106 protein-coding genes and 3 pseudogenes (2 of these 109 only partly in view) are annotated in these 114,005 nt (G+C 54.9%); 77 read left to right on the forward strand and 32 right to left on the reverse strand.

The genetic code is table 11. The annotated features are described in order from the left end of the window. The 5 genes in view from lpxK to murB are tightly spaced (at most 18 nt apart) and all read left to right on the forward strand, a layout consistent with a single transcriptional unit that may run on beyond the window. Positions 1–132, forward strand: the 3' end of a protein-coding gene (gene lpxK, locus ACXUPB_RS08690; RefSeq protein ID WP_339885555.1) for a tetraacyldisaccharide 4'-kinase. It extends 897 nt beyond the left edge of the window; only the last 132 of its 1,029 coding nucleotides appear in the window; the start codon falls outside the window, past its left edge; its stop codon occupies positions 130–132. A gap of 13 nt (positions 133–145) precedes the next feature. Continuing rightward, complete coding sequence (locus ACXUPB_RS08695) at positions 146–379, forward strand: Trm112 family protein (RefSeq protein ID WP_176303120.1); 234 nt, start codon at positions 146–148, stop codon at positions 377–379. Next, on the forward strand, positions 379–1,155 hold the full coding sequence (gene kdsB, locus ACXUPB_RS08700) for a 3-deoxy-manno-octulosonate cytidylyltransferase (protein WP_339885557.1): 777 nt from the start codon (positions 379–381) through the stop codon (positions 1,153–1,155). The genes ACXUPB_RS08695 and kdsB overlap by 1 nt, the downstream gene beginning before the upstream one ends. 18 nt (positions 1,156–1,173) lie before the next feature. Then, a complete protein-coding gene (locus ACXUPB_RS08705; RefSeq protein ID WP_472956260.1) occupies positions 1,174–1,638 on the forward strand; it encodes a low molecular weight protein-tyrosine-phosphatase in 465 nt (154 codons plus the stop codon). A 1-nt stretch (position 1,639) separates the two neighbouring features. Then, positions 1,640–2,668 (forward strand): UDP-N-acetylmuramate dehydrogenase, encoded by a 1,029-nt coding sequence (gene murB, locus ACXUPB_RS08710; RefSeq protein ID WP_472956262.1) that lies wholly within the window; start codon positions 1,640–1,642, stop codon positions 2,666–2,668. 103 nt (positions 2,669–2,771) lie between these two features. Here the strand turns inward: murB and rne are convergent, their stop codons facing one another. Then, positions 2,772–6,050: a ribonuclease E gene (gene rne / locus ACXUPB_RS08715; protein WP_472956264.1), complete on the reverse strand. Its 3,279-nt coding sequence runs from the start codon at positions 6,048–6,050 to the stop codon at positions 2,772–2,774. Between the two features lie 732 nt (positions 6,051–6,782). Here rne and ACXUPB_RS08720 point away from each other — a divergent pair. The 3 genes from ACXUPB_RS08720 to sppA are packed head-to-tail and all read left to right on the forward strand — an operon-like array spanning position 6,783 to position 9,556. Next, entirely contained in the window at positions 6,783–7,724 is a 942-nt protein-coding gene (locus ACXUPB_RS08720) for an RluA family pseudouridine synthase (protein ID WP_101146199.1), read from the forward strand. Between the two features lie 35 nt (positions 7,725–7,759). Beyond that, positions 7,760–8,413, forward strand: a complete 654-nt coding sequence (locus tag ACXUPB_RS08725) for an HAD family hydrolase (RefSeq protein WP_176303125.1) — start codon at positions 7,760–7,762, stop codon at positions 8,411–8,413. 24 nt (positions 8,414–8,437) lie between these two features. Beyond that, a complete protein-coding gene (sppA, locus tag ACXUPB_RS08730) occupies positions 8,438–9,556 on the forward strand; it encodes a signal peptide peptidase SppA (RefSeq protein WP_472956267.1) in 1,119 nt (372 codons plus the stop codon). Between the two features lie 44 nt (positions 9,557–9,600). On the opposite strand, the gene ACXUPB_RS08735 is transcribed toward sppA, so the two are convergent. Continuing rightward, positions 9,601–10,218 carry a Maf family protein gene (locus tag ACXUPB_RS08735; RefSeq protein WP_472956711.1) on the reverse strand — a complete coding sequence of 206 codons (618 nt, stop codon included), beginning with the start codon at positions 10,216–10,218 and terminating at the stop codon, positions 9,601–9,603. A 229-nt stretch (positions 10,219–10,447) separates the two neighbouring features. On the opposite strand from ACXUPB_RS08735, the gene ACXUPB_RS08740 reads away from it, so the two are divergent. The 15 genes from ACXUPB_RS08740 (at position 10,448) to ACXUPB_RS08810 (ending at position 23,594) form a co-directional block, all read left to right on the forward strand. Next, positions 10,448–10,978, forward strand: coding sequence for a YceD family protein (locus ACXUPB_RS08740; RefSeq protein ID WP_008956806.1), 531 nt, complete (start codon positions 10,448–10,450; stop codon positions 10,976–10,978). 36 nt (positions 10,979–11,014) lie between these two features. Further along, entirely contained in the window at positions 11,015–11,185 is a 171-nt protein-coding gene (gene rpmF, locus ACXUPB_RS08745; protein WP_008956805.1) for a 50S ribosomal protein L32, read from the forward strand. Between the two features lie 43 nt (positions 11,186–11,228). Further along, positions 11,229–12,281: a phosphate acyltransferase PlsX gene (plsX, locus tag ACXUPB_RS08750; RefSeq protein ID WP_472956269.1), complete on the forward strand. Its 1,053-nt coding sequence runs from the start codon at positions 11,229–11,231 to the stop codon at positions 12,279–12,281. Positions 12,282–12,389: 108 nt separating this feature from the next. Beyond that, positions 12,390–13,349 (forward strand): ACP S-malonyltransferase, encoded by a 960-nt coding sequence (fabD, locus tag ACXUPB_RS08755; protein ID WP_176303128.1) that lies wholly within the window; start codon positions 12,390–12,392, stop codon positions 13,347–13,349. Between the two features lie 58 nt (positions 13,350–13,407). Next, entirely contained in the window at positions 13,408–14,151 is a 744-nt protein-coding gene (gene fabG / locus ACXUPB_RS08760; protein WP_472956273.1) for a 3-oxoacyl-ACP reductase FabG, read from the forward strand. A gap of 124 nt (positions 14,152–14,275) precedes the next feature. After that, positions 14,276–14,509, forward strand: a complete 234-nt coding sequence (gene acpP / locus ACXUPB_RS08765; RefSeq protein WP_008956801.1) for an acyl carrier protein — start codon at positions 14,276–14,278, stop codon at positions 14,507–14,509. A 192-nt stretch (positions 14,510–14,701) separates the two neighbouring features. Beyond that, positions 14,702–15,940 carry a beta-ketoacyl-ACP synthase II gene (fabF, locus tag ACXUPB_RS08770; RefSeq protein WP_472956279.1) on the forward strand — a complete coding sequence of 413 codons (1,239 nt, stop codon included), beginning with the start codon at positions 14,702–14,704 and terminating at the stop codon, positions 15,938–15,940. 6 nt (positions 15,941–15,946) lie between these two features. Next, the gene (gene pabC, locus ACXUPB_RS08775; RefSeq protein ID WP_472956281.1) at positions 15,947–16,759 is read left to right on the forward strand and encodes an aminodeoxychorismate lyase; all 813 of its coding nucleotides are present in this window, start codon (positions 15,947–15,949) and stop codon (positions 16,757–16,759) included. A gap of 47 nt (positions 16,760–16,806) precedes the next feature. Then, entirely contained in the window at positions 16,807–17,814 is a 1,008-nt protein-coding gene (gene mltG / locus ACXUPB_RS08780) for an endolytic transglycosylase MltG (protein WP_472956282.1), read from the forward strand. A 58-nt stretch (positions 17,815–17,872) separates the two neighbouring features. Further along, positions 17,873–18,526: a dTMP kinase gene (gene tmk, locus ACXUPB_RS08785; protein WP_472956713.1), complete on the forward strand. Its 654-nt coding sequence runs from the start codon at positions 17,873–17,875 to the stop codon at positions 18,524–18,526. Beyond that, complete coding sequence (locus ACXUPB_RS08790) at positions 18,517–19,503, forward strand: DNA polymerase III subunit delta' (RefSeq protein ID WP_336269286.1); 987 nt, start codon at positions 18,517–18,519, stop codon at positions 19,501–19,503. The genes tmk and ACXUPB_RS08790 overlap by 10 nt, the downstream gene beginning before the upstream one ends. Before the next feature lie 44 nt (positions 19,504–19,547). Beyond that, positions 19,548–19,883, forward strand: a complete 336-nt coding sequence (locus tag ACXUPB_RS08795; protein WP_472956285.1) for a PilZ domain-containing protein — start codon at positions 19,548–19,550, stop codon at positions 19,881–19,883. A 69-nt stretch (positions 19,884–19,952) separates the two neighbouring features. Beyond that, positions 19,953–20,783, forward strand: coding sequence for a TatD family hydrolase (locus ACXUPB_RS08800; RefSeq protein ID WP_472956287.1), 831 nt, complete (start codon positions 19,953–19,955; stop codon positions 20,781–20,783). A 37-nt stretch (positions 20,784–20,820) separates the two neighbouring features. Beyond that, positions 20,821–21,384 carry a DUF1285 domain-containing protein gene (locus tag ACXUPB_RS08805; RefSeq protein WP_472956289.1) on the forward strand — a complete coding sequence of 188 codons (564 nt, stop codon included), beginning with the start codon at positions 20,821–20,823 and terminating at the stop codon, positions 21,382–21,384. Beyond that, entirely contained in the window at positions 21,381–23,594 is a 2,214-nt protein-coding gene (locus ACXUPB_RS08810; RefSeq protein WP_472956291.1) for an ATP-dependent helicase, read from the forward strand. Before ACXUPB_RS08805 ends, ACXUPB_RS08810 begins: the two co-directional genes overlap by 4 nt. Before the next feature lie 104 nt (positions 23,595–23,698). On the opposite strand, the gene ACXUPB_RS08815 is transcribed toward ACXUPB_RS08810, so the two are convergent. Beyond that, entirely contained in the window at positions 23,699–25,363 is a 1,665-nt protein-coding gene (locus ACXUPB_RS08815; protein ID WP_472956293.1) for an electron transfer flavoprotein-ubiquinone oxidoreductase, read from the reverse strand. Between the two features lie 473 nt (positions 25,364–25,836). Between ACXUPB_RS08815 and ACXUPB_RS08820 the strand changes: the two genes are divergently transcribed. The 14 genes from ACXUPB_RS08820 (at position 25,837) to ACXUPB_RS08885 (ending at position 38,068) form a co-directional block, all read left to right on the forward strand. Then, positions 25,837–26,586, forward strand: coding sequence for an electron transfer flavoprotein subunit beta/FixA family protein (locus ACXUPB_RS08820; RefSeq protein WP_335597030.1), 750 nt, complete (start codon positions 25,837–25,839; stop codon positions 26,584–26,586). A gap of 56 nt (positions 26,587–26,642) precedes the next feature. Then, positions 26,643–27,569 (forward strand): electron transfer flavoprotein subunit alpha/FixB family protein, encoded by a 927-nt coding sequence (locus ACXUPB_RS08825; protein ID WP_472956295.1) that lies wholly within the window; start codon positions 26,643–26,645, stop codon positions 27,567–27,569. A 201-nt stretch (positions 27,570–27,770) separates the two neighbouring features. Continuing rightward, entirely contained in the window at positions 27,771–28,382 is a 612-nt protein-coding gene (locus tag ACXUPB_RS08830) for a superoxide dismutase (protein ID WP_035566166.1), read from the forward strand. Positions 28,383–28,633: 251 nt separating this feature from the next. Continuing rightward, positions 28,634–28,855, forward strand: coding sequence for a glutaredoxin-like protein NrdH (nrdH, locus tag ACXUPB_RS08835; RefSeq protein ID WP_008956787.1), 222 nt, complete (start codon positions 28,634–28,636; stop codon positions 28,853–28,855). Positions 28,856–28,864: 9 nt separating this feature from the next. Continuing rightward, positions 28,865–29,299, forward strand: a complete 435-nt coding sequence (gene nrdI, locus ACXUPB_RS08840) for a class Ib ribonucleoside-diphosphate reductase assembly flavoprotein NrdI (RefSeq protein WP_083832196.1) — start codon at positions 28,865–28,867, stop codon at positions 29,297–29,299. Continuing rightward, entirely contained in the window at positions 29,281–31,461 is a 2,181-nt protein-coding gene (gene nrdE / locus ACXUPB_RS08845; protein WP_472956299.1) for a class 1b ribonucleoside-diphosphate reductase subunit alpha, read from the forward strand. The genes nrdI and nrdE overlap by 19 nt, the downstream gene beginning before the upstream one ends. 80 nt (positions 31,462–31,541) lie before the next feature. Further along, positions 31,542–32,513: a class 1b ribonucleoside-diphosphate reductase subunit beta gene (gene nrdF / locus ACXUPB_RS08850; RefSeq protein ID WP_335597034.1), complete on the forward strand. Its 972-nt coding sequence runs from the start codon at positions 31,542–31,544 to the stop codon at positions 32,511–32,513. Between the two features lie 39 nt (positions 32,514–32,552). Further along, a complete protein-coding gene (locus ACXUPB_RS08855; RefSeq protein WP_339933919.1) occupies positions 32,553–32,957 on the forward strand; it encodes an NUDIX hydrolase in 405 nt (134 codons plus the stop codon). Between the two features lie 208 nt (positions 32,958–33,165). After that, positions 33,166–33,948: a DUF3450 domain-containing protein gene (locus ACXUPB_RS08860; RefSeq protein ID WP_035566160.1), complete on the forward strand. Its 783-nt coding sequence runs from the start codon at positions 33,166–33,168 to the stop codon at positions 33,946–33,948. Continuing rightward, positions 33,945–35,291, forward strand: coding sequence for a MotA/TolQ/ExbB proton channel family protein (locus ACXUPB_RS08865; protein WP_335597036.1), 1,347 nt, complete (start codon positions 33,945–33,947; stop codon positions 35,289–35,291). Before ACXUPB_RS08860 ends, ACXUPB_RS08865 begins: the two co-directional genes overlap by 4 nt. A 1-nt stretch (position 35,292) precedes the next feature. Next, complete coding sequence (locus ACXUPB_RS08870) at positions 35,293–35,835, forward strand: MotA/TolQ/ExbB proton channel family protein (protein ID WP_035566155.1); 543 nt, start codon at positions 35,293–35,295, stop codon at positions 35,833–35,835. Further along, positions 35,828–36,235: an ExbD/TolR family protein gene (locus ACXUPB_RS08875; protein WP_035566153.1), complete on the forward strand. Its 408-nt coding sequence runs from the start codon at positions 35,828–35,830 to the stop codon at positions 36,233–36,235. Before ACXUPB_RS08870 ends, ACXUPB_RS08875 begins: the two co-directional genes overlap by 8 nt. Beyond that, positions 36,232–37,002, forward strand: coding sequence for an energy transducer TonB (locus ACXUPB_RS08880; RefSeq protein ID WP_472956301.1), 771 nt, complete (start codon positions 36,232–36,234; stop codon positions 37,000–37,002). The genes ACXUPB_RS08875 and ACXUPB_RS08880 overlap by 4 nt, the downstream gene beginning before the upstream one ends. A 4-nt stretch (positions 37,003–37,006) precedes the next feature. Then, on the forward strand, positions 37,007–38,068 hold the full coding sequence (locus ACXUPB_RS08885) for a tetratricopeptide repeat protein (protein ID WP_472956302.1): 1,062 nt from the start codon (positions 37,007–37,009) through the stop codon (positions 38,066–38,068). Positions 38,069–38,084: 16 nt separating this feature from the next. Here the strand turns inward: ACXUPB_RS08885 and xthA are convergent, their stop codons facing one another. Both xthA and ACXUPB_RS08895 read right to left on the reverse strand, forming a co-directional pair. Next, the gene (gene xthA / locus ACXUPB_RS08890; RefSeq protein ID WP_335597039.1) at positions 38,085–38,912 is read right to left on the reverse strand and encodes an exodeoxyribonuclease III; all 828 of its coding nucleotides are present in this window, start codon (positions 38,910–38,912) and stop codon (positions 38,085–38,087) included. Next, positions 38,912–39,166 (reverse strand): hypothetical protein, encoded by a 255-nt coding sequence (locus tag ACXUPB_RS08895; protein ID WP_035566145.1) that lies wholly within the window; start codon positions 39,164–39,166, stop codon positions 38,912–38,914. The genes xthA and ACXUPB_RS08895 overlap by 1 nt, the downstream gene beginning before the upstream one ends. A gap of 144 nt (positions 39,167–39,310) precedes the next feature. Between ACXUPB_RS08895 and rhlB the strand changes: the two genes are divergently transcribed. Together rhlB and dinG are read left to right on the forward strand one after the other, a co-directional pair. Then, positions 39,311–40,585 carry an ATP-dependent RNA helicase RhlB gene (gene rhlB, locus ACXUPB_RS08900; RefSeq protein WP_035566143.1) on the forward strand — a complete coding sequence of 425 codons (1,275 nt, stop codon included), beginning with the start codon at positions 39,311–39,313 and terminating at the stop codon, positions 40,583–40,585. Positions 40,586–40,590: 5 nt separating this feature from the next. Further along, positions 40,591–42,720: an ATP-dependent DNA helicase DinG gene (dinG, locus tag ACXUPB_RS08905; RefSeq protein WP_472956303.1), complete on the forward strand. Its 2,130-nt coding sequence runs from the start codon at positions 40,591–40,593 to the stop codon at positions 42,718–42,720. Positions 42,721–42,812: 92 nt separating this feature from the next. Here the strand turns inward: dinG and ACXUPB_RS08910 are convergent, their stop codons facing one another. Next, positions 42,813–43,889: a 3-deoxy-7-phosphoheptulonate synthase gene (locus ACXUPB_RS08910; protein ID WP_472956304.1), complete on the reverse strand. Its 1,077-nt coding sequence runs from the start codon at positions 43,887–43,889 to the stop codon at positions 42,813–42,815. Between the two features lie 391 nt (positions 43,890–44,280). On the opposite strand from ACXUPB_RS08910, the gene rpoE reads away from it, so the two are divergent. The 5 genes from rpoE to ACXUPB_RS08935 all read left to right on the forward strand — a co-directional run bounded on the left by rpoE (position 44,281) and on the right by ACXUPB_RS08935 (position 49,019). Beyond that, on the forward strand, positions 44,281–44,880 hold the full coding sequence (gene rpoE / locus ACXUPB_RS08915) for an RNA polymerase sigma factor RpoE (protein WP_472956305.1): 600 nt from the start codon (positions 44,281–44,283) through the stop codon (positions 44,878–44,880). 297 nt (positions 44,881–45,177) lie between these two features. Continuing rightward, positions 45,178–45,903: a sigma-E factor negative regulatory protein gene (locus ACXUPB_RS08920; protein WP_179914861.1), complete on the forward strand. Its 726-nt coding sequence runs from the start codon at positions 45,178–45,180 to the stop codon at positions 45,901–45,903. Positions 45,904–45,958: 55 nt separating this feature from the next. After that, on the forward strand, positions 45,959–46,990 hold the full coding sequence (locus ACXUPB_RS08925; RefSeq protein ID WP_472956307.1) for a MucB/RseB C-terminal domain-containing protein: 1,032 nt from the start codon (positions 45,959–45,961) through the stop codon (positions 46,988–46,990). 31 nt (positions 46,991–47,021) lie between these two features. Continuing rightward, entirely contained in the window at positions 47,022–47,474 is a 453-nt protein-coding gene (locus ACXUPB_RS08930; RefSeq protein WP_472956309.1) for a SoxR reducing system RseC family protein, read from the forward strand. A gap of 120 nt (positions 47,475–47,594) precedes the next feature. Continuing rightward, entirely contained in the window at positions 47,595–49,019 is a 1,425-nt protein-coding gene (locus ACXUPB_RS08935; RefSeq protein ID WP_472956312.1) for a DegQ family serine endoprotease, read from the forward strand. A 144-nt stretch (positions 49,020–49,163) separates the two neighbouring features. On the opposite strand, the gene ACXUPB_RS08940 is transcribed toward ACXUPB_RS08935, so the two are convergent. Then, positions 49,164–49,664 carry an MgtC/SapB family protein gene (locus ACXUPB_RS08940; RefSeq protein ID WP_472956313.1) on the reverse strand — a complete coding sequence of 167 codons (501 nt, stop codon included), beginning with the start codon at positions 49,662–49,664 and terminating at the stop codon, positions 49,164–49,166. 284 nt (positions 49,665–49,948) lie between these two features. Here ACXUPB_RS08940 and lepA point away from each other — a divergent pair, with 284 nt between their 5' ends. The 7 genes from lepA to acpS all read left to right on the forward strand — a co-directional run bounded on the left by lepA (position 49,949) and on the right by acpS (position 56,274). Beyond that, on the forward strand, positions 49,949–51,763 hold the full coding sequence (gene lepA, locus ACXUPB_RS08945; protein ID WP_101146162.1) for a translation elongation factor 4: 1,815 nt from the start codon (positions 49,949–49,951) through the stop codon (positions 51,761–51,763). Positions 51,764–51,778: 15 nt separating this feature from the next. Next, positions 51,779–52,582, forward strand: a complete 804-nt coding sequence (gene lepB / locus ACXUPB_RS08950) for a signal peptidase I (RefSeq protein WP_101146161.1) — start codon at positions 51,779–51,781, stop codon at positions 52,580–52,582. A 67-nt stretch (positions 52,583–52,649) separates the two neighbouring features. Then, positions 52,650–53,342, forward strand: a complete 693-nt coding sequence (gene rnc / locus ACXUPB_RS08955; protein WP_472956316.1) for a ribonuclease III — start codon at positions 52,650–52,652, stop codon at positions 53,340–53,342. Continuing rightward, positions 53,339–54,238: a GTPase Era gene (era, locus tag ACXUPB_RS08960; RefSeq protein ID WP_176303156.1), complete on the forward strand. Its 900-nt coding sequence runs from the start codon at positions 53,339–53,341 to the stop codon at positions 54,236–54,238. Before rnc ends, era begins: the two co-directional genes overlap by 4 nt. An 8-nt stretch (positions 54,239–54,246) precedes the next feature. Then, positions 54,247–54,942 carry a DNA repair protein RecO gene (gene recO, locus ACXUPB_RS08965; RefSeq protein ID WP_472956318.1) on the forward strand — a complete coding sequence of 232 codons (696 nt, stop codon included), beginning with the start codon at positions 54,247–54,249 and terminating at the stop codon, positions 54,940–54,942. A 52-nt stretch (positions 54,943–54,994) separates the two neighbouring features. After that, positions 54,995–55,831, forward strand: coding sequence for a pyridoxine 5'-phosphate synthase (gene pdxJ, locus ACXUPB_RS08970; protein ID WP_472956319.1), 837 nt, complete (start codon positions 54,995–54,997; stop codon positions 55,829–55,831). Positions 55,832–55,893: 62 nt separating this feature from the next. Continuing rightward, a complete protein-coding gene (gene acpS / locus ACXUPB_RS08975) occupies positions 55,894–56,274 on the forward strand; it encodes a holo-ACP synthase (RefSeq protein WP_008956759.1) in 381 nt (126 codons plus the stop codon). Between the two features lie 62 nt (positions 56,275–56,336). On the opposite strand, the gene ACXUPB_RS08980 is transcribed toward acpS, so the two are convergent. Then, the gene (locus ACXUPB_RS08980) at positions 56,337–59,069 is read right to left on the reverse strand and encodes an ATP-binding protein (protein WP_472956322.1); all 2,733 of its coding nucleotides are present in this window, start codon (positions 59,067–59,069) and stop codon (positions 56,337–56,339) included. Between the two features lie 91 nt (positions 59,070–59,160). Between ACXUPB_RS08980 and cysM the strand changes: the two genes are divergently transcribed. The 8 genes and pseudogenes from cysM to ACXUPB_RS09020 all read left to right on the forward strand — a co-directional run bounded on the left by cysM (position 59,161) and on the right by ACXUPB_RS09020 (position 69,352). Continuing rightward, complete coding sequence (cysM, locus tag ACXUPB_RS08985) at positions 59,161–60,069, forward strand: cysteine synthase CysM (RefSeq protein ID WP_179914865.1); 909 nt, start codon at positions 59,161–59,163, stop codon at positions 60,067–60,069. Between the two features lie 2 nt (positions 60,070–60,071). Next, on the forward strand, positions 60,072–61,475 hold the full coding sequence (gene rlmD / locus ACXUPB_RS08990) for a 23S rRNA (uracil(1939)-C(5))-methyltransferase RlmD (RefSeq protein ID WP_472956323.1): 1,404 nt from the start codon (positions 60,072–60,074) through the stop codon (positions 61,473–61,475). 77 nt (positions 61,476–61,552) lie between these two features. Next, positions 61,553–63,829 (forward strand): GTP diphosphokinase, encoded by a 2,277-nt coding sequence (gene relA / locus ACXUPB_RS08995; RefSeq protein ID WP_472956325.1) that lies wholly within the window; start codon positions 61,553–61,555, stop codon positions 63,827–63,829. Continuing rightward, complete coding sequence (mazG, locus tag ACXUPB_RS09000; protein ID WP_472956715.1) at positions 63,829–64,683, forward strand: nucleoside triphosphate pyrophosphohydrolase; 855 nt, start codon at positions 63,829–63,831, stop codon at positions 64,681–64,683. The genes relA and mazG overlap by 1 nt, the downstream gene beginning before the upstream one ends. Before the next feature lie 38 nt (positions 64,684–64,721). Next, positions 64,722–67,370 (forward strand): phosphoenolpyruvate carboxylase, encoded by a 2,649-nt coding sequence (ppc, locus tag ACXUPB_RS09005; protein WP_472956327.1) that lies wholly within the window; start codon positions 64,722–64,724, stop codon positions 67,368–67,370. 44 nt (positions 67,371–67,414) lie between these two features. Next, positions 67,415–67,952, forward strand: a pseudogene (locus tag ACXUPB_RS09010) (DUF924 family protein). A 36-nt stretch (positions 67,953–67,988) separates the two neighbouring features. Beyond that, positions 67,989–69,050: a 23S rRNA pseudouridine(2604) synthase RluF gene (rluF, locus tag ACXUPB_RS09015; protein ID WP_101146149.1), complete on the forward strand. Its 1,062-nt coding sequence runs from the start codon at positions 67,989–67,991 to the stop codon at positions 69,048–69,050. A 26-nt stretch (positions 69,051–69,076) separates the two neighbouring features. Beyond that, positions 69,077–69,352 (forward strand): DUF1294 domain-containing protein, encoded by a 276-nt coding sequence (locus ACXUPB_RS09020; protein WP_101146148.1) that lies wholly within the window; start codon positions 69,077–69,079, stop codon positions 69,350–69,352. Between the two features lie 30 nt (positions 69,353–69,382). Here ACXUPB_RS09020 and ACXUPB_RS09025 read toward each other — a convergent pair whose 3' ends face one another. The 3 genes from ACXUPB_RS09025 to ACXUPB_RS09035 are packed head-to-tail and all read right to left on the reverse strand — an operon-like array spanning position 69,383 to position 71,771. Beyond that, positions 69,383–70,063, reverse strand: a complete 681-nt coding sequence (locus ACXUPB_RS09025; protein ID WP_101146147.1) for an anthranilate synthase component II — start codon at positions 70,061–70,063, stop codon at positions 69,383–69,385. After that, positions 70,060–71,478, reverse strand: coding sequence for an anthranilate synthase component I family protein (locus ACXUPB_RS09030; RefSeq protein WP_336269220.1), 1,419 nt, complete (start codon positions 71,476–71,478; stop codon positions 70,060–70,062). The genes ACXUPB_RS09025 and ACXUPB_RS09030 overlap by 4 nt, the downstream gene beginning before the upstream one ends. Then, a complete protein-coding gene (locus ACXUPB_RS09035; RefSeq protein ID WP_336272907.1) occupies positions 71,475–71,771 on the reverse strand; it encodes a Trp family transcriptional regulator in 297 nt (98 codons plus the stop codon). Before ACXUPB_RS09035 ends, ACXUPB_RS09030 begins: the two co-directional genes overlap by 4 nt. A gap of 122 nt (positions 71,772–71,893) precedes the next feature. Between ACXUPB_RS09035 and ACXUPB_RS09040 the strand changes: the two genes are divergently transcribed. Beyond that, a complete protein-coding gene (locus ACXUPB_RS09040) occupies positions 71,894–73,780 on the forward strand; it encodes a monovalent cation:proton antiporter-2 (CPA2) family protein (RefSeq protein ID WP_472956330.1) in 1,887 nt (628 codons plus the stop codon). A 207-nt stretch (positions 73,781–73,987) separates the two neighbouring features. Here the strand turns inward: ACXUPB_RS09040 and ACXUPB_RS09045 are convergent, their stop codons facing one another. The 10 genes from ACXUPB_RS09045 to ACXUPB_RS09090 form a co-directional block, all read right to left on the reverse strand. Then, positions 73,988–74,608 (reverse strand): LysE family translocator, encoded by a 621-nt coding sequence (locus ACXUPB_RS09045; RefSeq protein WP_472956332.1) that lies wholly within the window; start codon positions 74,606–74,608, stop codon positions 73,988–73,990. A 182-nt stretch (positions 74,609–74,790) separates the two neighbouring features. Then, on the reverse strand, positions 74,791–75,354 hold the full coding sequence (locus ACXUPB_RS09050; protein ID WP_472956333.1) for a hypothetical protein: 564 nt from the start codon (positions 75,352–75,354) through the stop codon (positions 74,791–74,793). A 58-nt stretch (positions 75,355–75,412) separates the two neighbouring features. Then, positions 75,413–76,237 (reverse strand): class I SAM-dependent methyltransferase, encoded by an 825-nt coding sequence (locus tag ACXUPB_RS09055; RefSeq protein ID WP_472956335.1) that lies wholly within the window; start codon positions 76,235–76,237, stop codon positions 75,413–75,415. Positions 76,238–76,243: 6 nt separating this feature from the next. Then, positions 76,244–77,947 carry an AMP-binding protein gene (locus ACXUPB_RS09060; protein ID WP_472956337.1) on the reverse strand — a complete coding sequence of 568 codons (1,704 nt, stop codon included), beginning with the start codon at positions 77,945–77,947 and terminating at the stop codon, positions 76,244–76,246. Positions 77,948–78,034: 87 nt separating this feature from the next. Beyond that, complete coding sequence (locus tag ACXUPB_RS09065; RefSeq protein ID WP_336272902.1) at positions 78,035–78,940, reverse strand: hydroxymethylglutaryl-CoA lyase; 906 nt, start codon at positions 78,938–78,940, stop codon at positions 78,035–78,037. Positions 78,941–78,949: 9 nt separating this feature from the next. Then, a complete protein-coding gene (locus ACXUPB_RS09070; protein ID WP_336272901.1) occupies positions 78,950–81,004 on the reverse strand; it encodes an acetyl/propionyl/methylcrotonyl-CoA carboxylase subunit alpha in 2,055 nt (684 codons plus the stop codon). Then, positions 81,001–81,825, reverse strand: a complete 825-nt coding sequence (locus ACXUPB_RS09075) for an enoyl-CoA hydratase/isomerase family protein (protein WP_336272900.1) — start codon at positions 81,823–81,825, stop codon at positions 81,001–81,003. Before ACXUPB_RS09075 ends, ACXUPB_RS09070 begins: the two co-directional genes overlap by 4 nt. A 12-nt stretch (positions 81,826–81,837) precedes the next feature. Continuing rightward, positions 81,838–83,445: a carboxyl transferase domain-containing protein gene (locus ACXUPB_RS09080; RefSeq protein ID WP_336272899.1), complete on the reverse strand. Its 1,608-nt coding sequence runs from the start codon at positions 83,443–83,445 to the stop codon at positions 81,838–81,840. 10 nt (positions 83,446–83,455) lie between these two features. Next, positions 83,456–84,625 (reverse strand): isovaleryl-CoA dehydrogenase, encoded by a 1,170-nt coding sequence (locus tag ACXUPB_RS09085; RefSeq protein ID WP_008956737.1) that lies wholly within the window; start codon positions 84,623–84,625, stop codon positions 83,456–83,458. Positions 84,626–84,684: 59 nt separating this feature from the next. Beyond that, entirely contained in the window at positions 84,685–85,152 is a 468-nt protein-coding gene (locus ACXUPB_RS09090) for a MerR family transcriptional regulator (protein ID WP_335597063.1), read from the reverse strand. A gap of 336 nt (positions 85,153–85,488) precedes the next feature. Here ACXUPB_RS09090 and ACXUPB_RS09095 point away from each other — a divergent pair, with 336 nt between their 5' ends. The 9 genes from ACXUPB_RS09095 (at position 85,489) to ACXUPB_RS09135 (ending at position 94,747) form a co-directional block, all read left to right on the forward strand. Then, complete coding sequence (locus tag ACXUPB_RS09095; RefSeq protein ID WP_295708969.1) at positions 85,489–86,280, forward strand: ABC transporter ATP-binding protein; 792 nt, start codon at positions 85,489–85,491, stop codon at positions 86,278–86,280. Further along, positions 86,277–87,020: an ABC transporter ATP-binding protein gene (locus ACXUPB_RS09100; RefSeq protein WP_035566056.1), complete on the forward strand. Its 744-nt coding sequence runs from the start codon at positions 86,277–86,279 to the stop codon at positions 87,018–87,020. Before ACXUPB_RS09095 ends, ACXUPB_RS09100 begins: the two co-directional genes overlap by 4 nt. 167 nt (positions 87,021–87,187) lie before the next feature. Beyond that, positions 87,188–88,411, forward strand: coding sequence for an ABC transporter substrate-binding protein (locus ACXUPB_RS09105; protein ID WP_179914883.1), 1,224 nt, complete (start codon positions 87,188–87,190; stop codon positions 88,409–88,411). A gap of 100 nt (positions 88,412–88,511) precedes the next feature. Beyond that, positions 88,512–89,399 carry a branched-chain amino acid ABC transporter permease gene (locus tag ACXUPB_RS09110; RefSeq protein ID WP_179914884.1) on the forward strand — a complete coding sequence of 296 codons (888 nt, stop codon included), beginning with the start codon at positions 88,512–88,514 and terminating at the stop codon, positions 89,397–89,399. Between the two features lie 5 nt (positions 89,400–89,404). Then, complete coding sequence (locus ACXUPB_RS09115) at positions 89,405–90,397, forward strand: branched-chain amino acid ABC transporter permease (protein ID WP_472956717.1); 993 nt, start codon at positions 89,405–89,407, stop codon at positions 90,395–90,397. A 238-nt stretch (positions 90,398–90,635) separates the two neighbouring features. Then, on the forward strand, positions 90,636–91,790 hold the full coding sequence (locus ACXUPB_RS09120) for an acyl-CoA dehydrogenase family protein (RefSeq protein WP_472956339.1): 1,155 nt from the start codon (positions 90,636–90,638) through the stop codon (positions 91,788–91,790). 17 nt (positions 91,791–91,807) lie between these two features. Continuing rightward, positions 91,808–92,923 (forward strand): enoyl-CoA hydratase/isomerase family protein, encoded by a 1,116-nt coding sequence (locus ACXUPB_RS09125; RefSeq protein WP_472956340.1) that lies wholly within the window; start codon positions 91,808–91,810, stop codon positions 92,921–92,923. A 32-nt stretch (positions 92,924–92,955) separates the two neighbouring features. Continuing rightward, positions 92,956–93,867 (forward strand): 3-hydroxyisobutyrate dehydrogenase, encoded by a 912-nt coding sequence (gene mmsB, locus ACXUPB_RS09130; protein ID WP_472956719.1) that lies wholly within the window; start codon positions 92,956–92,958, stop codon positions 93,865–93,867. 253 nt (positions 93,868–94,120) lie between these two features. Next, the gene (locus tag ACXUPB_RS09135; protein WP_472956342.1) at positions 94,121–94,747 is read left to right on the forward strand and encodes a glutathione S-transferase family protein; all 627 of its coding nucleotides are present in this window, start codon (positions 94,121–94,123) and stop codon (positions 94,745–94,747) included. A gap of 110 nt (positions 94,748–94,857) precedes the next feature. On the opposite strand, the gene ACXUPB_RS09140 is transcribed toward ACXUPB_RS09135, so the two are convergent. Next, positions 94,858–95,778 carry a ketopantoate reductase family protein gene (locus ACXUPB_RS09140; protein ID WP_472956721.1) on the reverse strand — a complete coding sequence of 307 codons (921 nt, stop codon included), beginning with the start codon at positions 95,776–95,778 and terminating at the stop codon, positions 94,858–94,860. Between the two features lie 287 nt (positions 95,779–96,065). Here ACXUPB_RS09140 and ACXUPB_RS09145 point away from each other — a divergent pair. From ACXUPB_RS09145 to ACXUPB_RS09155, 3 genes and pseudogenes are all read left to right on the forward strand, one after another. After that, positions 96,066–96,421 (forward strand): annotated as a pseudogene (locus tag ACXUPB_RS09145) (transposase). A 57-nt stretch (positions 96,422–96,478) separates the two neighbouring features. Next, positions 96,479–96,817, forward strand: a complete 339-nt coding sequence (locus ACXUPB_RS09150) for a hypothetical protein (protein ID WP_472956343.1) — start codon at positions 96,479–96,481, stop codon at positions 96,815–96,817. Beyond that, entirely contained in the window at positions 96,798–97,484 is a 687-nt protein-coding gene (locus ACXUPB_RS09155) for a transposase (RefSeq protein WP_472956345.1), read from the forward strand. The genes ACXUPB_RS09150 and ACXUPB_RS09155 overlap by 20 nt, the downstream gene beginning before the upstream one ends. 435 nt (positions 97,485–97,919) lie before the next feature. On the opposite strand, the gene ACXUPB_RS09160 is transcribed toward ACXUPB_RS09155, so the two are convergent. From ACXUPB_RS09160 to ACXUPB_RS09180, 5 genes are all read right to left on the reverse strand, one after another. Continuing rightward, positions 97,920–100,637, reverse strand: coding sequence for an HAD-IC family P-type ATPase (locus tag ACXUPB_RS09160; RefSeq protein WP_472956346.1), 2,718 nt, complete (start codon positions 100,635–100,637; stop codon positions 97,920–97,922). Then, complete coding sequence (locus ACXUPB_RS09165; protein ID WP_472956348.1) at positions 100,627–101,274, reverse strand: amino acid kinase family protein; 648 nt, start codon at positions 101,272–101,274, stop codon at positions 100,627–100,629. Before ACXUPB_RS09165 ends, ACXUPB_RS09160 begins: the two co-directional genes overlap by 11 nt. A 650-nt stretch (positions 101,275–101,924) precedes the next feature. After that, positions 101,925–102,227 carry a hypothetical protein gene (locus ACXUPB_RS09170; protein WP_179914892.1) on the reverse strand — a complete coding sequence of 101 codons (303 nt, stop codon included), beginning with the start codon at positions 102,225–102,227 and terminating at the stop codon, positions 101,925–101,927. Beyond that, the gene (locus ACXUPB_RS09175; protein WP_281372494.1) at positions 102,220–102,345 is read right to left on the reverse strand and encodes a hypothetical protein; all 126 of its coding nucleotides are present in this window, start codon (positions 102,343–102,345) and stop codon (positions 102,220–102,222) included. The genes ACXUPB_RS09170 and ACXUPB_RS09175 overlap by 8 nt, the downstream gene beginning before the upstream one ends. Next, on the reverse strand, positions 102,342–102,857 hold the full coding sequence (locus tag ACXUPB_RS09180; protein WP_472956351.1) for a tyrosine-type recombinase/integrase: 516 nt from the start codon (positions 102,855–102,857) through the stop codon (positions 102,342–102,344). The genes ACXUPB_RS09175 and ACXUPB_RS09180 overlap by 4 nt, the downstream gene beginning before the upstream one ends. 286 nt (positions 102,858–103,143) lie before the next feature. Between ACXUPB_RS09180 and ACXUPB_RS09185 the strand changes: the two genes are divergently transcribed. After that, positions 103,144–103,782, forward strand: coding sequence for a hypothetical protein (locus ACXUPB_RS09185; protein ID WP_472956352.1), 639 nt, complete (start codon positions 103,144–103,146; stop codon positions 103,780–103,782). 189 nt (positions 103,783–103,971) lie between these two features. Here the strand turns inward: ACXUPB_RS09185 and ACXUPB_RS09190 are convergent, their stop codons facing one another. Continuing rightward, complete coding sequence (locus ACXUPB_RS09190) at positions 103,972–104,850, reverse strand: LysR family transcriptional regulator (RefSeq protein WP_472956353.1); 879 nt, start codon at positions 104,848–104,850, stop codon at positions 103,972–103,974. 100 nt (positions 104,851–104,950) lie between these two features. Here ACXUPB_RS09190 and ACXUPB_RS09195 point away from each other — a divergent pair, with 100 nt between their 5' ends. From ACXUPB_RS09195 to ACXUPB_RS09210, 4 genes are all read left to right on the forward strand, one after another. Beyond that, positions 104,951–105,907 carry a permease gene (locus tag ACXUPB_RS09195; RefSeq protein ID WP_179914897.1) on the forward strand — a complete coding sequence of 319 codons (957 nt, stop codon included), beginning with the start codon at positions 104,951–104,953 and terminating at the stop codon, positions 105,905–105,907. A 209-nt stretch (positions 105,908–106,116) separates the two neighbouring features. After that, positions 106,117–106,677, forward strand: coding sequence for a hypothetical protein (locus ACXUPB_RS09200; RefSeq protein ID WP_472956356.1), 561 nt, complete (start codon positions 106,117–106,119; stop codon positions 106,675–106,677). A gap of 801 nt (positions 106,678–107,478) precedes the next feature. Then, complete coding sequence (locus tag ACXUPB_RS09205) at positions 107,479–108,468, forward strand: IS5 family transposase (protein WP_179917328.1); 990 nt, start codon at positions 107,479–107,481, stop codon at positions 108,466–108,468. Between the two features lie 268 nt (positions 108,469–108,736). Then, positions 108,737–109,954: a hypothetical protein gene (locus ACXUPB_RS09210; protein ID WP_339806973.1), complete on the forward strand. Its 1,218-nt coding sequence runs from the start codon at positions 108,737–108,739 to the stop codon at positions 109,952–109,954. A gap of 17 nt (positions 109,955–109,971) precedes the next feature. On the opposite strand, the gene ACXUPB_RS09215 is transcribed toward ACXUPB_RS09210, so the two are convergent. From ACXUPB_RS09215 to ACXUPB_RS09230, 4 genes and pseudogenes are all read right to left on the reverse strand, one after another. Beyond that, positions 109,972–111,852, reverse strand: a complete 1,881-nt coding sequence (locus ACXUPB_RS09215; protein WP_472956357.1) for a monovalent cation:proton antiporter-2 (CPA2) family protein — start codon at positions 111,850–111,852, stop codon at positions 109,972–109,974. Positions 111,853–111,897: 45 nt separating this feature from the next. Next, positions 111,898–112,098: a hypothetical protein gene (locus ACXUPB_RS09220; RefSeq protein WP_176304980.1), complete on the reverse strand. Its 201-nt coding sequence runs from the start codon at positions 112,096–112,098 to the stop codon at positions 111,898–111,900. A 121-nt stretch (positions 112,099–112,219) separates the two neighbouring features. Next, positions 112,220–112,459, reverse strand: a pseudogene (locus tag ACXUPB_RS09225) (IS1380 family transposase); the annotation flags it as partial. A 185-nt stretch (positions 112,460–112,644) separates the two neighbouring features. After that, a protein-coding gene (locus tag ACXUPB_RS09230) for a tripartite tricarboxylate transporter permease (RefSeq protein WP_472956359.1) crosses the window boundary here: on the reverse strand, positions 112,645–114,005 show its 3' portion. 130 nt of this gene lie beyond the right edge of the window; the window shows 1,361 of its 1,491 coding nt (coding positions 131–1,491); the start codon falls outside the window, past its right edge; it ends in the stop codon at positions 112,645–112,647.

The following is a 114,005-nucleotide window of genomic DNA, read 5'->3' on the forward strand; positions in this document are numbered from 1 at the left end:
ATCATGACAGCCAAAGATGCTGTTAAATGTTTCGCCCTGGCGCCGTCGAATAGTTGGGTATTAGATGTGGAAGCCACGCTTCCACCTGAATTTGAGCACTGGCTGACAGCACGGCTGTCGGCACTTTCTTAAAGGAGTCACGCGCATGGATAAGGAACTGCTTGCAATGCTGGTTTGCCCGTTGTGTAACGGCAAGCTGAAATATGACCGCGAAGCCCAAGAGCTGCGTTGCCACTACGATGGCTTGGCCTACCCCATTCAAGAAGGGATTCCCGTCATGCTGCCGGAAGAAGCCCGTGCCATGGACGCCGATGAGAAGCTGCCTACTTCCCCTGGTCGCGCGCCAGGGAGCGCTTCAGGACATTCCGGAGGCGTTTAATGGCTTCTTCTGACGTCGCCGTACCTGAATTTACGGTTGTAGTACCCGCACGCTATGGCTCCACCCGTTTGCCCGGCAAGCCGCTGTTAGAAATTGCCGGAGAGCCGATGGTCGCCCACGTGTGGCGCCGCGCATGCCAAAGCCATGCCAGCCGGGTTGTGGTGGCCACAGACGATAGCCGCATTCGGGATGCCATGCTGCCTTATGGTGCTGAGGTGATCATGACGCGCGACGATCATCCTTCGGGCACTGACCGCTTAGCCGAAGTGTCTGATATTTTAGCGCTAGCGGATGACGCTCTGCTGGTTAATGTGCAGGGCGATGAGCCTTTGATTCCGCCTGCCTTGATTGATCAAGTGGCCCTTCGCTTGGCCGATGACCCCGAAGCATCGATTGCCACGCTGGCGGAGCCGATCAACGATGTTGACACGCTGTTTAATCCCAACGTGGTCAAGGTGGTGCGCACTCTGCAGGGTCGAGCGCTGTATTTCTCGCGTGCACCCATTCCCTGGGATCGGGAGCATTTCAAACAGGCTCCCACGCTACTGGCGACCGATGCTTGGCTGCGCCATATCGGCCTCTATGCATACCGCGCGGGTTTTCTAGCGGCTTACCGTGACTGGCCAGCCTCTAGCCTGGAGCAACTTGAACAGCTTGAGCAACTGCGTGCGTTACAAAACGGCCACGCGATACAGGTAGCCTTAGCCTGTGAGGTGAATCCCGCGGGTATTGATACTGCCGAGGATTTAGCCCGTGTACGCGCGCTGCTTGCCTAGCGCCTAAGGAGAGTCGTTGTGAAAGTGTTATTTGTGTGTCTAGGCAATATTTGCCGTTCGCCCACCGCAGAAGGTGTTTTTCGCCGTGCGCTTGAGCAAGCAGGGCTAGCTGACGACGTTGAAATAGACTCCTGCGGGGTCGGCAGTTGGCATGTGGGCAAAGCGCCGGACTCACGCGCCCAGCAAGCGGCCTTATGCCGTGGTATCGATTTAAGTGGCCTGCGTGCCCGCCAGTTAAATGTGCAGGATTTTGCTGAATTTGATTACGTGCTGGGTATGGATCAGGACAATTTGCGCGCCATACATGACCTGAAACCCGCCAATAGCCAGGCTCATATAGGGCTTTTTTTAGATTTTGCCGGGACGCCTGGTGCAGAAGTACCTGATCCTTATTATGGCGGGGAAGAAGGCTTTGAAAACGTTCTTAATATGATTGAGGCCGCTTCAAACGGGCTCATTCAACACCTTAAACGTGAGCGCTGAGGTGGCGGCTTTTAATCTGCAGTCCAATATTGATTTAACCCTTGCCAATACGCTGCGGCTGCCTTGTCACGCCGAGCATTATACAGCGCCGGGCACGTTGTCAGCACTGCGCACTGCACTCGCTTATGCCCACGCTCAGGGCTGGCCCGTTACGCTGCTAGGCGGTGGCAGCAATGTGCTGCTGCCTGAGCAGTTGCCGGGCCTGATGCTACGCCCAGCCTTAAATCAATGGTGGCTGAGACATCCAAAAGGCGCTCAACAAGGGGATGTGTTTGCCCAAGTGGGCGCTGGGGTTAATTGGCACGCCTTAGTCATGGCGACTGCCGCACGGGGTTTGTGGGGAATTGAAAACTTGGCGCTAATTCCCGGTAGTTGTGGGGCGGCGCCGGTGCAAAATATTGGTGCCTACGGCGTTGAGCTTGCTGACACGCTGCAAGCGGTGCAGGTCATGGAGCTCGCCACTGGGCGTTGTTATTGGTTAAGTACTCAAGAGTGCGCGTTTGGTTACCGGGACAGCATCTTTAAAGGCGAGTTAGCCGATAGTGTTGTGATTACCCAGCTAATATTGCGTTTATCACGCATGCCAGCGCCGCAACTGAATTATGGCGATCTTGCTGCGCGGTTATCAGCTACACCCTCGCCGCTTGAGGTTGCTGAAGCCGTCTGTGCTATTCGCCGCGAGAAGCTACCCGACCCCGAGGTGCTTGCCAACGCGGGGAGTTTCTTCAAAAATCCGCTAGTAAGTGATGAGCAGGCAGCACAGCTGTCGCGCCAGTATCCTGCGATGCCCCATTTTCCCCAGGCGGGAGGGCAAACAAAGTTAGCGGCAGGTTGGTTGATCGACCAGTGCGGTTTAAAAGGGATGCGCGACGGCGCCTTTGGCGTACACCAGCATCAAGCGCTGGTGGTGGTGCATTTTGGTGGTGGTGAACGCCACGGCTTGATGAAAATCGCCAGCTATATCGCTGCCCAAGTAAAAACACGCTTTGGTGTGCTGTTAGAACCCGAGCCACGATTTATTAATCCTTAACGCTCTTTTCCAGCGAATCCTTCTGCCGTTTTTAAAAGGCGTCTCCTAAACAGCAAAATCCCCGCTTAAGCGGGGATTTTGCTGTTGCAACACGCGACCGATTTTACTCGGAGTGGGTGTCCTGTTGCGCCTGTTTACGCTTTTCACGCGGGTCATTGTGAGCCCGTGTGCGGCGGCGACGTGGTTTAGGCGTTTCTTCAGTGACTGCGTCTTCAGCGGGTGCTTCGCTAGCCACCGGCTGAGCAGGCTGAGGCTCGGTTTCAGTTGGCTCTAGAGCGCCGCTATTCTGTTCGACGCTCTTTTCTTCCTCGCCTTGCTTTTCCTCAGCTTGCTTTTGCTCGCTGCTGGATGGCTCTTCAACTGAAGAGGCCGCGTCGTCACGCTCAGAAGTGCTTTCAGAAACGCTTGGCGTTACTGCTTCCTGACGATTTTCCTGGGCGTTAGTTGACGCTTCCGGCTGGCGCTGTTCGCTGCTTTGATCCGTATCAGCGCTACTGAGAGGCTCAGAAGCAGCTTCTTCAATAGTGGCCGCCGGATCGACCGCGTTGGCCGCAGGCGGTTCGATAGCTTCAGGTGCTACCGGTTCGCTAGTACTTGGCTGGTTATCAGCAGTTTGCTCAGTTTCAGTAGGCTCCGAGTTGGCTTCAATTGCTTCTGAGTTCACCTTAGGTAGCGCTGGCGTAGTCTTACTCTCTTCAGAGTGGAGTTCCGTTGTTTCAGAGGCAGCAGCAGGTGCGGGCTCTTCGCTGGTGACGGGTTCACTCGGCTTGGCAGCGGCTTCCTGCTCAGCGGTGTCAGAAGCAGGTTGAGTGGCTTCATCGACAGATGCGGCGACGTCAGCATTCGGTGTCTCGGCAGCCGTTGCTTCTGAAGCCGGTTTTTCTGTAGCAGGTGCCTTTACTTCCGGTGCTGGAGCTTTCGCGTCTGACGCTTCGGTTGTCGGCGCGACAGGTGCTTCATCTGCTGGTTCAGCGCTTTCTGGCGCTTCATTTACCGCTTCTGCCTGCAGCTTTAACTGCTCAGCTTCTGCCTGAGGATTGATCGCCTGGGTACGTGTGCGGTTACGCGGGTTGTTACGCGTACGCTTCGGCTTGCCGTCATCCTGCTTGGCTTCTGGCTGCTTGGCAGTTTCATCGGGTTGGCTGTCTTGGCCAGCCTCGCGACGCGACTCTTTCGGCGCTGCGCTTTTGCCGTTATTGCTCTTTTTAGAGCTGTCCTTGGCTGAGCTGTCTTTTCCAGAACTGTCTTTGCCAGAGCTATCTTTGCCAGAACTATCCGACTGGCTCTCTTTACGAGGCGCTTTGTTGGCCGACTCTTCGTTGGCATCGTCTTGCTGGGGATGACGACGACGATTGCGGGTGCGGCTGGGGCCGCTGCGCTTGTCGCTATTATCGTCACCGGCAGGACGCGGAGCAGTGTTGCGGTGCTCGCTTTTTTGCTCGGCTTTTTGTTCAGTTTTTGGCTCAGACCGGGCGCTGTTATCGCTGCGCGACTCGTTACGGCTAGTGTTGTCGCCGCGCTCATTGCGTGAGGGCTTCTGCCGCGACTCGCTGCTGCGCTGATTGGTTTTACGCTCGCTTGGCTTGCGCGGCGCCGGGGTTTCAGTTTTGGGCTCTGGCGTAGCTTCAGCATTACTTTCGTCGCTGCCTAGCAACTTGGCGAAGCCACGGATAAAGCGGCCAATGACGCTGGGTTGCTCGCTGGTCGTCGGTGCTACTTTCGCCGCCGGGGCAGCAGCAGGCGCTTTCTCTTCGGTTTGCAGCGATGCAGGAGCGGGGGCGTTATGTGTAACGCTTTTTACCGCTGCTTCAGCGCGTTGAGCGGGCGGTACGAAGCTGGGTGTCGGCTCTTTACCTATTTCAGTATCGGTAGAGAGCTCAAAGCTGGAAAGGCTCTGGGTGTCATCCTCGTCCAGATGGTCATCGCGCAGGCGCTGAACATCGTAGTGCGGCGTATCCATATCAGGGTTGGGCAGCAGCACAACGCGGACATTCTGGCGCGACTCTAAATCGGCCAGCACGCTGCGTTTTTCATTGAGTAAGTAGGTGGCGACCGGTACCGGCAGAATAGCGCGAATCTGCGCGCTGTTCTCTTTCATCGCCTCTTCTTCAATCAGGCGCATGATGGACAGCGACAGCGAACGTACATCGCGAATAGTGCCTTGGCCGTTACAGCGCGGGCAGACCACGCCGCTGGTTTCACCCAGTGAAGGACGCAGGCGCTGACGGGACATTTCCATCAGGCCAAAGCGCGAAATACGGCCGATCTGTACCCGCGCGCGGTCTAGCTTAAGCGCATCGCGCATGCGGTTTTCAACTTCACGCTGGTTCCGCGCTGGCCCCATGTCGATAAAGTCGATTACGACTAAGCCGCCGATATCGCGCAGGCGTAACTGGCGAGCGATTTCGTCCGCAGCTTCAGAGTTGGTCTGTAGGGCGGTTTCCTCGATATCGCTGCCGCGGGTGGCGCGAGCCGAGTTGATATCGATAGAGACCAGTGCCTCAGTGTGATCGATCACAATCGAACCGCCAGAAGGGAGCTTCACTTCGCGCTGGTAGGCCGTTTCGATTTGCGATTCGATCTGGAAGCGTGAGAATAGCGGTACTTCGTCAGCGTAAAGTTTGATCTTCTGCTGATACGAGGGCATGACCTGGCGAATAAAGCCCAGTGCTTCGGCGTGAATCTCGGGGCTGTCGATCAATACTTCGCCGATGTCCTGGCGCAAGTAGTCGCGCATGGCGCGGATGATGACGTTGGATTCACGGTAGATCAGGAAGGGGGCAGGGCGCTTGGCGGCTTCAGTGGTGATCGATTCCCACACCTGGACCAGGTAATCCAAGTCCCACTGCAGCTCTTCTGGGTTACGGCCAATGCCAGCAGTGCGCACGATCAGGCCCATTTTGTCCGGCACGGTCAATTGACCCATGGCATCTTTGAGCTGACTACGCTCATCGCCTTCGATACGGCGAGAAATGCCACCTGCACGCGGGTTGTTGGGCATCAATACCAAAAAGCGGCCAGCCAGGCTGACAAAGGTGGTAAGTGCGGCACCTTTATTGCCACGCTCTTCCTTGTCGACCTGAACGATGACCTCTTGGCCCTCTTTAAGCACTTCTTTAATGCTGGGACGGCCGGAAACGTCTTTTACAAAGTACTCTTTAGAAATTTCTTTGAGCGGCAAAAAGCCGTGGCGGTCAGCGCCATAATCGACAAAGGCGGCTTCAAGAGAGGGCTCTACGCGAGTGATTTTACCGCGATAGATATTGGCTTTTTTCTGTTCTCGAGCGCCGGATTCGATATCTAAATCGTAAAGGCGTTGTCCATCAACTAAGGCGACGCGCAGCTCTTCGGGCTGTGTCGCATTAATAAGCATCCGTTTCATGTTGTCTCGCATAGCGTTGCGTGCCGGCGAACTGCCTATGGGGTGACGTAGGCGAACCGCTGGGTGCTGCGTGCTTGTGCTCGGCGCATTGCAATGCTGACGCGTCAAGCCGGGAAGGCATCATCGCCAACCCGGCCAGTAGGGCGTTGAGTACGTGGCGGAGGCAGGACGTGTTCCGGTGGTTGTCACATCCATCCGGCCCTGCTGACACCGCCTACACCTGGCATTCATCGATTCACCAACGCCGGCCACCGGCACAGCGTTGAACTTGTCGCCCGGAGTCAGCCAGCGCCTTGTGACGAGAAAGGAGGGGGCTGCTCAGGGCGTGGCGTTGTTAAGTTACTGCCTGCCGTTGAGGGCTAGGCTTACCTTCATCTACCGGCATTAAAGAACGGGCGGCAGATTTACTGCATTTTTTAAGATCAGATGTTGGTACAGGAAAAACGAGCAATGCGTACACTGACGTCGTCTTTCGTGTTCAGGCCTGCGTGTTAGTCGGGCAGGCGCATTAACCGAGCTCAGCGTTGACGTTTTCTGCTAACCAATTTAACGAATTAGCTATCTATCAGCTAGTCACTAGCGATAGACAAGAAAGCTTTCTGTGCTTGGCTGGTGAACGTTTTGGAATATAACAGTAAAGACAACGACCAGCAATTGACGCAATGCCCTTGGGTCTACGCTAGAATGCCGTTTTAAGCTGATGTTAGCGAACTACAGCAGGAGCAAGCGGCAATGTCCGAAGGGCGTGAAGTACAGTGGGTGGATATTGCCCCAGAGCAGGCTGGGCAGCGAATTGATAATTTTCTCATGACGCGGCTCAAAGGAGCGCCACGGGCGCTTATCTATCGCATCGTGCGTAAAGGCGAAGTGCGCGTTAATAAAAAGCGCGTAAAGGTGGATTACCGTTTGCAAGCGGGCGATTTAGTTCGTGTTCCACCGCTGCGCTTGGCGCCCCGTGAGGCGGTCAAGGAAGTGAGTGATAATTTACGCGACCTGTTAGTGGGCAGCGTTATCATGGAAGGCCCTGATTGGATGGTGCTCAACAAGCCTTCAGGCTTGGCGGTGCATGGTGGTAGCGGGGTTAAAATCGGTTTGATCGAGGCACTGCGCCAGGTGCGCGATGATTTGAGCTTCCTGGAGTTGGTTCACCGTTTAGATCGCGATACGTCTGGTTGCTTGTTGCTGGCCAAATCCCGCGATTCGTTGGTGACGCTTAATGAGTCACTGAAAAAACACGGCATGGATAAGCGCTATCTGGCCTTGGTGAGCGGGCGCTGGCCAGCGCGTAAAACCTACGAAAGCGCGCGTTTGGATCGCTTTGATGCGGGCAATGGCGAGCGTCGGGTAAGGGTTGATCCCAATGGTAAAGTGTCGCGTACTCATTTCTCGGTGGTCGAGACGTTCGAAAAAGCCACCTTGATTGAAGCCGAACCAGTGACAGGGCGCACCCACCAGATTCGTGTGCACGCTGCCCATGCAGGCCATGCACTGCTGGGCGACGATAAATACGCCACCCGTGAAAGCGGTTTTCTTACCAAGCAATTAGGGCTGGGGCGTTTGTTTCTGCATGCGCGTGCGCTTACCTTTCCCGAGCCCACCAATGGTCGACCGGTGACCGTCAAAGCGCCATTGCCAGAGGCGCTGGAAGAAGCGCTTAAGCGTGCTCGCCAATAAGCCGTTTACTAATCCGCCCTTGATATGGAGCTGCCATGCAGTACGAGCTGATTATATTTGATTGGGATGGCACCTTGATGGACTCGGTGCCGCGGATAGTGTCATGCATGCAGGCGGCTGCGCTGGAAGCCGAGTGGGGAGAGCTCTCGGCGGCGGAGGTGGAAGATATTATTGGATTAGGGCTGCCTGAGGCCATTGCCCAGCTTTGCCCAGGTATTTTACCGGCTCAGGCCGAACGCCTTCGTGAGCGTTATTCGCACCATTTTGTGACGGCGGATGCGACGCCAATGCTGTTTTTTGCCGGGGTTGAGGCGCAGATCGCCCGTTTGCGCGGTCGTGAACAGCAGCGGCTAGCGGTTGCGACCGGCAAAAGTCGCCGTGGCCTCGACCGCATTTTTGCTGAGACCGACAGCGGTGCCTGGTTCCACGCCAGCCGCACGGCGGATGAAACCCGCTCGAAGCCACACCCTCAAATGCTTTCGGAGCTGTTGGCTGAGCTTGAAGTGCCCGTCGAGCGAGCGGTGATGGTCGGCGATACAGAGTACGACTTGGAAATGGCGCGAGCGATTGGTATGGATCGAATAGGCGTGACTTACGGGGTGCATACGCCAGAGCGTTTGGCACTGAGTCGCCCCAAGTGGATTGCCCATAGCATCGATGAGCTTTTTGATCGGTTGTACGGTGAGTAGCCAGCGTTTACATAAGGACATTTTATGAGCGACGACCCAATCCGCCCCGGTGGCACAAGCGACGGACGTGACGGCCCGACCAATGATGATCGCAGTGAGGTGAGGGAGGATCGTTGGACACAGGGATCAGAGGTGCCTTCTAGTAAGGGCGCTAAGCCGATGTCGGGTGCGCCAGACGATGATGCCGAAACTCTGCGCGAACGCCAGCGGCTGGCGCAGCTGGAAATGATGGATCACTGGATAGGCGGTGTGTTAACGGAGCAGCGACGCACTCGCCGCTGGAAGCTGTTTTTCCGCCTGATGATGCTCACTATTGTGTTGGTGACGCTGTTTGCCACCCTTTATAGTCTGTTTTGGGATTCGCCTAGTGCTACCGCGCCCACACAGCGACACTTAGGGATTGTTGAGGTCAGCGGGGTAATTGCCAGCGATTCGCCTGCCAATGCCGAGCGTATCATTGAGGGGCTGAATAACGCCTGGGAGGCGGAAGACGCTGCTGCTGTGGTGCTGCACATTAATAGCCCAGGGGGTAGCCCGGTGCAGTCTCAGCGTATTTATGCAGAAATTATGCGCCTACGCGAACAGGGCGATAAGCCGATTATCGCAGTGATCGAAGATATCGGTGCCAGCGGCGCTTATTATATTGCCGCGGCGGCGGATGAGATTGTTGCGTCGCCTGTTAGCCTGGTGGGTTCTATTGGCGTTATTTACGCGGGCTTTGGTTTTGAAGAGGCAATAGCGCGCATTGGCGTGGAGCGCCGCGTGCTGACTGCTGGTGAAAATAAAGCCTTTCTTGACCCGTTTCAGCCGCTGGATGAAGAGGCGGAGCAGTTTTGGCAGGGAGTGCTCAGCCAAACTCACCGTCAGTTTATTGATGATGTGCGTGCGGGAAGAGGGGAAAGGCTTAGCGACAGCCCCGATATATTTTCAGGCCTGGTCTGGAGTGGTGAGCAGAGCGTTGATCTAGGCTTGGTTGACCAATTAGGCAGCCTTGAGCAAGTGGCGCGTGACCGAGTAGGTGACACCCATTGGGTCGATTACACGCCGAGTCTTGATCCATTTGAGCGCCTTACGCGCCGCTTTACCCAGGTCGTCGCCGAGGTGTTGGGCGTCAGTGCGCCCGCTACCCCGCTGCGCTTCTAAGCGCTTAGGTGTCAGGCCCTTGGTTTGTCAGGCTCTATTGATAATCAGGAGGCGCCAAGCGGGTCTAAGCCCGCTTGGCGCAGCATGTCGCAAAGCGCAATCAGTGGTAACCCAATCAATGCGTTAGGGTCGCGGCCTTCAAGCTTCTCAAACAGCGCTATGCCTAAGCCTTCCATTCGAAAGCTGCCAGCGCTGTCGAGTGGCTGTTCTTTGGCGACATAGTTTTCAATTTCCTGGGCGCTCAAGTGGCGGAAAACCACCTCGAATGGCTCGACGTGCACCTGATGGCGCTGGTGGCGTGTATCCAGCAGCGCTAAACCGGTCAAAAAAGTGACACGCCGGCCAGAAAAGCGGCTCAGGTTGGCGCGTGCCTTGGCTTCTGTATGCGGTTTGCCAAGAATGTCGCCTTCAAATACCGCGACTTGATCAGAGCCGATAATGCAGTGGTGGGGGAAGCGGTGCGCAACGGCGTTGGCTTTGCTGAGCGCTAGACGATGGACCAGAGCGTGGGGTGTTTCGCCACTATGGGGCGTTTCATCAATATCTGGTGAGTAGCATTGGTAGGGGAGCTGTAGTCGATCCAGCAGCTCGCGCCGCCAACGCGAGCTGGAGGCCAGTACCAGCTTGGTCGTTGATGCCTGACTGTTTGATGGCTCGGTCATTGCGGATGAAGTCACAAATAGCTCCTGGCTGGGTAGTGGCGCATGTTTAAGAGATGTGTGCAACGTGGCGCAAATGCAATTTCAAAGCAGTAGAGTGTAGCGAAAGCAGCTAAACCTGCCTATGTTGGCCGTTTATTGAGGCCGCGGTTGGTTATTTATTGAGGAAGGCATGAAGAAATATACCGACAGCTTTGACACCAGCAGGGGGAGTGCCTATCATTGCGCGCCTATGTTGACCTCACAACTCCCCAGTCGGGTTGAGCCTTATAAGCTCGCAGCCCGCCACGAACGAATCGAAGGCTTGGTAGCGCTGGATAAACTGCCTCGTCTTGCCGAAGAAGCGGGTGTCCAAACCGGCGACTGTCATGTCGTGCTTGAGTTTGGCGTCGATGCTCAAGGTCGTCGTGAAATTCGTGGCCACTTGCAAGCGACGTTGGCGCTTGCCTGTCGACGCTGCCTGGTGCCGCTGCCTCAAGAGGTGAGCAGTGACTTTTTGCTTGGAATGGTCACTGACGAAGCCTTAGCGGCCGAGTTGCCTGCTAGTCATGAACCGGTGCTGGTGGAAAAGGAACAGCTGGATCTTTTGACGGTGGTTGAGGATGAATTGATTCTTAGCCTGCCTCAAGTGGTCTATCACGATGAAGCCGAATGTCATGTCTCGGCGGAGCAGCTGGTCAGCAAAACAGAAGGCGCGGCGGCAGAAACAACGCCAGCGACGAATCCATTCGCGGTGCTCAATGTCTTAAAAGGCAAAAAATAAGCACCCTTTAACTTAAATACCTTGGAGTAAACACCCATGGCAGTTCAACAGAACCGTAAAACTCGTTCCAAGCGCGGCATGCGTCGTAGCCACGATGCACTGACTGCTCCGACGCTGTCTCAAGACAAAGAAACCGGTACGACTCACCTGCGTCACCACATTTCTCCAGACGGTTTCTACCGTGGTCGTAAAGTGATTGAAGTATAAACCTCAATTGCGTTATTAAGCGGCTAAACGGACTCAGTGCGGTATGCGCCTAGCGATTGATGTGATGGGGGGTGACCAAGGCCCTCATGCGATTATCACAGGTGCTGCAAAGGCAGTGGTGGAACACCCAGACCTTGAGCTGATTCTGTTTGGCCCGCGTCAGCAGATTCTTGCTGAGCTTTCACGCTTGCCGCAGCCTCTGGCTGCGGCAACGTCACGTTTGGTGGCGCGTGAAGCACCTGACTGCATTATGCCATCGACAACCGCTGCCTGGGCGCTGCGCAGGGGTCAGGCGACCAGTATGGTGCAGATGCTGCGAAGTGTCGCTCAGGGCGAGGCGGTTGCCGGTGTAAGTGCGGGTAATACGGCAGCGCTTGTGGCCTTGGCAAGACGCGAGCTGGGGATGGTCGAGGGTATTTCTCGGCCAGCGATCAGTACCGCGATTCCAGCGCGCCAAGGGCGTCGCTGTTATTTGCTGGACTTAGGCGCCAATGTGGACTCTCCCGCTCATCGGCTGGTGGATTTTGCGTTAATGGGCGCGGCGATGGCGCAGTGTGTCGATGGCACGGCTATGCCACGTGTCGCGCTGCTCAATGTTGGTGCTGAGGCCACTAAAGGATGTGCCAGCGTTCGCGAAGCTGATCGTTTGCTGCGCGAGCATGCCAATAGTGGTGCTTTTGATTATCAAGGTTATGCCGAGGGTGGTGACCTGTTTAAAGGCCAGCTTGACGTAGTGGTATGCGATGGCTTTGTGGGTAACGCAGTGCTCAAGGCAAGCGAAGGTTTGACAAGTATGTTGGTTGAACGCGTGCAGATGGCGTTTGAGTCGCGCTTAAGTGGTCGTTTAGCAAGCCTACTGGCCAAACCTGTGTTGAGGCGTTTAAAGCAGGAGTTAGATCCTGTGCGCTATAACGGGGCCAGTTTGTTGGGGTTGCGCGGTATCGTGGTGAAAAGTCACGGCAGTACCCATGCCGATGGTTTCTACTACGCTATTCAGCGTGCTCTTCAGGAAGTAGAACATAATTTACCTGCGCGGATCGCAGGTCGTTGGCAGGCGCCATTACGTGAAGCAGTGGCACCTGCGAGTTATGATTAGATAATAAATAATTTATTTTTTGCGAGCTTATAGGTGGCATCAGGATGTGCCAATAATCTCGCCTATCGCTCATATGAGCAAATGCCTACAAGTGCAAAGGTGAACGACATGTCTCAACCCCTTGCCCTCATTTTCCCCGGGCAAGGCTCTCAGCAGCTTGGAATGCTGCGAGAGCTGGCCGAGCGCTATAGTGTGGTGGGAACGACATTTGAGGAAGCGTCGGATGCTTTGGGCTACGACTTATGGAAAGTCGTCCAAGAGGGTCCTGAAGCATCGCTTAATGCAACCGCGTGCACCCAGCCCGCATTGCTTTCTGCCAGCGTCGCTATTTGGCGCGTTTGGCAGGAGCTAGAAGGGCCTCGGCCTACTGTAATGGCGGGCCATAGCTTGGGCGAATACAGCGCGATGGTGTGCGCTGGCGTCATGAGCTTTGCCGAAGGCGTTAACTTAGTGCGTCTGCGCGGTGAGGCCATGCAGGAGGCCGTTCCCGCGGGTGAAGGTGGTATGGCGGCCATTCTTGGCTTGGCGGACGACGCGGTTGAAGCCGCCTGTGAAAAAGCCGCCCAGGGCGACGTGGTGTCTGCTGTCAACTACAACTCCCCTGGGCAGGTCGTAGTGGCAGGCTCTAAAGCAGCCGTTGAGCGTGCTATCGTTGCCTGCCAAGAAGCGGGAGCCAAGCGCGCTATGTCATTGCCCGTTTCCGTTCCTTCGCATTGTGCGTTAATGCGCCCGGCCGCTGAGCGCCTGGCGGAGGCTATGCAGGCGATTGAATTGCGAGCGCCACGCTATACCGTGATTCAGAATGTTGACGCCAAGGCGCATGCTGATACCACTACACTGCGCACACGCCTCATCGAACAGCTTTATCAGCCAGTGCGCTGGAGTGCCTGCGTTGAGGCAATGGCCAGTCAAGGTGTTGAAGTATTTATTGAGTGCGGGCCTGGAAAGGTGTTGACCGGCCTCAATAAGCGTATCGTGAAGGGTAGCAAGGGGTTGGCAGTGAATGATCCTGACAGCCTGAATGCTGCGCTTGAGCTGGCGCGTGAAACGTTGGCTGATAAAGCGTGACCAAGGGTTGTGTTATTCCGCTATCCTTGCTTGATTACACGGTTAGAGGCAGAACGTTATGACCCAAGAAAGTAGAGTTGCCCTGGTAACAGGGGCTAGTCGCGGTATTGGCCAGGCGATTGCTCGTGAGCTAGGTCGTCAAGGCCGTATCGTCATTGGCACAGCGACTAGCGAGTCCGGTGCTGAGAAAATTGATGCTGATTTAAAAGAGAATGGCATTGAAGGCGCAGGTCTGTGTCTTAACGTGACCGACCAGGCCAGCATTGACAGCGTATTGAAAACCATCACTGAGCGCTTTGGTGCGCCGACCATTTTGGTTAATAATGCCGGTATCACGCGAGACAATTTGCTGATGCGTATGAAGGAAGATGAGTGGGACTCCGTGATGGATACCAACTTAAAATCTGTCTATCGTGTTAGTAAGGCGTGTTTGCGGGGTATGACCAAGGCGCGTTTTGGGCGTATTGTGTCGATCAGCTCTGTAGTGGCAACCATGGGCAACCTGGGCCAAACTAACTATGCTGCAGCCAAAGCGGGCATGGAAGGTTTTAGTCGTGCTTTAGCGCGTGAGGTGTCTTCTCGCGCCATTACGGTTAACGCGGTGGCGCCGGGCTTTATTGCCACTGATATGACCGAGGCGTTGCCCGAAGCCCAGCATGAAATGTTACTTAAACAAATTCCGTTGGCTCGCTTAGGGACACCGGAAGAGATCGCCGCAGCGGTTGGCTTTCTAACCAGTGATGCAGCCGGTTACATCACCGGTGAGACGCTTCACGTGAATGGCGGCATGAATATGCGTTGATGGCCTTGGGGATGGCGGTTGCGTCGACCCAAGGGCGTCTATAAACTACCCCGCAGCTTTTGGCTTGCGGTTTCCAAATAGCTGGTTATCAAAAACGGCTAATGTGAACGACTGGAGTACGTTAATGAGTACTATTGAAGAGCGCGTTAAGAAAGTGGTAGCAGAGCGCCTGAACGTTAAAGAAGAAGACATCCAAAACAGCTCTTCTTTTACAGAAGACTTGGGTGCTGATTCGCTCGACACCGTTGAGCTGGTCATGGCTTTGGAAGAGGAATTCGATACTGAAATTCCTGATGAAGAAGCTGAGAAAATCACCACGGTTCAAGAAGCCATCGATTACGTGAACGCCCACCAGTAAGGGCTGCGTCGATGCATCGAACCAGGGTGGGGTGCTAGTCACCCGCCTTAAGAGCCGTCCTTTCGCAGGGCGGCTTTTTTGCTTTGCTGCCACAATGCTAATAACGTTCAATCTCCGTTATACTGTTGACCAAATTTAAGCAGCGAATGACCCAAGTGGGTCGCGTCACCATGGATGCCTGGAGGAAAGCTAATGGCACGGAAAAGGGTAGTGGTAACTGGGTTAGGCCTGGTGACCCCAGTGGGCAATAGCGTAGATGAATCGTGGGCCAACATTGTTGCTGGTAAAAGCGGTATTACGCCTATTGAGCATTTTGACACCAGTGGCTTTAACACGCGTTTTGGTGGGTCGATCAAGAACTTTGATATTAGTCCGTACCTGAATCCTAAAGATGCTCGCAAGATGGATCTCTTTATTCAGTACGGTATGGCGGCGGGCGCTCAAGCGGTTGAAGATTCCGGTATCGCGTGCACGGAAAAGAATGCGGACCGTATCGGTGTGGCTATCGGCTCAGGCATTGGTGGTCTACCCATGATTGAGCATAACCACAACGCGCTCAACAAGGGTGGGGCCCGTAAGGTATCGCCGTTCTTTGTGCCGGGCTCCATCATTAATATGATTTCAGGCAATATGGCGATTCAGCACGGCTTTAGAGGGCCGAATATCGCGATTACTACTGCCTGCACCACCGGGACCCATAATATTGGCTACAGCGCGCGCACGATCGCCTATGGCGATGCGGACGTCATGGTCTGTGGTGGTGCCGAGATGGCGACAACCCCGCTAGGTCTGGGCGGCTTTTCAGCTGCACGCGCGCTTTCAACGCGTAATGATGACCCTCAGGCGGCCAGCCGCCCGTGGGATACTGATCGCGATGGGTTTGTGTTATCCGACGGCGCGGGTGTGTTGGTACTTGAAGAGTATGAACATGCCAAGGCGCGTGGAGCTCACATCTATGCCGAGCTGGTCGGCTTTGGTATGAGCGATGATGCTTACCACATGACATCGCCGCCGGAAGATGGTCGCGGCGCGGCGCTCTCTATGCGCAATGCTATCAAAGATGCCCAGGTTGACGTTTCTGAAGTTCACTATATCAATGCTCATGGCACTTCAACCGCGGCAGGCGACTTGGCAGAAAGTCGAGCCATTGAGAACGTACTGGGTGATGCAGCCAATAATGTGGCCGTGAGCTCTACCAAGTCGATGATTGGCCACCTGTTGGGTGCCGCTGGTGCGGTAGAGGCAGTCTTCAGTATTCTGGCTATTCGTGACCAGATCGCACCGCCGACCATCAACCTGGATAACCCGCAGCCGGGTTGTAATTTGGATTATGTGCCGCATACCGCACGGAACATGCGGATTGATATGGCGCTTTCCAACTCCTTTGGCTTCGGTGGTACTAACGGTTCGCTGTTATTCAAGAAGGTGTAATTGACGATGCTGCCGCCCGCGTTATCTAACGAACAAACTGTGCCGTTTGATGATCGCGGGCTAGCGTATGGCGATGGCCTCTTTGAAACGGTGCTGTTGCGTGCAGGTGCACCGGTGCTATGGCGTTATCACACAGACCGCCTAGCGAAGGGATGCCAGCGCCTAAATATACCGTTACCTTGCCAGGCGGCACTAGATGCCACGTGGCAGGGTGATTGCAGCGCTGAACTGGAAGTTCTCAAGCTTATCCTGACGCGTGGCAGTGGAGGGCGGGGTTATGCGCAGCCGGATGAAGTAACACCGCGCTTACTTAGTCGCCGAACGCCATTTCAGCCCTCGATTCAGCGCTGGCAGCAGGGCGTCACAGTCAGGCTTTGTGATTTGCGCCTTAGCCGCCAGCCGCGGTTGGCCGGTATTAAGCATCTTAATCGCCTGGAGAACGTACTGGCCCGCCAGGAATGGAACGATACCGCAATCGCCGAAGGTCTGCTCGCTGATAGCGAAGGCCGAGTCATTGAAGCCACCAGTATGAATATTTTTTGGCTGCAGGCGGGGCAGGTGTTCACGCCTTTGGTTGACCAATGCGGCGTAGCAGGCACACTGCGCGCTGGTTTAATTGATCAAGGTGTCGCTGCCCAGGGGGCGCTGTCGCTGGATCGCCTTGCAGAGGTAGAGCGGCTATGGGTGGCAAACTCTGTTCAGGGAGTGTGGCCTGTGACGACGCTGCTAGCAGCGGATGGTTCGTTGCTGCAGCGCTGGGTTGTGAGTGAGTCTGATCCCTTCCAGCGCTTGGCCCATCAATTGTTAGGCTTTGCCTAAACGTCAGTCTTTGTATCAATATCGCCCCGCAATTATTTTGAGGTGTCATGGTGAAACGGTTATTAACCGCTTTGTTAGTCGTAGTCATAATCGGGGCTGCCGGTGCAGCAGGCGGTTATTTTTATTGGCAGAGCCGCTTAGAGGCACCGCTAGCGCTTGATGCGCCAACGCTTTACCAAGTGCCTTCTGGTGCGGGGTTTAATCAGGTGGTGGCGGAGTTGGAATCCCAGGGCATACTGGAAGATGCTTGGGCGTTTCGCTTATTAGCGCGGGTGGAGCCTGAGCGCGTGCCGCGGCTGCGTACTGGCGAATATCAGCTTTTGCCGGATATGAGCGGGCTGGAAATGATGGCGCTGTTAGGCAGTAATAACGTTGTCACCTATCCGCTGACGATTCCTGAGGGGTGGACCTTTCGTCAAATGCGCGACTTGCTCAATGCCGCGCCAAAACTTGACCATCGCACGACTGATTTGAGCGACGAAGAGGTGATGACGCTACTTGATCGTGAAGGCACCTTTCCTGAGGGATGGTTCTTTCCCGATACCTATCGTTACCACCTGGGGATGAGCGACGTCGATCTACTACAACAGTCGCTTGAGCGTATGGAGCGAATTCTGGACAGTGTCTGGGAGGAGCGCGCCGACGACCTGACCATTGAGTCGCCCTACGAGGCGCTTATTATGGCCTCTTTGATTGAGCGCGAAACGGGGGCGCCGGAGGAGCGGCGCGAGATTGCCGGGGTGTTTAAGCGCCGCATGGAGCAGGGCATGCGCTTACAAACCGACCCGACGATTATTTATGGCATGGGCGAGCGCTATGAAGGACGCATCACCCGCGCTGATCTGCGTGAAGCGACGCCCTATAACACTTATGTGATTGATGGCATGCCGCCCACGCCGATCGCTTTGCCGGGCCGTGCGTCATTGGAAGCGGCGGTAAACCCGCTACCCGGCGAAACGCTCTATTTTGTTTCCCGGGGCGATGGCACTCATCACTTCTCGCGTACATTGCGTGAGCATAATAATGCCGTTAATCGCTATATTCGCAATCGGTAATAGCTATGACCTATCATCAAAGTCATCACCACATTGATCACCACAGTAAGGGAGCATGATGAGCAAGCGGGGACGCTTCATTACGCTGGAAGGCGGCGAAGGCGTGGGAAAGTCCACCAATGTGGGCTTTGTCGCCGAGTGGTTGGAAGCCCAGGGGCTGGAAGTGGTGCGCACACGTGAGCCGGGGGGAACTGAGCGAGGCGAAGCTATTCGAGCACTGCTGCTGGACCCCGCCCCCCAAGAGCCGCTGCATGTGGACGCAGAACTGCTGCTTATGTTTGCCGCTAGGGCGCAGCATTTAGCGGAGAAAATTCTGCCTGCCCTAGCAAGAGGGGCTTGGGTCGTGTGTGATCGTTTTACTGACGCTACCTTTGCCTATCAGGGCGGTGGCCGAGGCGTTGCCAAGGAGCGTATTGCCGTACTGGAAGATTTTGTTCAGCAGGGATTCGCGCCCGATTTAACGCTTTTGCTCGATATGCCCAAAGAGGCGGCCAAGCAGCGGTTAGAAGCCCGCCTGCGCGATCGTCACGAGCAGCTTGACCGTTTTGAGCAAGAGCAGGCCGATTTTTTCCAAGCTGTACGCGACGCCTATTTGGCACGAGCAGAAGAAGCCCCCGAACGTTTTGCAGTGATTGAAGCTCAACACTCCCTAGAAGAAGTACAGACGCAGCTTCGTAAGACCCTTTCGGCGCGAGTAACAGCATGGCGTTAACCGGTGTTATGCCGTGGCACCTTGCCACCTGGCATCAGTTAACCCGTCTGGCCGATGGAGGGCGGATGCCCCATGCGCTGCTCATTCATGGCGCCCATGGGGTAGGTAAGCAACAGTTGGCGGAGGCGTTAATCGCCCGGACACTTTGCGCCACTCCTGCCGACCAGGCCTGTGGTCATTGCCATAGCTGCGCGATGTTGGCATCGGGATACCATCCTGATTTGCTGCGGGTCTCGCCGGAAGAGGGCAAACGCCAGATTCGTATTGACCCTATTCGCGAGGTTAACCGCTTTGTTTCGCAAACGGCTCAGCAGGGGGGATACCGGGTCATCGTCATTTCACCGGCTGAGGCAATGAACGTTGCCGCTGCTAATGCGCTGCTCAAAAGCCTTGAGGAACCCGGCGATAAGACGCTGTTTATTCTGCTCTCTGACGTGCCTTCGCGGATGCTGCCAACGATCCGCTCGCGCTGTCAGCAGTGGTCCCTGCCCAGTGTTGCCTTTGAAGCGTGTCGTGGTTGGCTGATCGAGAAACTTAACAGTGCCGACGAAGCCTACTTCTGGTGGCAGGTGGCGGGTGGCCTGCCGCTGCTGGCGGTGGAGCTGGCTGCGCCCGAAGAGCGCGCTTTGCGCCACCAAATTCACGACAGTTTTGAGCAGTTGGTGCGCGGCGCAGAGCCTGTCTCAGAGGCCGCGCGACTGGATCGCCAGGCGATTGATGCCATCTTGTGGTACGGTATCGCTTGGCTGGAAGACCTGATTCGTCTCGGTTTATCCGGTGAAGCAGCCGTGCTGCACAATCCCGATCTTGAGCCGCTTTATCGTCAGGCGGTCAAAAATGGCCGGGTGCAGGATTGGTTTCGCCTGCTGGATTATGCCCGTGAACAGCGGCGGCTGTTGGCGGTGGGGGCTAACCCAAATCCCCAGTTGGTGCTTGAGGCGTGGTTGGTTCGCTGGGCGGCTCTGCTACGCTCCTAGCGGAGTGTGTTTTCCCTATTTCACAGCAAGCTAGCGAGGTTGTTATGGCAGCCCAAAAAGCGCTCTCTCTTAACATTCCTGATGTGCCGACACTGCTCTCCGCTTATATGCCATTTCTGGATCGAGGGGGGATTTTTGTACCCACTCAGACTCCCTATGCACTGGGTCAGCAGGTGTTTTTACTGCTGACGCTGCCGGGTGAAAACGAACGTCTTTCAATCACCGGCCACGTGGTGTGGGTCTCGCCCGAGGGTGTCAGCGGCCGGCGCATTCCTGGTATTGGTCTACATTTCAGCCAGCAAGATTACCCTGTGCGTGATCGCATTGAGACGCTGCTTGCCGGACAGTTGGATAAGGCAGCCCCGTCGTTCACGCTCTGATTAAATCGCCGTTGATACCTTGAAAGTAAGCACCATGGTGTTAACGCCCTATCCGTTGTCGAGACCTGCATGTTTGTTGATTCGCACTGTCACCTAGATCGTTTATCTGACCAGACGCACGGGGGCGACCTCGCTGCCACACTGGCAACTGCGCGCGCGGCCCACGTTAGCCAATTTCTTGCGGTCGCCGTTACCTTGGAGGAGTTGCCGCAACTTGCAGCCATTGCTCGTGAGCATCACGATGTGGCGATCTCTGCTGGCTTGCATCCTTTGCATCACAGTGAGAACGAGCCCAACGTTGAGGATATAAAAGAAGCTGCCGAGCAGTATGGCGCGGTAGCCATCGGCGAAACCGGGCTGGATTATCACTACCGCGACAGCGTGCCGCTAGATGTGCAACACGAGCGGTTCAAGCGTCATTTGATTGCCGCGCGTGAGTTAGAACTGCCAGTGATTGTGCATACCCGTGAAGCCAAAGAAGAAACGTTGGCTCTGCTGCGTGAATATAGCGACCCTCGCGTGGGCGGTGTATTACACTGTTTTACTGAAGACTTGGCGATGGCCCGTGAAGCTGTAAGGTTGGGCTTTTACATTTCGTTATCAGGGATTATCACCTTTCGTAACGCTGCACCGCTGCGAGAGCTAGCCCGCCAGCTGCCGCTCGATCGCCTGCTAATCGAAACCGATAGCCCCTATCTTGCCCCTGTTCCTTATCGCGGCAAGCCCAACGAGCCGGCCTGGGTAGTGGAAGTGGCGGAGTGCATCGCTAACGAGCGGGGGATCAGTGTTGACGAGGTCGCCATGCAGACCACATCCAACTTTTATCAGCTCTTTCGTGCCGCCGCGCCTGATGCTCCGCCCCATGTCAAAGAGGCGTTAGAGCAGTCCGGGCTTCTATAACCGTGTGAGTTGAATGCGCTTAAGCAAGGAGGGCGAGATGAATATCGATAGATTGCTGCTGCAGCGTGACGAAGTGGGAGGCACTATTCCTCCCCTTGACCAATGGCAGCCTCCGCTCTCTGGAGACATGAACCTGCGTATTCACGCCGATGGCAGTTGGTGGCACGAAGGCCAGCCCTTTGCCCGTCCCAAGGTGGCGCGTTTATTGGCCACGCTGCTACGTCTTGACGAAGATGGTTACTGCTTAGTCACGCCGGTAGAGCGTTGGCGGATAGAGGTGGAAGACCTACCGCTGGTCGCGGTAGAGGCTGACTTTCACGACGATGCCTGGTGGTTCACCACCCAGTTTGACGATGTCGTTCGCTTGGATGCCGAGCACCCGCTCTCCGTTACTTTAACGCCTCAAGGCGAGGCGGTCCCGCAACTGCCGGTACGTTTTGGGCTGGCCGCCAGGCTGCACCGTAATGTGTATTATCAGCTTGTTGACGCTGCAGAAGCCCGTGAGAACGACGATGGCACTACTGAGATTGGGTTAATGAGTGCCGGTCAGTGGTTTGCGCTCGGTCAGCTTGACGATGAAGCATCAGGCGAGGCGCCGTGAAGTTAACCGTTGAACAGCAGGCCGTTGTGAATCATGCCGCCGGTCATGCTCGGGTGGCGGCTGTCGCAGGCGCAGGTAAAACCACCACCATGGCCGCTCGGGTGCTGCACCTGTTGGCCAGTGGTGTGCCGCAAAAGCGCATTCTGGTGTTGATGTTTAACCGTTCCGCCAAGGATGATTTTCAGCTCCGTTTAGCGTCAATGGCGCCTTCCGGGCAGGCGCTGCCGGATGTGCGAACGTTTCACTCACTAGGCCACCGCCTAACCCAAAGCCTATGCCGCTGGGGCGCGCTTGCCCCGCGTCAGCTATTATCCGCCGATTGGCAATTAGAGAGGCTGCTTCGTCAAGCGAGCCTTAATGTGTTGCGCGACTCGGTTGAACGCCGCGATGCTGCTCTTGAAGGTGATAGGCTTGAAACCTTGGCCCACTTCTGCGGCTTGGTTAAAGCAGAAATGATCACCCCAGAAGCGCTCTATGAGCGACTCAATTTTGACCCGGATACCGACTATTTTCCGGCTGCTTTTGCCGAGGCGGAGCGGCTACTAGCGTCGGAAGGGGTAATGACCTACGCTGATTTACTTTATCGCCCTTTGCAGGCGTTAGAGGAAGATAGCGCCCTGCGTGGTCGCGTCGAGGGGTTTTTGGATCATGTCATTATTGACGAGTATCAAGATATTAATGCCGCTCAGCAGCGCCTTTTATCCGTGCTGGTGGGTAGCCGTGCCGAGGTAATGGCGGTCGGTGATGCTAACCAATGTATTTATGAATGGCGTGGCGCGAAACCCGATACGATGCTGGAAAATTTTACTGCCACCTTTGGCGAGGCCACCGACTACCCGCTATCTACCACGTTCCGTCATGGCCATGCCTTAGCGCTTACCGCTAATCATGCCATTGCCGCCAATCAGCGTCGCCCCAATCAGCTGTGTCTGGCCGCGCCCAATAACCCAGAGACCCAGGTTTCAGTGGGGCAGGGTAGTCGGCTGCTACTGGATGCCTTGATGGATTGGCAGGCCCAGGGGCGTGCGTTTAACGAGGCCAGCTTGCTGGTGCGTAGTTGGGCGCTTTCAGTACCTTTCCAGCTGGCGCTTTTGCAGGCGGGAATTCCGTTTCGGCTTCAGCGCGAGGATCGTTTTGTCTTTCGGTTGCCGCTGGTTCAGGCCTTGGCAGGGTATTTAAAGCTGTCGCGTCGTCCCGATCTGCTGCGCGATCCGCAGCAACTATTACTGCTGCTTTCCCAGCCGACTCCCTTTGTTGCTCGTGAGCGACTGCAGCGATTAGCCCATCAGCTGGCGGCTACCCAGCAGTGGCCTGAGCGGCATGACCCTATGTTGACGGCATTAAAGCCGATCCAACGGCGTACGCTTAAAAAACGCTGGTTGCTGCTATGTGAATTGCCGCAGCTGAGTGCATGGCCGCCCGCCAAGCTGTTAAGGCATGTAGTGGAAACCATTGAGGCGGAAAAAACACTTAAACGGGCAGCGGCGCGGCGGGATAAAGGTGAAGAGGATGTACGCTTACTCGATGTCTTAATTGAGCAGGCGCAAAGCGTTCAAGACCCAGATGCCTTTATCGAGCTACTGGAACGCCCGGTTGAAAATCAGGCGGGCGGCGTGCTGATTAGCACAGTGCACGGTGCCAAAGGGCTTGAGTGGCCATTGGTAGCTGTGGTGGGTGTCAATGAAGAGGATTTTCCCCACTACAGCCGCGATAATCCGCTTAGCGATGAGCGCTTGGAGGAGGAGCGGCGGTTGTTCTACGTAGCCATCACGCGCGCCCAAGAACAGCTATTAGTGCTCCATGATGGGGGCGTACACCGTCCCAGCCGCTTTATCGCCGAAAGTGCCTGGCAAGACAGTATGCGTGTGGCCTCTTGTCTAGCTAACCCCAATGCGCCAGAAGCATCGCTGCAAGTGACATCGGTGGGGCTGGTTGAGCGTTATCTGACGCGTTTAGGGCGAGACGACATTGTGCTCGCAGCGGCACACGTTGAAGAGCACAAGGCAACTTATTCGGCCGATACGCGCTTTTATCCCGGTCAGCGTCTGCACCATGCGGTATTTGGTGAGGGTGAAGTGGCGGCAGTAGAGGGAAATGCGAGCGATCCGGTGATTGATGTGCGCTTCGATCAGGCTGGCCGTCGCAGGCTTATTGCCCGCCGAGCGCCCATTCAGCTATTGGAAGGCTCGCAAAGCGCTATTCTCTCTTAGCGTATAAGTTGAATGCGAAAGGGGGATGCTACGGCTAGTAGGAATGCACGCTCCCTTCTAGCCGTAACGTTCATGCGGCTGTCTTACATCTTAGGGTGGTTGGCTTACATATTAGGATAGTTGGGGCCGCCGCCGCCTTCCGGCGCTACCCACGTGATATTTTGCGCTGGGTCTTTAATATCACAGGTTTTGCAGTGTACGCAGTTCTGGAAGTTGATCTGAAAACGCGGCTGTCCTTCGCTATCTTCAACCACTTCGTACACACCGGCCGGGCAGTAGCGCTGTGCCGGTTCTGCATATTTAGGCAGGTTCTCACGGATCGGTAGCTCCGGATCCTCCAGGCGTAAATGGCACGGCTGGTTTTCTTCATGATTGGTATTCGACAGAAACACTGACGACGGTTTATCGAAGGAAAGCTTTCCATCCGGCTTGGGATAGTTAATCTTTTCAAACTCGTCCGCAGGCTTCAGGGCGCCGTGATCGGTAGTGGTGTCATGCACGTTGGGTAACTTGTTGCCCAGCAACTGGTGGGCAAAGTTATACGCGCCGCCACCGATGGTGCCATATTTATGGATAGCCGGGCCGAAGCTGGCGCTCTCTTTAAGCTCTTGATACGCCCAGCTGGCTTCCCACTTCTGAGTAAAGCTGGTCAGCTCTTGTGCGCCTTCATCGCCGCCCTTAATGGCTTCAAATACGCTTTCCGCTGCGAGCATGCCAGACTTCATGGCGGTGTGCAGGCCTTTGATTTTGGAAAAGTTGAGCGTACCCGCATCACAGCCGACCAGCAGGCCACCGGGGAAAGTCATTTTTGGCAGGCAGTTGAAGCCACCTTTGGTAATGGCCCGGGCGCCGTAAGCAACGCGTTTGCCTTCCTTAAGGTATTGGCTAATAGCCGGATGATGTTTCATACGCTGAAATTCATCAAACGGTGAAAGCCATGGGTTTTGGTAGCCAAGATCCATAATCAGGCCGACCACCACCTGCTGATTTTCCGCATGATACAAAAACCACCCGCCGTGGGTGTTGTTATCTAAAGGCCAGCCTGAGCCGTGAACTACCAGACCAGGTTCATGTTGCTCGGCAGGTACATCCCACAGCTCTTTGAGGCCAATACCGTAGTGCTGAGGGTCGCGACCCGCATCCAGCGAGAAGTCTTTAATTAAGTGCTTCCCAATATGGCCGCGCGAGCCCTCAGCAAATAGCGTGTATTTGGCGCGCAGTTCCATACCCGGCATGTAGCCATCTTTGGGTGTACCATCAGCGGCGACTCCCATATCACCAATCAGAATGCCGCGCACAGCGTTGTCTTCAATGATAACGTCCTGGGCAGCAAAGCCTGGAAAGATTTCAACGCCGAGTGCTTCTGCCTGCTCGGCCAGCCAGCGGCAGAGGTTACCGGCACTGATAACGTAACGTTGCTGATTGCCGCCGGTGTTATGCATACTTTTCGGCACCAGTGCATTAGGCACTTTTTGCGCTTTTTCGGCGTCCTTAAGCAAAACAACGTCATCGCGAATGGCGGGCGTATTGAGCGGCGCGCCGCGTTCTTTCCAGTCTGGGAAGAGTTCAGTCAATGCGCGGGGCTCAAAAACCGCTCCTGACAAAATATGAGCGCCAACTTCTGAGCCTTTCTCAACCACACAGACCGTTAATTCTTGCTCCGCCTCGTTAGCTTGCTGCATGAGTCGGCAGGCGGCGGAAAGCCCGGATGGGCCAGCGCCGACAATGACGACATCAAAGTCCATTACATCGCGTTCAACAGTTTCCACCCGGCTTCTCCTTATTCTCTTTAAGCGCCAATATCTGCAAAAGCTAGTGAAGGCCTACGTTATGAGTACTAGCTTATAAACAGATGACCTTAATTTAAAACGGTCGTTTGCTTCTGGTTATGCCCCATGATAGGCATAATACCTGTGTCAGGTCACGTCTACGATGGTGCAAACCGCATTTCTTGGCTGTATGTGTTGCTAGCGATAGATCAGTGCTAAGACCAAGGCATTAGCTAGCAAGTATTGTCACTAACTGGCAGGCTATGGCAAATTAATAGGGTTTTTCAATTATGTACCTATCAAACGCTTGAATGAATTTGACGGCACTGCCATTTTTGGCAGTGCCCAAGCAAGACGTTTTGCTAATAACGTATGCAATAATTCTATTACTAGTCGCTATTTAATAAGGGGTACTCGCGAAGCGGGTGCCGTCCCAGGTTAACGGCTTTTATTACAAGCCAAGCGAGGAACCTATGAAAGTACTCGTCGCGGTGAAACGCGTCATCGACTATAACGTCAAAATCCGCGTTAAGGCGGATCATTCGGACGTCGATCTTACCAACGTCAAAATGGCCATGAACCCCTTCTGCGAAATTGCCGTTGAAGAGGCGGTACGCCTGAAAGAGAAGGGCGTGGCGACAGAAGTCGTCGCCGTCACGGTAGGGCCCAAAGCCGCCCAAGAGCAGCTGCGTACCGCGCTGGCGCTGGGGGCTGACCGCGCCATTCATATTGAAACCGACGAGCGCGCCGAATCGCTGGCGGTCGCCAAACTGCTGGCGAAGGTAGTGGATGAAGAGCAGCCCGGTCTGGTGATTCTCGGCAAACAAGCCATCGACACCGACAACAACCAGACCGGTCAGATGCTCGCCGCGCTGACGGGCCTGCCACAAGGCACCTTTGCCTCGGAAGTGGCGGTGGACGGAGACAAGGTCAACGTCACCCGTGAAATCGACGGCGGTCTGCAGACCATCGCCCTGACGCTCCCGGCGATTGTCACCACCGACCTGCGCCTGAACGAGCCGCGCTATGCCAAGCTGCCCGACATCATGAAGGCCAAGAAAAAACCGCTGGATGTGAAAACCCCTGCCGACTATGGCATAGAGGTCGCCTCCAAGGTGAGCCTGCTCAAGGTGGAATCCCCTGCCGAGCGCAAAGGCGGTGTCAAAGTGGCCTCGGTCGACGAACTGATCGACAAACTGAAAAACGAAGCCAAAGTTCTTTAAGGTCGGTTCTTGACTCTCCGTACTTTGAGATAAACGCTTTGAAAGGAGCTGATGCTATGAGCATTTTGGTACTTGCCGATCTACATGAAGGCCAACTGGCTGGCGCCACCGCCCACGTCGTGGCGGCCGCCCAGGCCATTGGTGGCGATATTGATATCCTGGTCGCCGGTGAAGGCGTTCAAGCGGCAGCAGACGCTGCGGCGAAACTCGACGGCGTTAATAAAGTACGCGTGGCGGACAACGCTGTTTACGCCCACCAGCTTGCTGAGCCCATGGGCGCGCTGCTGGTTGAACTGGCCGATGGCTACAGCCACGTACTGGCCAGTGCTTCAACCACCGGCAAGAACGTTCTACCGCGCCTGGCCGCGCTGAAAGATGTCAGCCAGCTATCGGATGTGCTGGGTGTCGAGAGTGCCGATACCTTCCTGCGTCCGATTTACGCTGGTAACGCCATTGCCACGGTGAAAAGCGACGACGCGCTGAAAGTGATCACCATTCGTACCACCGGCTTCGATGCCGTCGGTACCAGTGGTAGCGCCACGATTGAAGCGGTGGATTTTGTCGCCGACAACAGCCAATCCAGCTTCGTCAAAGAAGAGCTGGCCCAGAGCGACCGTCCAGAACTCGGCGGCGCCAAGGTCGTCATCTCCGGCGGCCGCGGCATGGGCAACGGCGAGAACTTTAAGCTGCTGAATGGCATTGCTGACAAGCTGGGCGCCGCCATTGGTGCTTCCCGCGCGGCGGTCGACGCTGGCTTTGTGCCCAATGACATGCAGGTCGGTCAGACCGGCAAAATAGTCGCACCGGACCTGTATATTGCCGTGGGCATCTCTGGTGCCATTCAACACCTGGCGGGCATGAAAGACTCCAAAGTCATCGTCGCCATCAACAAGGACGACGAAGCACCGATCTTCCAGGTGGCCGACTATGGCTTGGTGGGGGATCTGTTCGAGATCCTGCCGGAGCTTGAGAGCAAGCTGTAAGCATTTGAATGATCTATAAACATTGAGCCGACTTCGCCAGAAGTCGGCTTTTTTGTGATGGGTACATTAGGTAAACTGCCAATAGTTGACTAAAGTACTGGGGCAAAGGGTAAGAAAAACCACCCCGGTGGTTGAAAAAGCTGCGGGCTGACCGCACATAGGTAATTGAACGCAACGAAAGCCACTCAAGGAGATGATGATATGGCACATACACTACCTGAACTGCCGTACGCATATGACGCTCTCGAACCACATATTGATGCAATGACGATGGAAATTCACCATTCTCGTCACCATCAAACCTACATCAACAACCTGAACGCCGCGTTGGAAGGCACAGGTCTTGAAGATGTACCTGTTGAAGAGCTCGTCGCTAATCTGGATCGTGTTCCGGAAGCCAAGCGTCAAGCCGTTATCAACAACGGCGGCGGTCACGCCAACCACTCCATGTTTTGGCAGATGATGTCGCCCAACGGCGGTGGTAATGCTCAAGGTGATGTTGCAAAAGCGATTGATGCCGAGCTCGGCGGCCTTGAAGCTTTTAAAGAAGAATTCAAAAAAGCGGCCGTTGGTCGTTTTGGTAGCGGATGGGCATGGCTCTCCGTTACACCTGAGAAAAAACTGGTAGTCGAAAATACCCTGAACCAAGACAGCCCGCTGATGCACGGTAATACGCCGCTACTCGGTTTGGATGTTTGGGAGCATGCGTACTACCTGAAGTATCAAAACAAGCGTCCTGACTATATTGCTGCGTTCTTCAACGTGGTTAATTGGGAAGACGTAGAGCGTCGTTATCAGGCAGCGATTAGCTAATACGGCGATGACCCGCTAATGGCGCCAGTTCTGACGCTGTGAAAAAACCGCCCGCTTTTTAGTGGGCGGTTTTTTTATTGTCTGGTATAGCCTTGGGTATTAGCTGTCAATATCCTGTGGGTAAAAAAATACCACATATGCTTGAATTGATTTTCCAATGGTCTATATATAGTATGCGTTGTGTCTTTTAGTCAGGGCGGGCACTAGATGTGCTCTACCCGAAAAATGCCGCTATGAAAAGGGGATTACCCATGGAAATTCAGATTTATAGCAAGCCAGCTTGTGTTCAATGTACCGCTACTTACCGCGCGCTAGACAAGCAAGGGCTCGATTATACTGTCATCGATATCACCGCAGAGTCCGGTGCCCAAGAAGAAGTTGAGGCGCTGGGTTATCGCCAGCTTCCTGTCGTGGTAGTCGGCGAAGATCACTGGTCGGGTTTCCGTCCGGATCGCATTCAAGCCCTGGCGTAAGCCGACAACATGCTGGCAAGTTGCTCACACACACCGATGGCCGGCAATTTGGTGTACTTCTCTACTAAATCAGGTAACACCCATCGTTTTGTAGAAAAGCTGGGTTTTGTCGCCACGCGGCTACCGCTAAATCGAGATGAACCTGCGCTACGTGTTTCCCAGCCTTATATTTTAGTTACCCCTACGTATGGTGGGGGAAGTTCACAGGGTGCCGTACCCAAGCAGGTCATTCATTTTCTCAACGATACGCATAACCGGAACCTCCTGCGGGGAGTCATTGCTGCGGGGAACACCAATTTTGGCGAAGCATATGGTCTTGCTGGCCGCATCATTGCAAAAAAATGCCACGTACCGCTGCTGTATCGATTTGAATTATTTGGCACTGACGATGACGTGGTCAACGTGCGCAAAGGAGTAGAAGAGTTTTGGAAACGACTAACGTAGCTACCCAGAATGTGTCAGAAACAAAACGGCCTGCGGCGGCTCCTGAGGCACGCACGCTGGATTACCACGCCCTCAATGCCATGCTCAATCTATACGGGGCCAACGGCGAATTACAGCTGGATAGAGATCGCGAAGCGGCTCGCCAGTACTTTTTACAGCACGTTAACCAGAACACGGTGTTCTTCCACTCGTTGGAAGAGAAGCTCGATTACCTCGTGGAAGAGCAGTACTACGAAGCGGAAATGCTGAGCCAGTACAGCTTTGCTTTTATTAAAGCGCTGTTCGAGCAGGCCTATGCGTATAAATTTCGCTTCCCAAGTTTTTTGGGCGCTTTCAAGTACTACACTAGCTATACGCTGAAGACGTTTGACGGCAAGCGCTATTTAGAGCGCTATGAAGACCGTGTCTGCATGGTCGCGCTGACCCTGGCGCGGGGCGATGAAACGCTGGCCAAGTCACTGGTCGATGAAATCATCTCCGGCCGTTTTCAGCCCGCGACACCCACCTTCTTGAATTGCGGCAAACAGCAGCGCGGCGAACTGGTGTCGTGCTTCCTGCTACGCATCGAAGACAATATGGAGTCGATCGGTCGCTCCATTAACTCGGCGCTGCAGCTTTCCAAGCGCGGCGGTGGCGTTGCCTTCCTGCTCTCCAATATTCGTGAGTCTGGTGCGCCCATCAAGCGCATTGAGAACCAGTCATCGGGCATTATCCCGATCATGAAGCTGCTGGAAGACGCGTTCTCCTACGCCAACCAACTGGGCGCACGTCAGGGCGCGGGAGCGGTCTACCTGAATGCTCACCACCCGGACATCCTGCGCTTTCTCGACACCAAGCGGGAAAATGCCGACGAGAAAATTCGTATCAAAACGCTCTCCTTGGGCGTGACGATTCCGGATATTACCTTTGAACTCGCCAAGCGCAACGACGACATGTACCTGTTCTCGCCCTACGATGTCGAGCGGGTTTACGGTGTTCCGTTTGGTGATATCAGCGTTACCGAGAAATACCAGGAGATGGTCGCAGATGCGCGCATTCGCAAGCACAAGATCAATGCACGCGCCTTCTTCCAAACGTTGGCAGAGCTGCAGTTTGAGTCGGGTTACCCGTATATCATGTTTGAAGATACGGTAAACCGCGCCAACCCGATTGCTGGCCGTATCAATATGAGCAACCTGTGCTCGGAAATCCTCCAGGTCAACACACCGACTGAGTATGACGATGACCTCGGTTATCGCCATATCGGCCAGGATATCTCCTGTAACCTGGGCTCTATGAACATTGCCAAGGTGATGGACGCAGGGGATATCGGTACCAGCGTTGAAATTGCCATCCGCGGTCTTACCGCTGTTTCGGAAATGAGCAACCTGCGCAGTGTGCCTTCTATTGCCGAAGGCAATGCCCAGTCGCGGGCGATTGGCCTTGGCCAGATGAACCTACACGGCTATCTGGCGCGTGAGCACATCTACTACGGCTCCGACGAGGGGTTGGACTTTACTAATCTCTACTTCTACTGCGTGGCGTTCCACGCCATACGTGCGTCCAACCGGTTAGCGATTGAGCACAAGGATACGTTTGCAGATTTTGCCAACTCCACCTACGCCTCGGGAACCTTCTTCGATAAGTACACTGACCAGGCGTGGCTGCCCCGTACCGACAAAGTACGTGAGCTGTTCGAGCGTAGCGGTATTGCGTTGCCGACCCAAGATGATTGGCAGGAGTTGAAAGCGTCGGTCATGGCCCACGGTTTATACAACCGTAACCTGCAGGCGGTACCGCCCACCGGCTCAATCTCTTACATCAATAACTCCACCTCCAGTATTCACCCGGTGGCGGCGAGAATCGAGATTCGCAAAGAGGGCAAGCTAGGCCGTGTTTATTACCCGGCGCCGTTCCTGGATGAAGCCAATTTTGACTACTTCCAGGACGCCTACGAAATCGGCCCGGAAAAGATCATCGATACCTACGCGGAAGCCTCGCAGCACGTCGACCAAGGGCTATCGCTAACGCTGTTCTTCCCGGATACCGCTAGCACGCGCGATATCAATAAAGCGCAGATTTACGCCTGGAAAAAAGGCATCAAAACGCTTTACTACATTCGCCTGCGTCAAAGTGCTTTGGAAGGCACCGAGGTAGAAGGCTGTGTTTCTTGCACGCTGTAATCAGCAAGCGCTTTGTATCTGTTATTGAATGCCCGGTGTTGATCGCCGGGCATTGAACGCTACGTTTTGAGAGCAATGCCATGAACACCATGCAACGTTTATCGCGAGTTGATGCGATTAACTGGAATCGACTCCAGGATGATAAAGATCTGGAAGTGTGGAACCGTCTGACCAGTAATTTTTGGCTACCTGAAAAGGTGCCGTTGTCTAACGATATTCAGTCGTGGAACACGCTAACCCAGCAAGAAAAACAACTGACTATCCGTGTGTTTACGGGGCTCACGCTGCTGGACACCATTCAAAGCAGTGTGGGTGCGCCGGTATTAATGGAAGATGCGCGCACTCCCCACGAAGAGGCGGTTTACACCAATATCGCCTTTATGGAGTCGGTGCACGCTCGCTCTTATAGCTCGATTTTCTCCACGCTCTGCACCACGCGCGATGTAGATGACGCGTTTCGCTGGAGCGAAGAGAATCCTACGCTGCAAGCAAAATCGCAGCTGATCTTAGAGCGCTACCGCTCGGATGATCCGCTGATGCGCAAAGTGGCCAGCGTTTTCCTTGAGTCGTTTCTGTTCTATTCCGGCTTCTACCTGCCGATGTACTGGTCAAGCCATGCCAAGTTGACTAACACCGCCGACCTGATTCGCTTGATCATTCGTGACGAAGCCGTGCACGGCTACTATATTGGCTACAAGTTCCAACAGGCACTGGCGGAAGCGACGCCAGAACGGCAGCAGGAAGTCAAAGATTACGCCTACGAGCTGCTACTGGAGCTTTACGACAACGAAGTGCGCTACACCGAGTCACTGTATGACGAAGTTGGCCTAAGTGAAGACGTGAAGAAATTCCTTCACTACAACGCCAACAAAGCGCTGATGAACCTTGGCTACGAGCCACTATTTCCCAGCAGCGTTACCGACGTAGATCCGACTATCATGGCGGCGCTTTCACCCAACGCCGATGAAAACCACGACTTCTTCTCCGGCTCCGGCTCTTCCTACGTGATCGGAAAAGCCGTCGCCACCGAAGACGACGACTGGGCGTTTTGATAGGGTTTAGGTGTTAATGGTTTAGAGAAGGAGAGGGGTATGACAGGGAATGCTGGTAGTGTACTGAAAATTGCCGCTGCCGTGGTGAGTGACCCAGATGGGCGCTTGCTATTGGTGCGTAAGCACAATACCTCTTTCTATATGCAGCCAGGCGGCAAAATCGATGCAGGTGAGAGCGCGCTAGAGGCGTTGTGCCGCGAGCTGCAAGAGGAGCTTGGCTTGCATGTTAGCGAGGATCAGCTGATACCGCTCGGAATGTATTCCGTGCCAGCGGCTAATGAGCCGGGCGTGATGCTTGAAGCGCATCTGTTTGGGCTTGTTATTGACGAGCCTGTCGAGGCGGCCGCTGAAATTGCCGAAGCAAAATGGGTGACCCGTGAAGAGGCTTGGCAGCTTCCGCTAGCGCCGCTGACGAAAGAGTATGTAGCAGTAGAGCACACCTAGTGATGTTTGTGATGAAAGGGCGCTGATAGGCGCCTTTTTTATGCGCGCTCGATGAGCGATAACGCCTGATTGTTAATGATAAATATTGTCATTTATTATATTAGTGGTAGGCTAGGCGCGTGAAAGTTAAACGCAAATCGTTCTAATACCTAATTAGTTTTTAGCCGGGCGGTGACAGCCGCTGGCTACTCAGTGACGGAGAGTCGACGTGCTGAACAGGCCTTTTTTTGCCTTACGTGGATGGTGGCTAGCGGGGGTGCTGGCCAGTGGCACGCTGCTGGCAAGTGAACAAGCAGTGGCTCAAGCGGCCGAAAGTGTAGAAGCCCAGCAAACCCAGGCAGCACTTCAGGCGCAAATTGATGCTGCCGATGAACAAACGCGTGAGCAACTGCAAGAGCTACGCCGCTTAGAGCGCGAAACACGCCAGTTAGACGCCGAAAATGCCTCACTGACCGGGCGTTTAGCGGAAGAAGCCGAACGCCAGCAGCGTCTGGCGACTGCTTTGGATACGCTTGAAGAGACGCGTGCAGCGCTGCCCGTGATTGAACAAAATATGTCTGTTCAGCTCAGCCAATGGATTGAACGTGACCTGCCGTTTCTACGCGAGGAGCGGCTGGCACGGGTTGAGCGTCAGCCTGATGAACAGGGCGAAAATACCATTGAACGCATTAATGGGCTACTCGAAGCCTGGCGCGTCGAGCTCGATTATGGCCGTGAGATGGATAGCTGGCGGGGTCGTTTAAGCCAGGATGGCCGCGAACGTGAAGTGGATTTTTTACGTGTTGGTCGTATCGGTTTTTATTATCTAACCCCTGATGGGCGCGAAGGCGGGGTGTGGAATGCTGAAAGCGGTGGATGGCAGCCGCTTGATGACGAGTACCTGCGTGAAGTGCGCAATGGGCTGCGAATGGCGAAAGATCAGCGCGCTCCGGATTTATTAACCTTGCCGCTCTCAATCAGTGCGAATGACCAGCAGGGAGAGCAACCATGAGTCGACCAACTCTCCGTCAACTTTTTTATGCCTGCTTGATATTAGGGCTGGTAGCGATCAGTGGCGCATCAATGGCACAAACCGAAAGCGCAACGTCGCTGCGTGAAGCACGAGAAGCGGCTGAAGCGCGTGACCAGCAGCGTTTAATGGGATTTTTAGACGACCAGCAAGCATTAGAGTCTGCGCTGGAGCAAGCCCGGACTGAGCACGAAGAGGCTCAGCAGCAGCATGAAGCGTTAGAGATCCAGCAGGCAGAGCAAACCGATCAAGCCAGGGAGTTAAGCGAGCGTCAGGCGGAGCAGGGCGAGGCACTGACAGGGCTGCTGTCTAACCTTGCCCGGCATAGCTCAGAAATTCGCAATGCATTGGGTGACGAGAGTTTGCTTTCCCTAGAAGAAGGGACGCTGCCGCCACGTTTGGATGAAGTCGAAGTGCTCGAACGCCATCAATTGGAAGAGGTGGTGGATCGCTTGGCGGCATTAACGGCCCGTACGGGCCTAGCTGAGCGCCTTTCACTGCCTGTCGCCGATGCTAACGGCGAAGTAACCACCCGTGAGTTGGTGCGGCTTGGAGATTTCGCAGCCTTTACCGAAAACGAGCTTTTAGAGCGGGGAGAAAATGACGGCAACCTAGTGGTATTGCCGCGGACACCTGATGTCGTTGGCGGGTTACTAGCGGATTACTACCAGGGCGAGAGCCATGTCTTCGCTGTTGATCCTACTCAGGGTAGCGTGCTGGAAGCCCTAGCCCAGCAGCCCAGCCTGTGGGAGCGTTTCCAGCAAGGCGGTTATGTTGGCTATGTGGTCGTTGCATTAGGTATTTTAGGTCTGATCATTGGGTTAGGGCAGTACCTCTATTTAGTGCTTGTTAGCCTGCGTGTTAATCGACAGCGTCAGTCGCTCAACCAGTTAAAACCTAACAACCCACTGGGGCGTGTATTGCTGCGTTTTGAAGGTATGGACAAACACCAGACCCCTGAAGCGCTGGAAGCACGTTTGGATGAGGCGGTGCTGGCTGAGCTGCCAAAACTGGAGCGAAGCCAGCCAATGGTCAAATTGCTGGCCGCGATTGCGCCGTTACTTGGTTTGCTGGGTACGGTCACCGGCATGATCGTAACTTTCCAGGCGATTACCGTGTTTGGCACCGGCGACCCGCAACTGATGGCGGGCGGTATTAGCCAAGCACTGGTAACCACTGTACTCGGTTTGATTACCGCCGTGCCGCTGCTGTTCGTGCAGACAGCCCTGTCGGGTCGTAGCCGCTATTTAACCCATGTGATTGAAGGGCAGGCGAGCGCGACATTGGCAGATCATCTCGAATCTCACACGCCCGCGGTGAACTGATATGTCCACTCTTCCTCTCTGGCTCGAACCCGTTGAGCGCTTAGTGGAGGCGGGCGGCGCGGTGTTGGTCGTGCTGGCAGTGGTGGCTGTGTTGGTATTTGCCATGGCCATGGAGCGCTGGTGGTACTACCGAATTACCTGGCGTATCGCGCGGCGTCAGTTACTGCGCCGTTGGACGGCGCGCAGCGACCATACCAGTTGGAGCGCTCGTACGTTACGTCATGTGTGGGCAGAGGCACTGGTCGCTAGACTGCGTAAACCCTTGCCATGGCTGAAACTGCTGGTCGCGCTGTGCCCTTTATTGGGCTTGTTAGGCACGGTGACCGGCATGATTAGCGTGTTCGATAGCCTTTCCCTAAGCGAAACGCATCAAGCGCGTGCCATGGCGGACGGTGTCGCCCGTGCGACGCTGCCGACCCTAACCGGTATGGCCATTGCGGTGGTGGGGCTTTTATTTATTAGTCGTTTAGAGCACGTCATTCGTCGTGAAGACCAGCGGCTGCAAGATCGCTTGGCGCGGGCACTGGAGGAAAGTGATGCGTAGACGCCGTTCTATAGAAACCACTGCAGAGAGTAATGAGGTGAATCTTACCCCCATGCTCGACGTGGTATTTATCATGCTGATTTTCTTTATCGTCACTACTAGCTTTGTTAAAGAGAGCGGTGTGGAGATTGATCGCCCTGAATCCAGCGCTGCGACGCCGCGCCCAGACGCCCAGGTGCTTGTGGCGATTTCACCGGAAGGCGCCGTATGGGTAGATGGCAGTCCGGTGGATGTTCACCGGGTCGGCCAGCAGGTCGCCGATATGCTGAGTGACGATGGCTCGGTGGTTATTCAGGCGGATCGCGAATCCACCACGGGCTTGCTGATCGAGGTAATGGATCGTTTGCGTGAGGCGGGCGTTGACCAAGTGGCGGTGGCGGCGAGTCGGAGTGGGTCATGATGCGGCACCTGCTGTCGTTATTAGGGGGTGTCGTGCTGGCGGTGGGGCTGTTCTGGCTGCTGGCACAGTTGGTAGCTCCACCTGAGCGTGAGCCTGAGGAGCTAACCATGAGCATGGCAATGACCATGGTTGAAGCGCCGGAAGTAGCTCCTGAGCAGGAGGCACCTACACCTCAACCTGTAGAAGCCGCGCCACAGCAAGCGCCGCCGCCCATGCCCGCACCCGAGCCGCCTCCGGTAGCGGAAAGCACGATTAGTTTGCCGGAAGTAGAGCTACCGGATGAGCCCGTTGAGCCGGTTGAGATGGACAGCGAACTCCCGGAGCTAACGGAAGTGAAACCGGAACCCCGGCCCGAACCTACTCCTGAGCCGAGACCAGAGCCGACCCCGCAACAGCAACCTGTCGAGGCAGCTCCTAGGGCAGCCCCTGCGTCAGTGGATTCTGCACCCGCCGTGCGTGAGGCCGCCCCAGAAGCTCAGCCAGTGCCCTCTAATGAGCCGGTGAATGTGGGCCAGGTGAGACCGACTAACCAAGTTGGTCCAAATTACCCGCCCCGTGCCCAGCGCCGAGGTATGGAAGGCTTTGTAGAGGTGGCCTTTACGATTCGGCGTGATGGCAGTGTCGACAGTTCTTCTATACGGGTTACCAGCGCGGAGCCGCGTCGGGTGTTTGATGATGCCGCGCGGGACGCGATTGCCAAGTGGCAATTTGAGCCCAGTGATCGGTTACGCAATGCCACCCAGCGGATCGAGTTTCAGTTGAGGTAGCAACATGAAGCGTCTTTTAATTTTATTGCTAAGCGTCTGGTCGTTTTCAGCGCAGGCGAGTCCCGCATTGCCTGGGGATATTATTGCCGACCTCAACGCGCTACAGAGCCAATTGCAAGAGGGAGCGCTAAGCAGCGTTGTCGAGCGTGCCACCGCCCAGGCGGAGCGGTTAGCTTCGGGTAATCAATCGGATCAATGGGCTAGTGCGCTCTATCAACAGCTGGCTGCAGGCGCCTTGGCGCGACAGGATCAGCCTGCTGCGGCAGCGGATCGGTTGGCAATTGCGCGTGGGTTAAGTGGTGTTGATGACGATCAGGCTGCCCGCTGGCTCCGTGAAGAAGCTTCAATGCGTCGTGCTGCCGGGCAGAGCGATCAAGCTATTGAGCTTCTCACTGAGTGGTTAGCCAATCAGCAAGATAGTAATGCCGTTTGGCAGCTAACCCGCCTGCTGGCGCAGCAGGAGCGCTGGGAGGAGGCCGCCAACTGGCTTGAACAGGCACTTAGTGAGACAGCCGAGTTAACTGAAGCGCAGCAGGCTTTAACATTGGCGATTTATCGCAATGCTGGGCAAAGTGAGCAGGCTTTGGGTTGGCTGTTGGATGGATTGGATTCGCAAAGCGATCTCTCTGATTGGCGCCAAGCGGCAGGTCTTGCACAGCAGGCAGGTCAGCCTGGTGTGGCCGCTGGTCTGTGGGAGATGGCGTGGCAGTTAGGTAAATTAACCGAGCCGGAAGATCGCTGGCTGTTGATCCAGCTCCATTTGGCAGGCGGCACTCCCGCCCGAGCAGCCGAGCACCTTGAGGAGGCGCTGAAAGAGGGTGATGTTGTCCGCGATGAGTCAAATTTGCGTTTATTGGCGAACGCTTGGCAGCAGGCTAAAGACGTTGAGAAAGCCCTGGATGCTTGGCAAACCTTGGCTCAGTACACCCAAACAGCCACCGACTGGCGATCTTATGGGCAGCTTGCTTACGCTTGGGGTGAAAGTGAGCAAGCGCAGCAAGCATTTGTCCGCGCCGCAGAGCTAGGCGATGAAGAAGCCGCCCAGTGGCTGGCCAGCTTCAACTAGTTTTTTGTCTTAAAGGCTACGGCTTAAGCGTAAGAGCGAAGTCACTCCAGGTGGGGGCGTGATCAGAGGGGCGTTCCATGCCGCGCAGGTCGTAGTCAATGCCTGCGCCGGTGGCCTGCTCGGCTAGCGCTTTGGTGACGAGAATATAGTCGATGCGCAGGCCACGCTTGGGCTCCTGGTTAAACCCTTTTGAGCGGTAGTCAAACCAGCTAAAGCGGTCATCGCTTTGCGGATAGCTGATGCGATAGCTGTCGGTAAGCCCCCACGCTTTGATGCCTTCGAGCCATTTGCGCTCAATGGGTTGAAAGCTGGTTTTGCCTTCACGCAGCCAGCGCTTGCGGTTGGCCTCGCCGATGCCAATGTCCTGATCTTCCGGCGATATATTAAAATCGCCCATGATGGCTAGCCGCTCGTCAGGGCGGTACCGCTCGTTGAGCAGCCGCGCTAGCTGGCCATAAAAGCGCTCTTTGTTGGGAAACTTAGTGGGATGGGTAACGTTTTCGCCCTGAGGGAAATAGCCGTTCCATACCGTCACGGCTTCCCCATCTTCCGCGACTAGGCGAACGCCGATCATACGGCACTGGGCGTCTTCTTCATCATCGGGAAAGCCATAAAACACTTCTTGAGGTGCCTGACGGCACAGTAAGGCAACCCCGTAGTGGCCTTTTTGGCCGTGATAAAAGACGTGGTAACCCATGGCTTCCACGTCGGCGATCGGGAACTCGCTATTCTGCACCTTGGTTTCCTGAAGCCCAATCACGTCCGGCTGCTGAGTATCGATCAACGCCTGTAATTGGTGAAGCCGTGCTCGGATGCCATTAATGTTGAACGAAACCAGGCGCATTATGAATCGCTCCCCTTGGGATTGTCGGATTCACTGCCTTTGTCAGGGTGAATAGCGATATCCTGCCCACTCTGCTGGCGAGCAAGTTTTCTCACTGCCTGAAGTTTGCGCTGCTGCTGCTTTTTTGCCACAAAGCGGCGCGATGGAGCCACTTGGTCAGGGTTGTCGTGGCGCCATTTTTTATAATCTTTACGCCGGCCGGTACGAATAGTTACCTTGTCGGCCAGTGAACGAGTTTTTTTCTTACGCGTCATGTCGCGCTCCTTACGTCGATTTGACGGCTATTCTAACAGGCCTTGGGACTCCTTCGACAGCAGGACGCGCTCTTATCGCCAAGCCCTGGTACAATGCGCACGTCAAGAAGCCAACTTCCACAGCAATGGACAGATAGACAGCCTATGAGCGAGTCGGAACAGACCACAGCCCCGGCCCAGAATCGCAAGCCAAAACGTCGCCGGCGTAAACCGCGTCGTCGCCAGTCGAACTGGGATCTTCGTCAGTTTCAGGTGCCCGCCGTGGCCGGTAAGTGGCGCTTTCATGACTTTGATCTGCCGCTGACATTAATGCGCGCTATTCACGCCCAAGGGTTTGAATACTGCACACCTATTCAAGCCGAGGCCCTGCGCCAAACGCTGTTGGGTGGTGACATTGTCGGTAAGGCGCAAACGGGAACCGGTAAAACCGCGGCCTTTTTGATCTCTGTGATGGCTTACTTCCTGGAAGAGCCAACACCCAATGGTCAAAAGCCAGGTGCGCCGCGCGCCTTGATTATTGCGCCTACTCGCGAGCTGGCGCTGCAGATCGAAAAAGATGCTAAAGCGTTAGCACGATTTACCCAGCTCAATGTGGCGAGTGTGGTCGGCGGTATGGACTACCAGAAGCAGCGTGAAAGCCTGGGCAGCAAGATCGATATTCTGGTGGCAACACCTGGGCGCCTGTTGGATTTCCATCAGAAGCGCGATATCGACCTCAGTGAGGTCGAAGTATTGGTGTTAGATGAAGCCGACCGCATGTTGTCGATGGGCTTTATTCCCGACGTGAAGCGGATTATTCGCTACACGCCGAAGAAAGAGGAGCGCCAGACCTTCCTCTTCTCGGCCACCTTTACCGACGACATCTTGAATCTCGCCAGCCAGTGGACGCTTGATCCAGCCCACGTCGAGATCGAAGTGACCGTTGAGAACCAGGCGGATATTGATCAGCGCGTGTACCTGGTTTCCGATGACGACAAGCAGCGCTTGCTGGTCAATCTGCTTCAGCAAGAGAGCTTTGAGCGCGTCATGGTCTTTGGTAACCGCCGCGACTTGGTGCGCAAGCTTGACGATCTGCTCAAAAAAGCGGGCGTAAGCGTGGCGATGCTGTCGGGTGATGTACCTCAGAATCAGCGTATCAAAACGCTGGAAAGCTTCCGCGAAGGTGAAATTCAGGTGTTGGTTGCGACCGACGTTGCTGGTCGTGGTATTCACATTGAAGACGTCAGCCACGTTATCAATTACACCCTGCCCGAAGACCCGGAAGACTACGTACACCGTATCGGTCGTACCGGTCGCGCCGGTGCCAAGGGTGTGTCGATTAGCTTCGTTGGCGAAGAGGATGCGTTCTCATTGCCGGAAATCGAACGCTATATCAACGACAAGCTTCCCTGCGTGCATCCGCCTGAAGGTATGCTCTAAGCCGCATGCTGGATAATGCCCTCAAAAGCGAGATTCAAGACGCTTACCGTCGCGTGGTGGATACCCTTGAGCTAACACCACGCTACGGCCAGCGTATGATGATCGCCGAAATCGCCCGGACGCTGGGCAATATAGAAAGCGACAGCGAAGGTAAGCGCACAAGTGATACTCATGTGTGTGTGCTTGAAGCGGGTACCGGCACTGGAAAAACGCTGGCCTATCTAATCGCCGCCTTGCCCATCGCGAAAGCGCGCGGCAAGCGGCTGATTATTTCCACGGCCACGGTCGCTCTCCAAGAGCAGGTGCTTAATCAGGACTTGCCTTCACTCGCTAGCCACAGCGGCATTCCCTTTCGCTACGCATTAGCCAAAGGGCGTGGTCGCTATGTGTGCGTGGCGCGTTTGGATCAGGCGCTCGAAGGCACTGAACCCAACCCAACGCTCTCTCTGTTTGAGCAATCGCTGCAAACGCAAAGTAGTGACTTTACGGTCATTGCCAGCGATATGGCGCAAGCTTATGGACAGGGCGAATGGGAAGGGGATCGTGATAATTGGCCAGAAGCAATTGAAGATGCCCACTGGCGGCGGCTGACGGTGGATCATCGCCAGTGTACGGGCAGGCGCTGTGGGCACTTTGGTGCCTGCGCGTTTTTTCGTTCCCGTCGTGAGCTTGAAAACGCGGATGTGATCGTCGCCAATCACGACCTCGTGCTGGCCGATCTAGCCTTGGGTGGTGGCGCTATTTTGCCAGACCCGGCGGACTGCATTTTTGTTTTCGATGAAGGCCACCACCTGCCCGAGAAGGCGCTTTCCCATTTCGCCCACCGCTTTGCAGTACATGGCTGCTTGCGCTGGCTGAAAACGCTGAAAAGCAGTTTGACCGATCTGCACCAGGCGTTAGCCATTCAACCAACGGTGTCGCGGCTGTTAGTGAGCTTGCCGGAGCTGATTCATAACCTGGAACCCGCGCTGGGCGATGTGTTTAGCATGGGGCATCAACTGGCGGAGCGGCCAAACGGCTTGGCCGACGAAGAAGCCACTCATCAATCGCGTTTTGAGAAGGGTCAAGTACCCGACGCTCTGCGGGAACAGGCGCAGCAATTGTTGGTGATGTTCGCCTCGCTATCGCGATGTTTGGAAAGCATCAGCGATATTCTGCGCGAAAGCCTTGATCCCGATAAGCAGACCGGCCTCGATCGAGAGCAGGCAGAAACCTGGCTGCCGCTCGTCGCGTTGCTTCATGGCCGAGCGCTAGAAGCGCATGCTTTGTGGCAGGCGTTTAGCGAGCAGGATGTGGCTAACGAGGCGCCCAGCGCCCGTTGGATTACCCTAAGCCGGGTAGCGGGGGAGCCGGAAATTGAGTTTTCGGCCAGCCCCGTTTCAGCCGCGCATACCCTGGCCAAGCATTTATGGGGACGCTGTCATGGGGCGGTGGTCACTTCGGCAACGCTGACCGCATTGGGGCGCTTTGAGCGCCTGCAAGAGCGGGCAGGCTTGGCGAATCGCTACCGCTATCAGGCGCTGCCGAGCCCCTTTGATTACGCCAATGCGGTCCTGCGCGTGCCTAAAGAGGCCACCGACCCTGGTGACAGAGAGGCCCATGAGCGGGCGATTGTGACGTTTGTCTCGCAGTTGGCCGACAAAGAGGCGGCGCTAGTGCTGTTCTCTTCCCGTGCCCAACTGCGTGCGGTTGATAAAGCACTGCCCGCGAGTGTGAAAGAGCGAGTGCTTGCACAGGATGCGTTGCCTAAGCGCGAGTTAATCGAGCGCCATCGGGCGGCGGTGGATAGGGGGGAGGGGAGTATCATCTTTGGCTTGGCGAGCTTTGCCGAGGGGATCGATCTTCCCGGCGACTATTTGACGCACGTGGTGATTACGCGGCTACCCTTTGCGGTACCCGACGATCCGGTGGGCGCTACATTAGCAGAATGGATAGAGAGCCAGGGTGGCAATGCATTTATGCGCATTAGTGTGCCTGATGCGTCTATTAAGCTGGTGCAGGCCTGCGGGCGTTTGATTCGCAAAGAGAGTGATCGTGGGACAATCACTTTGCTGGATAAGCGGGTGATTACCCGCCGTTACGGGCAAGCACTGCTGGATGCACTGCCGCCATTTCGGCGCGAAATTAGTCGCTAGCCGCTTATTCAATATTCTGGGAAACAATCAAAAATCCCCGCCGCGGCGGGGGATTTGATAAGCAGCTTAATACAGCTACAACGGTGTTGGTGTTACTTAGCAATGCGCTTGGCCAGGGTGGCGGCAAGTTTGGCGTTCATGCGGTTGAAGGTTTCCACCGTGGTGTCCCAGTCGATGCAGGCATCGGTGATGGAAACGCCATACTGTAGTTGGCTAAGGTCTTGGGTCAGTTTTTGATTGCCCCAGCCAATGTTGGATTCAACCATCAGGCCGATAATGGAGGTGTTGCCTTCCAGGATTTGGTTGGTAACGTTTTCCAATACTAACGGCTGTAGCGCTGCGTCCTTGTTGGAGTTGGCGTGGGAGCAGTCAATCATGATGTTGGGTGATAGTTTGGCTTTTTCGAGCTCTTTTTCCGCCAGGGTAACGCTTACGCTATCGTAGTTGGGCTTGCCGTTGCCGCCACGTAGAACAACGTGGCCGTAGGCGTTGCCCCGGGTGCGAATAATGGCCACCTGGCCTGCTTGGTTAATACCCAGGAAATTGTGCGGGCTGGCCACGGACTGAAGCGCATTAATCGCCACATCCAGGCTGCCGTCGGTACCGTTTTTAAAGCCGACCGGGCAGGAGAGGCCGGAAGCCATTTCCCGGTGGGTCTGAGACTCGGTGGTGCGAGCGCCAATCGCTGACCAGCTAATACAGTCTTGCATATACTGAGGAGAGATAGGGTCGAGAGCTTCGGTAGCGAGCGGTAAGCCCATTTCAGCGAGATCCACCAGCAGTTTTCGAGCGATATGTAGCCCCTCATCGATCTCAAAAGAGTCGTTGAGGTGCGGGTCGTTTATCAGGCCTTTCCAGCCAACCGTAGTGCGCGGTTTTTCAAAATAGACGCGCATTACGATATACAGGCTGTCGCTGACTTGATCGGCAAGTTTGCGAAGGCGGCGGGCATAATCAAGCGCCGCTTCCACGTCGTGAATTGAGCAAGGGCCGACCACTACCAATAATCTTGGGTCGGTGCCATCCAGGATGTTCTGGATGGTTTTACGCCCTTCTATTACGGTGCGCTCAGCCGCATCGGTTAATGGTACGGCTTTTTTGAGCGCTTCTGGCGTGGTGAGAACGTCTTGAGCGAGGACGTTAAGGTTATTAACCTGCTGTTCTGACATCTTGCTACCTGTGCTTGCGTAATGGCTGAAAAAGTGAAGGGACGATAAAAGTGGCGTCTACTATCGCTTGCCGGGGAGGTAAAAATCAATTGTTGTGGAACTATAGCAGCATTAAAAGTGTCAGCCACAGGGTTTTGTGAAAGGAGCTAAGTGCTTGATGCCCTGCACGGAACGCGCAACACTGAGGCTCTGTTTTAACTGGGCCCTGTCTTTAAAATTCGGTACCGTTATAAAATGCAACAACATATACGGGCGATGTATTCGCTCTTTTATTCACTCTATTATTAATCAATGCCCAAGGGACGCTATGCTGCTTGCTGTGAACGCCCACTTGTCAGGGCTAATAGGAATGGGGCTCGGCGCACGCCGTACGAGCTGGAGGAGCGTGTGAATGGGCACTCGGGAAACAGACCAACAGCTTGTGGAACGTGCCCAAAAAGGCGATACGCGCGCTTTCGATTTGCTGGTAAAAAAGTACCAGCACAAAATTATCGGCCTGATCGGTCGTTACGTTCATGATCACTCTGAAGTTCAGGATGTCGCTCAGGAGGCATTTATCAAGGCGTATCGCGCCTTGGGCAAGTTTCGCGCCGAAAGCGCGTTTTATACCTGGATGTACCGTATTGCTATCAATACTGCCAAAAATTATTTGGTTTCGCGAGGCAGGCGTCCCCCAGGTAGCGATCTAGATATTGTTGATGCTGAAATTATCGATCAAAGTGGGCGGTTGGCCGATTCGGAATCGCCGGAAGCGGCCATTGCCAGAGATCAGCTTGAAGCAGCGGTTTACCAAGCTATTGCCAACTTACCTGATGATCTGCGCACAGCGATTACCTTGCGAGAGCTTGATGGTCTTGCTTACGAAGATATCGCTCAGGTAATGCAGTGTCCGGTGGGTACCGTTCGTTCACGAATTTTTCGCGCTCGGGAAGCGGTGGACGAGCATATTCGTCCGTTAGTATCGACGGCCAGGAACAGTCGCGATGGATAACGGTCACTAGTGGCAGGGCTAAGTGATCGCTTTGAGTCGCCATCACAAAAAATGCAGGTTTTACTTTTTTTGTGAACTGTCTGGCACGTTTAGCGTCATAAAGCATGACTATCTTGATGAGCACAATGGCTGTATCAATTTGCAAAGCGTCATGAGCTTAGCGTTGTAACCTAGTTAGGTGGATATCCTAAGTAGTGTGCAACGGAGCCTTGGCCTTGGAAGTCGTCGGCGTGATGGCACCTGTTAAGAGTGACCGCCATGCCAGTACTTCTTTTAAACAGTGTGAGGGTGTGAAGTATGAGTCAAAACACACGGGAATCACTTTCGGTGTTGATGGATGGCGAAAGTGATGAGCTAGAGCTTCGCCGAGTGTTGAAGGCGCTGCCTAACGATGATGACGCCGCCGATACTTGGCGCCGCTACCATCTTGCGCGCAGCATGATGCAGCGTGAGCAGGGTGTCGATGTAAGCGTTGATCTTTCTGCTGGCATCATGGCTCGATTGCGTGACGAGCCTGCTCCTATAACGCAAGGCTCAGACCAAGTGGCCCATCGCGCTGGCGGGATTTCGTTTGCCCGTGGTGCTGGCGTTGCTGCTGCTGTCTCCTTGATGGTCATTACTGGTGTGCAGTTCTTTGGCAATGATTCGCCGGTTGGTCAAGGTGGCGACATTGCAACGACTGCTTCCAATACCAATGGGGGTACTCAAGTGCAACCCGTTAGTTTGGCGTCTCAGTCGGCAGTTGCTGGGCGTGCAGATATGCCGATGTTTGAACCTACGCCGTTTAGGCTTAGCGGTCAGTCAGGTCAAAGTGGCTTGATGAATATTAGTGAAGCTGGCTTCTCAGCGCAGACTCCTCAGGGAGTAACCGCTTCACAAGGCACAAACATTGATGTTGATCAGATTGGCTTACTGCAATCTTACTTAAAACAGCACACCCAAAGTGCTGCTTACGGTAGTGGTGACAGCTGGATGCCGCTGATGCGTTCTTCTGCAGTAACTGAACCACTAGGGCAGCGTTAAGCCTCAATGACGGGCTTTTTCATAGCGCCTATTAGGTGAGCGGGGAGTGCGCGAGATGGAAGTGCGCAATATGATGGTTGCCCTGCGGACTAAGCGAGCATGGGGGCTGGCAGCTGTGGCTTGTATGCTCTCTTTTGATGTCTATGCAGATAGCATAAATAAACAATCAGAAAGCCACGCTGGTTATGAATGTGCAGTGGCTTCGCTGCAGGCGCCTAGCAGCGCAACACAGTGGCTTGAGCGTGGTTTGTGGGCCAGCCACTGTTATGCCTTCCAAGCAAGGGCCGTCGCTATTGATCCAATCGGGGTGCGCACTCTTGCGCTTTCACACCGAATTCAAGACGGTATCCGACAGCAGGTAGTTCAGTATTTAGATGGTCCTTCTGTCAGTATCGAGCGACGCTCGCCAGTCGGGCGATTAGCCTGGACAGAAGAGGACAGCACTGGTGAGCTGCCTTCGCCAGCGCGGTGGGCCGCCCACCTCGAGCAGTTCTATTCCGTCGAGCTTGAAGATAACGCGCGTGTTGCTGGTCGTGAAGCGGTTAAACTAATGTTTGAGCCTCGCGATCAATGGCGTTTTTCCCATGAGTGGTGGCTAGATCAAGACACCGGCCTATTGCTAAAGCATGTGCTCATTGATCAGCAGGGTCGAATCATTGAAACTTTTCAAATCACTCAGCTTCAATCCCCTCAAAAGTATACTGGGATCGTTAGGGTAGATGATTCTAAGGTCGTGCTGGGTACTCCCTGGCAAGTTACCTGGTTGCCCGAAGGGTTTGTTACACAACCGATTAATTTTACCGGCAATGATCGGCGTCAACGAGTCTATAGCGACGGTTTAGCGACGGTAAGTATCTTTGTGGAACCTCTTTCCTCTGATGCTACTACCGCTTTAAAAGAAGGCGTCCAGCAACTGGGTGTTTCTGCTGTCGCCATTGAGCATACAATGAGCGCTGAAGGCCGTTGGCAAATGGTGGCTATTGGTGAGCTGCCTGTAGTAACACTTCAACGGATCGTCCGTTCCATCAATTTTGACTCGCTTCAATCTCAAGCTAGTAGTGATAGCCAAGATGAGGACAAGCCTTAGTGTTTTCGTTTTACGCCTGTCGAGAAATGAAATGATGGCCCCTACTGCATGCTCCTCCCTATTGCGCACTGGCACCGTTGTAGGTTTTAAGCCCCAGCACCTTATTGTAGAAATGTCTGCCCGAGGGAGCTGTGAGCAGTGTGCACAGGGAAGAGGTTGCGGTTTGGGGTTGTTAGCACGTCGGCGCAACCAGCACATTGCTATAGCAATTCCTGAGTCAGCCCGAGATATTGAGCAGCGCTATCCGTTAGGGAATTTGGTCACCATAAGCTTGCCAAGTGCGTCCGTCACGTTGCTCGCTTTTTTTGTTTATGGGCTGCCTTTACTGTTAGCGCTGTTGCTATCCGGTTTAGTCTCGCGTGTTAGTGCTTCAATTTGGCTGCCGCCACTGATCTTTTTTATCGCCTTGGTAGGCGGTGCGTTAAGTATTAACTACCTAATGCGTGGACGAGGGGAACGCTTTCGTCCTCGCTTGGTCAATTAGAAGGTTAATTTAGTTCTCCGGCACTTTTTTATAAACTGTTTCTATTAACTGTTTCTATGAACGTTGCTGTGAGTTATTGATCTGCCTTCGATTACTATCACCTTAAGTAGGAGCTCTTGCATGAAGCGCTTGATTCTCCCCTCCACCCTCTGGGTATGCGTGGTGGCGTTGCTAACCTTTGGCCAAACGGCCAGCGCTCAGGGTTTGCCTGATTTTACAGAGCTGGTAGAGGATGCCGCCCCTGGGGTGGTCAATATTTCTACCAGTAGAACGGTTCAGCGTAGCAGCGTCCCGGGTTTTGAAGGGTTCGGCGGTCAGGAAATCCCGGAAATTTTCCGCCATTTCTTTGGTGATAACTTTGGCGATAGGTTCCCCGCGCCGCCTAGCAATGGACAAGGACGTAGTGAGGAGCGTCAATCCTTAGGTTCTGGATTCGTTATTAGTGAAGATGGCTACGTGATGACTAACGCACACGTTGTTCAAGACGCTGATGAGATTCTCGTGCGGCTCAATGATCGACGTGAGTTGAGTGCCCAAGTGATTGGCAGTGACCCACAAACCGATGTGGCACTCCTTAAAATAGAGGCCAATGACCTACCAACACTGACGCTGGGCGATTCTGACGAACTCAAAGTCGGTGAATGGGTAGCTGCGATTGGCTCGCCTTTCGGTTTTGATCACTCCGTCACGGCGGGTATCGTCAGTGCAATCAATCGTACCTTGCCGCGTGATGCGTATGTTCCCTTTATTCAAACGGATGTGGCGATCAACCCCGGTAACTCCGGTGGTCCGCTGTTTAATCTTGAGGGCGAAGTGGTCGGCATCAACTCACAAATCTTTACTCGTAGCGGCGGTTTCATGGGTGTCTCCTTCGCGATCCCCATCAACGTAGCCATGGATGTGGCCGAGCAACTTCGTGAAGATGGCCGAGTTAATCGCGGCTGGTTAGGTGTCATGATCCAGCCGGTCTCCGAAGATTTGGCTGAGTCGTTTGGCATGGAGAGTGCGATTGGTGCGCTGATTGCTGACCTTGATCCCGAAGGCCCCGCCGCGCAGGGTGGCCTCCAGGCTGGTGATGTCATTCTTGAAGTCAATGGTGAAGAGGTTGAGCGCTCAAGCTCACTGCCGCGTCTAATTGGCAAAGGTGCGCCCGGTACCGAGGTAGAGCTTACCTTGATGCGTGATGGTGAACAGCTGACCGAATCAGTAGAGCTGGGCAGTTGGCCGGACGCCGAGCAGCAAACTGCTCAAGCCACTAGCAACAACCAAACACGTCTTGGCGTAATGGTGGCTGAAATTGATGATGCTATGCGTGAGCAGCTGAATATCTCAGGTGGCGTGGTAGTTCGCCAAGTTGAGTCAGATAGCGTGGCAGCTAAAGCGGGGATTCGGCCTGGGGATGTACTGGTAAGTATCGATCATCGCAGCGTCTCCTCTTCAGAGGAGTTAGTGAGCATTGTCGAAGAGTTGCCCACTGATCGTGCCATTCCGTTGCGCCTGTTCCGCGAGGGTCGTTCGCTGTTTGTAGCGCTTCGCCTAGAATAATCCGTCTGTTGTTACTCCTAGTCCGGCGGTTCTCGCCGGACTATGGCTGCTAACCTGCCTCTCTCGATAATTAAGCTTGCCAGACTGTATTTCCGTTGACCTCTATTTTTCCCCGATCACTTTATTGCCCCTTGCCTCTTGTGATCACTCCTCGTTCCTTTTTCTACGTTCTTTATTATTACCTTTTTTATCAACAAGGTTCTCTATCATTTCGTGCTCGAAACGGCCTAACAACACCATGATGATTAATCCCAAAATGGTGACCATAACGGCTAATGGGAAATTATTGATGCCCGCGGCAACGCCGACAGCACCAGCCAGCCAAATCGAGGCGCCAGTGGTAATCCCTTCAATGTGGGCGCCACTGCGGATGATACTGCCAGCACCCAAAAAACCTATGCCACCAATCACGCCCTCAACAACACGATTAGGATCAATGCTTGCCGCGTGATCCCCTTCACCCGTGGCAAACAGCACGCTCATGCCAACAATGATAAACGCAGACGAGCCAAGTGACACCAGCATATGAGAACGAAGCCCCGCGGGTTTGCCACGAAGCTCCCGTTCCAAGCCAAGACACAGGGCCAGGCCAGAGGCAACAAGCAGGCGGGCTAGCATATCCAGGATGGAGATTTCGGTTTCCATGGCACTCCTTTTTAAAGCTCAACCAATAAAAAACCTAGTATAGGAACAAGCAAACACTATGAAATAGGTAAAGCTGGCTTGCCTTTATGCCTACACAAGGGTTGATAAGGAGTACGTGTAGAACATTAGCAAGGTGTTTAGGTAGCGGTTATTTTTGGCATTTTTTGATGAACATAGCACCGGAACCCCGCTAACGGTACAATGACACCAAATTTCGACTGCGCATTTCAAGGTACTTTTTTTAATCGTACTCGATTGCCTACATACCCGGATTAAATTGGCAAATGACCCAAGAAAACGATAGTAAAATCAAGCATATACGAAATTTCTCTATCATCGCACATATTGATCATGGTAAGTCGACGCTCTCTGATCGTTTGATTCAGACCTGTGAAGGGTTAACGGAACGTGAGCTTAAAGAGCAAGTGCTCGATTCCATGGACATTGAGCGCGAGCGTGGTATTACCATCAAGGCACAGTCGGTGACGCTGGATTATACGGCTGCCGATGGCCAGGTTTACCAGCTCAACTTTATCGATACGCCGGGGCACGTTGATTTCTCTTACGAAGTGTCGCGTTCGCTCTACGCCTGTGAAGGTGCACTGCTGGTGGTAGATGCAGCGCAAGGCGTGGAAGCCCAGTCGGTGGCCAACTGCTATACCGCGATTGAACAAGGCCTAGAAGTTCTGCCGGTGCTTAACAAAATTGATTTGCCACAGGCGGATTGTGACAAGGTTTCTCAGGAAATCGAGGAGATCATCGGGCTTGATGCTACCGATGCCTGCCGAGTGTCGGCTAAAAGCGGTATTGGAATCGACGCCCTGCTTGAACGCTTGGTGCGTGATATTCCGCCACCCAAAGGCGATCCCGATGCACCCCTGCAAGCGCTCATTATCGACTCCTGGTTTGATAACTATCTCGGCGTAGTCTCACTGGTGCGTCTATTTGATGGGACGCTGCGCAAAGGCGATAAGATCCGTATTAAATCGACGGGCCGCGACTGGGGCACGACAGAAGTGGGTATTTTTACCCCCCAGCGTAAACAGACTAATATCCTGCGTGCCGGTGAAGTTGGTTTTATTGTCGCTGGCATTAAGGAGATTCACGGGGCACCGGTGGGCGATACGATTACCCATACGAAAACCCCTGACGTCGCGCGCTTACCTGGTTTCCAAAAAGTGAAGCCACAGGTTTATGCCGGTATGTTCCCGGTCAGCGCGGATGATTACGAAGACTTCCGCGATGCGCTAGAAAAACTGGCGCTTAATGATGCTTCGCTTGAATATGTGCCAGAGAACTCCGATGCCCTTGGCTTCGGTTTCCGTGTGGGCTTTCTTGGCACGCTACACATGGAAATTGTGCAGGAGCGCCTGGAGCGTGAGTATAATATTGACCTACTCACCACGGCGCCAACGGTTGTTTATGAACTAGCGATGAAAAACGGCGACGTTAACTACGTCTCCAACCCCTCCAAACTGCCTGACATGGCCGACGTAGATGAAATGCGCGAGCCGGTTGTCCGCGCCAGCATCCTGGTTCCCCAGGAGTATGTAGGCAACGTGATTACCGAGTGTGAACAGCGCCGGGGTACACAGCGGGATATGCAGTTCTTAGGCAACCAGATTCAACTGGCCTATGAGCTACCCATGTCAGAAGTGGTCATGGACTTCTTTGATCGTTTGAAGTCCATCTCTAAGGGATATGCGTCGCTGGAGTACAACTTTGAGCGTTTTGAAGAAGCCAAGTTAGTGCGTCTAGACGTGCTGATTAACGGCGATAAAGTCGATGCGTTAGCCGTCATTATCCACCGTGACCATGCCCACACTCGTGGCCGTTTGCTGGTGGAGAAAATGAAAGAGCTGATTCCCCGGCAGATGTTCGACGTGGCAATCCAGGCGGCTATCGGTGGCCAAGTGGTGGCGCGCTCAACGGTGAAGGCATTACGTAAGAATGTCACGGCCAAGTGTTATGGCGGCGATGTCAGCCGTAAGAAGAAACTGCTCGAGAAACAGAAAGCGGGTAAGAAACGCATGAAACAAGTGGGGCGTGTGGAAATTCCTCAGGATGCCTTCCTTGCTGTGCTCAAGGTTAACGACTAGGAACGAACGCCACTCATGGATTTTTCATTACTGCTGGTACTTGCCGTTGCGCTTTCGGGCGTTATTTATCTTTTGGATGTGCTGTTGCTCAAGCCCAAACGCCGTCAGCGATTTGCTGCAGCGGAGGCCAATACCCACGAGGGGCTTGACCCAGTAACCAGCGAAAAGCTGCTCAAAGAACCTTGGCCCGTTGACTACGCGCGTTCGTTCTTTCCGGTGCTATTAGTGGTGCTGGTAGTGCGTAGCTTCATCATTGAACCCTTTCAGATCCCTTCGGGCTCAATGCGGCCAACGCTGGAGGTAGGCGACTTCATATTGGTGAATAAATTTGCGTACGGTTTACGTTTACCCGTGGTAAACACGCGTTTCATCGAAATAGATGACCCTGAACGTGGCGATGTGATGGTGTTTCGCTTCCCCGATGAGCCTTCTGTGAATTTCATCAAACGGGTTGTCGGTATGCCAGGCGATCGTATTCGCTATGAAGGCAAACAGCTGTATGTCAACGGTGAGCCAGTAGCGAAAGAGTTGATTGAAGAGGGCCCCAGCGGCTCTCCCCAGCAGCTATTATTAGCAGAACGCCTTGGCGATGCTGAGCACTTTATCTATAACAACCCCCGCGACCCTGGCCCACAAATGCGTGAAGTAGAAGTGCCTGAAGGGCACTATTTCATGATGGGTGATAACCGTGACCACTCCAACGACAGCCGCTATTGGGGCTTTGTGCCGGAAGAGAATATTGTTGGTCGTGCATTTGCAGTGTGGATGCATTGGGATGGTGGGTTGCCGAGTTTTACCAGCGTGCGTCGTATTGAATGAAGCACCTACTTAGATTGTGGTTAGTCAGTTATGTCACTTTAGTTAACGTCAATGACGTAGGAGAGCTGTGAGTAATTCCTTGAACGCTTTTTGCCGACGAATCGGCCATACCTTTGGCGACGATACGCTATTGGAATTGGCCTTGACCCACCGCAGCTTCGGTGGTCGTAACAATGAGCGCCTGGAGTTCCTGGGTGACTCCATTGTCAATTTTGTCATCGCCGAGGCGCTGTTTCAGCGTTTTCCCCAGGCTCGTGAAGGTCAGCTTTCGCGTCTGCGTGCGAGATTAGTGAAAGGCCAAACATTGGCTGAGCTTGCCCGGGAAATGGAGTTTGGCGAATGCCTGCGGCTCGGCTCTGGCGAGATGAAAAGCGGCGGCCATCGTCGTGAATCGATTTTGGCGGATGCCGTCGAAGCCATTATCGGTTCGATCTATTTAGATGCCGGTATGGATGTTGTCCGCGACCGTGTGTTGGACTGGTACGCTGAACGGCTTGAAAATATCTCGTTACAAGATACCCAAAAAGATCCCAAAACACGCCTGCAGGAGTTTTTGCAGTCACGACAAGCCGCTTTGCCGCGGTATGAAGTTGTCTGCGTAAAGGGGGAAGCACATGCCCAGACCTTTACCGTGGAGTGTTACATAGACCTGTTGGATGAGCATACCACTGGTAAAGGCCCTAGCCGCCGTCATGCTGAACAGCAAGCGGCTGAAGAAGCGCTGTCGTACCTTGAAAAAAGTCCTGGAGACAAATCATGAGCCAAACCTGCGGATTCGTTGCCATCGTCGGCCGACCCAACGTGGGCAAATCGACCCTCATGAACCGTATTTTGGGGCAGAAAATATCGATTACCTCCCGGCGCCCGCAAACCACACGCCACCAGGTAATGGGTATTAAAACGGAGAATGAGACCCAGTTCATCTACGTCGATACGCCGGGCATGCACATCATGTCCAAGGACCGTAATAAGGCGATCAACCGCTTTATGAACCAGGCGGCTACCCAGGCACTGCGTGACGTAGATTGTGTGGTGTTTATTATCGACCGCACTCGCTGGACCGAAGAAGACCAAGCGGTATTGAAGCGCCTGGAACATGTCAAAGCGCCGGTTATTTTGGCGGTCAATAAAGTCGACCGTCTCGGCGAGAAAGGCGATCTTTTACCGTGGTTGGCTGAGGTGGGTGCTCGACGCGACTTCGCTGCCATCGTGCCAATTTCAGCTAAACATGGCACCCAGGTGGATACCTTGGAAGAGGAGGTGGCCAAGCATCTCCCTGAAAGCGTTCACTTCTTCCCTGAAGACCAGATTACCGATAAAAGTCTGCGCTTCATGGCCGCTGAGCTGGTACGTGAAAAAGTCATGCGCCAGTTGGGCGACGAGCTGCCTTACCAGATGACCGTTGAGATTGAAGAGTTCCGCGAAACCGAACGTGTGACACATATCAGCGCACTCATCCTTGTTGAGCGGCAGGGTCAAAAAGTTATTTTGATTGGCGAAAACGGCGATCGACTCAAGAGTATTGGTCGTGAAGCACGCCTTGATATGGAGCGCGCGCTGGGCACCAAAGTCATGCTGAATCTCTGGGTGAAAGTGAAGCGTGGCTGGTCGGATGACGAGCGCGCCTTGAAAAGCCTGGGTTACGACCTCGATTGAGTGTAGCGATGGCGCCTGAGCCGGCTTTTTTACTTCATCGTCGGCCTTACCGTGAAACCAGTGCGCTGGTAGATCTACTAACCCTTGACCACGGCAGAGTGCGTGCTGTAGCCCATGGTGGGCAACGGCCCGGATCAAAATCGCGACAACGTTTGCAGCCTTTTACACCGCTATTCGTGACGTGGCAGGGCAGCCGTGATTTAAAGCGGCTGACGCTGATGGAATCACGCGGCCAAACGGCATTATTAGCCGGTGAAGGCTTGCTATGTGGGCTTTACGCTAATGAGATTGCCACTCGACTATTGCCGCTAGAGTTACCAGCCCCTGATGTGTTCGCCTTTTATACGGCGCTACTGGAAGCGTTGCCAGCGCCCGCTGAGAGGGCGTTAGCGTTGCGCCGTTACGAGTGGGCGCTATTGGAAGCGCTTGAAGCAACGCCGCAGTTTACAACACCGGAGGGTAGCGTTTTGGACCCCCAACTGCGCTATCGTTTTGATACAGCGACGCGCGCTTTTTCCCCGGCCGAACGCGGTTTAGATGGCCGCACGCTGCGCTATATTGAACAGGGTGATTGGCAGCATGAAGGGCTCGCTAACGCTTTGAAGGCGGTGATGCGTGCTGCTCTGGCACCGCACCTGGGCTCCACCGTCTTACGCTCGCGGGAATTAATGCTCGATTTAGCGCGCCGCCGCCATCGTCCCTAATGGTTGAATTGCTTGTTCACAATCTCTTTCTTATCGCTGCGCTGGAGGCACTATGCACCCCCCTCGGATACTGTTAGGCGTCAATATTGACCACATTGCGACACTTCGCCAGGCTCGAGGTACCCGCTACCCTGACCCTGTTCAAGCCGCGCTAGTGGCTGAAGAGGCGGGGGCTGATGGTATTACGGTGCATTTGCGTGAGGACCGTCGTCATATCCAGCCTCGGGATATACGCATTCTGGCTGAAGTGCTGAATACCCGCATGAATCTGGAAATGGCGGTTACCGAAGAGATGCTGGCGCTGGCTGAAGAAGTGCGCCCAGCCCACGTTTGTTTGGTGCCTGAAAAGCGTGAAGAACTGACTACTGAAGGTGGCCTGGATGTGGTCGGCGGCTTTGAATCCATTGCCAGTGCCTGCCAGCGGCTGAGCGCAGCGGGCTGCGACGTCTCTTTGTTTATCGACCCTGACGTAGCGCAAATTGACGCTGCCCAGCGCGCCGGGGCTCCTACCATCGAGCTGCACACGGGCGCTTATGCAGAAGCTCGGCCAGGCAGCGATGCGGCGAACGTGGAGTATCACCGCTTAACAGCTGCCGCCACGCATGCTGTCTCACTAGGGTTGGTGGTCAATGCTGGTCACGGCTTGCACTACCATAACGTTGAAGCCATTGCGGCATTGCCAGGCGTCAACGAGCTTAATATTGGTCACGCCATTATTGCCCGTGCGCTGTTTGTTGGACTGAAAGAGGCCGTACAAGAAATGAAACGCTTGACTATCGCAGGCCAAGAGGCGGGATTAATGGCAGCTCTCGATGCCCACGATCATGAGCACGACCATGAACATGAACATACAGAAGATCATGTGCATCACGGTTGCTGCGGGCATTGATCAGAGATTGACTCTCCAGAGATTGGCTATTCAGGAGTCCATATTAAGAGGTTTTTTAGGCGATGATTGTGGGTATTGGCTCCGATATAGCGCGTATAGAGCGCTTTACGCGGGCCGTGCAGCGGCACGGCCCGCGCTTTGCGCAGCGAATTTTAGGGCCTGAAGAGCATACGCTTTGGCTGCAGAAATCCCAGCCTGCCGCTTTCCTCGCCAAACGTTTTGCTGCCAAGGAGGCGTTTGTTAAAGCGCTAGGGCTTGGCCTGCGCCACGGAATGCAGTGGTGTGATATCCAGGTGCTTAATGATGCCTTGGGTAAGCCTTACTTCGTGCTTGACGGTAAAGCAGAGCGGCTACTCCAGGCGGCAGGCGTCACGGCGAGTCATATCACCTTGAGTGACGAAGCCGAGTACGCGGTTGCTTTTGTGGTGTTGGAACGCTCATAGCCAGCCAAGACCGGGCGAAGCTTTTGCCTTTGGTTTTTGGTCTTTAGGCATTATTTATTGGCTTAGGGCCTGAGTAAAAACGGGCGGTGTGCTCTTAGTCGTGCCATTGCCTGATATAAGTCCTCCAGTAGCTCTTCTACATGGTCTAAGCCGCTGGTCCGCAGCCGTGTTTCCAGCGTCTCTACCAGCAATGCCAGCTCCGGTGCGCCGCAGTAACGGCTGGCGCCATTCAATCCGTGGACCCAATCGAGCAGCATCGGCAAATTTTGTTGCGCAAAAGCGCTACGCATGTGCTGTTCACTTTCGTCCAAGCTGTCGATCAAACGTTTTAGCTGCTCCCGTGCGAGGTACTCTTTACCGCCTGCTAGGCGTGCGCCTATCTCAAGATCCACAACGAGTAGTTTGGCGGGCGTCATGTGGCTAAATGACTTAATAGCGGTTTTGCTACTGCTCGTTGAAGGAGGCGTTGCATTACTGTCGGCTAGCCGATGAGTAACCCCCAAAAAGCGATGAAGCAGTTGATGTAACTGTGCCTCATCAATGGGTTTTATCAGGACGTCATCAAGGCCTTCGGCGAGCCACTTTTGGCGTTCACTGCTGAGGACATGAGCGGTGACCGCTATAATGGGGCAGCGAGCCCAAGTGCTGCTAAGCCTGCGCAACGCTTGGGTGGTTTGTACACCATCCATGCCAGGCATGCGGATATCCATCAGCACCATGTCCACATTGCTGGTTCGCGCAAACTCTAGTGCTTGGTGGCCACTTTCTAATGCCGTGATATGCAGGGCGGGATCTTCAAGCATATTTTTGAGCAACTCACGGTTCGGCGCATTGTCATCCACAATCAGCAACTTGACCGGTTGAGTCGACGCTGGCAGAGCCGCTAACGGCTCAGGCTTGTCATAGGAAACAAGCACCGGTAGCAGTAATTGCTTAAGCGATGCCACCAATTGAGCGCGTGAAAAGGGTTTGTAAAGCGTTTCACCGCCCTGGGGTAATCGCAAAGGGGGCAGGTCAAGACTGTTGCCGTTGGCTAAAATCAATACAGGGCAAGGCGTTTGATCAATGACTTTTTGCCAGTAGCGGTGGCGTTCGGGCGTATAATCACTGTGTTCCAACCCCAATATAAGCAGTTGTGCCGGTTCAGAGGCATCAAACGCAATCGGTTGCGCTTCCCAGCGTTGCAGCAAATGCTCCAACACATGTCGGGTAGGCGCATGGGTTTCATAGAGGCAAATAGTGGGGTTGGCTAGGCTAATCTCCGCCGGCCGTTCGATTGCTTTGTGAGCCAGTAGGGGCAGTGTAAAGGAGAAAGTGGTGCCTTGGCCCAGTACACTCTCCAGCTCAATCTCGCCGCCCATGCGCTCAATAAGCTGGCGGCAGATAGTAAGCCCCAGGCCACTGCCGCCAAACTGGCGTGAATGACTGGGTTCAGCTTGGGAAAAGGCGCTAAATAAGGCCTTTTGATGGGCATCGCTAAGACCAATCCCAGTGTCACTAACGCTGAGGTTAAGCACGACATGCTGGCCTTCCTGGTTATCCAGCATGACACGCACAATTACGTCACCTTCATGAGTGAACTTGAGCGCATTACCAATCAAGTTATTTAACACTTGATGAATACGCAACGGATCACCGCTCAGCGGTGTAGGGACATCGTCATACACCATCGCCACTAAGTGTAACTGCTTGCGCTGGGCTTCAGGCGCGTGAAGCCCAATCACTTCATCAACCAGCGCGACGATATCGATATCCGTTTCTTCAAGAGTAAGGCGATTGGCCTCAAGCTTGGAAAAGTCGAGCACGTCGTTAACCAACATAAGCAGGTTGTCGCAAGCGCGATGGACGTGCTGCAACCATTCCTGCTGGCGCGTATCCAGCGATGAACGGCCTAGCAGCCGACAAAACCCAATAATGCCATTGAGTGGGGTGCGAATCTCATGGCTCATGTTGGCTAAGAATTCGGATTTCACCGCATTCGCCCGCAAAGCGCTGCGGTGTGCCAAATCGAGCTTTATATTCTGCTCCTCAATGGTTTCCATGGATTCTTGCAGTTCGCTGGTGGCCTGCTCAATTTGCGTTTGCATATCCCGCTGGGCCTGCTGAAAGTGTTCAGCGAGGGTATTAATGTGGCTAGTCAGGTGGTTAAGTTCCGCCGCATTAGAAGGCATCAGATGTAGCCGATAGTCACCGCGGGATAGGCGATAAAGCGCTTGGTTAGCTTCTTCGATAGGGCGGGTGGCATAGCGACTGATGGCGAAGGCGATTAAAAACATCAGCAGGCCCAGCAACATGCCGCCTAAGCTAAGACTAGCGATCAATTTATAACGCCCCAGGGTGAGCGCTCGGGTGTCCATCTCGATAACCAGCCAGCCTGCGTTATCACTGACCGCACTGGCTGGACTTGTATTAGGCTGGGTAACCTCTAACGGTAAGCGCAGTCGCCAAGCCTCTTCTTCCATGAGCAGTTGGCTGTTAGCGGGCGCTTCCAGAGTGGGTCGTGCAGCGTTGCCCAGTAATAAAAGACGATCGCCTTGCGCATCAAAGAGCGCTACCGCCCGTAATCCTCTCATGGTGAGAAGTTGGCGGGCCAGGGCCTCAAGACGTTGAGAATCACCCTGTGCGACTGCGTCAGCAACACTGGGTGACAACAGCTCGCCAGCATTTTCCAAGCGTTCTTGCTGTGCCGCCCGAGCTTCCGTACCACTCTGTATGACCAGCAGTACGGCCATTATGGCGTACACCAGGAGCGGGAAACCGAGTAGGGCAAACAGAAGACGGGTGTTCAATGACATGAAAAGAAGCTCGCTGATTCAATGAGGTTGCCTGTCCAGGTCAAGACAGCACCGATATAATGCAGCATAACGGTTACGATAAGGAATTTTCATGAACGATCTTAAGGGCTATCCCACGTTAGAGGATGTGGTTGGCAACACGCCATTAGTGCGCCTGACGCGCATTAGCGCCGGTCGCAACAATACGCTGCTGGCTAAGCTTGAAGGCAATAACCCGGCGGGTTCGGTCAAGGATCGTCCCGCACTCTCCATGATCAGTGAGGCGGAAGCCCGTGGTGATATTACCCCCGGTGATACGCTGATTGAGGCAACGTCAGGTAATACCGGCATTGCACTGGCCATGGCGGCGGCGATCAAAGGCTACAAAATGGTACTGGTAATGCCGGAAAACGCCTCGGAAGAGCGTAAGCAGGCGATGGCAGCCTATGGGGCCAAACTCATTTCTGCCAGTAAAGCCGGCGGCATGGAGGAAGCTCGGGATATAGCGGATGACATGATCGCCAGTGGCGAGGGAAAACCGCTCAATCAGTTCGCCAACCCAGACAACCCGTTGGCGCACTATCGCACCACCGGCCCTGAAGTATGGCAACAAACCGGTGGCGAAGTGACTCATTTTGTAAGCTCAATGGGCACCACGGGCACTATCATGGGCGTGTCACGCTATTTAAAAGAGCAAAACCCGGCTATCCAAATTGTCGGTTTGCAGCCCGCCGATGGCGCCAGCATTCCTGGTATTCGCCGCTGGCCAAAAGAGTACCTCCCCGCCATCTTTGAAGCGCCCCGGGTGGATGTCACACTTGATATCGGCCAACAAGAAGCCGAAGAGCATATGCGTCGTCTAGCCCGCGAAGAGGGCATTCTGGCTGGGGTTTCATCGGGTGGTAGTTTGGCAGGCGCGCTGCGCATTGCCGAGCAAACAGAAAATGCGGTCATTGTGTTTATTGTCTGTGACCGCGGTGACCGCTATCTCTCTACTGGCCTATTTGCCCCAGGAGTATAACCATGGCCATGTTGGGAAAAAGGCGGCCGTCTAGGCCCGCGTCAGGTCATTCTGGGCTTGCTGGCACGCCAGGCGGCAAAACGCGTCATACGGCTACCGATGGTGATACGTCGCCCTTGGTGATTGAGCGCTTAGCCCACGATGGCCGGGGTGTTGCCCACTCAGCCAATGGTAAAACGGTTTTCGTCGATCAGGCGCTGCCTGGTGAACAGGTCGAAGTGGCTATTCATTTAACGCGCAAGCGTTTTGATGAAGCGCATATCAAGTCACTGCTAACCACCTCCGTTCAACGCGTGACGCCGCCTTGCCCGCATTTTGGTCACTGTGGTGGTTGTGATCTGCAGCATTTAAACGTTGATGGCCAGCGTGAGCATAAGCGCGAAGTGGTACGTGATCTATTTGCACGTCAAGGCATTACGCTAGGCGAGATCAGCTCGATTCATGGCGACGATCAAGGTTATCGTCGTCGCGCAAGGTTGGGCGTTAAAGTCGATAGCCAGGGCAATACGCGCCTCGGCTTTCGTGCTGCCCATAGCCATCGCTTAGTCGACATCGAGCGCTGTCCGGTATTGGTTGACTCTTTGCAGCAGTTGTTAACACCACTACGCGAGTTGCTCCAACGCTTAGATGCGCCGCGCCATGTGGGTCACATAGAATTGCTGGCAACGGCGACCACCCAAGTAGTACTGGTTCGTCAACTCAAAGAGCACCTTCAGGATGCCGAGCGCTGGCAAGCCTTTGCCCAGCAACATCAGGTGGCCTTAGGCACCTGGTTGGGTCGTGAAACACCCACGCTGCACTGGCATGGCGCGCCCCCGGTGCTGGAGGAGTCGCTAATACTCAACGACCAGCCATCGCTAAAACTGAGTTTTGCCCCAGGCGATTTTTTACAGGTCAACGCCCAGGTTAATCAGCAAATGGTTGCCCAAGTGATGCAATGGTTGGTGCCCAAGTCAGGGCAAAAACTGCTCGACCTGTTTGCAGGTATCGGGAATTTCAGCCTGCCCATCGCTGCGGCGGGTGCTGAAGTGCACGCGGTGGAAGGCAATCCTGCCATGGTGGCGCGGATTGCGATAAATGCCAGGCGTAACCAGCTTATGGTCAGCGGCCAACAGGCCGATTTGAACGACCCCGCCAGCGTTAAAGAGCTGCTATCTGCTCATCGCGATAGTGATGCACTTGTACTTGATCCGCCGCGTAGCGGTGGGGAAGCAATTTGTCAGGCGCTGGCGCGCCACCCGGTGCCCAGAGTGGTCTATATTTCTTGTGACCCCGCAACGCTTGCCCGGGATGCGGCACATCTTGTGCATGCGGGTTACCGGGTTAAGCAAGTAGCAGTGGCAGATATGTTCCTTCACACTGCGCATATGGAAACACTAATGTTGTTTGAAACTGATGCTGTGTGAAGCTGATGCAGCTAAATGCGTCAAGCCACGGTGACAGCCGTGTGGAGATCGTCCCCCAGAATGGATGAGTGATAGTCATGGTAAAAGTGCGTGAAGACCAGCCGCTAACCGCTAGCGGAAAGGTGGATATACAACAATGGTTAACGCGCCTGCAAGAAGATGTGCGCCTACGTGATCCCGAGCGTTTAGTCGAGGCCTGTGAGCTTGCTGAAACGTTAGAGCTAGAAGCTCCTCGCACGCATCGTGTATGGCTTTCGCCGGGGTCCAGCTTCCGCATGGGCCTGGAAATGGCCGATATCCTTGGCGATTTGAAGCTGGATCAGGCTACGCTGGAAGCCGCCGTTCTCTACCGTGCGGTGCGGGAAGGTCTACTGAGCCTTGAAGCGGTGACAAAACGCTTTGGAGAAGAAGTTGCTAGCCTGATCGATGGCGTGCTGCAAATGGCCGCTATCAGCTACCCACTGGCGCCTGACCACGGCATGGGCCAACACAATCAGCAGGAAAACCTGCGCAAGATGCTGGTTAATATGGTCGGCGATGTGCGCGTGGCGCTGATAAAAATTGCTGAGCGCACCTGCGCACTACGCCAGGTAAAAGACGCTCCCCGGGAAAAAAGTTTACAGGTGGCTCGGGAAGTCGCCGATATTTACGCGCCGCTGGCCCACCGCCTGGGCATCGGTCAGCTTAAGTGGGAGCTGGAAGACCTCTCGTTTCGTTACTTGCATGAAGATGAGTACAAGGCGATTGCCAAGCTGTTGGCGGAGAAGCGTCTTGACCGCGATCGCTATATTCACGATGTGGTCGAAACCATCAAAGGCTTGATGGAAGCCCAACATATTCACCGCTACGACGTGGATGGGCGGGCCAAGCATATCTACTCGATCTGGCGCAAAATGAAGCGCAAACGGATCGATTTTTCGCAAGTTCATGACGTGCGTGCGGTGCGCATTCTGGTGCCGGAAGTGGCGGACTGCTACACCGTACTGGGGATTATTCACTCGCGTTGGCACCACGTGCCCAACGAGTTTGACGACTATATCGCCAACCCCAAAAAGAACGGCTATCAGTCGCTGCATACCGCCGTCATGGGGCCGGAGAACAAGGTGCTCGAAATCCAGATTCGCACCTTCGCCATGCACGACGAAGCGGAGCTGGGCGTATGTGCCCACTGGCGTTACAAAGGCCACGATACCAACGCCAAAAGCCGTAGCTACGAAGAGAAAATTGCCTGGCTGCGTCAGGTACTGGAGTGGCAGGACGAAGTGGGCGGCTTTGGCGATCTGCGCGAAGGACTCTCCAGCGACGTGGCCCCTGACCGCATATACGTCTTCACTCCTGACGGTCACGTGATTGATCTGCCGCGGATTGCCACGCCTATCGATTTTGCCTATCGAGTGCATACCGAAATTGGCCACCGCTGCCGAGGTGCTAAGATCAATGGGCGCATTGTGCCGCTCACTTATAAACTCAAAACCGGTCAGCAGATCGAGATACTGACGGCCACCAAAGGCGGGCCTAGCCGCGACTGGTTAAATCCCAGTTTGGGCTATGTGCGTACCTCCCGGGCTCGGGCCAAAATCCAGGCGTGGTTCAAGCACCAGGCACGGGGTCAAAACCTGGATGAGGGGCGGGCGCTATTTGATCGTGAGATGCGCCGCCTGGATGTCGAGGGGCTTGATCTACCCAAGCTAGCCAAGGCAGTCAACTACCTCAACGCTGACGATATGTACGCCGCCATTGGCGCCGGTGATCTGCGTATTGGCCAAGTGTTGCATCAGGCCCAACAGCTGTTCGGCGAGACCGACGACCAGGAGCAGCTTAATCGCCTGCTTGCCAAGCCTCAGCGGCAATCCAGCAAAGCCACCAAAAGTGATATCACCGTGCTCGGCGTCGGCAACCTGAAAACCAGCATGGCGAACTGCTGTCGGCCAGTGCCTGGCGAACCGATCATCGGCTTTATCACCCAGGGGCGTGGCGTCACTGTGCATCGCCAGGATTGTAGCAATATTCTGCAATTGCGCCTGGACGAACCCCAGCGCATTATCGAGGTAGAGTGGGGCGAACGCGCCCAGACCCGCTATCCGGTGACCATTGAGATTCAAGCCTGGGATCGCTCTGGGCTACTGCGCGATGTGACAGGGCTGCTCGGCAATGAAAAAGTCAACGTACTCGCCGTGAACACATTAACCGATACCGACGAGGGCATTGCCCGTCTGCGCATTACCTTGGAAGTCGACGGCCTGGAATCCCTGGGGCGTCTGTTCTCCCGTATCCAGCAGTTGCCAAACGTTACCGAAGTGCGCCGTTTGCGCAATGCAGACCCGGAAAAGCAAACGCGTAAGGGAGGGGAATGATGCGCCATGGTATGGACGACCTGCTGACCCTGATGCAAGTGCTGCGTGACGCCGAGCAGGGCTGCCCATGGGACTTACAGCAGGACTGGGACAGCATTGTGCCCCATACGCTGGAAGAGGCCTACGAGGTCGCCGACGCCATTGAGCGACGCGCTTTTGACGAGCTACCCGGTGAGCTAGGCGATCTGCTTTTTCAAGTGGTTTACTACGCCCAGTTTGGGGCGGAGGAGCAGCGCTTCGACTTTGCTGATATCGTCGATACCCTGACCGCCAAGATGTTGCGTCGACACCCCCACGTATTTCCGGAGGGCACCCTGGCTTCCCGGCGCCCGCCAGGAGTGAGCGCCGCAGAGGTGCAAACTCAGCAGGTCAACAGCCGCTGGGAATCACTCAAAGCTGCAGAACGTGACACAAGGGCACGCGCCGAAAGGGCTGATGCCACGCCCTCAGTGCTGGACGATGTACCACGCACACTGCCAGCGCTCAGCCGGGCCGCCAAGCTCTCCAAGCGCGCCGCGCGGGTAGGGTTTGACTGGCCAGACGCCAAGGGCGTGGTAGCGAAAATTCGCGAAGAGCTGGCCGAAGTTGAGGAGGCGCTCGCCGCCGGTGATCAACAGCACGCCCAGGAAGAAGTTGGCGATCTGCTGTTTGCAGTCACCAATCTTGCCCGCACATTGAACGCTGACCCTGAACAGTGCCTGCGAGGGACTAATGCCAAATTTGAACGCCGCTTTCGCTACGTTGAAGGCGAGCTTAACGCTGCCCGGCGACCGCTGGCGGAGGCCTCGTTAGACGAGATGGAAACCCACTGGCAGGCAGCTAAAGCACAAGAAAAACAACCTACCCATTCCTGAATTATTATTGATGCGACCCCTGCAAGGAGGCCATGCCAATGAGTCACGACCTACACGAATCTCTGCGCGATAATGTGCGTATTTTGGGCGATAGCCTGGGGCGAACCATTGCCGACGATTTGGGCCAAGCATTTGTCGATAAGATTGAAACCATTCGTGCTCACGCCAAGCGCGGGCGGCAGGGCGATTCTCTGCAGCAGCGCGAATTGATCGAGTACCTGCGAGATCTGCCTGAGAAAGATCTATTGCCGGTAACCCGGGCGTTTAACCAGTTCTTGAACCTCGCTAATATTGCCGAACAGCATTACCGGGCGCGCTTTCGCCGCGTAGAGGATTACAAGCCAGGTTCCCAGCCGGTGCTAGGGGAGTTGCTGGAGCGCGCTCAGCAGGCGGGTAACTCGCCACGCAAGCTGGTCGAAACCCTCGCCAATATGCGCGTTGAACTGGTACTCACCGCTCACCCCACCGAAGTTATCCGGCGTACGCTGATCCAAAAATATGACGCCATTGATGAGTGCCTGACTGCCATTGAAAGCTCCGAAGATTACCCTGAACGCGGCACTCGCGCCCAGGGGCGTCTGGAAGAACTGATCAGCCAGGCATGGCACACCGATGAGATTCGCCACGAACGCCCCACGCCGGTTGATGAGGCCAAGTGGGGCTTTGCCGTTATTGAAAACTCACTCTGGCAGGCAGTGCCGGACTTCCACCGCGATTTGGATAACCTGCTGCTGGATACCGCCGGTGAGCGCTTACCCCTGGATGCCGCGCCGATTCGCTACGCCTCCTGGATGGGTGGGGATCGCGACGGTAATCCCAACGTGACCGCCCGGGTCACCCGCGAGGTATTGCTACTGGGCCGCTGGATGGCCGCCGATCTTTACCTGCGCGACCTGGATCAGTTAAAGACTGAGCTCTCCATGTGGAAGGCCAACAGCGCGCTTAAAGCCGAGGCGGGCGATGTGGCCGAACCGTATCGCGAAGTGCTAAAGCGCCTGCTGACAAGAATGGAGTCAACCCGGGATTGGGCCAAGGCCGAGCTTGAGGGGCGTAACTATGACGGCGGGCCGATTATTGAAACCCGTGATCAGCTCTATTCCCCGCTGCTCGGCTGCTACCGCTCACTTTGCGATGTTGGTCTCGACACCATCGCTAACGGCGCGCTGCTGGATACCTTGCGCCGGGTCGCCGTATTCGGCGTTACGCTGACCAAGCTCGATCTGCGCCAGGAGGCCAGCCGCCACGCACAGGTGATTGAAGAGCTGACCAGTACGCTTGGCCTTGGCCACTACCGCGAATGGGATGAAGCCCAGCGTCAAGAGTTCCTGCTGGCCGAGTTGGCTTCCCGTCGCCCGCTGATTCCGCGCCGCTGGGAGTGTTCTGCCGAGACCCGGGAAGTGCTGGATACCTTTAAGGTGATTGCCCAGGAACACTCCGAAGCGCTGGGAACCTACATTATTTCCATGGCCGCTGAACCGTCGGACGTGCTCACCGTGGCACTGCTGATGAAAGAGGTAGGAGGGCAGGTCACGCTGCCTATCGCACCGCTGTTTGAAACCCTCAACGACCTGGATCACGCAGGCGATGTGGTGGACCAACTGCTGGCGATACCGAGCTATCGTTCGCTGATTGATGATCGCCAGGAAGTGATGATCGGCTACTCAGATTCAGCCAAAGATGCCGGTCAGTTGGCCGCCGCTTGGGCGCAGTACCGCGCCCAGGAGTCGCTGGTCAATGTGTGTAACCGGCACGGCGTCGATCTAACCCTGTTCCACGGCCGCGGTGGCACCGTAGGCCGTGGCGGCGGCCCGGCCCATGCGGCGATTCTCTCCCAGCCTCCCGGCTCGGTGAACGGCAGCCTGCGGGTGACCGAACAGGGCGAGATGATTCGCTTCAAATTCGGCCAGCCTGATATTGCCCTACGCTCCATGGAGATTTATGCCTGCGCGGTGCTGGAAGCCACACTGTTGCCGCCTCGCGCGCCGGAACCGCATTGGCGTGAAGAGATGGATCAGCTCGCCAAGGTCGCGCATGGTGCTTATGTCGGCGTGGTGCGGGAAGACCCCGATTTTGTCCCTTATTTCCGGGCAGTCACGCCGGAGGGCGCTTTAGGAAGGTTGCCGCTAGGCTCACGTCCTACCAAGCGCCGCCAGGATGGCGGCGTAGAGACCCTGCGCGCGATTCCATGGATTTTCGCCTGGACGCAGATTCGTCTGATGCTGCCAGCGTGGCTGGGCAGTGGTGAAGCCTTCTCGACCCGCTTAGAGCAGCCCGGCGGACGCGAGGTGCTGCAAGAAATGCGCACTGAGTGGCCCTTCTTCGGCACTTATCTCGACATGCTGGAGATGCTGTTGGCCAAAGCCGACGTGGCCATTGCCGCCTACTACGAGCACCGCCTGGTCGATGAACCATCGCTTAAAGCGTTGGGTAAAAAACTGCGTGAGCGTTTTGCACGGCTCGAAGATGCGGTGCTCGATATTCTCCAGCAGGAGAAGCTGCTGGAGAACACACCGCTGATTCGGCAGGCCATTGATGTACGCAATCCGTACATCGATCCGTTGCATGGCCTTCAGGCCGAGTTGCTGCAGCGTAACCGCGATGCGGACGGGGCGATCAGTGCTGATTTGTCACGTGCGTTAATGGTGACAATGGCGGGCATCGCTGCGGGTCTGCGTAATACGGGTTAAACAAGACCGGCCAGCCTGTTAATGATGCTAACAAGGAGGCGTCAATGCCCTCAGATGCTCAAGCGGTACTCGACTTTTGGTTTGAAGCGTTGACGCCTGCTCAGTGGTTTAAAAAAGACCTTGAGATGGATAGCACTATTCAGTCGCGTTTTGGTGAACTGCATACCCAGGCGGCGCAGTGTGAATGTTATACCTGGCGGCAAACGGCTCAGGGGCGGCTGGCGGAAATCATCGTGCTGGATCAGTTCTCGCGCAATATCTTCCGCGATGATGCGCGCTTTTGCCACCGATGCGCTGGCTCTAGCTCAGGAGGCAGTGGCTGCGGGTGCCGACGCTGAGCTAACCCCTCAGCAGCGGGCATTTTTGTATATGCCCTATATGCATAGCGAATCTGCCGCCATTCATGCCTTGGCGATGAAATTGTTCGACCAGCCGGGATTAGAGAATAATCTCGATTTTGAAGTGCGTCACAAGGCGATCATTGATCGCTTCGGGCGTTACCCGCACCGCAATGCACTGTTGGGGCGGGCCTCTACCGACGAGGAGTTGGCTTTTCTAAAGCAGCCCGGCTCCTCTTTTTAACTTTTTTGTTCACTCCTTTTAGCCACATGGCGTTTTATGTCGTTACGAAAATCTACCCGTATCAATAAATACATTAGTGAAAGTGGAATGTGCTCTCGCCGTGAGGCTGACCGCTTTGTGGAGCAGGGCAACGTGTGGATTAACGGTCGCCGCGCCACTACCGGCGACCAAGTGGTAGCGGGGGATCTGGTCAAGGTCAATGGCCAGGAGATCGAGCCACAGGAAGAGGAAGATCTGGTTCTTATTGCGCTGAACAAGCCGGTGGGCATCGTTAGCACCACCGAGTCCAGCGAAAAGGACAATATCGTTGAGTTTGTAAAACACGGCACGCGCATTTTTCCCATCGGTCGGCTCGATAAAGACTCCCAGGGGCTGATTTTTTTAACCAATAACGGTGATTTGGTTAATAAGATTCTGCGTGCCAATAACAACCACGAAAAAGAGTATCAGGTGACGGTGAATAAGCCGATCACCGACGAGTTTATCGAGGGCATGCAGGGCGGTGTGCCGATTCTTGGCAAGGTGACCAAGCGCTGCAAAGTGCAAAAAGAGTCCACCTTTGTGTTCACTATTACCTTGGTGCAGGGACTCAATCGGCAAATTCGCCGTATGTGCGAATACTTCGGCTATGAAGTTACCCAGCTTATTCGCACGCGCATTATGAATGTGCCCCTTAAAGGATTAGCCCTGGGGGATTGGCGCGATCTCACCCCTAAAGAGATTGACACCATTATCGCGCTGACCGAAAAATCAGAAGCCGTGCCAGAGAAGAAGAGTAAAGCTAAGCCTGAAAGGCCCAACTACAGCTCAGGCGCTGGCAAGGCAAAGCCGCCCGCTGCCAACAAAGGGCGCCCGAAACCGGCCAAAGCGGGCACCAAAGCCACCGGGGCTAAACCTAAACCACTTCCCAAAGGTAAAAAGGCCGCTAGTGGAAAAGTTAGCACCGGCCCGAAAAACAGTGCTGGTAAACCTCTCCCCAAGGGTAAAGCGCCCGGCAAGCCCAGTGTTAAAAGCAAGCCTAGTGCAAAAGGTAAGCCCGTTGGCAAAGGCCGCGGTAAGCTAGCGGTTGCGGGCAAGCCTTCTCAGCGACGCAAGTAGCTCCTCCTCCTTCAAGAGTCCTTACTGTGATCCCAATCGTCGCTTTTTATGCTGTGATTAGCATGCTCGCTTACATTACCTACGCCATCGACAAAAAGGCGGCTATCAATAACCGCCGTCGAGTGAGCGAGAAAACGCTACATCTGCTTGGGGTAGTGGGTGGCTGGCCGGGTGCGTTCCTGGCTCAACAGCGGCTGCGGCATAAAACTCAGAAAACCGCCTTCCAGGTTACGTTCTGGCTGACGGTTATTGTAAATCTGGCCTGTGCGGGGTGGCTAACTGTTTCATTGAGTCTCATTTAGCCACCCGTTTAGCCACCCTATGCTGCGTGCCTACGCTCTGGCTTGATCGTTGGGCGCGAAAAGAAAGTTGGCTATCAACTCCTTACCGCCTTCGGTCGCGAATGATTCGGGGTGAAATTGAATGCCGTGAATCGGGTATTCCCGGTGTTTAACGCCCATAAGCTCGAATTCACCCATTGCCTGCCAGCGGCTGCGCTGCTCAAAATTATCCGCTTCCAGGGCACCCACGGTGGCGGTTACTTCCAGGCACTCGGGTAAAGTGGTCGCATCGGCAATCAGTGAGTGATAACGCATCACCTCAAGCTGGTCGGGCACGCCGTTAAACACCGAGCGATTGTCGTGGTTGATTGGGCTGATCTTGCCGTGCATGGGTAGCGGCGCTTTAACCACCTTGCCGCCGAACACATGCACGATGCCCTGCATGCCCAGACAAACCCCTAGCAGCGGGGTGGTCTTACCCAGTTTTTCAATTACCTCGGCGCACACGCCAAAGTAGCGTGGGTCATCCGGCGAGCCGGGGCCGGGGGAAATAATGATGCGATCCGGCGCCAGAGCCTCAATGGCGTGGTAGTCGATTTGGTCGTTACGTTTAACGATGATCTCAAAATGAGGCAACCCGCCGCGATTCTTCTCCGTGGTCAAGATTTCACCAATAAACTGGTAAAGGTTATAGGTGAAAGAGTCGTAGTTATCGATGATCAGCACCTTCATGCGGGGCTCTCCATATCCGTGCTCATAAAAGGGGCCAGGGCCTTGCGAGTGCCAGCGAATTTGCGGCGAATTTCTTCGTATTCATCCTCGGCGTTGCTATCGAACACGTTGCCGCCGCAGGTTTGTACGTAGGCGCGCTCGCCGTTCACAAACACCGTGCGAATGGGGATGGCAAAGGTGCAGTCGCCGTTAAACGAGAACTGGCCCACCGCACCGCCATAGGGACCGCGACCGTCGGTTTCCAGATCATCGATAATCTTCATTGCCTCAATCTTGGGCGCGCCGGTGAGCGTGCCCGCCGGGAAGTTACTCGCCAGCGCCGTAAACATGTCTTCGCCTTCGGCAATAATTCCGACAATTTCGCTGGAGATATGCTGTACGTGGCTAAAGCGTTTGATATCCATCAAGCTGCGCACTTTTACCGTGCCAAACTGGGCCACCCGGCCAATATCGTTGCGGTGCAGATCCACAATCATATTGTGCTCGGCGATCTCCTTGGGGTCGTTGAGCAGCGCCCGGGCTAGCTGGGTGTCTTCCTGGGGCGTTTGGCCGCGGAGGGTGGTGCCTGCCAGTGGGAAGGTTTCCATCTCACCCTGGCGCAGGCGGAACAGCAGCTCTGGGCTTGCGCCGATCAGCTTCTGCTCGCCGAATTTGACATAGTACATCTGGGGCGACGGATTGATGGTGCGCAACTGATCATAAAGGGCCAGCGTATCGCCCTCAATTCGAAAGCGCTTTTTAAAGCCGACCTCGCACTGAAACACCTTGCCGTTGATGATGTCCTGCTTCACCTTAGCAACCGCCTCGGCGTGCTCGGCTTTGCTCATTGTGTCGCCCAGCGCGGTGATGTGCAGTGGGCCTGCGGGTTTTTCGTCGGCGTCGATCAGCGTCTGCAGAAACTCGTAACGGCTATTGTCGTAATAGAAGTAGGTAACCTCCCCGGTCATCTTGTCGAGGATCAGGCCATCTTTGTAGAGCCCAAAGCGAAAGGTATCGAAATCGTCGCTGGCTTTTAGGGTCAGCGAGGGCTCGAAGTACTGCATGGCATCGTAACCGAGGTAGCCGCTTAAGCCACCCGCGTACTTACGCGAAATAATATTTTGGGGGATCAGGCTACGCAGTAGTTCATAAGGGTTATCGCTTGGGTACTCGTTTGCATTGCCGTCACGGTCTTCGATAGTTAGCGTGTTGCCATTGGCATACAGCGTGTATTCGGGGTCAAAGCCGATGATCGAATGGCGTGCAATATGGCTATCTTCGCCAAGCGACTCCAGCATGTAGCAGGTATCAAACTGCCGCTCGATTTTTTGAAACAGGGCAAAGAAGTCGCAGTCCGCCGCCAGCGTCACGTAGTGAGGTTTGCGTGGCAGCGTAAACGGCTGTGGGCCCGAGGCATGCGTATTGGCAATGGTCATGGTGCATCATTCCGTGAAGAAGCTTGTGAAGAGGATAGCGGTGTTGAAGCGTGCAAGGTGGCCAACGCGCGCGAACCGCGGGAAACCGTGGCGATACCCACCCCTATGGTTTCGGCAATTTTGCGGTGCGGCACTCCTTCACGCAGCAGTTTAAAAATCTGTAGTCGTTTACTGATTTCTTGATACTCTGCGGGAGTCAGCAGGTCGGCCAGTGCTGCGTCCATTGCCTCGGGTGAGTCTATGGCGAGCAAGTGGCGAATAAGCTCAGCCTGGTAGTGATCGTTTGTCGTCATGATGTGTAAGTTGTGAAACCATCGAAGAATGCCATCGGTTAATAAGTAATGTACTAGCGTACTAGTACGCTACATTATTGCTCAGGGAAGTCAAGCAGCTCGTTCTATTTTGAGGAAACACGATGACCGGCTATTTTATTCAAGCCTTTATTTATCTTGTCGCCGCGGTAATTGCGGTTCCCCTTGCCAAACGGTTTGGGCTGGGCTCAGTGCTGGGTTATTTGGTCGCCGGGGTAGTGATTGGCCCGATCCTGGGGCTGGTGGGCCAGGAAACCACCACCATTCAGCATTTTGCCGAATTTGGCGTGGTGATGATGCTGTTTTTGGTCGGCATGGAGCTCGACCCGAAAGGGTTATGGGCGATGCGCGTGCGACTGCTGGGGCTAGGGGGGCTTCAGGTAGTGCTAACCGCTGCTGCAGGCACCGCTATTGCCTTGTGGCTAGGGCTAGTGATGCAAACTGCCCTGGCGGTGGGGCTCATTTTTGCGCTCTCTTCCACGGCGATTGTGCTGCAAACGTTGAACGAGAAGGGGCTTGCCAAAACCGAAGGGGGCCGCAGCGCCTTTTCGGTGCTGCTGTTCCAGGATATTGCCGTTATTCCCATGCTGGCGCTAATTCCGTTGCTGGCACTTCCCGAGTTAATGGGCGACGTTAGCGATGATGGCCACGCCAGCTTAAGCCTGGTCGCACAATTGCCCGGCTGGGCACATGCCTTGGTGGTCGTGGCGGCCATCGCGAGCGTGATAGCGGCAGGCTACTATTTAGTGCCCCTGCTGTTTCGCTATGTGATTAGTTCTGGCCTGCGCGAAGTATTTACCGCCACGGCCCTGATGCTGGTCATCGGCATTGCCGCGCTAATGAGTTTGGTTAATTTATCGCCCGCCCTCGGCGCGTTCCTGGCCGGGGTGGTACTTGCCAACAGTGAATTCAAGCACGAGTTGGAAGCTAATATTGAGCCCTTTAAAGGACTGCTGTTGGGGTTGTTCTTTATTACCGTGGGGGCAGGTATTAATTTCTCGGTGCTGGCGGCGGAGTGGGGCACGGTTCTCTCGTTAGGCTTGGCCGTGATCGTGGTAAAAGGCATGATTCTGCTTGGTTTAGCACTGTTGTTTCGGGTGCGTGGCAGCAATGGCTGGCTATTCACCCTGAGCCTTGCCCAGGCGGGTGAATTTGGTTTTGTGCTGCTGACCTATAGCGTACAGAACAGTGTCATTCCAACCGACATCTCCCAGATTCTCTCTCTAGTGGTGGCGCTCTCAATGTTTTTGACACCGCTACTGTTTATTGCTTACGACCGGTTGGTTCTGCCGCGCTACCGCAGTGCCAAGAATGACGGTCGGGAAGCTGACGCAATCGAAGAGCAGGCCCCGGTGATCGTTGCGGGCGTAGGGCGGTTTGGACAAATTATTTGTCGTCTGCTGCGCGCCAATAGTATTCCCATTGTGGCGCTGGACCATGAGATCGAACAGATTGAAAACCTGCGCAAAATAAACATCAAAAGCTATTTTGGCGACGCCAGCCGTTCCGATTTGCTCGAAACCGCTGGGATTGAACATGCCCGGTTAATCGTGATTGCCTTGGACGACCGTGACCGCGCCGTACAGATGGTCAAGCACATTAAGCACTACTACCCGCATGTATGGGTGTTGGCGCGTGCTTTTGACCGTGGCCATGGCTATCAGCTGCGTGAAGCGGGCGCCGATGACACGGTCAGCGAAACCTACCATTCAGCACTAGAATTGGGTGGCCACGCGCTGACTGCCATGGGCGTTCACCCCATGCGTGCCAAGCAGATGACCTGGTCGTTTGTGCAGAATGAAGATGCCCACGCAGACGAGTTGTTCGAAGCCTGGAAAGAGATAGAGGGCGGTATCAGTTTTAGTCCGCGCTATGGCGAACTGTTTATGAAACTGGAAGAGTCGCTAAACAGCGCTATGAAACAGGATTGGCACGAACCCCAGCGGGAAGATGTGCCTATTTGGACACCACCTGAAGAGAGTAAGCAATGAAACAAAAATGTTAATGATTTTGAGGTTAACTGCCGAATTTTAAAAATAGATGGGTCGTGGGAAAAACTTCTATTGTTGACTTGCCAAGACAGGCATCGACGACTTGAAAACGCCTGATGATCGATAAGGGGGTGTCCCGGTTATCGCTATCCGATGTCACTGGTTAGTCAAATAAGCTACTGGATGCAAGCTATGGATACCTCTTTATTACCCTGCCGGGCGTCGCATAAAGGTCATAAATAACCCGGCGCCAATCAAGCTACCTGCGCCGCAGCGGTGTAGCACTCGCCGAAACTTGGCGGTCATTAGCTGTCGGCTAGTCGTCGACAGCAATGTGTAGCCGAGATCCGATATAATCCCCATCATAAGAAACGTAGCAAACAAAATCGCCAACTGCGGCGCTAAGGGCTGAGTTTGGTTAATAAACTGCGGCATGAACGCCATGAAAAACAGAATGCTTTTGGGGTTTAGGAGTGTCACCCAAAATGCCTTCGCGGTGCCTTGCTTTACGTTGGCTCCCGAGGATTTCAGGTCGTTCAATTGGCCGGATTCACGCCACATCTTAATACCCAAATAAAGCAGATAGAGAACCCCTAGCCATTTAACGATAGCGAATAGATGCGCAGATGCCATCAGCAGAGCACCGACGCCTGCAAACGAGAGTGACATGGCCACCAGGTCACCTAAGAAAAAGCCGGGCAACATCGCCAATGCGGCTCTGCGGCCTTGATTGATACCGGTCATTACCAACAGGGCAACAGCGGGGCCTGGAGATGCGATAATCAAAAATGACGCCATCACAAATGATAACCAAAGCTCAATCGACATAGGGTTAAATTTCCAACTGTTGAATTATTGACTATATCTTGCGTCACTAGCGGCTCAGCTTGAGCATTCGTGCCCCTGGAGCGACAAAATGCAACCGTCCATGCAATGACGAGACAGCCTGGGAGGAATAGCCGCAGCTATTTTTGATGTAATCCTTAACGCATTTTTTTAAAAAATGAAATTCAAAACGGCAAGTGCAACGAAGCACTTAACATATTGAGATGGCTAAGAGTGGGGGCGTCGATACGCTCGTACTCCAGTCGGCTAACAAGACGGTTGATCGTCACGGTGGCACCGAAACCTTGCAGCATCGCGGTGCCGCTTTCATCAGCGCCTTCCAGGTCACTTTCCCCCCGCCATTCGGTGATGCCGGACTTCGCATAGACGCTAAACGCGCCCATGCGAACGCCGGCAACAATAGCCCCACCTAAGCTTAACGTATCCATAATGAGTGGGTTGATGCTGGAAGCGGTGGCAATTTCTTCGCTTTCTCGGTAGGCAATCTCTGCGCCAATGTCCAACTGAGGAAGCCGCCAAGGGCTGAACCCTGCGGTTAAACGGAAGCCACTTGTATAGGTGTCTAAACTACTAAGGTCGCTGCCTTCCAAGATAACGCCATTGTCGAGCAGCATGAGTTCACTGTCGGGAGCGGTATAAGCCATTACCGGAGGCGTATCGTCGGCATAGCAGCTGAACCAGGGGACGGAGCAGCAGAGCAGGGTGCTTGCCAAGCGTTTCATTGGCATTTCTCGTACACCTATTGTTATAGCCACGGGTAGGGAGAAAAAGCTATTCCCATTCAGATTAGCAACAGGCTTGGATTTCTACCACTTTAATTGCGCCGTCAGCTAAGTTATTGACTAAATTCTTACCCATTGTGATAAAGCGCTCGCCAAATACCCACTGTGGAGATAGCACCACAGACCTTTTCACCTGCTCTTTTTGCCTCTGACGTTGGCGCCACGCCAAGGCCATGTCGCTCCAGTCTTCAACGTGTTCAAGTCGAAAGCCGCCCGTTTCAAGCAGTCGAGTCAGTTCAGCTAGGTTAAGTAGGTGGGAGTGCTCGGAAGAGGCGGCCCAAGGCACTGGATAGTGAAGCTGTGCCACGTTGGGGCCGCTGACCACTTCGTGCATTACTAGCTGCCCACCAGGGCGTAGAACTCGCCGACTTTCTGCGAGTACCCTGGCAGCATCAGGCATATTCATCAGGCTGTGCTGAAACAGTAAGGCGTCAAAACTGCTGTCGGCAAATGGCAGGGCGCTGGCATTACCGGTCACCCAGGCAAGCGGTGGAGTGCCCGGCTGCATCGCTCGCGTACTCAGCGCTTTGTTGAGCGTGCTGAAGCCGTGAGTAATATCCAGGCCGGTCATTTGAAAGCCGAGCATTGCGCCCTGGCGCATCAATCCTCCCAGCCCAGCGCCGATATCCAGCACCTTTCCATGAGTAGCCGGGTTAAGTCGTTCAAGCAGCCGAGTGGAAGCCGCTACGCCACCAATATGTAGCTGATCCAGCGGGGCCAGTTGGTGAAGCGTGGGACCATCGGGGTAGTGGGCATCTATTTGGGCCAGAATTTCATCAGCGCGCAGGGCGCGCTGATAGTGATCCGCTAAACGGTTGGGGTTGGTCATTGCGTGTTATGACTCTTGATCTAAACCTAGCTCCTGAATCGAAATTTCGCGCATCTTGAATTTCTGAATCTTGCCGGTGACGGTCATCGGGAATTCATCAACGAACTTAAAGTAGCGCGGAATTTTGAAGTGAGTGATTTTCCCTTTGCAGTACTCACGCAGCTCTTCACCGGTGACTTCGCCAGCGGTACTGTTGAGTTTCACCCAGGCAATCAACTCTTCGCCGTACTTTTTATCCGGCACGCCGGTGACCTGTACTTCTGAAATCGCCGGGTGGGCATAAAGGAATTCTTCGATCTCTTTGGGATAAACGTTCTCGCCGCCGCGGATGACCATATCTTTAATGCGGCCCACGATCTGGATATAACCCTCTTCATCCATGGTGGCCAGGTCGCCGGTGTGCATCCAGCCCGATTCATCGATGGCTTCAGCGGTGGCTTTGTCGTTGTTCCAGTACTTCAGCATCACGCTGTACCCGCGGGTGCACAGCTCACCGATTTCACCCCTGGGCAAAATACCGCCATTGCCGGGGTCGACGATTTTATTTTCCAGGTGGGGCTGAGTGCGGCCCACGGTAGAAACGCGCTTTTCAATGCTGTCGTTGGCGCCGGTCTGGGTAGATACCGGGCTGGTTTCGGTCATGCCGTAGGCGATTTGCACGCCCTTCATGTTCATTTTGCTGATCACCTGCTTCATGATTTCAGCGGGGCAGATCGATCCCGCCATGATCCCGGTGCGTAGCGACGAGAGATCGGTGCCAGGGAAATCCGGGTGATCAAGCTCAGCGATAAACATGGTTGGCACACCGTAAAGCGCGGTAGCTTTTTGCTCGTGCACTGCCTTGAGCACCTTACCGGGATCAAAGCCTTCATCTGGGTAGATCATGGTGGCGCCGTGGGTCATACAGCCCAGGTTCCCCATGACCATACCAAAGCAGTGGTACAGCGGTACCGGGATCACCAAGCGATCTTCACTGGTGAAGCCCATGCTTTCCGCCACGAAAAAACCGTTATTGAGAATATTGTGGTGAGAAAGGGTCGCGCCTTTAGGGAAGCCTGTGGTTCCGGAGGTGTACTGAATATTAATGGCGTCATCAAATTGCAGCGTTGCTTGCAAGTCATCAACGTCGGTTTGGCTAACCTTGGTGCCTTCGTTCATCAGGTCAGACCAGCGCCACATACCGCTCAGTTTTTCGCTGCTTAAATTAATAATGCACTCAAGGTCAGGCAGTTTTTGCGACTTGAGTTGGCCTTCAGTGCACGCGTTAAGTTCTGGCGCTAATTCATACAGCATGGCGCTGTAGTCGGAGCTTTTGAAACTGTTGGCGGTGACCAGAAAACGCGCGCCGGATTGGTTCAGCGCGTACTCCAGCTCATGGGTGCGGTAAGAGGGATTGATGTTGACCAGAATGGCGCCAATTTTGGCGGTGGCAAACTGTGTTAACGTCCATTCGCTGCAGTTAGGTGCCCAAATGGCCACCCGGTCACCTTTATTGACGCCGATGGAGAGCAGGGCGCGGGCGCAGCGATTGACCTCTTCCTGAAGCTGGCGGTAGCTCCAGTGAATATTCTGGTGTAGCACGATCAGCGCATCGTTATCGGCATGTAGGGTGGCAATTTGATCGAATTTGTCGCCAATGGTCATGCCCAGAAGGGGCTTGTCCGCCATGCTGCTGGAGTAGCTGGGTTGGGTAAGAGCAGGTGATGCCATGTTAAGTCTCTCCGATGTCTTTTTCTTATCTAAACGGGAAGGCAGAGAATCGTTAGCCGTAGTGTTTTTTATTATTAATGACTAATATTAACTTCTAGGGCCTTTAGCCAGGGCGACTCTGGAGCTGGGTTTACGGCCGAGCTCATGAGTAATCCAAAACCCGGTATCAATCACGGCCTGTAGATCGATACCCGTTTCGATGTTCAGCCCTTCAAGTAGATAGAGCACATCTTCTGTCGCCACATTGCCTAATGCCCCTTTTGCATAAGGGCAGCCGCCTAGCCCAGCGGCGGCTGAATCAATCACGCTCACGCCCTCTTCAAGCACGGCATAAAGATTGGCCAGCGCCATGCCGTAAGTGTCATGAAAGTGGGCGGCCAGAAACTCAATGGGCACCTGCTGGCGCGTTGCTTCGATCATGCGTTTAGCAGCCAGTGGCGTACCGACGCCAATGGTGTCGCCCAGGGACACTTCGTAGCAGCCCATCTCATAAAGTGCTTTGGCCACCTCAGCCACCTTGGCCGGGGCGATCTCGCCTTCGTAAGGGCAGCCCAACACACAGGAAACGTAGCCACGCACGCGCACGCCCGCCTCTCGGGCACGCTCTAACACAGGCTCAAACCGTGTCAGTGACTCGGCAATCGAGCAGTTGATGTTCTTTTGTGAGAACGCTTCTGAAGCCGCACCAAACACCGCGACTTCTTCAACACCCACGGATAGGGCGTTTTCAAGCCCTTTTAAATTGGGCGTTAGTGCAGAGTACACAACGCCAGGGTGACGTTGAATGCCGGCCATGACCTCAACGGCATCGCCCATTTGCGGCACCCATTTGGGAGACACGAAGCTGGCCGCTTCAATATGGGTGATCCCCGCTTTAGCGAGCCGCTCGATCAGCGCAATTTTAGTCGCGGTGGGCACGATGTCACCCGGCTCGTTTTGCAGGCCGTCACGGGGCGACATTTCAAACAGCTTTACAGAAGTAGGTAATGGCATCGAGGACTCCTATTCGTTGGCCGCAAAATCGAGTAAAATGGCGCCCTGGCTAACCGTGTCACCCGCCTGAAAGTGGAAGGTCTCCACGCTGCCATCGGCGGGGGCGGTCATGGTGTGCTCCATTTTCATCGCTTCCATGACCATCAGCGGCATGCCTTTCTCAACCGCCACACCGGGCTCCACGAGTAGGGCGACTACCGTGCCGTTCATCGGTGCCGTGAGCGTGGATTCCGCCTCATGGTGACCGTGGTCAATGGCATCGATGCGCCGCCAGAACAGGCGCGTTTCACCGCTTGGATCAGCCATGACCACCACATGACCATCGCGGCGGGCCTGCAGCCGACGGCGGTGGCCGTTCAGGGTGACGGCGACCGCATCGCCGGTCAGCGGCTGTAGGCTCGCGGTGAGGGTCTCATTGCCGATAGTCAGGTTCCACAGCGCCTCGCCAGCGTTGCGTTTACCTTCGACAATCACGACTGTTTCATCACTGTCAGCGGCCTTTACATCTGATGGGTCACACAGAGCAATGCGAATGGTATGGGGTGCATTCAGGCGGAAGCCATCGTGGCGATCCCAGGGGGAGTCACTTTCGCACTCCTGGGCGAGTTGGTTCAGGCCAATCAGCGCGGCGCTGGCGTAGGCCTCCATGCCATAGGTGCGCGGTGCGAACAGGGTGGCTTCGTTACGCTCAATAAAGCGCGTATTCAGTTCGACATTTTTAAAGCCAGGGTGAGTCGCCAGGCGCATTAAGAAGGCGCGGTTGGTGACGACCCCCTGTACGTCCAGCGCTGCCAGAGCGCGGTTTAGGGTCGCCAGTGCCGCATCGCGGTCAGCCCCATGCACGATCAGCTTGGCGAGCATGGGGTCGTAGTGCATTGACACCGCATCGCCGCTCTCTACACCGCTATCCAAACGTACTTGGTCGCCGCTTAGACCAGCACCTTCTAAATCCAGCGCGAAACGGTTGAGCAGGCCGGTAGCGGGCAGGAAATCCTGATCCGGGTCTTCGGCGTAGATACGCGCTTCAAAGCTATGGCCGGTAATCGTCAGCTCATCTTGAGAGCAGGGCAGTGGTTCACCCATGGCGACGCGCAACTGCCACTCGACCAAATCCTGGCCGGTGATCATCTCAGTGACGGGGTGTTCGACCTGGAGGCGAGTGTTCATCTCCATAAAGTAGAACGAGCCATCCGCATCTAGCAGAAACTCGACGGTGCCTGCGCCCACGTAGCCGATCTCCTGAGCGGCGCGTACGGCGGCATCGCCCATGGCGCTGCGCAGCTCCGCTGTCATGCCGGGGGCGGGGGCTTCTTCGATCACTTTTTGATGGCGGCGCTGAACGCTGCAGTCCCGCTCGAATAGATAAACGCCGTTGCCATGACGGTCGCAGAATACCTGGACTTCCACATGGCGTGGCTGCACCAGGTATTTCTCGATCAGCATGCGGTCATCGCCGAAGGCGGCTTTTGACTCACGGCGGCAGCCATCTAACGCGGCCTGAAAACCATCACCGCTTTCCACAACACGCATCCCTTTACCGCCGCCGCCCGCGCTGGCTTTGAGCATGACGGGGTAGCCGATCTTGTCGGCTTCACTGCGCAGCAGGGCGTCATCCTGGTCGTCGCCGTGGTAGCCGGGCACTAGCGGCACGCCCGCATTGGCCATCCGTGCTTTGGCGGCGGATTTATCACCCATGGCAGCAATGGCTGAAGCCGGCGGGCCAACGAAGGTGATACCCGCTTCTTCAAGGGCTTTGACGAAGGTACCGTTTTCGGAAAGAAAACCGTAGCCGGGATGAATAGCGCCGGTGCCGGTACGCTTGGCAGCTTCGATGACGGCATCGATATTGAGATAACTTTCCCGCGCGGCGGCGGGGCCTAAACGCACGGCCTCGTCAGCTTCGCGTACATGGCGGGCGCTGGCATCGGCATCGGAATATACCGCGACGGTTTTCAGGCCCATGCGGCGGGCAGTGCGCATCACGCGGCAGGCGATTTCGCCGCGGTTGGCGACCAGTAGGGTATCAAAAGGCGTCGTGCGAGCGGCTTTTTCGTGTTTTTTCATGAGCGACGCTCCGAAGCGTGGGGTGTGTTATTAGAATCGGCCCAGACGGGGCGGCGCTTTTCAAAGAAACTGGATAAACCCTCTTGTCCTTCTTGGCTTACCCGCAGCTTGGCGATCACCTGGCAGGTATGCTCGCGGGTCTCGTCACTGTCAGGCGCTTTAGCAACCGCGGCCATCAGCGCTTTGGTGGCGCGCTGGGCCTGGGGCGAGCCGGCCAATAGGGTGGCCAGCAGGGTGTCCACTTCGTCGTCTAGCTTGTCGTGTTCCACCACCAGATGGACTAAACCCAGCGCGAGCGCTATTTCGGCGTCCATTACTTCTGCGGTTAACGCATAGCGGCGCATCTGTCGCTCGCCCAGGGCTCGCTGCACGTAAGGGCTGATGACCGCGGGCGATAGGCCGATTTTGACTTCCGAAAGGCAGAATTTGGCTTTACCCGAGGCGATTACTATGTCGCAGCAGGCGGCCAAGCCCACCGCACCGCCAAAGGCTGCGCCTTGCACGCGGCAGACGGTCGGGCAGGGCAGTGTATCCAGGCCGTGCATCAGGGCTGCCAGCTTGCGGGAATCGGCGACATTATCGTCAAGGTCGTAATCGACCATGCGCTTCATCCAGTTCAGATCGGCACCGGCCGAGAAGCTTTTGCCTTCTGAACCCAGCACTACCGCGCGCACTTCGCCCGCTTCGGCTTGCCTATGCAGTGCTTCAAGGTGTGCGTTTAGCTCGGCAATCAGGCCGTCGTCAAAGGCGTTATGAACCTCGGGGCGGTTTAAGGTCAGACGGGCGACGCCGCCTTCAATGATCAGTGTTGAGTAAGCCATGGTGATTGCCCCTTACATCCGGAACACGCCGAAGCGCGTCTCTTCGATTTCTGCATTCATCGCGGCGGCAAGTGACAGGCCGAGCACATCACGGGTTTGCAGTGGATCGATCACGCCGTCGTCCCACAGTCGCGCACTGGCGTAGTAGGGGTGGCCTTGGTGCTCGTACTGCTCGCGAGTGGGCTGCTTGAAGGCTTCCTCTTCCTCTTTGCTCCACTCGCGGCCTTCGCGCTCATGCTGCTCGCGCTTAACCTGCGCCAGTACCCCCGCCGCCTGTTCGCCGCCCATCACTGAAATACGCGCGTTGGGCCACATGAAGAGCAGGTTAGGATCATAAGCTCGCCCACACATACCGTAGTTGCCGGCGCCGAAGCTGCCGCCAATCAGTACGGTGTATTTTGGCACCTTGGCGCAGGCCACAGCGGTCACCAGCTTGGCACCGTGCTTGGCAATACCTTCGTGTTCGTACTTGGAGCCGACCATAAAGCCGGTGATGTTTTGCAGGAAGATCAGTGGAATCTTGCGCTGAGCGCAGAGCTCGATAAAGTGCGCGCCTTTCACCGCACTTTCTGAAAACAGCACGCCGTTGTTGGCTACGATGCCTACCGGGTAACCGTGAATATGCGCAAAGCCGGTGACCAAAGTTTCACCGTAGTAGCGCTTGAACTCATCAAAGTCGGAGTCATCGACGATGCGGCCAATTACTTCGCGCACGTCATAGGGCTTTTTAAGATCCGTTCCCACGATGCCATACAGCTCGGCAGGGTCGAGCTTGGGTGGTTTGGGCGCCTGCATGGCCAGTTGGCCGCGCTTTTGCCAGTTCAAGCGGGATACACAAGCGCGGGCAAGCTGCAGCGCATGAGCATCGTTTTCCGCGTAGTGGTCGGCCACACCGCTGACTTTGGCGTGCACATCGGCGCCGCCTAAATCTTCCGCACTAATGCTTTCGCCGGTGGCAGCTTTTACCAAGGGCGGGCCACCCAGGAAAATCGTGCCCTGCTCTTTAACGATGATCGACTCGTCTGCCATGGCGGGCACGTAGGCGCCGCCCGCGGTGCAGGAACCCATCACCACGGCAATTTGCGGAATGCCTTCAGCCGACATGGTCGCCTGGTTATAAAAGATACGCCCGAAGTGGTCGCGATCGGGAAATACTTCGTCCTGGCGGGGTAGGAAGGCGCCGCCTGAATCGACCAAATAGATGCACGGCAGGCGATGTTTACGGGCGATTTCCTGAGCGCGAATATGTTTTTTTACCGTCAGCGGAAAGTAAGTGCCGCCTTTTACCGTGGCGTCGTTAGCAACGATCACGCACTCGACGCCAGAAACCCGACCAATGCCGGTGACCACGCCCGCCGCAGGAATCTCGCTGTCGTAGATCTTGTGCGCCGCCAGGGCGGAAAATTCTAAAAACGGCGAACCTTCATCGATTAGATGATCGATGCGGTCGCGGACAAACAGCTTGCCCCGGTTTTCATGGCGCTCGCGGGCTTTAGCACCGCCACCCTGGGCGACGGCAGCGGTCAGTTCACGCAGTTTGTGAACTTCACCGAGCATTGAGGCTTCGTTGGCTTGGAACACATCGCTGCGCGGGTTGATCTGGCTATTCACAGTGCTCATGGCGCGACCTTTATTTGCTTTCGGTGAAGAGTTCGCGGCCAATCAGCATCCGGCGAATCTCGCTGGTACCCGCGCCGATTTCATACAGCTTGGCGTCGCGCAGCAGGCGCCCGGTGGGGTACTCATTGATATAGCCGTTGCCGCCGAGTAGCTGAATGGAGTCCAGGGCTACCTGAGTGGCCTTTTCGGCACAGTAGAGGATCACCCCAGCGGCGTCTTTACGTGAAGTTTGGCCACGATCACAGGCACCCGCTACGGCATATAGGTAGGCCCGGCAAGCGTTCAGGGTGGTGTACATATCCGCCACTTTGCCCTGCACCAGTTGGAACTCACCAATCGATTGATTGAACTGCTTGCGCTCGTGGATATAGGGCATCACCACATCCATGGCGGCCTGCATAATGCCAATCGGACCTGCGGCCAATACGGTGCGCTCGTAATCCAAACCACTCATGAGTACGCGTACGCCTTTGCCTTCCCCGCCTAGAATGTTTTCAGCGGGAACGGCGCAGTCCTGGAAGACCAGTTCACACGTGTTGGAACCGCGCATGCCCAGCTTGTCGAGCTTCTGGGCGGTAGAGAAACCGGGCATGCCTTTTTCGATAATAAAGGCGGTGATGCCTTTGGAGCCCGCTTCGGGGTCGGTTTTGGCGTATACCACCAGCACATCGGCATCCGGACCGTTGGTGATCCACATTTTGTTGCCGTTAAGGATGTAGTGGTCGCCATTCTGCTTGGCACGCAATTGCATCGAGACCACATCAGAGCCTGCGCCGGGTTCCGACATGGCCAAAGCGCCCACGTGATCGCCGCTGATCAGCTTGGGGAGATACTTGGCTTTCTGTTCGGGGGAGGCGTTGATCTTGATCTGGTTAACGCACAGGTTGGAGTGGGCGCCGTAAGAGAGCGCTACCGATGCACTGGCCCGCGAGATCTCTTCCATGGCGATACAGTGGGCTAGATAGCCCATACCGCTACCGCCATCCTCTTCAGAGACGGTGATGCCCAGCAGGCCCATGTCGCCAAACTTCTTCCATAGGTCGTTAGGGAATTCGTTATTGCGGTCGATTTCGGCAGCGCGTGGAGCAATCTCGCTGGCTGCAAAGGCGTTGACCTGCTCGCGCAGCATGTTCAGTTCGTCGTCGAGGCCGAAGTTGAGTTCTGAGTAGTGTGAAAACATGGTCAATCACCTGTTGTTATCTATTGGTTGGCCGAGCTGGCGGTTTGAGCAGGGCCGAATCAGTGCATAGTGGCGGAAGAAGAGGCAGAGGTTTTGTCGGACAGCCCCGTGCGCTCGTCTTCGTTTTGTTTTTCCTGAGGCTCTTTTTCAAGTAGCTCTTCGAGCGCTTGGCGGCAGCGAATTTCGGCGCTTTCAAGCTCCAGTTGCACCATCGTGATGTCTTTCATTTGCTGATCAAGCGCCGCCCGGCGCTCGGCTATCTTGCTAAGCATCAGGTGCAGCTGCTTCTTACTGCCGCTGCGGGTTTCGTCCCATAGCTCGAATAGTTCGCGAATCTCAGCTAGCGAGAAGCCTAAACGCTTGCCGCGAATGGTGAGCTTTAATCTCACCCGGTCTTTGCTGCTATACACCCGGGTTTGGCCACGGCGCGTGGGGTGAAGCAATTCCTGGTCTTCGTAAAAACGGATGCTGCGGGTGGTCAAGTCAAACTCGCTGGCCAGTTCACTAATCGAGTAGGTTTTGCTCATGGTGACGTTCTCTTAAAAAGACGTTTTTCCTAAAGGTTGTCACCTATGGAACACTGACAATGAGGCTAAAACAAGTTTACGTTAACGTAAAGCGATTGTTGCAGGCAGTTGAAAAGCGTTGAAATGTAGTAAGTCATTGATATGACTGTTTTGAAAGCGCTTGTTAATTCAGAGAAATTCCCGCAATAGACCAAAGTTGTAATTGTATTGCCATAGCGAGAGTTGCTAGTTTGCACATACACCTTACGTTCAGGTAAGGCAGTAGCAAGCAGTTTCACTACTAGCCAATTACCTGTAATAGAGTCAGCACTACAACAATAAGAGGCTTGCCACTCTATGAGTGCAAACGATGTCCTTCAGGGACCTGTCCTCGAAACCCGAGGGCTAACCAAAGAGTTCCGTGGGTTTACCGCTGTGGACGACGTCAATCTCCAGGTACAAGAAGGGCACATCCACGCGCTGATTGGCCCAAACGGCGCGGGCAAGACCACCGTCTTCAATCTGTTGACCAAATTTTTGCCGCCTACCCGTGGCGATATTTTGTATCGCGGCCATTCCATCACCAGTAAAAAATCCAACGAAATCGCCCAGCTAGGCTTGGTGCGTTCCTTTCAGATCTCGGCGGTGTTTGCGCACATGACCGCGCTTGAGAATGTACGGGTGGCGCTGCAGCGCAAGCTGGGCACGTCGTTTCATTTCTGGAAATCTGAAAAATCCCTGGATCACCTCAATGAGCGCGCCCTAGAGCTTCTAGAAGAGGTGGGGCTGCGTGAATACGCCGATACCTTGACGGTAGAAATGCCCTACGGCCGTAAACGAGCGCTGGAGCTCGCCACCACGCTAGCGCTCGACCCCACCATGATGCTGCTCGATGAACCGACCCAAGGCATGGGCGCTGAAGACGTTGATCGCATCGTGGCGCTAATTAAGCGCGTCTCTCAGGGCCGGACAGTGCTGATGGTAGAGCATAACTTAAGCGTTGTTAGCCGCCTGTGTGACCGCATCACGGTATTGGCGCGGGGCGCGGTATTGGCCGAGGGCGATTACGACAGCGTGTCGCGCAACCCGCTGGTGCGTGAAGCCTATATGGGCAGCGATGCCGCTGAGGAAGAGGGAGCCACGGTATGATGACTGCTGAAGCACAAGCACCGATCGAAAACATGCAAAACCTGGAGATGTTGCGGGTTCAGGATCTGCACGCCTTTTATGGCGAATCGCATATCCTGCACGGCGTCAATTTTGATGTGAAGCGAGGCGAGCTGGTGACGCTGCTGGGCCGCAACGGCGCTGGGCGCAGTACCACGCTGAAATCGATCATGAACATGGTAGGGCGACGCACCGGCTCCATCGTGATCAATGGTAATGAAACGCTGACCATGAAGCCACATCACATTCCGCGTCTGGGAGTAGGCTACTGCCCGGAAGAGCGGGGTATCTTCGCCAGTTTGGATGTTCACGAAAATCTTTTATTACCGCCCACGGTGCGTTCCGGCGGTATGAGCCTCGATGAAATTTACGCCATGTTCCCCAACCTTTATGAGCGGCGCAGAAGCCAGGGCACCCGGCTTTCCGGTGGCGAGCAGCAGATGCTGGCCATGGCGCGCATTTTACGCACTGGGGCAAGGATGCTGCTGCTGGATGAAATTACCGAAGGGCTTGCCCCGGTCATCGTGCAGAAATTGGCCGAGGTACTGGTTCAGCTTAAGGAACGCGGCATGACCATCGTCCTCGTAGAGCAGAATTTCCGCTTTGCGGCGCCGCTGGCAGATCGCCACTTCGTGATGGATCACGGTCAGATTGTCGAAGAAATCAGCGCCGCGCAGCTACCATCGCGCCGGGAACATCTCAATTCGATGCTAGGGGTATAACGCACTGATGATTAATCATTAAACGCTCTTTACGCCAAGGGCACGCCGCTCACCAATAATAATAGTAACCATTAATGAGCAGTTCGCACTTCCAAGACAGCTCAACGACAACTCAAAGCGACACCATCATCTCACAACAACAAAGGCCTCCGGGCCAGGAGAAGAACATGACCTTCATCAAAAAAACGCTGGCTGCCAGCATCGCCGTGGCGGCAGCTTCAAGCCTTGCTGTGTCTACCGCTCAGGCGGATATGAGCGACGGCGAAGTGCGCATTGGTTACCTGGCCGATATGTCCGGTACCTACCGTGACCTGGCAGGCCCAGGCGGCCTGACCGCCATGGAAATGGCGGTAGCTGATTTTGGTGGCAGCGTTGACGGGGCGCCTATCGTGATTTCCAGTGCCGATGATCGCAACAGCGCCGACGTAGGCGCCAATACCGTGCGTGGCTGGATCGACCAGGATAACGTCGACATGGTAGGCGGTCTGGTCGCTTCCTCGGTCTCGATCGCCGTTACCAAGGTACTCGAAGAGAATAACGGCCTGGGGATTGTTTCCGGCTCAGCGGCCTCTAGCATTACCAACGAACACTGCACGCCTAACCATATTCACTGGGTGTACGACACCTATCCGCTAGCTAACGGTACCGCCAAAGCAGTCGTAGAGCAGGGCGGCGACAGCTGGTTCATGCTGACCGCTGATTACGCTTTCGGCCATGCGCTTGAAGCCGATGTCACCAAGGTAGTGGAAGAGAGCGGCGGTGAGATTGTCGGTGGCGTGCGTCACCCCTTCCCAACGAGCGACTTCTCCTCTTATATTCTTCAAGCCCAAGGCTCGGGTGCCAAGATCGTGGGCCTGGCCAACGCGGGCGCGGATACCGTTAACGCGATCACCACGGCCAGCCAGTTTGGTTTGACGCAATCCGGCCAGCAGCTCGCGGGTCTATTGATCTTCCTGAATGACGTTCACGCCCTTGGCCTGGAAGCCACGCAGAACCTGCTGCTGACGACCGGTTGGTACTGGGATATGGACGAGCAGTCTCGTGAATGGGCGCAGCGCTACTTCGATGAAGTGGGCCGTATGCCGACCATGGTACAAGCCGGTATCTACTCCAGCACCATGCACTACCTGAAAGCCGTAGAAGCCGCGGGCACCGACGACCCTGAAACCGTGCGTGCGCAGATGGCTGACATGCCCATCGAGGACTTCTTTGCCCGCAACGGCAGCATTCGTGAAGATGGCCGCATGATTCACGATATGTACCTGGCTCAGGTGAAAACGCCTGAAGAGTCCACCGGTGAGTGGGACCTTTACGAAATTCTCAGCACCATTCCCGCCGCAGAAGCCTACCGCCCGCTTTCTGAGAGCCAGTGCAAACTGGTACAGAACTAATCCCAGGCAGCACTTGCGCTAGGAAGTCATCGCAAGAGATGTGCAAAACCGGTTGGCGGCAAGTTGCCGCCAACTGTTTGATGGCGAGGAGAGTCGCGTTATGACGATGATATTCGGCGTGCCATTGGCCGTCTTCATGGGCCAGCTGACGCTAGGTCTTGTGAACGGCGCCTTTTACGCACTGCTTAGCCTGGGCCTGGCGGTCATCTTCGGCCTGTTGAAGATCGTCAACTTCGCCCACGGGGCGCAATATATGCTGGGTGCCTTCGCCGCGCTGCTGGGCTTTCGTTACCTGGGTATTAACTACTGGCTGGCGCTACTGCTGGTTCCCCTCGTGGTGGGTGCCTTCGGTGTGCTGCTGGAGCGCTTTCTGCTGCGCCGAATTGCCCACTTAGACCACCTCTATGGGCTGCTGCTGACCTTTGGTCTGGCGCTGATTTTTGAAGGCACGCTGGTCAACTTCTTCGGGGTTTCAGGCGCGCGTTATGCAACGCCTGAGATACTGCAGGGTGGCTTGAACCTGGGGTTCATGTTCTTGCCCACTTACCGTGCCTGGGTGTTGGTGGCGGCACTGGCGATGTGTCTGTTCACCTGGTTCATGATCGAGCGTACTCGGTTGGGGGCCTACCTGCGGGCGGGCACTGAAAACTCACAGTTGATGCAGGCGTTTGGCGTTAATGTGCCGCTGCTGATAACCCTGACCTATGGCTTTGGCGTGGCCCTGGCTGCGTTTGCCGGGGTGCTTGCCGCGCCGCTGTATCCGGTCTCTCCCACTATGGGTTCCAGCCTTTTGATCGTGGTGTTTGCAGTGGTGGTGATTGGCGGTATGGGCTCGATTCTGGGCGCCATTATTACCGGCCTGGCGATGGGCATCATCGAAGGCCTGACCAAGGTGTACTACCCGGAGGCCTCTAATACGGTGATCTTCTTCGTCATGATCGTCGTGCTCATGTTGCGCCCAGTCGGGCTGTTCGGTAAGGAGGCATAAGCATGATGACAGAATCTCAACCAATGGCGGCACCCTCAGCGGTGATGGAGCGTCAGAAGCGCGCCAAGTTTCGCCGTAATATGTTTTATCTGGCGCTGATCGTAGTGGGGCTGGTAGCACCCTTTCTCGCCTACCCAGTGTTCCTGATGAAAGTGCTCTGTTTTGCGCTATTCGCCTGCGCATTCAACCTGTTGCTTGGCTATGCGGGGTTGTTGTCCTTTGGGCATGCGGCGTTCTTGGCCACCGGCGGCTACGTAACCGGCTATTTGCTGGCGAGCTACCCGGGGCTAACGCCAGAACTAGGCATTATCGCCGGTACCGTGATGGCGACCCTGTTGGGCGTGCTATTTGGGGTGCTCTCCATTCGTCGCCAGGGCATCTATTTTGCCATGGTGACGTTGGCGATCGCCCAGCTGGTGTATTTCATGTTTGTTCAGGCGCCGTTTACCGGCGGTGAAGATGGGCTGCACGGCGTGCCGCGTGGCGAACTGTTTGGCTTTATCAGCCTGACCAGCAACCTCGCGATGTACTACTTTGTATTTGCGATTTTCATCTTCGGCTTTGCGCTGATTCAGCGCACGGTGCACTCACCGTTTGGCCAGGTGTTAAAAGCGATTCGTGAAAACGAGCCCCGCGCAGTATCGCTGGGCTACAACGCCGATGCCTACAAGCTGGTAGCGTTCGTGATCTCTGCCGGTTTGGCCGGGCTGGCCGGTTCAACCAAAACCGTAGTCTTCCAGTTGGCCTCGCTGACCGATGCCCACTGGCATATGTCTGGCGAGGTCATTCTGATGACTCTGCTGGGTGGGGTAGGAACGCTGCTGGGCCCCTTAATGGGCGCGGGCATTGTGGTTAGTCTTCAGCATATCCTCGCGCAATCCCCCTTGGGCAACTGGGTGAGCGTGATTCTGGGCATTATCTTTGTGTTTTGCGTGCTTAGCTTCCGCAGCGGTATTGTCGGCGAGCTGGACAAAATGTACCGGAAAAACTTCAAGTAGCGGTTAGAGGCGGCTTTGCCTCGGGCTTATTGATTCTTCCCATTGGGCGCCGTTTGGCGCCCTTTTTTCGACTCCATTCCCTATACGACGCTCGAGATTCCCTATACCACGCCCGAGCCTCTACACCTAAGGTAGCAAGTGCTTGCAGGTTGCTTGTGATTGGGTAAATGGATAAGTTAACGTTAACGTCAATTATAACGACAACAGCAGTGCGCACGCGCATTCGCGGAGATACGCCATGAATTTTGAACTTAACGAAGATCAGGTCGCCTTTGCCGATATGGCGCGGGCATTTGCCCAAAACGAGCTAGAGCCCCATGCGGCCGAGTGGGATCAAACCTCATTCTTTCCAGTTGATGTGATTCGCAAAGCGGGCGAGCTTGGCTTTTGCTCGCTGTATGCCCCAGAAAGCGTGGGCGGGTTAGGGCTTTCCCGGTTAGACGCCAGCATCATATTCGAACAGCTCTCCATGGGCTGCACCTCGACCACCGCGTATCTGACCATTCATAACATGGTGACCTGGATGCTGGCGGATTTCGGCACGCCGGACGCAGTGGAGCAGTGGGGCGCAAGACTGGCTACGGGTGAACTGTTGGGTTCCTACTGTCTGACCGAGCCTAACTCAGGCTCCGATGCCGCCTCGCTAAAAACCACCGCCAAGCGCGATGGCGATCACTACATGCTGACCGGCAGCAAGATGTTTATTTCCGGCGCGGGTAGTACCGATTTCCTGGTGGTGATGGCGCGCACCGGTGGCGAGGGGGCGAGCGGTGTGTCAGCGTTTGCGGTCGACGCCAAGAGCGAAGGCATCAGCTACGGGCGCAAGGAAGAGAAGATGGGCTGGAACAGCCAGCCCACCCGCATGATTACCTTTGAAGAAGTACGGGTGCCTGCCAATCACCTATTGGGCAACGAAGGCGACGGTTTCAAAATCGCCATGAAGGGCCTTGACGGGGGGCGGATCAATATTGCCACTTGTTCGATCGGCACCGCGCAGCAGGCGATCAACAAAGCGCGGGAATACATGCTCGAACGCAAGCAGTTCGGCAAACGGCTCGCCGAGTTCCAGGCGTTGCAGTTCCGCCTGGCCGATATGGTCACCGAGCTGGTCGCGGCACGGCAATTGGTACGCATGGCCGCCACCAAGCTGGACGCTGGCCACGCCGATGCACCGACCTACTGTGCCATGGCCAAACGCTTTGCGACCGATGTGGGTTTCAAAGTGTGCGATGAAGCGCTGCAAATGTACGGCGGCAATGGCTATATCAAGGAGTACCCCATGGAGCGCTACGTGCGCGATACGCGGGTGCACCGGATTCTCGAAGGCACCAACGAAATCATGCGCCTGATCATCTCCCGTCGGGTATTGGCAGACGGCGCCACTGAGCTGTAAAAGGATAAGGAATGCCCATGAGCAGTGTACTGTTTACCGAACACCCCGCCCAAGACGGCCACGTCATCGCCGAAATAAAGCTGGATGCCGAGCGCTCGCTGAACGCGTTAACGCTCGAAATGTGCGAAGCGATGTTGCCGCGCCTGCGCGAATGGGTCACCGACGAGCGTGTGGTGGCGATCCTGCTGGATAGCGCTGGTGAGAAAGCGTTCTGTGCCGGTGGTGATGTCGTCAACCTGTATAAAACGATTACCGGAGAAGGCGACCCCAGCTTTCCCGAACGCTTTTTCGAAACCGAGTACCGGCTCGACTATCTGCTGCACACCTACCCCAAGCCGGTGATCTGCTGGGGGAGCGGTATTGTGATGGGCGGCGGCATGGGGCTGTTGAGTGCCAGTAGCCACCGCGTGGTGACCGAAACTTCGCGCCTGGCCATGCCGGAAGTCACTATCGGCCTTTACCCGGATGTGGGCGCCAGCTGGTTCTTGAACCGCCTGCCCAGCGGCACTGGCCGCTTTTTAGCCATGACCGGCTGTCAGGTCAGTGCGCCGGATGCCGTACACCTCGGCCTGGCCGATCGCTGTATTGCCAGCCACCACCGGGATGCATTGCTGCAGCAACTGATCGATGCGCGCTGGGGTAAAGGTGCCGACACCGATGCCCATGGTGTGGTCAACCGCATTATGCGCGAGCTAGAGCAAACATCGCAGCCGGTGTTTGCCGAGCTGGAAGCTCCCGTTTATCAGCACGCCACGCTGATACGAGAATTGATGGATCACGACAGTGTCGAGCAGATCGTTGCCGCCATTGCCGCGGTAAAAAGCGACAACAAGTGGTTCAACAAAGCGCAGAAAACGCTGGCCCACGGCAGCCCGGTGTCCATCAAACTGGTTGATGAACAGCTGAAGCGCGCCAAACACATGTCGCTGGCGGAAGTGTTCCAGTTTGAGATGGCGCTTTCGGTGCAGTGCTGCCGCCACCGCGAATTTCCCGAGGGCGTGCGTGCGCTACTGGTCGATAAAGATGGCCAGCCCGCGTGGACATACCCGGACGTCGCTTCGGTCGAGCAGGGCTTTATCGATGAGCTATTAGCCTCGCCGTGGGAGACCAACCCGCTCGCCGATCTAAAATAAATAGCAGCACTAACGTCACTCTTCATCAACGAATAATAAGGACAATACGCATGACTACCGTCGCGTTTATCGGTTTAGGCAATATGGGTGGCCCAATGGCCGCTAACCTATCGAAAGCAGGATTTAACGTTCGCGCTTTTGACCTTTCTGAAGGCGCACTGGAGGCCGCCAAAGCCAACGGCTGCGAAGTCGCGTTTTCAGCCCAAGAAGCCGCCACCGGAGCGGATTTCGTCATCTCCATGCTGCCCGCAGGCAAGCACGTGCGCGACCTGTATGTTGGGGGCGATGCGCCGCTGTTCGAGGTGATCAAGCAGAGCGCGCTGGTGATCGACTGCTCCACCATCGACGCCGACACCGCCCGCAGCGTGGCCGCTGAAGGCGAGAAGTTGGGCATTGGCTTTGTCGATGCGCCGGTATCCGGCGGGGTAGGCGGCGCGCAAGCGGGCACGCTGACCTTTATCGTGGGTGGCTCGGAGGCTCAGTTCGAACAGGCCAAATTGGTGCTGGACGTGATGGGCAAAAACATCTTCCACGCCGGAGACCATGGCGCAGGGCAGGTGGCCAAAGTGTGCAACAACATGCTGCTCTCTATCCTGATGGCGGGCACCTGTGAAGCGATCAATATGGGCGTCAAAAACGGCCTGGATCCCGCGGTGCTTTCAGAAATCATGAAGCAGAGCTCCGGCGGCAACTGGGCGCTCAACGTTTACAACCCCTACCCAGGCGTCATGGAAAACGCACCGGCCTCCAAAAACTACCAGGGTGGCTTCCAGGTCGACCTAATGATCAAAGACTTAGGCCTCGCCATGGATGTCAGTCAGCAAAGCGCCTCCGCAGTCCCCATGGGCTCCGCCGCCCGCTCACTGTTCACCCTGCATAAAGCCAAAGGCAACGGTAAACTCGACTTCTCAAGCCTGATGCAGTTCTATCGGGATAAAGAGTGAGGGTAAGGCGGGAGGTGTGAATGGTAAATGGTGAGGAGTGAATCGTGAGGTATGAATCGTAAGTGGTGAGGAGCGGGGTTTTGCAGCGCGTGGTAACGAGTTTTGCGAGGAACGAGCAACACGCGGCACCCGTATGGACGGCCCCGCGCGAATGGGCGGCGAAGCCGCCCCAGCTATCCCACCAAAGCCACAGCTTGTCTCCGGCCTCAAGGGCGGGCAAACTTAAAGAAACTGCTCATATACAAGGACTACCATGATCACGCTTTGGGGCCGCAACAACTCCACCAACGTCAAAAAAGTGCGCTGGGTGCTAGAAGAGCTGGAACTACCGTTCGAACAGATCCAGGCGGGGCTTGAGCACGGGATTAACAATACGCCGGAATACTTGGCCATGAACCCCACCGGGCTAGTGCCGCTACTCAAAGATGACGCCACCAACAGCGTGCTGTGGGAATCCAATACGATTATTCGCTACCTTGCCGCGCAGTACGGGCAAAGCAAGCTATGGATCGAAGCCCCCGCCGAACGGGCGCAGGCAGAAAAGTGGATGGATTGGTCGAACAGCACCCTGTCACCCAGACACCGCACGATCCTGATGGGCTATGTCAGAACCCCACTCGAAAAACGCGATAATGCTGCCCTTGAAGCGGGTATGCAGGCGTGTGAAGAGCTGTTTGAATTAATGGATAACGTGCTGGCCAAGCAAGCGTTCTTCTCGGGCAATGTGTTTGGCCTGGGCGATATTGCCGTTGCACCGTTTATCTACAACTTATGGCATATCGGCCTAACCTGGCAGCCGCGTCCCAATTTAGAGCGCTGGTACCAACAAATCGCCGAACGCCCCGCCTACCAAAAAGTGGTAGTGATTCCTGTTACGTGATGCTTAAATCTAAATGAGGTAAGCATACTTGTAGCGCGAAGTAACGATTAGCGAGCGCAGCGAGAAACGAGGCACCCGCGGGAGAGCAGCAAAGCTGCCCCAGGTAATGCCTAAAAGCTCGCCTCAACCTCCGCCAACTCATTATCCAGCCCCTGCAAGACCTCGCACGCCAACCCATGGCGCTGGGCACTCTCAATCAACGGCCCCAATATCGCCCCGCGCTCGGTGGGGCGTTTGGCTTCCACGTCCTGCAACATCGACGCCTTATTGTTCGCGGTGTTTTCCACCACCTGCCACACCAACGCCAACCAGGCATCTTCACCATTGCCATCATTGGGCGGCGCAATGCCCTCGGCTAACATAATCGCCGCGACTTCTTTTACCACCGCCACCACACGGCCCACATAAGCTTCCCCGCGCAACTCGCCGTTACGCACACCATTCAGCGCCACCAGTGGGTTAATCGCCGCGTTCACTGCCAGCTTCTGCCACAAACGTTGGCGAATATCACCCACCTTTGTGGCGGCAAGCCCTGCCTGGGTTAATGTGTGCGCCAGTTCTTCTGCCAGCGCACCGTGCTGGTTATGCAAATCACCCACAAAGGTATGCCCACGCCCCGCATGCACCACGCCATCATCACCGGTTAGATAAGCACCTTCAGTTGTTGTCGCGCAAAGCACCGGCCCTGGCCATGCCTGTGTGATAAGCGGCTGGGCCAAAAAACCGTTTTGCCACAGCACCAGGGGGGTAGCAGGGGAAATGCAGTCAGTAATGCCAGCCAACGCCGACTCAGCCACCATTGCTTTGGTAGTGATATGCACAAAAGCGGGCGGTTTAGGCGTGTTTGATTCCAGTTGAGCTATCGTCAACGAGTGTAATGGCAGCACGTGCTGCTCGCCTTCCGGTGTGGTCAGCATCTGGCGCGCAGGCAGCGCACGACGACCGAGTAGCGTAGTGGCCGCTATGGGTGAAAGCGAATGGGCCAGCAGGCGGCCAATGGCACCAGGGCCGAGTATCCAGTGGATAGGCATTATCAAAAACATCAGTAGCATGAGTGCCGCCAAGCTTACCGCGTTTGGTCTAGGGGGGCGAAGGTGAAAAAAGCACGAGCAAAGGGGACTAATGGCTAGCGACGATGGTAAACAATGTCTGATAGGTTTGAGGCTAAGTTAATTTTGTGGATGAAGTGTTCAATGCGTGATGGCGTGTTATGTATGATGTTGTCATGAGACATTATTTGATGGCTGCTTTCGGCCGAGGCTGTGTGAAAACGTAGCTGTCGCTATACTCTACCCATGACTGATCGTGGGAGGTACCGATGAAACGTTTCGTCGCAGGTGAATCCCGATCCCAAACAACGTTGTTTCCTGAGCTTCTGGATGATTTCGTTACTGAAGATAACCCAGTTAGGGCTATTGAGGCTTTCGTGAACGCCCTCGACCTCAAGCAGCTGGGGTTCAAAGGTGTTGATCCCCATGCCACAGGCCGGCCCGCCTATCACCCCGCTGTACTTCTAAAATCTATCTCTACGGCTACCTCAACCGCGTGCAATCCAGCCGCCGTTTGGAACGTGAGGCGCAGCGTAATGTTGAACTCATGTGGCTAATGGAGCGCCTCGCCCCGGACTTCAAAACGATTGCCGATTTCCGCAAGCACAATGGCAAGGCGATCTAAGCCACCTGCCGAGACTTTGTCTTGATATGTCGGCGTCTGGGGCTCTTTTCACAATCAGTGAGGGCCATTGACGGCAGCAAATTTAAGGCCGTCAACAATCGAGACCGCAACTTTACCTTGGCCAAGATGAAGCGGCGAGCAGAAGTAATCGACAAAAGTATTGAGCGCTATTTACGCCAGCTCGACGCAATGGATCAAGGCTCCGCTGTTGTCACAGAAGCACAGACGACACGGTTGAAGGAAAAAATCACCTCTCTCACAGAAGAAGTTCAGCAACTGCAATCCATTGAAATTCAAAGAACCGAGACACCTGATCAGCAAGTCTCTTTGACAGACCCTGACGCTCGCTCTATGAACGCGAATTGTGGGCTACAACGTGCAGACGGCTATCGATAGCCAGCATCATCTGATTGTCGCCCATGAAGTCACTAATGTCGGCAGTGACCGGCGTCAGCTTTACCGGATGGCCAAGGAAGCACGCAATGCTAGCGGCGTTAGTGATCTCCACGTCGTAGCTGATCACGGTTATTTTACAGGTAATGAAATTCTTGCGTGTCACGAGGCCGGTATTACGACGTATCTCCCTAAACCCCAAACCTCGCCGAACCAGGCCAAAGGTATGTTTCCCAGGGAAGCGTTCCGGTATGTGCCTGAACGTAATGAGTATCGCTGTCCCGCGAGAGAGCGGCTAATTTGGCGCTTCAAGAACGTCGAAAAAGGCCAGACGCTACCTTGCTATTGGAGTTCGGCCTGTCCAGATTTCTTAATGAAATCGCAATGTACTACAGGTACCTACCGGCGCATCAAACGCTGGGAACACGAAGAGGTTCTGGAGGCGGTAACAGCACGTCTTGATCAGGCGCCGGATATAATGCGCATCCGTCGTCAAACGGTTGAGCATCCCTTTGGCACGTTAAAAGCGTGGATGGGAGCGACTCACTTTTTAACCAAAGGGCTTAAGAACGTCAGCATGGAAATGAGCCTTCATGTGCTTGCTTACAACATGAAACGCGTCATGAATCTCCTTGGCACCACGGGTTTGATCCAGGCGGTGCGAGCATAGGGTAGCTAACCCTGGCTCTACCGCCCTTACTAGAAGTCGGTGATACTCTACAGAAGGTATTTTTTAGGCTTTATCTCGAACATCTTCAGATGTGGAAATAATAAAGGAAGGCACTCTGAAGCGTATTGCTAGCCGATAGTAGTGCCAATACGGCTGAACGCTGTAATCGCCAACTGGTTTTAGGTTTTCACACAGCCTCGGCCGGGAGGAATCTTATGCCATATTAATAACAGGGCACATGACTACCCAAAACGGAAAAGCTGGTAAATGCAGCCTCGCGCGTGCCAATTCTAGCGTGCCATCGCTGTTGAAGGGAGGCAGGAATTAAGTGGGACTTTGAATCTTCGAAACAGGCTCTAAGCCTAATAAAAATTAACACTGTAACTCTAATCTTCATATTACTGTTACATGTGCTTTTGTTGGCGCTTTCTCATGCTAGTTTGACCTGGCCGACCACAGGCGTCTGCGAATCCAGGTTTCGATTTCCAGTATCACCAGTACCGCCACTCCTGCTAGACAGGCTAAAACCAGCATTTCCAGGGATAGGGCGCTAGTTTCAAAAGTGTTATGGAACCAAGGCAGATAAGTAAACAGAAGTTGCAGAGCTACGATTGTCGCCACTGCAAGTAACACAATCGGAGTGCCCAGAACACCACGAAGCGTTATAGACGGTGTGTCGAGATAGCGCACAGCGAACAGATAAAACACCTCCATGGCCACTAAAGTATTTACGGCCAGAGTGCGAGCTATGCTTTGGTCGTCATAGTGGTGCATTGCCCAGAACCAGGCCCCGAAGATGCCTGTTAGAAACAGCAGTGACACAAAAAACACCCGCCAGACCAAAAATCCCTGCAGTAATGACTGTTCTCTCGGCAGGGGGGGGCGTTTCATAACATCCGGTTCTGGTGGTTCAAAAGCCAGGGTTATTGCCAACACAACAGCGCTGACCATGTTGACCCAGAGAATCTGCAGCGGTGAAATCGGTAACGCAAGACCTAGCAATAAAGCGGTGATAAGACTGATGGACTCACCGCCATTAATTGGCAGCAGGAACGCTATGCCCTTTTTCAGATTAGAGTAAACCGTACGCCCCTCGCGGACGGCCGCAACTATGCTGGCAAAATTATCGTCCAGCAACACAACGGATGAGGCCTCCCGCGCCGCCTCTGACCCCTTTACACCCATGGCAATTCCCACATCGGCCCGCTTCAGGGCCGGCGCATCATTGACACCGTCTCCAGTCATGGCGACAACCCCATGCTGTGCCTGCAGGGCTTCCACCAGTCTCAGTTTATGCTCCGGGCTGGTGCGTGCGAACACATCTACTTCAGTCGCTAGTTGTTGTAACTCCTCATTGGTGAGGCTATCCAAGTCCTTTCCAGTCAAAACCCGCTCGCTGTTTCGCAGCCCCAGTTTCCGAGCAATGGCCCCTGCCGTCAGAGCATGGTCCCCGGTAATCATCTTTACCTGGATACCCGCCGTATGGCAGTCGGAGATAGCGCGGATTGCTTCTTGCCGGGGTGGGTCCAGCAACCCCACTAAGCCCAGCAGTTCTACGCCAGTGCCAAGATCCTCCACAGCGAGATCGGCCGTAGCCCTTGAAACCGGTTTCCGGGCCAAGGCCAGTACCCTTAAACCATCCGATGCCAGATCGGTAATTATCTGATCCCACCAATAACGCTCCAGGGCAGAGGTACCGCCGTTTTCTGTCACCTCCGCCTCGCACATATCCAGGATGCGCTCTGGAGCACCCTTGATGTACACCATGCTGTGGCCATGGTGATCATGGTTGAGAGTGGCCATAAAACGGGTCTGGGTGTCAAAGGGGATTTCATCCCTGCGGGGCCAATCGCGGACACCACCTTCAATATCAAACGTTGCCTTGTGAGCAAACACTTTCAGCGCCGCCTCCATAGGGTCGCCCTGAATGCGCGGCTGCTTTTCTCGTAAATCAAGGTGGGCATCGTTGCAAAGTCCAGCTGCCCGGGCCAGCTCCACCAACAACTCAGTGGCATCCACGGGGCGGCTATCCTGGCTTACGGCACCCTCAAGTTCATAACCCTCTCCGGATATGTCCAGGCGCTGTCGGCCCGCCACTGCTGTGGTCACCACCATTTCATTGCGGGTGAGTGTGCCGGTTTTGTCAGAACAAATTACTGATACCGCTCCCAGTGATTCAAGGACAGGCATTCGACGTACCACCGCCTGACGTTTCGCCATCTGGCGCACGCCTATCGCTAGCGTGATGGTTAGTATGGCTGGCAATCCCTCTGGAATGGCGGCCACCGTCAGCCCTACAACGGCCATGAACAGCTCTTGGAAAGACAGGCTACTGAAGACCAGGCCGCCGGCAAATACGGCTGCAGCGGCAATGACTATAATGGCGGACAACATTTTGGCAAAGCGGTCCATCTTTTCTACCAAGGGCGTTTTTAGAGACGTGGTCCTTGCCAACAAACCAGAGATACGACCAATCTCCGTCGCCGCTCCGGTACGAACCACAACCCCACGCCCGGTACCCGTAGATACCATGGTGCCGGAAAATGCCATGCTGTTTTGGTCACCCAACGCTGCTTCTTTATCCACCGGTTCCGGGGATTTCTCTACCGCCACGGATTCACCCGTAAGGATGGCTTCCTCTATCTTCAAGTTATGGCATTTTTCCAGGCGGGTATCCGCCGGTACGCGGTCGCCGGGTTCCAGTAGCACCGTGTCTCCGGGCACCAGGTCAGCGGCGTTAATTTGATGCTGGCCATCCTCACGGACTACACGTGCCTTCGGTGCCAGCATATGTCCAATGGCGGACAGTGCCTGCTCGGCCTTGCCTTCCTGGATAAAGCCCACCAGCGTCTGGATCACCACTACTGCCATGATGACCCCTGCATCCACCCAGTGGCCGAGTGCCCCTGTAATAGCCGCCGCAGCCAACAGAACGTATATCAAGACGTTGCGGAGCTGGCGAGTGAGTCTAGCAAGGGGCCCGCTTGCCTTTCCTTCCGGCAGACGATTAGGGCCATAGACGGCAAGCCGCGCGGCGGCTTCCTCACCACTCAGGGGCGCTGTTGCTTCCAGTAGCTCTCTGGTACCGGAAGCATTCACGGAGTGCCAGTGCTGTTCTGAAGATTGCTGGGTTAAGTTATTTTCAGACAGCATAGGTACCTGCCCGGAGTTCAAGAATTGCGAGTGCATCCCTCAGCCTACCAATGCCACGGAGGACACCACCGCTTTCGGCGAAGTTGACCGCTGCGGCCATTTTAGGACCTATAGAGCCGGCCGGTAGGTCAAGTTCTCGGGCTTCAGCAAGAGTCAGTCCATGGATCGGTTCAGCGGCGTCCATTCCAAAATCGCGATAGATATCATTCACATCTGTTAGGTGTAATAAGGCATCGGCACCCAGTTGCCAGGCCAACAGGGCGCTGGCAGCATCTTTATCGAGAACAGCCGCCAAGGTGTTCACTTGAAATCGCAAGCCGCAAACGGCTTCCGCTTCGAGCAACGCACGCTGAACAGTCGAAAGCCGTTCGGTATAATGGCCGATGAATTCCGCTATTTCCTCTGGGATGGCGTCATACTCAGGCAATAGCTCGCCGGCCGAGCTGTGGTGACTTCCTGCTTTGTGAGTGATGAGGTCACTCACGACATGTGCCAAGAAATTTGGCAGGCCATCAGTTCGCTTGTAGAGTAAACGCACAAAGGATTCCTGGGTCAGGGCAGGCACAAGCCTCGCGATATACTCAGAGGCTTCCTGCTTAGGAAAATGGTTGAATACAACTTTTTTCAGATAGGCCATACAGCCTCAACTCATTGCGCACGGCCCTGAGGGAATGGATGTAGGCAGCGTCCCCTAACAGACGGATGGAGACCAGCCACAGCAGCCAGACGCGCCCCTACGCCGTGCAGTGTGATCCATCAATTCAATGGTCAGGCGTTCACTCAAATACAGATCTTCGTTGAATTTATTCAGATCAATGGTGCCGAATCGCCCACATCCAGGCGTGCCAATAAGGTGCTCATGATCCTGAGGAGGAAACCTGTTATTCATTGCATCCGCCTTTGAAGTTCAGTTCGAAGCGACCTGACCATTAAATTGTAGGCCATCACAAGCGTCCACCCTTGCGCTACATCAATTTTTTCCGAATTTCAGCTATGTCGTGACCGCGACTGAACTATCACAGGGCCGATTCGAAAGGACGGGCGACTTATCTACCCAGTAGAGCTCCAGGGTCAGTACGCTGACAGCTCTCAGAAACTGGTGAGATCGAAGTATCTACAAAAAAACTGGGCTTCCTTGACATTTAGTAAACATTCATAGTGACATCTTCAGTGTTCTTGATGACAGCGGCCTACAGGTGGTCGCGATGGCTTTGCCGTCATATCAGGCAGACCCATTTATCAGAGAGCCGCTGCAGGCTCCCCTGGAGTTGATTGGCGAGCAGGTGGCTATTTTATTCGCTCTATAAGTGGCAAGATCTGATGGTTCTGAGCTTTGGCGTTGGCGTAGTAGATCGCTTGCATGAGCAGATTGTCAGCCTCGTCGGTGGCGATAGAGCTTGGCACCATAATGGTTATGGGGTTGCGCCCACGCTCATCAACTTCAACCTCCACCGTGATGGCCGATTGTTGGCTGTATGGCTGGCGAATAGCGTTGCGTAAATCCTTCAGGCTTCGCAGTGTGGTCAACAACCCAGTGACCACAACAGAATCCGGCGTATAGTCAATGTCAGTAGGCGGCTGATCATCCATCCCTAAGGGGGGCAGCCCCGTTCATCCGGGTGGCCGCTTCACGATATACGGCAATAGCGGTGTCGACGGCTTGGACAAACAACCGGTTATCGTCGGCGTGTAGCGTTACTTGGGTCATGCGTTGCACCTCTTATCAGCTTGGGGTGGTCCGACAGGGTCAGGACTCTGCCCATACATTGATGCATCTAGACCTATTTCGGTAACCCAGGCTTTCACAATACGGGCATATTGGCGCGTTAAAAGTTGCTTTGCGCTATTGATTCGGCTAGGAAACAGGAAGTCTTCGCTTCGGAGCTGAGCCAGCTGTATCCAGTCGATAATAGCGATGCGAGTCTGCTCGGTAATTTCGAACTGGACAGGTCGATGCGTTTTTTGCTGCATCACGATGGCTCGTGGGGATATGCACGCACCATGGGCTATATCCCTGACTCGTAAATTTACAAGGTCGCAGCCCCTTAATTTGCTATCAATGGCTAAATTGAAGAGGGCAAGGTCTCTCGTCTTTTTGGCAAGCTGTAGGCGCACACGTATGGCCCAGATATCTCGAAGGCGCAGAGGCGCCTTCTGCCCAACTAATTTGCCTTTATCCCAAGGTGTAAATGTACAAGAGATTTCAGTCGGAACGTTCATGGCATGATCCTCCATCAGGTGGAGGTCAAAGAACGGCTCAATTCACGCTCGTCATGTGCTAAAATTAATTTATAGTCGGGGCTCGATCCTGAGCAGATATTCCGGGAAATTCAGCAGGTGCACGAATTTTGGATATACTGCCTAATGGAAGTTAATAGACAAAGTAATCATAGACTTGGGAGAATTTGGCAGGCTGTATTTGCCGAGAAAAAGTGCCAGCACGTTCATCCAATCATAGAACGCGCCGTCTAATACGCTGTTAAGGCAATCTTGGAACTAATCGATTGTGCTTGAAATCCTGAAGACAAAATTATATGCGATTGATAGCGAGTGCGAGTCTCTAGCTCGTTCGAAAATAGATGTTTATTATCAGTCTGCTAAATATGATGGAAATCGGTTTGTTATTCCGTCATTTCAAGAGGTCAGTACTGTTTGGTTAAAGCTCATCGCGGATAAGGAAAACCGGTCAAAAGAAGAGCTTTCCAAGGTGTTGAGTCATCCGAACTCAGAAATTGGTTCCAAAGAAATAGCTGCGCTTGATGGTCTGATCTCAGAGCTCTTTGATGACTCGAGATATCTTGATCGACTCAGCAGTTTTTCTGAGGGCATCGGTAGAAAGGCTTCGTCTTACGGAGTTCAATTCGATCCAGGTGTGTATCGGTTCGATTTGCATGACAGTGCTTATAGAGTAGGGGTCAAAAACTCGCTACGAAAGGCCCGTCGAGCACTCACCGCTGAAGCCTCTTTGCATAGCCTGCCGAGAACTCCTGAATCAGTAGAAAAGATAAAGGTATGGCTTTCATTTATACGTGCGAGGCCTTGGCAGTCCCTCGCATTCATACTCGCATTGGTATGTTTTGCTTTACTGTCCAGTGTCGGGTTGCCAGATGTCTTGGGATGGCTCGAAGGACCACCAAAGCCTTAACAATCGGCTGCACAGCGACCGATTTTCCGCCGCTTAGCGGCTCCAAATCGGCGCGTGAGCCGGGCGTTATATCAGATACGACTAAAAGACCGCTTCTGGCCGGATAACGACGGCTTAGCCCAGTCCGTCGTTTCACCATACCAAATTTCCGTCTGCTCGATTATTCCAAACAGTCGTCAAAGAAATAAGTTAATAGCGGCCACCTATTGAGTAACCTTTTGAAGTGAAATGCTGCTGTATTAGTCGCGCCATCTCTACTGACCTAGGTGCATTGCCATCTGCTAGCTGCAATACTAGATGAGAACCTGGCAGGTTAGGTAACCCTAAGCTTTTAGGCACCTGACATACGCCATCTGGCATTGTACTGAACCCTAGCACACCGATACCGAGCCCGGCCTGGACCGCTGCGGCGACGCCAGCGATGCTGTCGCTGGTATAAGCGATGCGCCACTCTCGCCTGATTTTGCTCATTCGATCCAAGGCCCATTGTCGCCACCAACAAGCTTGATCGAAAAGCACTAGGGGCAAGGGCTCACTGACCGGCAACTCAAAATCCTCTGCCATAACCCACCAAGTCGGATCGTAAAGTAGCGCGTCACCGCGTCGCCGTTCATCGTCCGCGACAATGAGTCCGAGATCCAAAGTACCTTTTTCGATGGCCGACTCAAGCCGATCACTGCTGGCACACTGCACGGATAATTCGACCTTGGGTTGGCTGCGTTGAAAGCGGCTCAGTAGCCTGGGAAGTTCGGTGCCGGAGTATTCTTCAGGAATGCCGACTCGCAATGGTCCCGATGACAGTTCGGGAGCCTCGAAGAGGGTAGAGGCATCATAAAGGGCCTCGGCAGTACGCCGAGCGTAGGGTAGGAGACGCTCGCCCGCTGGGGTGGGAATGACTCCACTACGTGCCCGTGCTAATAGCGATGTAGCTGCCGCAGCTTCCAGTTGCTGAATTTGCATGCTCACTGCAGATTGGGTGCGATGCATGCGTTTTGCCGCGTCAGTAAAGCTCCCCGTTTCAACCACAGCGACGAAAGCGACCAGCCACTCACCTCTCATATGTCTCATTATCAGATAACCTGATGCAATGCATAAATAGAATTCGTTTTTCTTATTCTACCTTCAGGATCATCCTATAGCTATACAACGGTTCTAGGGAACATTCTTCATGAACACACGCTTTTCTTTGGTTTGGTGGGCCACGCTTGCACTGCTGGCTCTTGGCTCCTTGTTACCTGAGCCGAGTATCGAATTAGCTCGCTCTGTAATCGTTGAGCTTTTCAAGCTGTTGCCACTGATTTTGTTCGTTGCCCTCATGGCGGGTTGGCTCGCATCAAGCCAACTCGCAGATCGAGTGCGCAATACGTTAGATAGCCGCCCATGGCACGCTATTGTCTTCGCTGGCCTGATTGGTGCAATAACGCCGGTTTGCGGTATTGCAAGTGTTCCTCTGGTTGCCGCCTTGCTGCGTCAGGGTATACCCATGGCGGCGGCTATGGCCTTTTGGCTATCCTCACCGGTCACCGATCCAGGCATGCTGATCCTGACAGCAGGCATTCTCGGATGGCCATTTGCCATCGGAAAATTACTTGCTGCGCTATTGCTTGGCCTGGTTGCAGGGGCGGTTATGCAGGGGCTAAGTTGTTGGAAGCCGCAAACTCACTGGGTTCGAGAAGGTGCGTTGTTGCAAGTCAGCACGAATTCGTGCGATTCGTCAGCACCGTCGCGCTTTATCGATGAGGCAAAAGCAACCTTTTCCATGGTTGTGCGCTGGCTTGCTTTCGCTCTGACCCTTGAAGCCATGGTGCGTGCACATCTAGGAGAGACGGGGTTCTCAATTCTCACCACGGTAGACAGTGCATGGGCTGTGCCTTTAGCGGTAGCGGTAGGTGGGCCGCTTTATATCGAAGGGTATGCAGCTCTGCCACTGTTGCGAGGATTGATTGATATGGGACTGACACCAGGTGCTGCAATGGCCTTCTTGATGTCAGGAGCTACTATCAGTTTGTACTCGGCCATTGCAGTATGGAGTCTTGTTCGTCCGGCGATTTTTGGTCTTTACCTTACTCTTGGAATCGTAGGTGCGCTGATTGCGGGGTGGATGACTGATTTAGTCATGTTATAAAAGGGATTACTGGCGATGTTTCACGTCGATATCAGAATAAACGTTCATGTCATGATCCTTCATCAGGTGGAGGTCATAGTGTGGCTAAATTGATGCTAGTTATGTGCTCAGATTAATTAACGGTCGGTGCCGACCCTGAGCGGTCATCCGCCGTAACTACATATTCACAATAGCCTATAGCTCACAATAAAATAAACTATTAGGCTTACATGATGAAACTGCCAAATTTTGCTACCCACTACTATTTGCCTGAAACTGGTCCGTTTCGGAGTCTCTCCGAACTTCCCGCGGGGTCTGAAGATCCCGTCTTCTTAGATATTCTAACTCGCCATCAGCGTGATACCGGCTATCGACGGCGTTACGGCAGGAACTATATTGAAGTCCGAAGCAAGGTCGAAGCTAGGCTGCGTGAACTCTTCGTTGCGCGAGGGGGTAAACCGCGCCGCTGTCACCCTTTTTATCTGGTGCTTGGAGAATCCCCTTGGTTTCGTGATCTAAACGCTAACCAAAATGAGCTAAAAATACCTCTATCGGAGCTTGACCCTGAAACAACTTCCTTGACCTACCCGGATAGCTTTATTGCGTTATCCCGAGACGATAAGCCTTACTACAATAAAGTGTTTCTTCTTAGCGAGATGAGTGAGCTCGTTACGCGATTCGGAATTCCTGAAAATGATCATGTTGTTCCTTATGAGCGTTACTGGGAAACAGATTTTGAGCTCTATATTGAGGTGCAGCTTTGGGACCTTCCACCTAGATTCAAAACATAACAACTCCATTCATGGCGACATCTACTACTTGCGGCTTCGTCTCTATTTCGTAGCCGCGCATGCTAACTGGAGTTATATCAGGTTTACCTAAACGTCCGTACCTGGCCGAATGGGGAAGCTTCAGGCAATGCTGATGGAACGGCTGCAGCACCGGTCGCTGGAGCCGATCGGCCTCAGATTATCGTCCGACCAAAGGATATTGGAGCTTGTGATATTTGAAACACTAGCAACTCGATTGGGTGGGTCCGCTTTCTTAGCGGGGGTCAAGTATCTTTACGTCTGACTCGTTCCCCATAGAATCAAGGGTAAGAGGGCTCCGCGGAATTTTTTCGAGCACATAAGCCCTGGGGTTTCCAAAGAGTTCGTGCTGGCATCACTAGGTCCGCCGCACCGGCAGTGCGAGGAGATATGGCAATATAATTTTGGGGACGCCCTAGCGCAGATCGAATTCTATTTGGATGGGGCTGCTCGCTCAGTGGCCCTTGCCATCACTTATGAGAGCCCGAAGCAGGGCTTCAAGCTCCCGACTCTTGAGGTTCCACTCGGGAAGCTGACATTTAACGAATTTCTTGTTTGTCCGGAAGGACACTTTAGGTACCGATCGACATTGAGAACGTGTGAACTTCTATATGAAGTAAAGTTTCCACCGTCATGGACGAGCAACCATTACACTTTTGGAGCACTTTGCGTACTCACACCAGGAGCACTAGGGAAATACTGCATAAATCCCGCCGCAGCTGCCTGGCAGCCGGCGGCGGGGTAAAATCTGGCTACCCTGTCACCACCTGACCGAGCCACCCGATGAAGCAGATCTCGTTCGCCCAAGCCGAGTACCAGAACAAGAAAAAGGTCACCCGCCGCGAGCGGTTCCTGGCTCAGATGGAAACCCTGGTGCCTTGGCAACGGCTCATCGGCGCGCTGTCGCCCGCCTACTTCCCGAACGCGGCCGGTAAGCGCGGCCGCCCGCCCATCGGCCTGGAGCGCATGCTGCGGATCTACTTCCTGCAACAATGGTATGCGCTCGCTGACGAGGCACTCGAAGATGCGATCTACGACAGCCAGGCAATGCGCGACTTCGTGGGCATTGACCTGTCTGTCGAGAGCGTGCCGGATGCGACCACGCTGTTGCGTTTCCGCCACCTACTGGAGAAACATGCCCTGACCCAGCGGATCTTCGAGGAAATCAACGCCCACTTGGCTGAGCAAGGCCTGTTCATGCGCGAAGGCACCATCGTGGCCGCCGCGCCCTCTACCAAGAACAAGAACAAGGTCAAGCAGCGTGATCTGGAGATGAAGCAGACCAAGAAGGGCAGCCAGTGGTATTTCGGCCTGAAGGCCCATATCGGGGTCGATGCGGTCACCGGACCGACTCACAGTGTCGCCGCCACCTCGGCCAACGTCGCCGATGTCACCATGGCCGGTGCCCTGGTCCGAGAAGATGACAAACGGGTATACGGCGACGCGGGTTACACCGGTATGTGGAAGTATCTCGACGAAGAGAAGGATGCCGCGGATTCCCGATGCTGTGTTGCCGCCAAACGCAGCCCCATTAAGAAGATGGAAGACACCCCCATGAAAGCACTGCTGCTGGCGATCGAGAAGGCCAAGGCCAGCATCCGCGCCAAGGTCGTGCATCCGTTTCATGTCATCAAGAACCTCTTCGGCTACCGCAAGGTGCGCTACAAGGGGTTGGCCAAGAACCAGGCGCAACTCTTCAGCCTGTTCGGGCTGGCCAACCTGGTGCTGACGACACGATGCGAGGGCCAAATTGACGGGGCCATTACGCCCTGAATCTGGCCTGACAGCCAGATAACCCGGCTGTCAGGGAAAACAGACCACATGAGGTGGTCGGAAATTGATCGCCGACGCGGTGATTGAGTCACTCTGAGTTCCTCAGTCGCTCGAAACCGAATTGATCAGTGGTTCCCTAATGCCGGCCCCGAGATGACTGTAGCGCGAGTCGCGGTATTCCGATCTTCAACTAAGCTTGGGTATGTCAGGGTGGTTTTTTTCAGGGTTCCACTACCCAATGCAGCAGCCACGTCGTCATGGAGCGCTTATGTCCACGGCCCGGAACGAGATCTCCACCAGGGAACCCGCACAGGAAGGGAGCCGGGCGGTCAACGCGTGCCGAAAAGTGGTGGGCCTGATACCCGCCCCGGAGATGCCCGCTGAGATGGCCAAACAGGTAATCAACCGGTTACCCGAGCTTTTGGCCAATTACGTCGATGACCGGTTGAACTGGGAGGTGCAACTGATCGTCGATCCGTTGATCGGTGCTGCAGAGGCTTCCAACGATATTATTGGGAGTATTCTCGAGTATAAGCGGGACCAGCAGTGGGACTACGCGATCTGTATTACCGATTTGCCGATCTTTAAGGACGGGCGCTTCGTAATCGCTGAAACCAGCACGGTGCATGGCGTTGCGATGATTTCATTGCCTGCCTTCGGCATTACCGCAATACGTCGTCGCCTGAACGAAGCGATCCTGCAACTGGTCAACGAATTGCACCATGGCAGTTCCGAAGAGGACCGTACTCGTCAGGAGCAGCGTACCCAGCAATCCGATAAAGTCCACGAGAGTCTGCGTGGCAAAGGTGCGCGGCAACTATTGGGCAGGCACCTCTACGAGAAGCTGTTTCCGATACGTCGGCTAACGCTATCGGGCGAGGGAGAGTCCTTTGACGTGCGCTTCATTGCCGATTCGTGGATCAACGGGAACCTTCGCATCCTGGCAGGCATGGTGCGCGCCAACCGCCCCTCGACCATCTTTCCTGCTTTCAAGCGCGTCATCGCCGTCGCGTTCGCGACCGGCGCCTATGGTCTGGTGTTTCCCACCCTTTGGCAGCTCAGCGCCAATTATGGCCGGCCACGCCTTGTTCTGCTGATGGGAGTGGCCATGGTGGCGATGATCGCCTGGATCATTATTGCCCACACGCTTTGGGAACCGATAAAAAACGCCCGATCACCACGTCTGGTTCGGCTCTATAACACGGTCACTGTCCTGACGCTGAGTGCCGGGGTCGTATTCTATTATGTGATCCTGCTGGGCCTTTTCTGTTTCACGGTCCTCGTTTTCATTCCGGCCAACATGCTGGAAGCGCAACTTGATCACGGGGCCAGTCTTCTCGATTATACCACTCTTGCCTGGCTCGCGACTTCGGTTGCCACTATCGCTGGCGCCCTGGGGGCCGGACTGGAAGATGAAGAAACCGTCAGAAACGCTACTTACGGCTACCGGCAGCAACGCCGCAACCAGGAAGCGAATAAGCGCTGACAATTCTGTTTTAGTGATCAGCCGTTGTTCCTCGGCGGGGTCCACGCCGGTGCTTCGTCCTCGATTCGCCGTGCGTCTTCCCGCATGGCGTGCCCCAGTGACTCGTCCAGTTTCATGAACAGCTCCCCGTAGCGCGGGCTGAAGTGGATGCCTTCCTCGATGTTGCGCCAGGCGCTGAACAATTGGTCTTCGTTGGCTTTTTCGCTGGCGACAAAGGATTGAGTCATCCGGCGGGCGCGTTCTGGGTGGACGCCCATGGCGGTGAGGGCATCGCCGCCGAGTTCCAGGGCGGAGTAATAGGTTTCGCTCACCACATCGTCGGCGCCGGCCTCACGCAACTCGTAACCATGGCCGCGGTCGAAGGAGCGGGCCAGCACCCAGACCCCCGGGTAAAGCTGTTTGACGTGACGCACCAAACGTACGGCCCGGTCCCTGTCATCAATGGCGACGACGAGCAGGCGTGCCTCGGCAATGCCGGCGGTTTCCAGTAGCTGGATGCGGGTGGCGTCGCCAAAGTAACTTTTCAGCTGGATCCGGTGCAGGTTTTCGACCTGCCCCAGGGCGTGGTCCAGGGCAACGCTGGGAATGTTGTTGGCGCGAAGCAACCGGCAGACGATCTGCCCGAAGCGGCCGACCCCTGCCACGATCACCGGGGCCTGCTCTTCTATCTCATCCGGCTCTGCTTCTTCATTGGAAGCCTTCTGATAGCGCGGCAGCACCACCCGGTCATAGACAATGAACAACAGCGGTGTCAGGAACATGGACAGGGCCACCACCAGTGACAGCACCTGAGCGGTGTCTGCAGGGATAACTTGGTTCTGGGTACTGTAGGTCAGCAGCACAAACCCGAACTCACCGGCCTGGGCCAGCCCGAGGCTGAACAACCAGCCTTCACTGCCGCGGATGCCGAATGCGAAAGCCAGGCCAAACAGAATCAGCGTCTTGCCAATGATAACCGCCAGGGCGAGAAGAAAGATCGTATCCCAGGAAGCCGCCAGAACGCCGAAATTGATTCCCGCGCCTACTGTTATGAAGAAAAGCCCTAGCAGCAGCCCCTTGAAAGGTTCGATATTGGCTTCCAGCTCGTGCCGGAATTCGCTGTTGGCGAGGACCACACCGGCCAGGAATGCGCCGAGCGCAGGCGAGAGGTTCACCAGGCTCATGAGCGCCGCGATGCCGATAATCAGCATCAGGGACGCGGCGGTGAATACTTCCCGCATGCCGGATCGCACCACGTAGCGGAACAGCGGCCGACTCAGGTAATGGCCACAGATAATCACGATCACGATCGCACCGACAACGGCCAGCCCATGCGCCCAGCCCGGCAGGTTCTCAACCAGGCTGAGGCTGCTATGCCCGCCCTCGCTGCCACTACCGGACATTCCGGACACGGCCAGCAGAGGGATGACGGCCAGCATGGGAATCACCGCAATGTCCTGGAAAAGCAGCACTGAGAAGGCACTCTGCCCACCTTCGGTTTTGACTAGGCCCCTTTCGGTAAGTGTCTGCAAGACAATCGCTGTTGAGGAAAGGGAGAAGAGAAACCCTACCGCCACGGCTGTTTGCCAGGCCATCCCCAGGAACCAGGCAAAACAGGTGGCTGCGGCTGCAGTCAGTGTGACCTGCAGGCCGCCAAGACCGAGCAGCCGAACCCGCATGGCCCAAAGGGATTTGGGGTCAAGCTCCATCCCCACCAGGAACAGCATCATTACCACGCCGAACTCAGCAAAATGCTGAAGAGTGAGGGCCTCCTGGCCCACCAGTCCTGTCACCGGTCCTATGACCACACCGGCCACCAAGTAACCGAGTACCGACCCCAGCCCGAACTGTCTGGCCAGTGGCACCGCTATTACCGCCGCCACCAGGTAGATAAACGCCTGAACAAAGTAGTCAGTCATCAGTCATGTCCGTGGGTCGAAAATCACATACCCATTCTTCTAACATTAGACCAACGGCTGCATTTCGCTTCCGGTATCGAAAATGGGGGACAAAAATGGGGACAGACCTGTTTTCTTCACCCCAATGATCAGCGTGGTCATAACCGTCAACTGGTAACCCGTGTGATTCATCACGGTCTTGTTAAAGTGGCTGATCGCACGCTTCCGGCTCTTATTCTTCTGCCAACGACATGGCAGCACCGCCACATATGCTCATTTATTCTCTAAATACTTGTCGCTTATAATATCAAGTAAAGAGGGCGGGGCGCTTGCTCACGGCCCCCTCGACCACTGGACGATGCCTTAAGAAAGGCGGTCGTGGTGGCGGTTAGGACAATGCGGCCAATCTTGGCCCTCCTCGCATCAGGGTTGGCCACCAATTGTCGGCGGCGGCTCCCAGGTGCAAGGTCACCCGCAATGCATGCATGGTGAGCGTGGCGGCGACTTTCAGCACCTGCTCGCGAAACCTCATTAGGCTCCACCTCTTACGGTTTTGATTCCCCATCAGGCAGCTCAGGCCGTGCGGATATTGTTTCAATCTAACCATTAGTTCTAGTTCGTTCTGGGCCTTCGGCCCTCCACCGGATGGCCTTTTCTCCGCTTCGCTACGTAAAGGCCGCTGCTGAATGTTGGCGTTACATCAGGAAAGTCTCAATGGCGGCTTCTGGCCGATAGCGGCAGTCAGTCATGAATATTGTCTGACCGCCGTCTACGAATTCAACAATAAAACTGTGGAATTCTTTCGTAGCGCTGTTACTCCTGACGAACTTTCCGTAGCATTTTCCAAACCTGTGAAAATAAGACCAACAACAGTAGTGCGATGATCCCCTGCGAGATAGGACGCGTAAATAGGGCACCCACGTCGTCTTGAGAGAGCAACATTGCCAAGCGTAAATTTTGTTCCGCCATTGGTCCTAACAGCACCCCCAACACTACGGGGGCGAGTGGGAAGGCGAGCCGGTGGAGTAAATAGCCGAGCAACCCAAAACCTAACATGACATACAGGTCCGTCATGTTTCCTTTGACGGTATAAACCCCCACTGCCATTAGCACCAAGGTTGTTGGAACCAATAACGCAGTCGGCATACGCAACACCTGCGCGAACAGGCGGGTGGCCACCATACCGCCCAGGAAAAGCAGTAGTATCGCCGTTATTAGCATCTGCCACATAAAGCCAAAGACCACATCAGGCGACTTCGTAAACAGTTGCGGGCCGGGCTGAAGGCCATGAATCATCAGCGCACCAAGCACTAAGGCAGCGACCAGGTTGCCAGGAATCCCTAGCGTTAGCGATGGAATCATCGACGAAGCATTGTCGGCACTGTTGCCTGATTCGGCTGCAGCAACACCCACCGGGTTGCCAGTGCCGAAAGAATCGGGATTTGAGGACTTGCGCTTCGCTTCGTTATAACTCAGTAAAGCCGCCAGATTACCACCAGCACCTGGCAAAATGCCTACACTGACGCCTATCAGCGATGAGCGCGCCCAGGTGCGCCAGTGCTGACGTATCAGCGTTAGTGCATTCCCGCTAGCATCGACTTTAAAGCTTCCTGCGTCGTAGTAGGTTGCGTTGCTTTTCTCAGCCATTTCAAGCACTGGCGGAATCGCGTAGAGGCCGATGAGCACGATAATCAGGTCAAAGCCCCCGCTTAGATAAAGTGAATCGAACGTATAGCGCTCCGCTCCACTGATGATGTCAACGCCTACTAGGCCGATGATAACGCCCAGTAGGGCGCCGAGCATGCCCTTGCTGATATCACTGCCCACTAACACGGCGATGCTTACAAGACCGAAAACGGCCACCCAGAAATACTCAGTGGGCCCAAAAGCGAGCGTGACCTGCGCCAACAGAGGGGCCAGCGTCATCAGCGCTATGGCACTGATAATTCCCCCCACGGCTGAAGACCAACACGCCGTCTTGAGGGCTAGTCCGCCTTGACCATTGCGCGTCATCGGATAACCATCGAATGTCGTCGCGATAGCCGCTGGCGTGCCAGGAATTTTAAGTAAGATGGCGGGAATAGCGCCCCCGTACATCGAGCCATTATAGATACCTGCCACCAGTCCTAGGGCGATCACAGGATCAAAGCCATAGGTCAGGGGTAGCATCAGAG

This window comes from Vreelandella sp. DA03-1M (genome assembly GCF_055725665.1).

What these genes read in the sequence shown, in the direction of transcription:
- ACXUPB_RS08695 (WP_176303120.1), top strand. Translation starts at nt 146, where the DNA reads ATGGATAAGGAACTGCTTGCAATGCTGGTTTGCCCGTTGTGTAACGGC.
- kdsB (WP_339885557.1), top strand. Translation starts at nt 379, where the DNA reads ATGGCTTCTTCTGACGTCGCCGTACCTGAATTTACGGTTGTAGTACCC.
- rne (WP_472956264.1), bottom strand. Translation starts at nt 6,050, where the DNA reads ATGAAACGGATGCTTATTAATGCGACACAGCCCGAAGAGCTGCGCGTC.
- ACXUPB_RS08720 (WP_101146199.1), top strand. Translation starts at nt 6,783, where the DNA reads ATGTCCGAAGGGCGTGAAGTACAGTGGGTGGATATTGCCCCAGAGCAG.
- ACXUPB_RS08725 (WP_176303125.1), top strand. Translation starts at nt 7,760, where the DNA reads ATGCAGTACGAGCTGATTATATTTGATTGGGATGGCACCTTGATGGAC.
- sppA (WP_472956267.1), top strand. Translation starts at nt 8,438, where the DNA reads ATGAGCGACGACCCAATCCGCCCCGGTGGCACAAGCGACGGACGTGAC.
- ACXUPB_RS08735 (WP_472956711.1), bottom strand. Translation starts at nt 10,218, where the DNA reads ATGACCGAGCCATCAAACAGTCAGGCATCAACGACCAAGCTGGTACTG.
- ACXUPB_RS08740 (WP_008956806.1), top strand. Translation starts at nt 10,448, where the DNA reads ATGTTGACCTCACAACTCCCCAGTCGGGTTGAGCCTTATAAGCTCGCA.
- rpmF (WP_008956805.1), top strand. Translation starts at nt 11,015, where the DNA reads ATGGCAGTTCAACAGAACCGTAAAACTCGTTCCAAGCGCGGCATGCGT.
- plsX (WP_472956269.1), top strand. Translation starts at nt 11,229, where the DNA reads ATGCGCCTAGCGATTGATGTGATGGGGGGTGACCAAGGCCCTCATGCG.
- fabD (WP_176303128.1), top strand. Translation starts at nt 12,390, where the DNA reads ATGTCTCAACCCCTTGCCCTCATTTTCCCCGGGCAAGGCTCTCAGCAG.
- fabG (WP_472956273.1), top strand. Translation starts at nt 13,408, where the DNA reads ATGACCCAAGAAAGTAGAGTTGCCCTGGTAACAGGGGCTAGTCGCGGT.
- acpP (WP_008956801.1), top strand. Translation starts at nt 14,276, where the DNA reads ATGAGTACTATTGAAGAGCGCGTTAAGAAAGTGGTAGCAGAGCGCCTG.
- fabF (WP_472956279.1), top strand. Translation starts at nt 14,702, where the DNA reads ATGGCACGGAAAAGGGTAGTGGTAACTGGGTTAGGCCTGGTGACCCCA.
- pabC (WP_472956281.1), top strand. Translation starts at nt 15,947, where the DNA reads ATGCTGCCGCCCGCGTTATCTAACGAACAAACTGTGCCGTTTGATGAT.
- mltG (WP_472956282.1), top strand. Translation starts at nt 16,807, where the DNA reads ATGGTGAAACGGTTATTAACCGCTTTGTTAGTCGTAGTCATAATCGGG.
- tmk (WP_472956713.1), top strand. Translation starts at nt 17,873, where the DNA reads ATGAGCAAGCGGGGACGCTTCATTACGCTGGAAGGCGGCGAAGGCGTG.
- ACXUPB_RS08790 (WP_336269286.1), top strand. Translation starts at nt 18,517, where the DNA reads ATGGCGTTAACCGGTGTTATGCCGTGGCACCTTGCCACCTGGCATCAG.
- ACXUPB_RS08795 (WP_472956285.1), top strand. Translation starts at nt 19,548, where the DNA reads ATGGCAGCCCAAAAAGCGCTCTCTCTTAACATTCCTGATGTGCCGACA.
- ACXUPB_RS08800 (WP_472956287.1), top strand. Translation starts at nt 19,953, where the DNA reads ATGTTTGTTGATTCGCACTGTCACCTAGATCGTTTATCTGACCAGACG.
- ACXUPB_RS08805 (WP_472956289.1), top strand. Translation starts at nt 20,821, where the DNA reads ATGAATATCGATAGATTGCTGCTGCAGCGTGACGAAGTGGGAGGCACT.
- ACXUPB_RS08820 (WP_335597030.1), top strand. Translation starts at nt 25,837, where the DNA reads ATGAAAGTACTCGTCGCGGTGAAACGCGTCATCGACTATAACGTCAAA.
- ACXUPB_RS08825 (WP_472956295.1), top strand. Translation starts at nt 26,643, where the DNA reads ATGAGCATTTTGGTACTTGCCGATCTACATGAAGGCCAACTGGCTGGC.
- ACXUPB_RS08830 (WP_035566166.1), top strand. Translation starts at nt 27,771, where the DNA reads ATGGCACATACACTACCTGAACTGCCGTACGCATATGACGCTCTCGAA.
- nrdH (WP_008956787.1), top strand. Translation starts at nt 28,634, where the DNA reads ATGGAAATTCAGATTTATAGCAAGCCAGCTTGTGTTCAATGTACCGCT.
- nrdI (WP_083832196.1), top strand. Translation starts at nt 28,865, where the DNA reads ATGCTGGCAAGTTGCTCACACACACCGATGGCCGGCAATTTGGTGTAC.
- nrdF (WP_335597034.1), top strand. Translation starts at nt 31,542, where the DNA reads ATGAACACCATGCAACGTTTATCGCGAGTTGATGCGATTAACTGGAAT.
- ACXUPB_RS08855 (WP_339933919.1), top strand. Translation starts at nt 32,553, where the DNA reads ATGACAGGGAATGCTGGTAGTGTACTGAAAATTGCCGCTGCCGTGGTG.
- ACXUPB_RS08865 (WP_335597036.1), top strand. Translation starts at nt 33,945, where the DNA reads ATGAGTCGACCAACTCTCCGTCAACTTTTTTATGCCTGCTTGATATTA.
- ACXUPB_RS08870 (WP_035566155.1), top strand. Translation starts at nt 35,293, where the DNA reads ATGTCCACTCTTCCTCTCTGGCTCGAACCCGTTGAGCGCTTAGTGGAG.
- ACXUPB_RS08875 (WP_035566153.1), top strand. Translation starts at nt 35,828, where the DNA reads ATGCGTAGACGCCGTTCTATAGAAACCACTGCAGAGAGTAATGAGGTG.
- ACXUPB_RS08880 (WP_472956301.1), top strand. Translation starts at nt 36,232, where the DNA reads ATGATGCGGCACCTGCTGTCGTTATTAGGGGGTGTCGTGCTGGCGGTG.
- ACXUPB_RS08885 (WP_472956302.1), top strand. Translation starts at nt 37,007, where the DNA reads ATGAAGCGTCTTTTAATTTTATTGCTAAGCGTCTGGTCGTTTTCAGCG.
- xthA (WP_335597039.1), bottom strand. Translation starts at nt 38,912, where the DNA reads ATGCGCCTGGTTTCGTTCAACATTAATGGCATCCGAGCACGGCTTCAC.
- ACXUPB_RS08895 (WP_035566145.1), bottom strand. Translation starts at nt 39,166, where the DNA reads ATGACGCGTAAGAAAAAAACTCGTTCACTGGCCGACAAGGTAACTATT.
- rhlB (WP_035566143.1), top strand. Translation starts at nt 39,311, where the DNA reads ATGAGCGAGTCGGAACAGACCACAGCCCCGGCCCAGAATCGCAAGCCA.
- dinG (WP_472956303.1), top strand. Translation starts at nt 40,591, where the DNA reads ATGCTGGATAATGCCCTCAAAAGCGAGATTCAAGACGCTTACCGTCGC.
- ACXUPB_RS08910 (WP_472956304.1), bottom strand. Translation starts at nt 43,889, where the DNA reads ATGTCAGAACAGCAGGTTAATAACCTTAACGTCCTCGCTCAAGACGTT.
- rpoE (WP_472956305.1), top strand. Translation starts at nt 44,281, where the DNA reads ATGGGCACTCGGGAAACAGACCAACAGCTTGTGGAACGTGCCCAAAAA.
- ACXUPB_RS08920 (WP_179914861.1), top strand. Translation starts at nt 45,178, where the DNA reads ATGAGTCAAAACACACGGGAATCACTTTCGGTGTTGATGGATGGCGAA.
- ACXUPB_RS08925 (WP_472956307.1), top strand. Translation starts at nt 45,959, where the DNA reads ATGGAAGTGCGCAATATGATGGTTGCCCTGCGGACTAAGCGAGCATGG.
- ACXUPB_RS08930 (WP_472956309.1), top strand. Translation starts at nt 47,022, where the DNA reads ATGATGGCCCCTACTGCATGCTCCTCCCTATTGCGCACTGGCACCGTT.
- ACXUPB_RS08935 (WP_472956312.1), top strand. Translation starts at nt 47,595, where the DNA reads ATGAAGCGCTTGATTCTCCCCTCCACCCTCTGGGTATGCGTGGTGGCG.
- ACXUPB_RS08940 (WP_472956313.1), bottom strand. Translation starts at nt 49,664, where the DNA reads ATGGAAACCGAAATCTCCATCCTGGATATGCTAGCCCGCCTGCTTGTT.
- lepA (WP_101146162.1), top strand. Translation starts at nt 49,949, where the DNA reads ATGACCCAAGAAAACGATAGTAAAATCAAGCATATACGAAATTTCTCT.
- lepB (WP_101146161.1), top strand. Translation starts at nt 51,779, where the DNA reads ATGGATTTTTCATTACTGCTGGTACTTGCCGTTGCGCTTTCGGGCGTT.
- era (WP_176303156.1), top strand. Translation starts at nt 53,339, where the DNA reads ATGAGCCAAACCTGCGGATTCGTTGCCATCGTCGGCCGACCCAACGTG.
- recO (WP_472956318.1), top strand. Translation starts at nt 54,247, where the DNA reads ATGGCGCCTGAGCCGGCTTTTTTACTTCATCGTCGGCCTTACCGTGAA.
- pdxJ (WP_472956319.1), top strand. Translation starts at nt 54,995, where the DNA reads ATGCACCCCCCTCGGATACTGTTAGGCGTCAATATTGACCACATTGCG.
- acpS (WP_008956759.1), top strand. Translation starts at nt 55,894, where the DNA reads ATGATTGTGGGTATTGGCTCCGATATAGCGCGTATAGAGCGCTTTACG.
- ACXUPB_RS08980 (WP_472956322.1), bottom strand. Translation starts at nt 59,069, where the DNA reads ATGTCATTGAACACCCGTCTTCTGTTTGCCCTACTCGGTTTCCCGCTC.
- cysM (WP_179914865.1), top strand. Translation starts at nt 59,161, where the DNA reads ATGAACGATCTTAAGGGCTATCCCACGTTAGAGGATGTGGTTGGCAAC.
- rlmD (WP_472956323.1), top strand. Translation starts at nt 60,072, where the DNA reads ATGGCCATGTTGGGAAAAAGGCGGCCGTCTAGGCCCGCGTCAGGTCAT.
- relA (WP_472956325.1), top strand. Translation starts at nt 61,553, where the DNA reads ATGGTAAAAGTGCGTGAAGACCAGCCGCTAACCGCTAGCGGAAAGGTG.
- mazG (WP_472956715.1), top strand. Translation starts at nt 63,829, where the DNA reads ATGCGCCATGGTATGGACGACCTGCTGACCCTGATGCAAGTGCTGCGT.
- ppc (WP_472956327.1), top strand. Translation starts at nt 64,722, where the DNA reads ATGAGTCACGACCTACACGAATCTCTGCGCGATAATGTGCGTATTTTG.
- rluF (WP_101146149.1), top strand. Translation starts at nt 67,989, where the DNA reads ATGTCGTTACGAAAATCTACCCGTATCAATAAATACATTAGTGAAAGT.
- ACXUPB_RS09025 (WP_101146147.1), bottom strand. Translation starts at nt 70,063, where the DNA reads ATGAAGGTGCTGATCATCGATAACTACGACTCTTTCACCTATAACCTT.
- ACXUPB_RS09030 (WP_336269220.1), bottom strand. Translation starts at nt 71,478, where the DNA reads ATGACCATTGCCAATACGCATGCCTCGGGCCCACAGCCGTTTACGCTG.
- ACXUPB_RS09035 (WP_336272907.1), bottom strand. Translation starts at nt 71,771, where the DNA reads ATGACGACAAACGATCACTACCAGGCTGAGCTTATTCGCCACTTGCTC.
- ACXUPB_RS09040 (WP_472956330.1), top strand. Translation starts at nt 71,894, where the DNA reads ATGACCGGCTATTTTATTCAAGCCTTTATTTATCTTGTCGCCGCGGTA.
- ACXUPB_RS09045 (WP_472956332.1), bottom strand. Translation starts at nt 74,608, where the DNA reads ATGTCGATTGAGCTTTGGTTATCATTTGTGATGGCGTCATTTTTGATT.
- ACXUPB_RS09050 (WP_472956333.1), bottom strand. Translation starts at nt 75,354, where the DNA reads ATGCCAATGAAACGCTTGGCAAGCACCCTGCTCTGCTGCTCCGTCCCC.
- ACXUPB_RS09055 (WP_472956335.1), bottom strand. Translation starts at nt 76,237, where the DNA reads ATGACCAACCCCAACCGTTTAGCGGATCACTATCAGCGCGCCCTGCGC.
- ACXUPB_RS09060 (WP_472956337.1), bottom strand. Translation starts at nt 77,947, where the DNA reads ATGGCATCACCTGCTCTTACCCAACCCAGCTACTCCAGCAGCATGGCG.
- ACXUPB_RS09065 (WP_336272902.1), bottom strand. Translation starts at nt 78,940, where the DNA reads ATGCCATTACCTACTTCTGTAAAGCTGTTTGAAATGTCGCCCCGTGAC.
- ACXUPB_RS09070 (WP_336272901.1), bottom strand. Translation starts at nt 81,004, where the DNA reads ATGAAAAAACACGAAAAAGCCGCTCGCACGACGCCTTTTGATACCCTA.
- ACXUPB_RS09075 (WP_336272900.1), bottom strand. Translation starts at nt 81,825, where the DNA reads ATGGCTTACTCAACACTGATCATTGAAGGCGGCGTCGCCCGTCTGACC.
- ACXUPB_RS09080 (WP_336272899.1), bottom strand. Translation starts at nt 83,445, where the DNA reads ATGAGCACTGTGAATAGCCAGATCAACCCGCGCAGCGATGTGTTCCAA.
- ACXUPB_RS09085 (WP_008956737.1), bottom strand. Translation starts at nt 84,625, where the DNA reads ATGTTTTCACACTACTCAGAACTCAACTTCGGCCTCGACGACGAACTG.
- ACXUPB_RS09090 (WP_335597063.1), bottom strand. Translation starts at nt 85,152, where the DNA reads ATGAGCAAAACCTACTCGATTAGTGAACTGGCCAGCGAGTTTGACTTG.
- ACXUPB_RS09095 (WP_295708969.1), top strand. Translation starts at nt 85,489, where the DNA reads ATGAGTGCAAACGATGTCCTTCAGGGACCTGTCCTCGAAACCCGAGGG.
- ACXUPB_RS09100 (WP_035566056.1), top strand. Translation starts at nt 86,277, where the DNA reads ATGATGACTGCTGAAGCACAAGCACCGATCGAAAACATGCAAAACCTG.
- ACXUPB_RS09105 (WP_179914883.1), top strand. Translation starts at nt 87,188, where the DNA reads ATGACCTTCATCAAAAAAACGCTGGCTGCCAGCATCGCCGTGGCGGCA.
- ACXUPB_RS09110 (WP_179914884.1), top strand. Translation starts at nt 88,512, where the DNA reads ATGACGATGATATTCGGCGTGCCATTGGCCGTCTTCATGGGCCAGCTG.
- ACXUPB_RS09115 (WP_472956717.1), top strand. Translation starts at nt 89,405, where the DNA reads ATGACAGAATCTCAACCAATGGCGGCACCCTCAGCGGTGATGGAGCGT.
- ACXUPB_RS09120 (WP_472956339.1), top strand. Translation starts at nt 90,636, where the DNA reads ATGAATTTTGAACTTAACGAAGATCAGGTCGCCTTTGCCGATATGGCG.
- ACXUPB_RS09125 (WP_472956340.1), top strand. Translation starts at nt 91,808, where the DNA reads ATGAGCAGTGTACTGTTTACCGAACACCCCGCCCAAGACGGCCACGTC.
- ACXUPB_RS09135 (WP_472956342.1), top strand. Translation starts at nt 94,121, where the DNA reads ATGATCACGCTTTGGGGCCGCAACAACTCCACCAACGTCAAAAAAGTG.
- ACXUPB_RS09140 (WP_472956721.1), bottom strand. Translation starts at nt 95,778, where the DNA reads ATGCCTATCCACTGGATACTCGGCCCTGGTGCCATTGGCCGCCTGCTG.
- ACXUPB_RS09160 (WP_472956346.1), bottom strand. Translation starts at nt 100,637, where the DNA reads ATGCTGTCTGAAAATAACTTAACCCAGCAATCTTCAGAACAGCACTGG.
- ACXUPB_RS09165 (WP_472956348.1), bottom strand. Translation starts at nt 101,274, where the DNA reads ATGGCCTATCTGAAAAAAGTTGTATTCAACCATTTTCCTAAGCAGGAA.
- ACXUPB_RS09170 (WP_179914892.1), bottom strand. Translation starts at nt 102,227, where the DNA reads ATGGATGATCAGCCGCCTACTGACATTGACTATACGCCGGATTCTGTT.
- ACXUPB_RS09175 (WP_281372494.1), bottom strand. Translation starts at nt 102,345, where the DNA reads ATGACCCAAGTAACGCTACACGCCGACGATAACCGGTTGTTTGTCCAA.
- ACXUPB_RS09180 (WP_472956351.1), bottom strand. Translation starts at nt 102,857, where the DNA reads ATGAACGTTCCGACTGAAATCTCTTGTACATTTACACCTTGGGATAAA.
- ACXUPB_RS09190 (WP_472956353.1), bottom strand. Translation starts at nt 104,850, where the DNA reads ATGAGACATATGAGAGGTGAGTGGCTGGTCGCTTTCGTCGCTGTGGTT.
- ACXUPB_RS09195 (WP_179914897.1), top strand. Translation starts at nt 104,951, where the DNA reads ATGAACACACGCTTTTCTTTGGTTTGGTGGGCCACGCTTGCACTGCTG.
- ACXUPB_RS09200 (WP_472956356.1), top strand. Translation starts at nt 106,117, where the DNA reads ATGATGAAACTGCCAAATTTTGCTACCCACTACTATTTGCCTGAAACT.
- ACXUPB_RS09205 (WP_179917328.1), top strand. Translation starts at nt 107,479, where the DNA reads ATGAAGCAGATCTCGTTCGCCCAAGCCGAGTACCAGAACAAGAAAAAG.
- ACXUPB_RS09210 (WP_339806973.1), top strand. Translation starts at nt 108,737, where the DNA reads ATGTCCACGGCCCGGAACGAGATCTCCACCAGGGAACCCGCACAGGAA.
- ACXUPB_RS09215 (WP_472956357.1), bottom strand. Translation starts at nt 111,852, where the DNA reads ATGACTGACTACTTTGTTCAGGCGTTTATCTACCTGGTGGCGGCGGTA.